Genomic DNA, 83,311 nt, shown 5'->3' on the forward strand with positions numbered 1-83,311 from the left:
AAACCCCAAGTACGCGGGCCCATCTTGTGGGACCCCACCCAAACCTGGCGCCCCGCCCACAGCCACCGCGCCAACACCCCCAGCCCCGAACCGTACTGGCGCAACTAAGCCCTGCCGCCCTGCTATCAGGGCGATCCGGTTCCGCTATCTGAAAATAGCGAAGCTTCTAGGCGACGAGATTTCGGCGCGATAGATTCCGCGTGCGCGCAACGGTCGACTGGCCAGCCCAGCCCAGCCCAGCCCAGCCCAGTCCAGCCCAGCCAAGCGCCCGCTGGAGCGCGGGGCTGGTGCTCGGCAGACAGAAGCCCGTGGGCGAAGACTCGTGGGGCTAGAGCCCGCGGGCGCGCAGCGCCTGCTGTACGAGAGGATCGGGCGACTGCGCCAACCAGGCGAGCAGGTCGGGGTAAGCACTCCGATTGCCCGCGAGTTGCGGCCAAACCTCCGGGTGGTTCTGCGCCAGGTCGTAAAATTCGGCGGCCGAGGTGTTCGGGTCATCGGCCGCCAGGCTGGCCGCGCTGGGTGCTGCGATGATTGCTGCAACAGGCACGGGGACAGTCGCCGGAGGAGCTGGCGGCGCCGTTCGGGGCGGTGGCGGCGAAACGGGAACGGCGACTGGCCTTTGGGGCGCGGTGGCTGGAACGATGGGCGCCGTGGCATCCGTTGGAGTGATCGGTGCGGCAACCGGTGCTGCGGCATAGCCGGTGTAGGCCGCCGGTGCCTGGGCCCGAACCGGGCCGTACTGCGTGAAGTAGCTGCGAACGGATGCCGGCATGGTCAGGGCGTAGAACACCAGCGCGGGCAGTCCGAAGGCCAGGGCGAGGCTCAGCATGGCCGCGGTACTCAGGATGACCAGGGAGAAGGAAGCGTATTCTGCGCCCTCGAACAGCCAGGAATAGAGCGTGCTCAGATTGCCGTCGGTGATGGTTTGCCCGCGCAGCACGACGAAAACGATGCCGAGCACGGTGATGAGGCCGGTGAGGCCGAGTACCAGCCACTGGCTGCCGGCCGGGTTTGACCGCAGGGTGGTGCGGGCGATAATGGCCACAACGATGATGATCGAGAGCACGATCGTGGCGCCGATGTTCAACCCGGTAGCACCGGTACTGGCACCGCTGCCGATGAGGTTCGCGATGACCAGCAGCACGCTCAGCCCGGCGGTGCCGATGATGAGCACGAACGTGAGCGAAGCGACGCCGAACCATTTCACAATCGGCTCAAGCGGAACCATCGCCAGGCGCAGCGCCGGCGCCGACGTCAGGCCGAACAGCCCGGCTAACAGAATGAGCGGGTAGCCGCCCCAGCTGAGCGATTCGACCCCGCCAAAGGACAGACCAAAATCGGTGAGCGCGTCGATCGTGATGACTCCGATTGCGATGCCGCCGAGCGTGCGCCCGACGGTGAGCCAGATCGCGTTGCCGCGGAGAATTCCGTAGATGGGCAGCAGCACGCCGGCCGCACCGGCGAGCAAGGCCACGACCGCGGAGAGCAGCACCATGGCGCCAACCTGAACGGGTGACCCTACGACTCCGAGAATGATCGCGCCCAGCACGGTCAGGGTCACGACCGCGCCATAGCCAATGACGATGCGGTGCCAGAGGCGGGCGACCGGGTGGTAACCGACGATTCCGACCAGCTCTGCGGAGCGCGGCTGGCTAGCGAGGAAGGCCCCGGCCAGTCCGAAAGCGGCCGCGTAGCCGAGCCCGGTCGTTTCATCCTTCGAGAAAGCGTCGACGAGCATGAATCCCAGAACGAGAAGCGCGTAGGGAACGTTGACCAGCAGTCGGATCAACCAGATCTGGGCCAGCCCGATGCCGGGACTGAAAACTCCGGCGCGCAGCAGGTAGGTGAGGCTGAGCGAGAACAGCGACAGCAGTGTGATCAGGATGACCTCGATTCGGCCGGTCGCTCCGATCGTTTCGCTCATTCCGAAGGCAGTGCTGAACATCCACGGTAGGGCCAGGGAGCTCAGGAGTAACAGCAGAGCTCCGCCGTCTCGCGCCCAGTCGGACGACGGGATACCGGCGAACGGATTCGGTCGGGCGGGCGCGTACTGTGCCGGCGCGACGGGTGCAGCGTACTGCGGGGCGCCATGCTGCGGTGCGACATATTGCGGGGCGACCGGCGGCGCGACATACTGCGGAGGCGCGGGCTGCGGCGTCGCTGGCGGCTGCTGGGGGGCGTTCGGGTCGAAGGTCATTTGAGTCCTCTGTGTTCGTTCTGGATTCTTGTCACTGTCTCGCGAGGTTGTCACTGGTAGAGCCGGTCGAGCTTGCCGTCCTGGCTGAGTCGTACCAGGTTCCCCACAGCGATGCCGGCCACGTCGGCCACGGTGCGCATGGGGCTGACGAACCATCCGCTCTTCTCTTCCACGGCGAGAACCTGCCAGCTGTCGGCACCGAGTTCCTTCATCCAGGAAGCATCGTCGAGGCATCCCTCGAACGACGAGTAACCGGAATCCGTAGCTACACAGACCCCGGAGAATTCGCTGCGGTACGGCCAGTTGTAGCCGTCGCCCTCGATCACGATGCTGTCGAGGTCGAGGTGAGCGGTGTCGCCGTTGACCTCTGGGGTCACCGAAAAGTCGGTGACCTGCAGGTTGTCGAAGTCACCGTCACCATCGGTGGGCATGAGCGCGTCACCGTACAGACTGAGAAAACGACGTTCCGACTCGGGCATCACGGCGGCGAGGTCGCCGTAGTCGCCGTTCTCGCCGAATGCGATCACGGCCTCGGCGAATCCTTCGGCAGCAGCGGCCGCGGTGTCGAACGTGGCCGCGTCGTCGGCGGCGACCAGGTTGCCTCGCGTGGAATCGTGCGAGCCACTCTGCAGAATGTTCTCACCGGTCGTGAGCAGCGGGCTGACATACCAGGAGCCACCCTCACGAACGGTGACGATGGTCGCATCGTGTCCGAGCGTGTCGGCGAGGTCGGCGGCGGTCTGTGTAAACGGCAGCATGTCGTTGAGCTCCGCAATCGACGACTCGCGCAGGTCGGCGATCATCGAGTCGGTGTTTCTGTCATCGGAGCCCCACGACTCCTGCTGGAGGCGCAGCTGCGGCCCCACGACCTCGAGGTAGGCGTCCGTGATCGTTTCGGCATCACCGTTCATGGTCAACTCACCCGCCGTGATGGTGACGACCGCGATACCGTCTTCAACGTCTTCTGCCTCGAGTTCAATCCCGGTCAGGGTGATATTCAAGCTGTCGACGACCGTATTGATGAGCTCCGGCATATCGACCGGGTCGCCGTTCTCGTCGTCCATGGCGATGGCGCCGAGCTCATCGATCGGAGCCTTGAACGATTCAACTTCAGCGGGAGACAACGAGCCGTACACGCTGATCAGGTCCCGATCAGCCGTGCCGGCGAGCAGTTTCTCGACCGCGGCCGTTGGAGAGGATGCCCCGCCCAGCTTCGAGAAGATGGCCCCGTAGGCCCACACACCGCCACCGCCGACGAGTAACACGATGACCCCGATTGATCCCCAGATCAACAGTTTCTTGGGCGGTCGCTTGGAGGACTGGTCTGGCCTGGCATACGGGTTTGCCAGAGCGGATGCCGCCGCGTCTGCTGCCTGCCTCGGGGTCGCGCCGGCAGCCTCGAACGGAGCAGCGACACAGGGGACCGCTGCGGTGGGTGTGACTTCGGCGGGCGCAGGCATCACGGGAGTGATAGTGCCGAGCTGAAGCATCCACTCAATCAGGGCCGGGTAGCACGACGGGTTCCCGGCGATGACCGGGTGCAACTCGTGGTGGGCGGCGGCAATTTCCGCGAGCCGGATTTGCGGGGTCGCCGGGTCGGCGGCTTCCCGGTGCAGGGGCAAGGTGGAATCTGTCACGAGAGTAAAGCTCCTAGCGTGTCGGTGCGTGCTTACGGGCACAGCATGGGGTGGCGATCAAACGAGGCGCGATCACCACGTGAAAATCGTGAAAACGGTGTAGGCAGCGGCTGCGAGCACGACCAGAACGGTGCTCGAGATGATCGCCATCAGCGTGAATCGGCGACGGCGACGTTTTATGACTTCGGCACGCTCGCGAATCTCGGCGGCCGCGTCAGCCAGACGGAGCCCGGCCAGGTCGGGCAGCACGTCGGGTCTTGGCACCGGGGCCTGCGGCGAAATAATCGTCGGAGTTGGCCGCGCCGCGTAGCGCACACTCGCACCGCTCTGCACCTGCGGCGGCTGGTATCGGCGTTGCAGGGAATCAACGACCGGAGTGTGCACGGGGGCGGTCGCCCGCCGCTGGCTCAACAGCGTGTCGGTGGCCGTGCTGCCCCTGGAGGACTGTACGGTAGCCTCGTCGGCCTGGTCGGCAGTCGCGTCATCCTCGTGCGGCGTGGTCGCAGAATCCCCGGCCTCGGTGGGAGGCTGCCGCACCACGCGGCGGGTGTGATCGTCATTCGCGCGCCGCACAATACGCGTATGTTCATCTGCAGTTCGCCCAACGATGACGGTGTCATCAATGTCCGGCCCAGCGACCCCTGTCGGTTCAGCGGGCCGCATTGCGAGCCACTCGTTGCACCGGTCGGGTGTCTTCGGTGCGGGTGTCGGACTGGTCGTCGCCGACCGGGACGCCGTGCCACGAGCTGACCCCGCCGGCGATGACATCGATCACGATCACGGAAACGTTATCGCGTCCGCCGTGTTCGAGGGCGCCGGCGAGCAGCGCATCCGCCGTCTGCTGGGTGCCACCGCCGAGGGTTAATCCGGCCTTGATAGCCTCGTCGGAAAGCTCGCCGCTGAGCCCGTCGGAACACACCAGCAGGCGTTCGCCGGTCACGACCGGGCGCAGCCAATAGTCGGCATTGCTGTTGTCGGCGCCCATCGCGCGAGTGATGACATTTTTTCGCGCGAAGGTGGCGACATCCGCTTTCAGAAGTGAACCCTCGTCGATGAGTTCCTGAGCCAGGGAATGGTCGACGGTGAGCTGCTGAAACTCGCCACCGTGCAGGCGGTAGACGCGCGAGTCGCCGACGTTCACGATGAGCCATTGCGGGAAATCTTCGTGGTCGATGAGCACCAGACCGGTGAGGGTGCTGCCCGCGCCGCGCCCGGTCGAATCCGACACGGCGCGAACTGCGGTGTGTGCGCGCAGAACCGCAGCCACTACGTCGTCGGCCGCAACATCGACGCGGCCGACGCAGGCCTGGAATTCGGCGATCACGGCCGAGCTGGCTCGCTGGCCGGCTTCGAGCCCGCCCATGCCGTCGGCGACGATGAACACTGGTTGGGACGCTAGCAGCGAGTCTTCATTGTCATGTCGTTTGCGGCCGACATCTGTGCGGGAGCCGCACTGCAGCGACACTCCGGCACTGCTCGCTCGAGGGTCAGGGAGGTACGCCATGGCTCAGGCCTCCAGGTAGATGCGCGCCGCGAGTTCCCCGAGAAGGAACCGATCGGTCAGGGGCGCACTCGCACCCGCATCGAGCTCATTTTCAAAGCCTCCGCCATCGATGAGCACGACACCGTTGGTCGAGTGCAAGTCGCTGATACCCCACGCTCCATCGACAAAATCCAGGCGGGCGTGGGTCTTCGACACCGTCTTGCCCGGGTCATGCAGTGGAACTAACTGTGCGTCTAAGTGTGCCCCGCCTCGCGCGGGGTTGCGGCCAAGCAGCACTACCGGTTTGGTGAGCGAGACTTTCAGCCCGTGTTCGGTTTCGAGCGTCCACGGCTTCATACGACGCACGACGATCATGGTCTCGTCGTCGTCCTCGGATTCGTCTTCAGCTACGTCACTAGCGTGTGCTGCGCACGCTGCGAAAGGTATGACCGCAGAAACCTGCGCGGCAACCTCGACCGGAAACACTGTGCGGATCGGTGCCGGGACCGGTGCCGTGCTTGCCTGAACGACCGGCGCCGGCGGAGCCCATGGATTCACCGGCGCGGCGACCGGTGCAGAGACGACCGAAAGCGCCGGCGGCGCGGGCGGCGCGGCGACGACCAAAGGCGCCGGCGCGGCGACCGGCGCAGAGACGACCGAAGGCGCGACCGGTGCGGCGACGACCGGCGGCGCAGGAAGAACGGCCGAGGCCGACAACACCGGCGAGGCAGGGGCTGGAGCTGGAGCTGGGGCCGGAGGCACGCTCACGTAGAACGGCGGCGGACCGCTGGGCAGGCCGTGCGGAACCGGAGGCGCGAGCGGGGCGGCCGCTGTGGTCGCCGGAAAGGCTGCTGGCGGGGCCGGGGGAAGTAGCGCAACGGCAAGCTGAGCGGGCACGTTTGGCGACGCGGGCGGTGCGGGCGGTGCGGGCGGTGCGGGCGGCATCGGTGTCAGCACGTGGTGGCCGGCCGATGCGGGAGCCGTCGGCGGTGCCGGCGGCATCGATAGCGACGTCACCGGGGCGAACGGAACGTACCCGGTCGCGGGGATCCCGGGCAGCCAGCCGGTGTCGACGGACTTCCCGAACCCGAGCACGCAGGCCCAGATGGGACTGCTGACCAGGTAGAGCAGGGTGAAGCCGCCGCCGCGGCCGAGACGCCGGTTGACGTTGTTGACCGCCAGCACGAGCACGACGAGGGCCACCACGTTCGCGACGGGGATAAAGAGGCCCACCACCCACAGGGCTGAATAGCGGCCGAGTTCATACAGGGTGATGCTGTTGACGATCGGCACCCAGCCCTTCCAGGCCTGTTCTCCGAGCTTCACAAAAACTTTACCGAGACCGATCGACGAGAAGACGTACACGCCGAGACTGACCAGCACAGCGACCGCGATTATCGTGATCATAGCTCCAGATGATTCATCCATTTATGCTTTGCGGCCGCTGACGGGCGGCCGCTCCCCCATTCTGCTGGTGTAGCGCCGGTTCGGGCGCACTGTGGTGACGTCGCGTCGAGATGCGCTGGGTCGAAAAGTGAAGAGTCGGCCGGCATCGGCTAGCCGAGAAAAGGAGCGCAGCGAGATGGCAGCGCGCAAGCGTTGGCGCCTCGTCCCGCTCGCGGCGATGCTCGCTCGTTCGGCCGTGACGAGTGCCCAGAAGGCGTCGCTATCGGCGGCTCGCGGCGATGCTTCGCCGAAAACGGCCCGGTCAGCCAGGGTCGCGAGCTGTGCTCCACCGACCGATCGGTAGTGCGCGGCGGTCTCGACCCGGGTCATGCTCCCCTGGTCGGCCAGGCCACGGTCGACGGCGGCGTCGATGTATTCGTCCCAGCCGCCGGCGAACCGCGCCGACACGTCGGTGGCCCGCGCCCGGTCACGGCGGCGTGTGAGTTTGGCACCGACAATGACCAGGAACGGCGTGCTGATCGCGAGCAATGTGGCCAGGCTGATGCCGCCAATCTTGAGGGCCGCGAACAGCCAAGCGAGGTCGGAGCCGGTGACCGGATCCTGTTCCTGCTGATCTTCGCCGCTGGTGGGGTTGGCCTCTGGCGCGCGCTGCTCGGTGGCTCCCTCGGCGATGACCTCGGTGTTGTGCTGCGGGTCGCGCCTCGTGTCGTCGATGGGTGAGAGCGGGTTCTGAAATTGCGGGGTCGCGTCAACAGTGACCCAGGTGCCATCGCCGCTGCCGACCTCCACCCAGGCCGCGAGGTTCTGCCCCGAACAGACGCCCGCGAGGCAATCGCCGGGTACGCCCGAATCAGCAGCCTCGGCCGCTCCGAGGGTGAATCCCAGCACCACCCGAGACTCGAATCCGAGATGACGGGCGAGCAGAGCGGCAGCCACGGCAAACTGTTCGTCATCACCGACTCCAGCCACGAGCTGGGAATTCTCGGTGGCGGTCGTGCTGTTCTGCTTTTCGAGCAGCGCAGTGAAGAGCGCGTCAATGCGGGCGACCGAATGCCCGGACAGGCTCGGCGAGAATTGGTAGTCGCCGAGGTCGGCGGTCCAGGAAGTCGCCGCAGGCACGGTCAGAGCGTGGCTGAGGTAGCCGCGCTCGCGCAGGCGGGTGACCAGCTCGGCCAAACCGGCGCCATCACGCGTGATTGCCTGGGCGTCGACCCAGTCGATCAGGCTCTGCGGAATCAGCGTGTCATCGATCGAGCTGCTGGCCGGGCCGGCGAGAGCGGCGAGGTTCGTCGCATCCGCTTGCCGCTCGAAGACGATCGTGTAGCGGTCACCGTTGGTCAGGGCTTTGAGTTGAATTCCGGATGCCGTATTTGCGTTGTAGAAGAATCCGTCGCTCAGGTCAGCAGCGCGATCACCGGCGAAGCGGATGCTCGACAGCGCGCCGGCCCCCGGCATCCAGACGCCGGAGTACCCGACAATGTCGAAGCGGGCCGTGTCGCTGTCGGCGCTTACGCCGCGCGCGTGCGGCACCCGAGCAAAGGCGGTGGTCTGGTCGCTCACGCCGCCGGCCGGGTTCACGACCCGAAAGACTTCACCGTCGTAATAGCTGAGCACGGCCAGGCGCACGCGAGAGGCGGTGCCGTCGTCGACCGCGGTGCCGGTTACCGTGAACAGCTCGGCGTCGTACTGCTCGGCGCTGAAAAAGCTGCGGTATCGGCTGAGCGGACTGACGTACTCGCGCAGTTCGACGGCCGGGTCGATACTGCTGCGCAGCACCTCACGGGTCGGCGTGGCCGCGACGGCCGAGAGTGCGCCGAGGGTGATGCCGATGGCGAGCACGAGTACCCCGAAGGCCAGAATGGCCCGACGGATGCGACCACCGAGAGCGCCAGGAGTGCGCCGTACCCCGGTCGTACGGGCAGCGAGGTCGAGCGCCGCGGTTCGGGACAGATGGGTGCGCCAGGCCAGAAAACCGAAGGCGAGCAGCAGAGCGGCCAGGCCGATCAGGCTTTCACGCGGAGCCGGCACGCTCACCCCGACCACGGTCAACGGAACGCTCACGGCGCTCGAGCCGAAGACCAGGCCGAACAGTTGCACGCCAAAGACCAGCGGCACGGCGAGGGCCACGAGCCGGCCGCCGCGCCAGGCCAGAGTAAGCGCGGCCGTGGTGCCGCCGAGAAACAGGAGAAAGGCCGGGGCGAGCAGTGATTGATACGAGCCGACCGGCAGTTGAATGGTGACGAGCTCTTTCCAGCTGAACACCGTGGCCGTCACCAGGTCGAGCAGCCCACCGAGCACGCCGTCAATACCGGTGAGGGCGGTCGGCACCGCGAGCGGGACTCCGAGCACGAGGTAGGCGCCCAGCACGGTGAGCAGCATGGTGAACCACGACCAGCCACGGCGCTCCCCGAGCCAGGCGAGGGCCACCCCGGTCAGAACCGCTCCGGCCGCCATGATCAGGTAGCTGGTGGCCTGGTAGATCGGCCAGGCCGCCCAGACGGCAACGAGCATCATGGCCACGATGAACAGGGCGTTGATCACGTGGACACGGTGTTGTACGGGCGTACTCATGCGGCTCTTCGGCTCAGCAGGGAACGAAAGTCGTCGAGCACGCCGATGGTCAGCACGCTCGTGCCGGCCAGGTCACGAAAACTCGGCTGTTCGTTGGGGTTGCACAGCACAGCGACGACCTGCACGTTGCCGGCGAATTTGAGGGTGAGGGCTTGCAATCGCCGCGCGGTCATGGCGGAACCGCAGACCACGAACGCGATGGAAATATCGGGCACCACCTGCGCGGCGAGCACGCAGACGTCTTCGACGTGCATCGCGTGTGGACTGGTTTCGATCGCGGTGAGGTCATCGAGCAGGGTACGCGTCGACACGACACTCAGGCTGCGCACAGAACGGATGCTGCTGCGCACGATATCGGGGATCTCCTCGCTCGCCACGACGGCCAGGTCCCGTCCATCACGAATCGCACGTACGCCGAGCGAGCCAGCCGCACTGACGGCCATCTCGAACTCATCCTCGGAGGCGTATTCGGCGGCGTTGAGGCTCAGCACGATGGCCAGGCGTGAGCGTCGGCTCTCTTCGAACTGTCGAACCATGAGTTTGCCGGTCTTCGCGGTGGACTTCCAGTGGATGTGCCGCTGCCCGTCACCAGGCGCATACTCGCGAATGGCGTGAAAAGAGATGTCGGAGTCGACGATATCGCTCGTGGGGTTGCCCTCGAGGTCGCGCACGAAACCGGCGCTCGTACTCGGAATCGACACGGTCACCGGGTGCACGAACAATCGGTCGACGTCGGCCCAGGGCCGTGAGCGGCCGAGCACACCGAGTGGGTCACTGCGCACGGTCGTGACCGGGCCCACGTCGATGACCCCGCGGCGGTAGGCCGGCACGCGAACATACTCTTCGTGAACCTGGCCGGCGCGCAGCAGCGGCACATAGACATCCGCCAGCCCCTTGCCGATGGGAACGTCGACGCGCCCCGGCAGCTCGAGCCGTTTGGAGACGTTGGTAACGGTGAGGGTGCCGATTACCTCGGAACCGGCCACGACCCGATCGACCGGCAGGACGAAATCCACGCTATAGGCGCGGCCGCCGGCCAGAAAGGGCAGCGAGATGAGAATGAGGGCCACCGCCACACAGCCCGTGACGATCAGCTCGGTCCAGCCGAAGACCAGGCCGAGCGGCAACAGTACGATGGCGGTGGCGACCACCACCCAGCCGGCCGGTGTAACCGTTTCACCGACCCATTCGACGGATGCCTTCACACCGTTTCGCACCGTTCGCGACACGCGCATCCAGAGCACGACAGCGTCCACGAGGGTCAACGTCGTCGACGTGTTCGTGCGCGTGGTGCTATACCGGGTATGCGTGGCATACCTGCTCTGGGTGGAAGTGCGCGTCAGCGTCGATGTACGTGCGCGACGCGATTCGGTGTGAAAGCTCACGCCAGGTCGCTCCGACTGGGCGGAACGACGTCGAGCAGAATCTGGCCGATGACGGCGCTCGCGGTGACGCCATCGAACTCGGCCTCGGGGTCGAGCACGCAGCGGTGCGCCAACACCTGATCGGCGAGGGCCTTGACGTCGTCGGGGGTGACGAAGGTGCGCCCGTGGGCGACCGCCCAGGTTTTGGCGGCCTTGGTGAGGGCGCGGGCGCCGCGCACACTGACGCCCATGCGCACCTGGCGGGCGTCGCGCGTGGCCTCGACCAGGCGGCCGATGTAGTCATAGACGAGCGGATTCACGAACACTGAGCGCGCAATGTCGCTCATGCTCACGAGCGCCTGCGGGGTGATGACGGGGGCGAGTTCGTGGCGCACGTCAGCGGTGCCCTCGAGAATGCGAATGGTCGAGGCCAGGTCGGGATAGCCGAGCGAGGCCTTCATCATGAACCGGTCGAGCTGGGCTTCTGGCAGCCGGTAGGTACCGGCCTGCTCGATCGGGTTCTGGGTGGCGATGACGAGGAACGGCACCCCGGTGGAGCGGGTGACGCCGTCGATGGTGACGTTGCCCTCTTCCATCGCTTCGAGCAGCGCCGACTGCGTCTTCGGGCTGGCCCGGTTGATCTCGTCGGCGAGTACGACGTTGGCGAAGATGGGTCCGCTGTGAAACTCGAACTCGCCGGTCTTCTGGTCGTAGACGGTGATTCCGGTCACGTCTCCGGGCAACAGGTCGGGGGTGAACTGAATACGGGTCGAGACACCCTGCACGGTCTGCGACATGGCGCGGGCGAGCGAGGTTTTGCCGGTGCCCGGGTAGTCCTCGAGCAGCAGGTGGCCCTCGCTGACCATAGCGGTGAAGGCGAGTTCGATCACGTGGCGCTTGCCGAGCACGACCTGCTCCACGTTGTCGACCATCATCGTGAAGGTCGCGGTGAACCAGTCTGCCTGTTCCGGGGTGATTGTCATGTGTGTAGCTCTTTCAGTGGGGCGAGATTTAGGTGGTGGGCGCGTTCGCTGCGACACAGTTCATGGGACCGGCCAAGGTGCCGGAGACGGAAGGGAGGTCTTTGGTTCCCGGAGCTGTCCAGGTGATCGTCCACATAATCTGTTGGGTCTGCTGTGCGTTGGCGGGTACGTTCTCGTCGCCATTCACCCAGACACGTGTGTTGTTCTCGCCCGGCACGTCGTACTGTGCTGCGTCAACAGCGCCCTTGGCAAGGCCGCTGTCGGTCGCCGTGACAGCGACGGCGATCGTGCTGCTGACAACGCAACCCTGCGTGGTGAGAGTGGTGACCCCGTACGTGACTTGCCAGGCTTTACCGGTATCGGCTGCTGTCACCGTCGACCAGTCGCTACAGTGAGCGGTATCGTCCTCGATGCAGTACCGCACGGTGATACCGGGATCAGCGCCGAACACGGTCGAGCCGGTGGTCTCGTCGTAGTTGGCCCAGTCGACCACGAAGTCAGCGGGAACGGTGGCCGACGATGTGGGCGTCGTGATCAGGTATTGACCAGTGCTCTGGCCGCTGGCCGGCGTCGCCATACCGTAGGTGTACGAGCCGTCGCCCGGAGCGGAGGGCTGGACCCAGGTCGTGATGGGGCCGACGCTGTCAGCTGCCTCCCCATATCCATTGGAATAGCAGACCGTCACGTAGTAGTTGGTGTGCTTGGTTAGGCCACCGATCGTGGAATCCTTCGAAGTGCGGTTTCCCGCCGAGGTAAATCCCGCCGGAGTGAGCGTGCAGACGGCACCTGGTGCGGTCGATGCCACAAAGAGAATATGTTCGGCCTCAGCGCTGAAGTTCTTGTTTGGCGAGGTGCCCGACACCGTGATCGAGGTGTTCGCGGAGTCCAAGGTGCCCGCAGCGACCGAGGGAGATCCGGCCACGGTCACCGGCTGGTTGAACGACAGGTCGGTGGGTCCGCTGCCGGCCGGCTGGTCGTACTTACTCAACGGTGTGACGGTGATCGTCTGCTCGCCGACGGGCAGCACGCGACTGAATTCCGTCGTTCCTACACCGGGAGTTGCAACGGCTTCTTCCGTGCCGTTGACGCTGTACCGGTTGGTTGATGGGTCGTCGTTTCTGATCTTCACGGTAACAACGCCCTGCGCCGTCGTCGTCCCTTCGTCGAAGACCGGCTCGGCCGTGAGTTCGCCCATGCCCGGGGTGTCATACGACCAGGCCGTGACGCTGACGGCGCTGCGGGATTCACCGACCGAGTTGACGGCTTTAGCCTCGTAGAGCGCCTTCTCACCGTTTTTGGCGGTTCGAATCACCCCGCAGTCACCCGACGTGTCACAGCGGGCCACCGAGGCACCGTTGCGGTAGAGAGTGAATCCTTCCAGGGCTGGGTAGGCTGCATTGGCACCGCCCGGGCTAACTGAGAGTGTGATGGCCTGGTCGTCGTAGGCGATCTGGGCCACCGCGTTCGGCGCCTTCGGGTAGCCCCGCAGGTCAACCGTGACCACCCCGTTGCGGCTTCCGGCGCTGAGCTTGCCCTGGGCGTCGCGCACCACAAAGCTCGCCTCGCAGACCCCGCCGGCGGTGTCACCAGACCAGGTGGCCCGCACGTTTCGCAAATTCTCGACCGCGAACGACACTCCCACGCAGGTACTCGGGGCGGTGACGGAGACCAGTTCAAGTGGGGTGCCACGGTAGAGGTTGACCTCGCCAGCGGTGCCGACGACCGCAATCGAGCAGCTCGATCCCGACGATTGGGTGCAGGTCGTCGCCACGGTGCCGCCCTTGGGCAGTTCGCTCGGCGCCGGGCCCACCTTGAGTACGAGTGCCGCCGCAATCGCCTCGCGGTGACTCGACAGGCTCACCGTGACCGCTGCCTCGCGGCCGGCCACGGCGTTGTCAGCGACACCGATCGTGAGAATGGAGCCGTCCTGCGTCACGGTGAACTGGTCAGACGAGTAGTCGATCGCAAAGGTCAGTGCTGGCACGTCGCCCTTGCCCTGCCACTCGACCATGTGGCTGAGGTCGTAACGAATAGCTTCCGAGCCGGGGCTTGCAGTGAGCGCCGCCGGCCGCAGTTCCGGCTGAGGATCGAGCGGCTGGACCACGATCGGCACAACCAGCTGCGTGTAGTCCTCCTGCCCGTCGATACGGGCAGGCACCGTGCAGGAGTCGGTCCACGGTGCATCGGAACCAGCCGTGTAGGTGACGGTCGTGCCGGAGTCGAACGTACACGTCGCGTTGCCCCGCTCCCCCGACGAACGGATGCCGGTGCGTTGCAGTTCCAGCGTGGAATCAGCGGGAATCGATACGAGGCTCGTCAGATCAAAGCTGACGGCAGCGTCTTCCCGCACGTTTTGGTCGACGTTTCCTTTTTTGAGCGCGATGATGATCGCATCCTTCGCCGGAATGCGGAGGAACCCATAGGTGGTCACTACGACACCCTGAAAATTCGGTCCGGTCACGGCGAACGGTGCAAGCAGTCCCTCGTCGGGAACGTCGCCGCTGATCTTCCAGCCGGACACGTCGAGGCCCGGGTGGTCACCCCACAGGGTCAGGGTGAGGTCAGAAACATCTCCAGAGTTCCAGGACACCTTGTCGGTGACCACGTCGATGCCCTTCGGGAACCCGTCTCGTTCGTCAAGGGTCAGGGTCGTATCGATCACGACCGGATAGTCGGGCACCGAGGTGCGCACAACCTTGACCACGATGAGGCCCTGGCCGACATCATCGTTGGCGTTGGTCACCGAGTAGACGAAGGTGAGCAGGCCAGGCTCGTCGCCGGCCGTGAACACCACTCGCTCATCGGTGACGGAGTCGATGCGCTGCGCCAGGGCGTCATACTCATCGGTGCTGACCGCCGCGTCGGGGGTGACGGCACTCAGGGTCAGTCTGCCGCCGCCGGGTTCGATGTCGTTGGCGGCAGGAAAAACGACGACCTGGTTGCCCGGCCCTGCCTGCACCTCGACGTAGTCGCTGAAGGTGATCGGGCTCGGGTTGGAACGCTGGTCGAGCACGCCGATGCGCACGAGAGCGACGCCGGCGGACCCGGCGGTGTCGCGCACGCGATACTGAAATTCGATGGCGCCGTGATAGTCGAGCGGGCTGGAGAAGACGATGGCATCCCCGGTGGCATTGAGCGAGGCCGTGCCGCGCGCCGGCTGGGTCAGCACTCGATCGAGCACGACGGTATCGCCGTCGGGATCGGTGCCGAAGCTGTTGAAAGGAATCTCAATCGTCTCGCCCGACAGCACCCGACCGTAGAGGGTGTGCGGCTGCGGAGCCGTGTTCTCTCCGTTGGCGAGCACCTCCACCGAGACTACGGCCGAGTCGACGAGTTCGGGAGCGCCAGCGGTGTAGACGCTATAGGCGAGCTCGTAGCTGCCCGGTTCGTCGGGGGCGAGGTAGCGCAGTTCGGCGCCAGCTGCGAAGGCGAGGCCCTGGTCGCTGCGGTTTTGCACGGACTCGGCGTTGAGCATCACGATGTTGCCGTCGGGTGCCACATCGTTGTTGAGCACCGGAATGTCGATCTGGGCACCGACCCGCACTGAGACGCTGTCGTTTCTGGCGATCGGAGCCTGCGGAACGGATGCCTCGAGCAGGTAGACGGTGGCCTCGCCGCGCACGGTATAGAGCGGATTTTTGGTGCCGTCCGACACTGTGTAGCGCACGGTGCCGAGCTTGCCCGGCCGTTCGTCGGCAGTGGAGCCGCGCACCCGCAAAATGTTCTGCCCGACGACGTCGATGCTGAGCGAGGCACCGAGTGCGGTCTCGGGAATGGCTTCGCCGAGCAACAGCACGCGTCCGGCCGGGTTGGAGACGGCGGTGAAGACGTCGACGCTGGTGTCGGCCTTGGGCCGCACGAAAACCGTCACCGGTGACGTGGTGAGGGCCTGAGCATCCGCTGACACCACCGAAATGCGCACGAGCGATACGACCTCGGCTATGTCGTCGGCGATCGTGAGGCTCACCGTGTAGTTGCCGATCGCGGTCGCAACGAAGTCGATGGCGGTGCCGTTCGCGGTAATGCTCACGGTCGACCCCTCGGCGCTCGACGGGGTCGTCGCCGACGTGATGCGGTACAGGCCGGCGGCTCCCGAGATGTGCTCGGCCGGGTTCACCGTCAGTCGCTCGTTCACCGACGCGAGCAGCGCGAAGGGTTCGACCGTGAGCCGCGGCGTCGGTGTGACCACGATGGTGAGTACCTTCTCGGTCGAAGCGCCGTGAATGTCGGAGACGCGCACCAGAATCGTGGCCGACTGCGCGGACTGTTCGGCCGCATTCGGGTGCTTGTAGACGAGCACGCCGGCCGGCGTCACACTGACCGAGCCGATGTCTGCGGTGTTGACAGCGGATGCGACGAAAATGGGATCACCGTCGGGATCGACCCAGCCGGGCAGCACCGGCACGGTCACTGTTCCGCCCGGTTGCACCTCCGGGCTCGGCCAGTCCTGCAGGCAACCGTCGGTACCGCACCAGACCGGCGCCGTGTTCACGTCGTCGCCGTGCACGGTGAGCGTGACCGTGGTCGACGGCGAATCGAGGCCACCGGTACGGGAGCCGTCGGTGATGGCGTAGTTGAAAGTTGCCGAGCCGCTGGCGCCGGGGGCTACCTGCACGGCGAGTGCCTGGTTCTGATCCGTGACGGTGACGGTGCCGAAATCGGGATCGAGGCCGGTGACCGAGGCCGGCACGACGCTGAGCACGTCGTCGTTGGCGTCGTGGTCGTTGAGCAACGCCGGCAGCGAAACGAGCTGGTCGACGCGCACGCCGAAAGAATCCGGCACGGCCACGGGGGCCTTCGGTTCGACGACTTCGGAGGCTTCTTCCACGTTGTCCTGGCGCTGGGGCTCTTCCGCGGCGGCCAGGGTCCAGTCCTGGGAACTCGCGACCAATGCGCCGTCAGGAACGGTCCACACCCATCCGCTCTGCGTGTCGTTGAGAATCAGGAGTGACTCGTTGGTGCGAAACGCGGGCGCGGCGTCGCCGTTCGGAGTGACCGCGCCGTAGCTGAGAACGGATTCGCCGCCGTTCTCGCTAAACAGGGTGCCGCCAGCGCCGGAAGCGGGCAGCCAGGCGGCGTAGCGCTCTCCTTTAAAATGGGTCGGCGCGGCGGGAGCCCCGAGTACCGCCTCGGAATTGCCGACCAGTTCGGTACGGGCACCGTCGGTCAGAGCAAAGGCGACCAGGCCGGTCTGGTCGGCGATAAGCACGTCATCGGCGGCGGCGCTCGGGCGTTGCAGCACGGCCAGTTCGCTCAGGTCAGTCGCGACCGGTGCGTTCTGGCCGGCCAGCCATAGTTCGTCACCGGCCACGCTGAGCAACGCCCAGCTATCACCGACGACGCTCAGCTGACTTCCGGGTTCGGCCGGACCGTCGGTGACAGCGTCCTCGCCGAGAATTTTGTCGTGGACGATGGAATAGCGCAGCATACTTTCTGCCTCGCTGGAGTAGCTGTAGAGCACCCCGTCAGGCGTGATCGCGATGGCGTCGGATCGGTAGGCGCGTGGCGCCTCGCCCGCGGTGACCTCGTCGTCGGCGTAGGGGTTCACTGCGCGGGGCTCTTCCCCAGCGCCGACTGCCCCAGCCAAGACCGCTCCCGCGGTCGTGAGGTAGCCGACCCAGGAACTCGACGACGCGATGGTGCGGGTTCCGTCCGGCGTGTTGTCGTAATCGCCCGCGTCGTCGCCCAGGTTGATCGGTGCCGCGAGGCTCACGTCGACCACTTTTTCGTTGTTCTGGGCGAAGAGCAGCACGGTGGAATCGGTTTGCACCAGTTCGCTGGGTGCTGGCACGGTTTTCACGGTGTCCAGTTCGCCCAGGTCGGTGTTGACGCGGGCATACCGGTTGCCGTCGCCGCTCTGCAATGCCCAGATCGAACTCGCGTTCACCGGCGTCTGCTTCACATCGAAACCATCAGCGACGATCGCCACCGTGGCCAGCAACGCGCCGATCGCGGCGACCGCGGCAATGCGAATCACACCCAGGCGAGCCTTCGAGAGCCCGGGCCGGCGACGACGGGCCCGTTTGCCGGCCATCAGAACACCCCGCCCATCAGATCACACCGGCGATCACGAGGGCACCGATGGTGCCGCCGATGCCGGCGACGACAGCGCCAGTCAGGAGCAGACTTAGCGTGAGCGGCGTAAATCGCGTGCGCCCGGTGTCGTGATCGCCGAGCAGGGTACCCTCGCGGGTATGGGACGCCGGAAGGCGCGTGCTGCGCCGGGGGCCGGGGCGCAGGGTGGGAATAATGACATCGGAGATGACAGCGCCGCGCGATTCGTGGTTGTCAAAGTCCACCGGTGCACCAGCGGATGCCCAGGCTTCATCGGCTACCTCCAGCGCGGTGAGGGGCAGTCCGAGGTCCCGCTCCACGCGTTGCAGGTCGTAGGCACATTCGAGCATGCTCGCCTGGCGCGCTGCGGGGTCGCGACTCATCATGCGGGCGAGGGCGCTCTCGAGGGAGGCGGGAACATCCGCTCGCCCGATGCTGGTGTATTTCGCTCGGCTAATGCGCTGTTTCAGTTGCGCGCGCGACCCGTTGGAGCCCGCGGGCAGTTCGAACGGCGCCCTGTCGGCCAGCAGCGAGTAGAAGGTGGCGCCGAATGACCAGACCTCGGTTGCTACCGTGCCGCTGGTGCGTTCGTCGACGACCTCCGGTGCGCTCCAGGGCAGCGACATAGCGAACAGCTCGTCGCGAGCGCCGCCGGCCAGGGAGGCGGCGATGCCGAAGTCACCGAGCACCGGGCCGCCGAATGTGGTCATGAGAATGTTGGACGGCTTGATGTCGCGGTGCAGCACCTTGGAACGATGCGCCGTCTCGAGGGCGCAGGCGATGCGCACGGCAACGCTCAGCACGGTCGCTACCGGCAGCGCTTCCGCGCGTTCTCGCGACGAATAGGAGCCGGGGCAGAATTCCATGACCAGGTACGGGCGGCCATCGGCAGAGATGCTGGCGTTGTACACGGTGAGAATAGACGGATGCGAGCTGAGCCGCGCCATGACGTCCGCTTCGGCGTTGAACGAGCGCAGCACGTCGTCGTCGACGATGTCCTGCAGTAGCACTTTGACCGCAACGGAACGGCGGGGCATGTTCTGTTCGAAGAGAAAAACGTCGGCAAATCCACCGGTGCCGAGGGGGCGCACGTAGGTGTAGCCCGACAGAACAGGCGGAGCAGAAGGAAGCCGCCTACCCATCGCTCCCCCGACCTGCATTGTTCCCCCGACCTGCATTGTTCCTGTGGTGCGTCTCTGTGTGGGCTCGCAAAGACGCAGCTGGTCTCAGGTTCAATCTTAACGACGGCACTCGACCCTGTCTCCCACTCGGGAAAATGGTACACCCCCCACAATGGGGGTATCGAGCTCTGGTCGTGTCCGCTTGCCTGGGGGAAATGCATGCATCGGCTGACGCCATCGTCAGCACCTTCTCCTGATTGCTGGCACGAGAATCACCTGCAGGCCGACCCGCGCATGTGGGCGTACGTTCCAGCCGACTATCCGACCGACGAATACGAAACCGTTCGTCCGGCCAGCACGCACGCACCTCATTCAGCACAGACCTCAGCTGGCGTCGAGCAGCACATAGACAATCCCGGCGATCTGGCCCGTTACCCGGTCGGGAACGTCGGCACTGGGCGTACCCGAGCTGAACGAGGTCACCGTCATCAGACGCTGCCCGTTCTGCAGACCTTCAAGAAAGTCCAGAACGGCGTCGAAACTTCCAGTGACCGAGATCGTGACCGGCACGGCGATAAAATTCTCCGCGGTCACCAGCGGACTCGGCGCCGCTGAACCAGCACCGTCAGTGTCGGTGTCGGGCGCCGTCGCGTCGGGCACGGTCGCGTCGGGCACGGTCGCGTCGGGCTCGGTCGTGTCGGGCTCGGTCGCGTCGGGCGCCGTCGCGTCGGGCGCGGGCACGACCGGCACATACGGCATCGCGTCGGCCGACGTGAACTCAGTCACAGTGACCGACGTGCGACCGGCAATGGCATCGAGCTGGCCGATAAAAGCGGGCAGCGCCGCACCCTCCGGGATCGCCGCCCGCAATACCGCAAGTTCGTCCTGCACCGTTTCGAGGCCGTCGAATTCACGCTGCAGGGCCGCGAGCTGCAGCTCGTAGGCCTCGTTCTGGGCGAGGGCTGCGGTTCGCGTCGCGCGGGCCACGCCCACCTCCTCCAGCTTGGGCGAGATCCCCAGGGTGAACCCGGCCATTACGACGATCGCGATGACGAGCATCGCCCCCACCAGCCACCACTTCGTCGTCGTCACTGGGTTACCTCGGCTTCTGCGAATCGGTTGGAGAACGCCTCGGCGTTGACGTGCAGCGTGAGACTCACCTCGTACGCACCGGAGTCGAGCATCGCGACCCGGGTCGGTGCGCTGTCGGCGTACCCGGGCAGGGTCGCCATCGCGTCGAGCCAATCGGGAACACTCGGCAGGGTCGGGCTGGTCAGGGTGAGGGTGATGGTCGCCACGCGACTCGGCTGCAAGGGCGCAGTCGCCTGCACGTACGGCACCCACGGCGAACCCGCGTCCAGAACCACGGCGCCGATCACGACGTCGCCGGGCAGTCGAGCGCGAATCTGCTGCAGATAATCGGTCCAGTCGATATCAACGGATGTCGCCAGCCGGCGGGCCGCGACGGTCGCGTCGACCTCCTCCTGCGCCCGGCGCACCTCGATGTATTCGCCCTGCGCCGCCAGGAGTTCGGTCGTGCGCGCCTGCACGACGGCGAGGCTGGCCTGGCTGCGCTCGGCCTCCCAGGTGGCGGCCGCGATGCCGACGCCCGTGACGAGCACGACCGCGACGACCGCGACGGCGAGGCCACGCTGCAGCCGGCGCCCTTTGTGTTCCGCCGTAATTTCGGGCGGCAGCAGGTCGACCCGGGGGTCACCGCCGATAACCGGGTCGTGAACTGTCTTCGGCGCACTCATGGTGTGCGTCCCAGAGCGAGGCCGAGGGCGACGAGATAGTCGCCGCCCGAATTCATTAGCCGCTCGGCGTCGACTCCCCGACCAACGGCGAGGCCACCGGTTGGGTTGGGCGGTGCGACCGGCAGTCGGGTGAGTTCGGCAAGTTGCGCGGCGAACCCGCCCAGCCGCGCTCCACCCCCAGTGAGAACGATACGGGTCACGGGCAGGTCGCTCCGAGTGTGGATGAAGTAGTTCACGGTGTTACGCAGGCTGGCGAGCAGTTCGCTCACGCCCTCGTGAATGACTACCGCGGCGGTCGCCGCGCTCTCGGCCGGCCCAGCGGCATCCGCTGAGCTGCCAGGGAGCAGCCCACCTGAGCCGATGCTGGAGGCGCGTTTAAGGGCCTCGGCTTGATCGACGGGCAGGTCGAGCCGCGCGCTGAGTGCCTGGGTGAGGTCGTCACCGCCGGCCGGAATGAGCCGCACGAATTGGGGTACTCCGCCCGCGGTGATCACGATGCTCGTTGTCCCGGCTCCGACGTCGATCTGCGCAACCACATCGTCGGTAGGGCGGCCACGACGAATGGCACGGCTGAGGGCGAACGGAATCAAATCGACCGCGACCGGGTTGAGCCCGGCCAACTGCACCGCCCGAACGTTTCGCAAAACCACTTCCTTGACCGCGGCGATCAGCAGTCCGTTGAGTTGCGGCCCCGATTGCCCATCGCCGGGAACGGCCTTGATCGGGTAGAAGTCAAGCAGGGCCTCAGACACCGGAACGGAAAGCAGATCCTGCACCTGGAACGGTAACGACTCACGGATACTCCGAATCGACTGCGCCGGAACGGTCAGGTCTCGAGCAACCACCCGATGGTTCCCCATGCCGATGACGACATTCTTGCTGGTGAATTTGCCGCCCGCCCACAACCGTTTCAGCTGCGAGGCGACCGTGTTGGGTTCGAGTACCTCGCCGCGTCCCACGGCGCCGTCGGGCAACGCCTCCTCATGGAATCGCACAATGGTCGGCTGCTCCCGGTCAGCATCGGCCAGTTCGATCGCCCGCAGCGAAGCCCGGCCAATGTCGATGCCAACAACGTGGCGCGTCACGGTGTGCTATCCATCACTCAGGTCCCTCATTGACGTCATGTTTCCGAGCCGGGAAACAGCGCCAGCCGAACCGTTTCCGGTCACCGTGCCCGTGTCGAGGTCGATTCCTGGCAGACCGAGCGGCGCAGATTCGAACCGGGTGTTGTTTTTGAAGTCGTTGGCCCCGTTCGCGTAGAGCTGGCCGCGCCACTCGAAACTATTCATGGCGTTGAACCGGCAGGGTGTGTAGGTCATGGCGTCGAGTGTGGGCGCTACCGTGAAGCTGTTCTTCATCAAAAAGTCGCCTTGCGACGCGCCACAGGTGGGCAGGTGGTCGGCCACCCGGTCGGGCGTGATGAACCATACTTTGTGTCGAGATGTCGACGAGGACTGAAAATGCACGTTGTTGACGAAGGTGAATCTGTTGGCAAAAATCACGACATCGGAGCTGAGCTTTACCGTACCGACGGCGGTGACACCAGAAGAGCACGCAGCCAGGGCGTTGATGATGACGGGTTTACCACCGTTCGCGGCCGCAGAGAGGGTCTGCGCGTCAATGGTGCACCCAGCCCCGATTGACGCGACCTTATACGGCACTCCACTTGCGTCGATCCAGTCGCTCGGTGTGTAGTTCAGATCGACCCAGGGCGGCACCGTGGGAATCGGTGTTCCGACGGTATAGCGCGTGTAGACGCCGCCGATCCTGCTGGCCTGTTGGGCCGCCGTCAGGTTCACGCTCGCCGCGGTGAGGTTGCCCGTTACGGCACCGAGCGTCGCGGCACCGGTGGCCCACGCGTTACCCTCTATGGAGCATCCGCCGATATTGAGGCTGCCGGCCGAAACGACTACATCACCCTCGATCACCGTGTTATTGGAGCACGATACGTTTCCGTTCTTTACCTGGATGGCCGCCCGGCCCGACTCGGCCACGAGCAGGTCCGCATTGTTCATGAACACGACACCGCCATAGAGGTACATGGCCGCACCACTCGGCTGCACGCCCGGGGGGACGGCTGACTCGTACTCGAAGATCGCCTCGACTCGAGTCTTATCCGACGCCGACGCGGTCAACGAGCTTCCAGTTGACTCAACCCGCAAGCGCACAGCCGCGACGCCGGCGGCCGGGCAGCCCGCCACCCATACGTTGTCGGTCGAGCTCAGGGAATATGCCATCTCGGCTGTGAATTGCGGTGAGGATCGCGAGTAGCTGGCCCGGCAGATGCCCTGGGTCAGACTGAGCCGGGCGGCGCTGACTCCGCTTTCGGCGGCCGCCACCGATTGCACCGAGGCGCGGGTGCTTTCCGTGAAATCAAGCGCGTTTAGGGTGGCCGCGGTCAGAGTGAGGGTGATCACAATCATCACGCCCATGACACCGATCACCGCCATGAGTGCGCTGCCGTCCTCAGCGCTTGCACCGTCGCGCTTCACAAGCATGGTTCACCAATCGTTGCGAGTGTGCGCGGCGTTACCGTCGTGTTGACGTCCACGGGTTTTTGCGCGCCGGCATCGAGGGTGAGGGCTACGGTGATGCGGTCGTTTACCCCGCCGAAGACCGCCGCACCGGTCGTGCTGACGCCGTCGCCCAGCTTGATCCAGCTACCCAGGTCACCAGAGACGGGTGCGGTGATGAGACTCGCCGGTGAAGTGCGCTTCGTGTACAGCGAGCCGCCGTTAACCGGAGCGTAGAACCAGGCCTGGCACGACCAGACCACCGAGGTGGCGCTGCCTGCGGTTCGCGCCACGAGAAACTGGGTGTCGTCGATGCTCTGCAGTGAGACCTGCGAAGCGTTTCTCACCCCTGATTGCACGGACCGACTGATCAGCTGCCCGAGGTTGGTCGCCTCGGTCGTGCTGCGCACGTCCCGCTCTGTTCCCACCGAGCTGATCAGCATGCCGCCGATGATCGTGAGCACCAGCACGGCAAAACTCACATAGACAAGAAGTTCGATCAAGGTGTATCCCGAATCCAGAGGGCGCGAGGCTGACGTCGCTTGGCAAGTCATGGCGCATCCAACAGAATGAGTGTTTCCGCGGCGGCCAGCTCGTCCTTCGACCCGACGCCCGATGCCCACACCCTCATCTGCACGACGCGCAGGTACGGCTCGGCGCAGACGTCGGTAGACGGCAGGTTGAGCCTCAAGTGCGGTTGCAGCAAACCACGTTTCGTTTCCACCGCTGCCGGAACACTCGCGGTGACGGCCTTGACCGCCGAGCAACTCGACCCGGCAGCTCCAACCCGCTCCAGTTGCTGGGCAACGACCTGAGTCGCCGCGGCGATGGTCACGTTCGTATCGGAGACGCGCACACTCTGCACGAGAATCGGCAGAAAGGCAACGGCTAAGAGCCCGATGAGGAACATGGCCACGACGATTTCGACCACTCCGAATCCGCTTTCGTTGCACGAATTCGAGCGACGCGGCGAATCGGGCATGCTCGCCCCTTTCGGCGGATCGTAGCGTTGCACTGAGAATGGATGGATTCGGCGGGTTCACGAGACGAATGCGGGTGGGGAGCCACTTCTGGCACCCCACCCGGCACCGACTACGGGGTCGCGACGCCTGAGACGCAGGTCCCTTGCAGGGCAGCACCGTTGTCATCGATCGCGAAGATACGGGCAGAGCCATCGAACTGGCCCGAGATGCAGAACGCTGTCGCTGAGCCGGTCAGCAAGACGGTGACCTCATCACTCGGGGTGTACGCGCTCGCAGCAGCGAGACTTGTGGGGAAACCCTTTGTGACGATCTCGGCGACTACGGCGGTCTTCGCCTGGGTGATCTGGGCTTTGACGGCGCTGTCTTTGGCGCCCTCCTGCTGGTTGAGAAAGATCGGAATCGCCACAGCGGCAAGCACGCCGATAATGAGCACGACCACGAGCAGCTCGATCAGGGTGAAGCCCTGTTGCCGTTCTCGAATCGCCGTGCGGGTGCGGGAGAGTGCGTGCAGGGTGCGGTGGATCAGGGGTCGGATCATGAGCGTGGTTTCCTTATGCTGTGGAACTGCTGCGGGCTGGGAAAAGTGGGAATATGGGAAATGTGACATTCTCACTTGTTCTGATCTTACGGTTTTCTACCCTTAATTGGGGGGTATTGCGAAAACTTATTCCAGCAATCTCAGACCGGCTATTTCACGTATTCAAAGATGCTGAACATGGGCAGATAGAGGGCGACGATCATGCCGCCGATCACCACTCCGATGAACGCGATCATCAGCGGCTCGATGAGTGCCGTGAGTTGTTCCGTGGTGGCCTGCACCTCCTGGTCGTAGAAGTCAGCAACCTTGGCGAGCATCTGCTCGAGGGCACCGGCGTCTTCGCCGACGGCGATCATCTGCACGACCATGGGGGGGAAGATCGGCGCCTGCGCCAGCGGCCCGGCGATCGACCCGCCTTGGCGCACCGACTCGGCCACCTTGCGTAGCGCGGATTCAATCACCCAGTTTCCGCTCGTCTCGCCGACAATGGCCAGCGACTGCAAGATGGGCACGCCGGCGGCGATCATGGTCGAGAAGTTTCGGCTGAACCGCGCAATGGCGAGCTTCATGAGCAAGGGCCCGAACACCGGCAATTTGAGCTTGAACGGGTCGACCCGGCGACGAACCGCTTCGGTGTTCTTGTTAGTGCGCCACCAGAACGCAAAGGCGGTGCCGAGCACAAGCAGTAGCGGCCCGAGCCAGACCATCATTTTCGACAGCACGACCAGAAACTGGGTCGGCAGTGGCAACTCCCCGCCGAGGCCAGCGAACATCTTCTCGAACACCGGCACGATGAAGATCAGCATGCCGATTACGGCGAGCACGGCCATGATGAGCACTACGACCGGATAGGCGAGCGCTGACTTGATCGTGTCGCGCAATTTCACCTCCGACTCGAAGTCGGCGGCCACCGAGGTGAGTGAGCTTTCAAGAAAACCGCCGGTCTCCCCGGCCCGCACGAGGTTGATCATGATCGGGGGGAACACGGCGGCGTGTTTCATCATCGCCTCGGAGAGCGAGGACCCAGTCTCCACCTCGGTGCGAATGGTCGCCAGAATGCGGGCGAGTTGGGGGTTCTCGGTCTGCTCCGACAGGATGTTCAGGGTACGCAGCAGGGACAGCCCGGCACTCGTCATGGTCGCCATCTGTCGGCTCATGACGGCGAGGTCCTTCAGTCCGATGCCCTTGCTGAAACCGGGTATGCGCACTTCTCGTTTCAGCCCGGTACCCACGTTGACCTCGGCCACCGAGATCGGCGCAAGCCCCATGGCGCGCAGGCGCTGCATTGCGGCGTTCTCGGAGACGGCATCCAAACGACCGGTGACGATCTTGCCGACCGCGGTGCGGCCCTTGTACGCGAAAACAGCACCGGCGGTCATCGCTGTTCCCGGTTGGAGTAGGAGTCGCCGAAGTCGATGCCGTCAAACGCCGACGGCCCGGCGGCGAGGTCACTGCTGTCCGATTTTCGAATCAGTTGGGCGAGGCTTTCCTGATCCTGCGCCTTGTCTTCAGCGGCCTTGCGGGTGATCGACCCGGCGTTGACGAGTTCGGCGAGGTGCTGGTCCATAGTGTGCATGCCCAGGGCTCGTCCGGCCTGCATGGCGGAGGCGATCTGGTAGGTCTTGCCTTCGCGAATGAGGTTGGCCACGGCTGGCGTGACGATAAGAATTTCGGTGGCGACGACCCGGCCGCCGCCGACTTTCTTCACCAATGCCTGGCAAACGACACCCTGCAGGGTCGCGGCGAGCTGGGCCCGCACCTGCCCCTGCTGGTACGGCGGAAACACGTCGATGACTCGGTCGATGGTCTGAGCGGCGTCTTGGGTGTGCAGGGTCGCGAATACGAGGTGGCCGGTCTCGGCCGCGGTCAGGGCTACCGAGACCGTCTCGAGGTCGCGCAATTCTCCGATGAGAATCACATCGGGGTCCTGCCGCAGCACGTGTTTGAGAGCGGATGCGAAACTGTGGGTGTCGTGGCCGACCTCACGCTGGTTGATCAGGGATTTCTGATGCTGGTGCAGAAACTCGATCGGGTCTTCCACCGTGACGATATGGTCGGCCCGGGTGCGGTTGACCAGGTCGATGAGCGCGGCCAGGGTCGTCGACTTACCTGATCCGGTGGGGCCGGTCACGAGCACCAGGCCTCGGGGCAGCTGGGCGAACTGGGCCACCGCATCGGGCACACCGAGCTCGCCGAGCTGTTTGATCTCCCCGGGAATCAGGCGAAAAGCACCACCGACGCTTCCACGCTGCTGAAAGTAATTCACCCGGAACCGGGCTCCCGAAGTCGTGTAGGCAAAGTCGAGCTCGAGTTCCTCTTCGAACTGGCGCCGCTGCTCGCGGGTCAGCAGGCTGAACAATGCCGTGGCGACCTTGTCACGCTTCCACACCGCGGCCCCGGCAATCGGCCGCAGCCCGCCGTCGAGGCGGATGCACGGCGGCGCCCCCACCGTCACGTGCAGGTCGGAGGCGCTCTGAACGACAACCTCGCGCAGCGCAGCCACCAGCGCGGGGTCCGGCCCGACGTCAAGATCCGGGTCGTCGAGCGGCCAGCTTTCCGCAGCGACGCCCGGCGGCGTGACCGGAATCTCGTAAATTTCCTGACTCATCGTGACTGTCCTTTCGACCTAAGCGACCACGCGCAGAATTTCGTCCACCGAGGTGAACCCGAGCCCGACCTTGGCCCAGCCATCGTCCCGGAGACTGACCATTCCCTGCTCCTGGGCGGTGTGCGCGATCTCCGCGCTTGACGCACGCGCCACGCACAGCCGTTCGATATCCTCGGTCACTGTCATCACCTCGTGCACGGCAAGCCGCCCACGGTAGCCGGTATTGGAGCAGCTGGCGCATCCGTTCGCTTGGTAGATGACGGGCAGTGCCAGGTCAGGCTCGAGCGGAAATCGCAGGTGCGCGAGCTGCTCTCGGCTCCGAAGGTCAGGCATTTTGCAGCGTTCGCACAGGCGGCGGGCCAGGCGTTGGGCGACGACGCAGTCGAGTGCGCTGCCCACGAGAAAGGGCTCGATGCCCATTTCGGTGAGGCGCGTGATCGCGCTCGGTGCATTATTGGTGTGCAGGGTGGAGAGCACGAGGTGCCCGGTGAGCGCTGCCTCGATAGCGATCTGGGCGGTCTCGTGGTCGCGAATCTCGCCGAGCAGAACGACATCGGGATCGCACCGCAGAATGCTGCGCAGGGCACTCGCAAAGGTCAGTCCCGCCTTTGGATTCACCTGCACCTGGTTGATACCGACCATGCGATACTCCACCGGATCTTCGACGGTGATCACATTGATCTCCGGGCGAGCCACCGAATACAGGGTCGTGTACAGGGTCGTCGACTTGCCCGACCCGGTAGGCCCGGTCACCAGGATCATTCCGTACGGCTTCGAGTAGGCCGTTTTGAAGGCGTCATAGTTGTGGTCGAGCAGGGACAGATCGCGCAGGTCCATGCTCGTGGTCGAGTTGTCTAGGATACGCATGACGACCTTTTCACCCCAGACCGTTGGCAGGGTGGCCACGCGCAGGTCGATCTTGCGGCCACCGTGGCTGACCGACATACGGCCGTCCTGCGGTTTGCGGCGCTCGGCGATGTCGATGTCGGCCATGATTTTCAAGCGGCTGATGACACCGTTTTGAATACTCTTCGGTGCGCTCGGCATCTCGTGTAGAACACCGTCGATGCGGTATCGCACTCGCAGGCTGACCTCACCCGGTTCGATGTGTATATCGCTGGCCTTGTCCTGAATGGCCTGGCTCACCAGCAAATTGACGAAGCGCACAATGGGTGCGGCATCGTCGCTCGCCTCATCGGACGCCTCAGGCGCCGACATATTCGAATCGTTCTCTTCCTCGAGCGCCGTGGTGAGGTTGCTGAGTTCGTCATCGGCGCGATGGAAGCGCGCGATCGCAGCGAGCAGGTCGCTGCGTTCGGCCACCACCGGGGACACTCGCAGTCGAGAGGCTTCACCGACATCGTCGAGCGCGAACACATTGCCGGGGTCGACCATAGCGAGCACGAGCCGCCCGCCTTCAATTCCGATTGGCAGCACTTCGTGTCGTCGACAGAGCAGCGCCGACACGAGGGCGAGGGCACTCGCCTCGACCGCATACTCGAGCAGTTCGACGAAGGGCAGGTTGGCCTGGGCTGCCCGCGCCTTCGCGAACTGCAGCTCGGTGATCACTCCACTGTCGACAAGCCCCCGAACGGCGCCCTCGTCGGCAGGATCTCCCGCTAGCAGGGTGTCGAGAGCTTCGATCGGAAGCAGACCGTGCAGAATAAGAATCTCGGTCAGGGTTGCCACGCGGTTCTCCCCCGAACTGGTCACAGATACTCTACTTCTCGAGTATACGTCCCCCCACGCCCTCTCGCCGACCGTCCCCTGTGCGGACGGGGCCCGGGCCCCGTCCGCGGGCCCAGTCTATAAACTGGGCCCGCGTTCACAAGGTGGGCCCGGCGACGGACGGCAGCGCGCGACACCGCCCCACGTCATCCGCTCGCCGGTCCGTCGAAGGTCTACTTAAACGACGAATGGCCCCTGCCGAAGCAGGGGCCATCCGTTTAGAGCTGCCGGGTACTAGTTATACGTTCCCGGAGTCAGGTCGTCCGACGAGAAACTGTCGAAATCGACGAAGCTCAGGTCACCCTCGGCGAACGTGGCATCTTCGGTGAAGATGCGGTTCGGGTAACGCTCAGCCTTGGCTTCTTCCGTCGCCTCGACGCTAACGTCGCGGTAGCGGGGAAGACCGGTGCCGGCCGGGATCAACTTACCGATGATCACGTTCTCCTTGAGGCCCATCAGCGGGTCGCTCTTGCCTTCCATGGCCGCCTGGGTCAGAACCCGGGTGGTCTCCTGGAAGGAAGCGGCCGACAGCCAGGACTCGGTCGCGAGGGAAGCCTTGGTGATACCCATGACCTCCTGGCGAGCGGATGCCGTCTTCTTGCCCTCGGTGAGCGCGGTGCGGTTGAGGTCGTTGTACTTCAACCGATCAACGAGCTCGCCCGGGAGCAGTCCGGTGTCACCGTGTTCGACGACGGTCACCTTACGAAGCATCTGACGAACGATGACCTCGATGTGCTTGTCGTGAATCGGTACACCCTGCGAACGGTAGACCTCCTGCACACCGGAGACGAGGTGCTTCTGCACCGCGCGAACACCCTTGACGCGAAGAACTTCCTTCGGGTCGACGGCGCCGATGATGATCTGCTGTCCGAGATCGACGTGCTGACCATCCTCAACGAGAAGGGTTGAACGCTTCAGCACCGGGTAGGCGATTGCTTCGTCGCCGTTGTCGGGGGTCAGGATGACCTTACGACCCTTGTCCGAGTCCTCGATCGTGATGCGTCCGGCGGAGTCGACGATGGGTGACGCACCCTTGGGGGTGCGCGCCTCGAACAGCTCCTGAACACGCGGCAGACCCTGGGTGATGTCGTCAGCGGATGCCGACCCACCCGTGTGGAAGGTACGCATGGTCAGCTGGGTGCCGGGCTCACCGATGGACTGTGCGGCGATGATACCGACGGCCTCACCGATGTCGACGAGCTGGCCCGTTGCGAGCGACCGGCCATAGCAGACCGCACACACACCGACAGCCGACTCACAGGTGAGTACCGAGCGCACCTTGATGGTTTCGACACCACCGGCGATGAGCTTGGCGATGAGCACGTCTCCGACATCGTCTCCGGCGTCGGCGATGACCTCACCAGCAGCGTTGACCGCGGCTGCGGCCAGGCTGCGAGCGTAGACCGCGTTCTCGACGTTGAAGTCGACCAGCAGTCCGCCGTCTTCGTCACGCAGGAGCGCACCGGTCGTGGCATCGGTTCCGGCGATGGGCAGTTCGAGACCCTTCGTCGTTCCGCAGTCGTCTTCGCGGATGATGACATCCTGCGAGACGTCCACCAGACGACGGGTGAGGTAACCCGAGTCAGCGGTACGCAGAGCCGTGTCAGCCAGTCCCTTACGAGCACCGTGAGTAGCAATGAAGTACTCGGCGACGGACAGGCCTTCGCGGTAGCTCGAGATGATCGGGCGAGGGATGATCTCACCCTTCGGGTTGTTCACGAGGCCTCGCATGCCGGCGATGTTGCGCACCTGCAGCCAGTTACCACGAGCACCAGAGGTGACCATGCGGTTGATGGTGTTGTCGGCCGGGAAGTTCGCCTGCATGGCTGCGGCGACGTCTTCCGTGGCACGGGTCCAGATCTGGATGAGCTCCTGGCGACGCTCGAGGTCGGTCGTGAGACCCTTCTCGAACTGTGCCTGAACCTTGGCGGCCTGCTTCTCATAGCCGGCAACGATCTGCGGCTTGTTCGGCGGGGTGAGGATGTCGCTCAGCGCAACGGTCACACCGGAACGGGTTGCCCAGTAGAAACCGGCATCCTTGATCCGGTCGAGGGTTGCAGCAACCTCCACCTTGACGTACCGCTCCGCGAGGTCGTTGACAATGGTCGACATGGTGACCTTGTTGGCAACGTCTTCGAAGTACGGGTAGTCGGCCGGGAGCGCCTCGTTGAAGATGGCGCGGCCGAGGCTCGTGGTGACCAGAACGGTTCCGACAGCCTGACCGTTGACCAGTTCGACACCGTCGGGCTGCGTGCCCTCGGTGAAGTACTTGTCGGTCAAGCGGATGCGCACCTTGGCATTCAGGTCGAGCGACTTCTGGTCGAACGCGAGAATGGCCTCGGACACGCTGGAGAAAGCACGGCCTTCTCCGACCACACCTTCCTTCATCGTGGTGAGGTGGTGCAGACCGATGATCATGTCCTGGGTGGGCAAGGTGACCGGGCGGCCGTCAGACGGCTTGAGGATGTTGTTCGAGGCGAGCATCAGGATGCGTGCCTCGGCCTGGGCCTCAACGGAAAGCGGAAGGTGGACAGCCATCTGGTCACCGTCGAAGTCGGCGTTGAACGCCGCGCAGACGAGCGGGTGCAGCTGGATTGCCTTACCTTCAACGAGCTGAGGCTCGAAGGCCTGGATGCCCAGGCGGTGCAGGGTGGGTGCACGGTTGAGCATGACGGGGCGCTCGCGGATGATCTCCTCGAGCACGTCCCAGACCTGCGGGCGTGAGCGTTCGACCATGCGCTTGGCGGCCTTGATGTTCTGAGCGTGGCTCAAATCGATCAGGCGCTTGATCACGAACGGCTTGAACAGCTCGAGTGCCATCTGCTTGGGCAGACCACACTGGTGCAGCTTGAGCTGCGGGCCGACCACGATGACCGAACGGCCCGAGTAGTCCACGCGCTTGCCGAGCAGGTTCTGACGGAACCGACCCTGCTTTCCCTTGAGCATGTCGCTCAGGGACTTCAGGGCACGGTTACCGGTACCGGTAACGGGGCGACCACGACGACCGTTGTCGAACAGTGCGTCGACGGCCTCCTGCAGCATGCGCTTTTCGTTGTTCACGATGATCTCGGGAGCACCGAGGTCGAGCAGACGACGCAGGCGGTTGTTGCGGTTGATCACACGACGGTAGAGGTCGTTCAGGTCGCTCGTGGCGAAACGTCCACCGTCGAGCTGAACCATCGGGCGCAGTTCCGGCGGGAGCACGGGAACGACGTCGAGCACCATTCCGGCCGGCGAGTTGCCGGTCATGATGAACGCGTTCACCACGCGCAGGCGCTTGATGGCGCGGATCTTCTTCTGACCCTTGCCCTCGGCGATCTGCAGGTGCAGGTTTTCGCTCTCGGTGACCAGGTCGAAGGCCTCGAGGCGCTTCTTGATGGCTTCGGCACCCATGAAGGCCTCGAAGTACATACCGAAACGGTCCTGGAGCTCGTGGAAAACGGAATCTTCCGGCTTCAGGTCGCCGACCTTGAGGGTGCGGAAGTCTTCCCACACGCGCTCGAGGTGCGCGATCTGCTCGTCCAGGGACTTACGAACCTGGCCCATTTCCTTTTCGGCGGCGTCTTTCGTGCGCTTCTTCTGGTCGCTCTTGGCGCCTTCGGCCTCCAGTGCTGCGAGGTCGGTTTCGAGGCGCTGCAGGCGATCGGCGATGCGCGAGTCGCGGCTGGACTCGATGGTCTTGAGTTCGAGACGCAACTCGTTCTCGAGGCCGGGCATGTCCTGGTGGCGACCGTCTTCGTCAACCGTGATGACCATGTATGCGGCGAAGTAGATGACCTTTTCGAGGTCCTTCGGAGCCATGTCCAGCAGGTAGCCGAGACGCGAGGGCACACCCTTGAAGTACCAGATGTGCGTGACCGGGGCAGCGAGTTCGATGTGGCCCATGCGCTCACGGCGCACCGACGACTTCGTGACCTCTACACCGCAACGCTCGCAGACGATTCCTTTGAAGCGAACACGCTTGTACTTGCCGCACGAGCATTCCCAGTCCCGCGAGGGGCCGAAGATCTGCTCGCCGAACAGGCCGTCTTTTTCCGGCTTGAGCGTGCGGTAGTTGATGGTTTCGGGCTTCTTGACCTCACCGTGCGACCAACGACGGATGTCGTCAGCGGTAGCCAGGCCAATACGAAGCTCGTCAAATGTTGTTACGTCGAGCAATTTCTCTCCTTGGAAAGTTTTCGAAGTTTCTTCGGGCCAGGCTTAGATGTCGTCGATGGACGACGACTCAAACCGGGTGGAAATATTGATGCCGAGCTCTTCCGCAGCCCGGAACACCTCGTCATCCGTGTCGCGCAGGCTGACTGCGGTGCCATCGGCCGAGAGCACCTCGACGTTCAAGCACAGCGACTGCATTTCCTTGATCAGAACCTTGAAGCTCTCGGGAATGCCGGGTTCCTGGATGTTCTCACCCTTGACGATGGCTTCGTACACCTTGACGCGGCCGAGGATATCGTCAGACTTGATGGTCAGGAGTTCCTGCAGGGCATAAGCAGCTCCGTATGCTTCGAGCGCCCACACCTCCATCTCACCGAAACGCTGTCCACCGAACTGCGCCTTACCACCCAGCGGCTGCTGCGTGATCATGGAGTACGGGCCGGTCGAACGAGCGTGGATCTTGTCGTCGACGAGGTGGTGGAGCTTCAGGATGTACATGTATCCAACGGACACCGGCATCGGGAACGGCTCGCCGGAGCGGCCGTCGAAGAGCTGGGTCTTTCCGGTGGAACCGATGAGGCGTTCGCCGTCGCGGGTCAGGGTCGTGGAGTCCAGGAGACCCTCGATCTCGATCTCGAGCGCGCCGTCGAATACCGGGGTGGCGACCTTCGTGCCGGGGGCGGCACTGAAAGCGTGCTCCGGAAGACGAGCAGCCCATTTCGGCTTACCCTCGACGTTCCAGCCCTGCTTCGCAATCCAGCCGAGGTGCGTTTCGAGCACCTGGCCGAAGTTCATGCGACCGGGGATACCGAGCGGGTTGAGGATGATGTCGACCGGGGTTCCGTCGGCGAGGAACGGCATGTCCTCGATCGGCAGAATGCGGGAGATGACACCCTTGTTGCCGTGACGGCCGGCGAGCTTGTCACCCTCGGTGATCTTGCGCTTCTGGGCGATGAACACGACCACGCGCTGGTTGACGCCCGAGCCGAGCTCGTCGTCGCCGTCCTGCGAGTCGAACACCTTGACACCGATGATGGTGCCGCGCTCACCGTGGGGAACCTTCAAGCTCGTGTCGCGAACTTCGCGGCTCTTCTCGTTGAAGATGGCGCGCAGCAGGCGCTCCTCCGCGGAAAGCTCGGTCTCGCCCTTCGGCGTGACCTTGCCCACGAGGATGTCGCCGGGGCGAACCTCGGCTCCGATCCGGATGATGCCACGCTCGTCGAGGTCGGCGAGGAAGTCCGGGGACACGTTGGGAAGGTCGCGAGTGATCTCTTCCTTGCCCAGCTTGGTGTCGCGGGCATCCACTTCGTACTCTTCGATGTGAATCGAGGAGAGGGTGTCGTCCTTGACCAAGTTCTGGCTCAGGATGATCGCGTCCTCGAAGTTGTAGCCTTCCCACGGCATGAATGCCACGAGCAGGTTCTTTCCGAGGGCGAGCTCGCCCTGGTCGGTGGCGGGTCCGTCGGCGATAACCTCGCCGGCTTCGATGCGCTCACCGGCGTTGACGATCACGCGGTGGTTGAAGCTCGTGCCCTGGTTGGAGCGCGAGAACTTGCGCAGGTAGTAGTCCTGCGTGCCGCCCTCATCGAGCTGGATGGTGACGACGTCAGCCGACACCTCGGAGACCACACCGGGCTTCGACGCGGTGAGCACGTCACCGGCGTCGATGGCCGTGTAGACCTCCATGCCGGTTCCGACGAGTGGGCTGTCGGACAGCAGCAGCGGCACCGCCTGACGCTGCATGTTGGCACCCATGAGTGCGCGGTTTGCATCGTCGTGCTCGAGGAACGGGATGAGGCTGGTCGCGACCGACACCATCTGACGCGGCGAGACATCCATGTAGCCGATGTCTTCAGCGGGAACGAGGTCGACCTCGCCACCCTTCTTACGAGCGAGCACGCGGGCCTCGGCAAAGTGCGAGTCCTTGGTGAGCGGCGCGTTGGCCTGGGCGACGATGAAGTCGTCCTCTTCGCTCGCGGTGAGGTAATCGATCGTCTCGGTGACCTTGTTGTTGAGTACACGACGGTACGGCGTCTCGATGAAACCGAACGCATTGATCTGCGCGAACGAGGCGAGCGAACCGATCAGGCCGATGTTCGGGCCTTCCGGGGTCTCAATGGGGCACATGCGGCCGTAGTGCGAGGGGTGAACGTCTCGCACCTCGACGCCGGCGCGGTCGCGGGACAGACCACCCGGGCCCAGCGCGCTGAGGCGACGCTTGTGCGTCAATCCGGCGAGCGGGTTGTTCTGGTCCATGAACTGCGAGAGCTGGGACGTACCGAAGAACTCCTTGATCGCAGCCACGACGGGGCGCACGTTGATCAGGGTCTGCGGGGTGATCGCTTCGATATCCTGCGTGGTCATGCGCTCACGAACGACGCGTTCCATGCGGGACAGGCCGGTACGCACCTGGTTCTGGATGAGCTCGCCAACAGCACGGATACGACGGTTACCGAAGTGGTCGATGTCGTCGATGTCGATGTTGATTTCGGTCATCTTGCCGTCGCGCAGGCCCGGAAGGGTGGTCTGGTTGTCGTGCAGGGCGACCAGGTACTTGATGGTGGCCAGGATGTCCGCCAGCGTCAGTACGGAGTCACTCAGCGGCGCTTCGAGGCCGAGCTTGCGGTTGATCTTGTAACGACCAACCTTGGCCAGGTCGTAGCGCTTGGAGTTGAAGAAGAAGTTGTCGAGGAGCGCACGCGCAGCCTCGGCGGCAACCTGCTCGCCGGGACGGAGCTTGCGGTAGATGTCCTTGAGGGCTTCTTCCTTGGTGAGGATGTTGTCCTTCTCGAGGGTGAGCTCGATGGACGCGTAACCCTTGAACTCCTCGAGGATCTCCTCGCTGGTGAGACCGAGGGCCTTCAGGAACACGGTGACGGACTGCTTGCGCTTGCGGTCGATGCGCACACCGACCTGGTCGCGCTTGTCGATCTCGAATTCGAGCCAGGCACCACGGCTCGGAATGACACGGGCGGAGTAGATGTCCTTGTCAGACGTCTTCTCCTGCTCGCGGTTGAAATACACGCCCGGGGAGCGCACCAGCTGCGACACGACGACACGCTCGGTGCCGTTGATCACGAAGGTGCCCTTGGGGGTCATCAACGGGAAGTCACCCATGAACACGGTCTGGGTTTTGATCTCACCGGTGAGGTGGTTCATGAACTCAGCGTTCACGTAGAGGGGTGCGGAGTAGGTCTTACCCTTTTCCTTGCACTCATCAATGGTGTACTTCTCCGGCTCGAGCTCCGGGTTGGTGAAGGACAGCTGCATCGTTTCGCCGAGGTCTTCGATGGGAGAGATCTCCTCGAAGATCTCATCGAGCCCGGTGCGATTCGGCAGGTCCTGGCGGCCGGCTTTCTGGGCCTCGGCGATGCGAGCCTTCCAGATGTCGTTGCCGACAAGCCAGTCGAAGCTCTCGGTCTGCAAAGCGAGCAGATCCGGAACGTTCAAGTGGTCGCTGATCTTTGCGAACGACAGGCGCTCAGCTGAGCGGCCGTTCTTGGGTGAGTTGGTGGTTGCGTTGCGCGCAGCAGCCAAGGAAATAACCTCCGTGGACCCCGTCAGGTCTAGTTATTGTTATTGGTGATGACTCCGCAGACCCTAGGAAAGAATCTCGTAGGAAATGTGCCTCAAGGTGGCTTGAACACGCAAAGCCGACCGCAATATGAAGGCAAGGTTTTTCTGGGAGCGTAAGGAGTAAGCATATGCCCCAATTAGCGGCATGTCCACCCGAATCTTGCATATGTGTAAATTCTCAGGTATAACCCGCCGCTCTACCCACCGCGGAAGCGCACGAACTGCCCGCTTGGCCGCCGCAAAACGGCACGTCTTATGCTCCCGGGACGGATGGTGCGCGCAGATCGCGAGCAGCCAGGGCGCAGACTGGAACCATGAGTACTGGGCGCAAGGGTGAGGCATCCGACGAGCATCCGGCTGTCGTCTTGAAGTTGAGCGGGCACACGGCGGTGATCGAACCGGACCGGTTCACTCCCGGCAGCTTTCAGCTCGTGGTCGACGGCACGCCGCAGTCGCACGTGAACATCGACCACCCCGATGAGCTGTTCTTCGAGTACATCCAGCGCATCGGGCACGTCATCGACCTGCTCGGGGAACCTCACGAGCCAATCACCGCCGTGCACCTCGGAGCGGGCGCGCTGACCCTGCCGCGCTATGTGGAGGCGACCCGGCCGGGCTCCCGCCAGCAGGTCGTCGAGATCGAGAGCGACCTGATCGACCTCGTGCGGGAGGTTTTGCCGTGGGACAAGCGCGCCCAGCTGCGCGTGCGCCACGGCGATGCCCGCGAGGTGCTCGGCAAGCTGCCGGCCGGACTCCAGGGAGCCGTCGACCTTGTCGTGGTGGATATCTTCTCGGGCGCGCGCACCCCGAAACACGTCACGAGCCGCGAATTCTTCGCTCTCGCCGCTCCGCTGTTGTCGCCGCGCGGCGTGCTCGCCGTCAACGTAGCGGATGGCCCCGGCCTCGCGTTCGCTCGTGGCCAGGCCGCAACCCTCTCGGCGGTGTTTCCGCACGTGATCGGATTCGCCGAGACGCAGGTGCTCAAGGGCCGCCGCTTCGGCAACATCGTATTCATCGCCGCGCACACCCCGATCGACCTCAACTGGATTCCCCGGCTGCTTGCGAACGGACCGCACCCGGCCAAGGTGATCGAGGGCACCGAGCTGAAGCAGTTCATGGCCGGGTCGCTCGTGGCGACCGACGAGACGTCGACGCAGTCGCCGTTGCCGGGCCGCACGGTGTTTCAGATTGGGCACTGACCTGCGACCGGATTCACATTGGCGGCGGTATTCTGGGGGCACCCGTTTATCCCGCGCGGCCCCGGCCGCCCTCGTCATTACAGGAACACACCCTGAGTTTCATCATCGGTTACGACCCCATCACTCTGCGCGAAAAAGTTGACCTGCTGGCCGCCGGCGAGCGGCTCGTCGAGCTCGGCAACCTGCGGAGCCTGGCCGCGCTCAACGAGAAGGTCGCCCTGCTGCGTCTGGTCGGTCGGCTCGACGAAGCCTGGGAAATTGCGAACGAGGCGCTGCGCCAGTCCCGCTTCACCGGCAACCGGGAGCAGGCGGTGGCCAGTCGCATCCGTCGTGCCCAGGTTTTGCAGTTTCAGGGCAAGCTCGACGAGGCCGCGAGCGAACTGACCCACTGCATCCTCGACTCTGAGGTGCACGAGTGGACCCGGCTGGCCGCCTACGCCCGGCAGCACCGCGGCAAGGTGTACTTCGACCAGGGCAACCTCGACGGCGCGCTTGCGGACTTCACCGCGGCCGTTTTTCTGCGCGAGAAAGACGGCGCAGACGCCGACGAACTCGACAGTTCACTGCTCGCCGTTGCAGTAGTGGAGTCGCACATCGCGGCCCGCGGGTCCAATTCCCTTCCCGCATAACTCCTGCAATTCGATGCCTGCAACTCAACCACCCGCACAATCTTGCGGCACCCGGGGAGCGGCGCCGCAAATTGCAGGAGTTACGGTGCGTCGTGGCGGGGTACTGGCCGTCGGGCGCGTTCTACGACATGCTGTGTTCACCACGAAGGCGAGGTGAACGGTGACTTTTCATACGTTTCAGCGAGCGGCTGCCACAGTGTCGGCCGCCCTGCTGGTTCTGGCACTGGCCGCGTGCAGCGCGGAGGCGCCGCGCGCCACACCGAGAACGTCGACACCAGCCCCCTCCGCGCCCGGCGCGACCGGGACCGCGGACCTGACGCCGGTGCATCCGGTCGCAGAACCGGTCGTGATCGCCTCGGGGCTTCAGGCTCCGTGGTCGATTCTGCGACTGCCCGGCGGCGCCACCCTCATCAGCGAACGCGACACGACCCGGGTGCGCGAGTTACTTCCCGGTGGCAGCCTGCGCGTAGCTGGCACGATCGAAGCCGCACAGCCCAATGGTGAGGGCGGGCTGCTCGGCCTGGCATTTCTGGCCGACGAAGCGGCTCCCGGCGGTGCCGGCTGGGTCTACGCCTATTTTTCGACCGCAACCGACAACCGCATCGAGCGGATGCCGCTGGCCGGCTCGCCGGGCAGCCACACCCTCGGGGCGCCCACCCTCGTGCTCGATTCGATCCCGCGGGCCGGAAATCACAATGGTGGTCGGATCGCGTTCGGGCCGGACGGCCTGCTCTACGCGACCGCCGGAGACGCCGGAGACCCGGCCAACGCCCAGGACCTGGGTTCGCTCGGCGGTAAGATTCTGCGCCTGACACCGACCGGCGGCGTACCGGAGGACAACCCCTTCAGCACCGTGGTGTACTCGTTCGGGCACCGGAATCCGCAGGGGCTCGCCTGGGACTCACGCGGGCAGCTCTGGGCGAGCGAGTTTGGCCAGAACACCTGGGACGAGCTCAACCGCATCGTTCCCGGCGGCAACTTCGGCTGGCCGCTGGTCGAAGGCCAAGCCGGTGACGAGGCCTATATTGATCCTCAACAGCAGTGGTCGACCGACCAGGCCAGCCCGAGCGGTATCACCATCGTGAACGACACCATCTTCATGGCGAGCCTGCGCGGTCAACGACTTTGGAGCATCCCCATCACCGGCCCGTCCTCCACAACCGAACCCACCGAGTGGTTTGTGCAGGACTATGGCCGGTTGCGCGACGTGGTGTCGGGCCCTGCTGGCACACTGTGGTTTGTGAGTAATAACACGGATGGCCGCGGCTCCCCGGCGGCCGGCGACGACCGGCTCTTTCAGGTAGTGGTCGGTCCCTGATGATCCACACGACACATCTCGCCCAAACGCCCTCTTGCGGCGCGAGAACGCAGGCGCCCTGATGGCCGATCTCACGCAGGTGCGCCGGTGGGCCGACGCGCTCATCGCGGCGCACCTCGACCCCGGTTGGACCTTCGGCTTCGACAATGCCAAGAAGCGGGCAGGCCTATGCAATTTCAGTTCGAAGCACATCACTGTCTCGCGTTACCTCGCCTCCCGGTATGCCGACGACGACGTGCACCAGATCCTGTTGCACGAGGTCGCGCATGCCCTGGCCGGGCCGCGCGCCGGGCACGGACCCCGCTGGAAGAAAATGGCACTCGACCTCGGCTACGACGGCAAGCGCACCCACGACGGCGAGATCGCCAATGAGCTCGCCCCGTGGGTGGGCACCTGCCCGGCCGGCCACACGCACTTTCGGTATCGGCAGCCCACCCGGCCCCTCGCTTGTGGCCTGTGCGCGCGCCGTTTCGACCAGGCCCACGCCATCAGCTGGCTGCGGCGCGAAATCACACCGGCCATCCGGCGTCGGGCTGCGGCCTCCGCCGGGCCAGGGCTGCCGCCGCCGCGCTGACCGACGTTCGTGCTGACCGACGTTCGTGCTAACCGACGTTCGCGCTGACCCACGTTCGCGCTGACCCACGTTCGGCGACCGCGGGTCAGTGCACGTCGTAGCGGGCCAGGGCGTCGGCGTCCGTTGCGTGCGTCATCGCTCGACGCGCGGTATCGAGCGCCGTCACCGGGTCGCTCTCGGCCACGGCGAGCGCGAGCTGCCGCTCGGCTTCGGCGAGGCGGGTGCGCCCGGCGGCTTGCACTCGACCCCGATTGGCAGCCACGAAATCTCGGGTGAGCGTGATCTGGCTGCGCACCGTGAGCAGCGCGCCGGCCAGGGCCGTTCGGGCGTTGTCGAGGCGCAGCTGGCGGTTGCGCGCCTCCGAGCGGATGCTGTCCAGCCCGTTCATCGCCGTCTCAAGGGTCAAGAGATCTGCGGCGGGGTCGCTTAGCCGAACGGGCTCGCGGAGCGATGCCTGGACCGCTGCGGCGTCGGTGATGACGTGATTGAGTGACGCGCTCGTGTCGGATTCCTCGTGATTGTCGCGCAGTGCGCGGGCTTCGGCGAGTTCCAAGCTGGCAGCATCCAGTGCCTGTTGCAGGTTGACGAAGCCGCGATGAAGCTGGTCTTCGCCGGTTTCGATCGCATCGAGCAGTTGTGTTGCCTGAAATAGGGCGTGCTCAGCAGCCTGCAATTGCTCCCCCACCGGTTCAGACGACGCTGCTTCGAGGCGGGTAACCGCGGCATCGGCACTCGCCCGCGCCCCGTCGAGAGCGGTACCGGCCCGACCGACGTTGCCGCTGATCGGTGCGAGCGCCGCCGCGGAATAGCTCAAGCCCAGTCGGGCCAGGGTGTTCGCGCCGCCGGCAACCCGATCGGACATTCGGTCGAGGCGTCGGCGCAGTTCATCCATCTGCTGCGGGGCATTACGTTCAACGCCGCGTTTGGCGGTGAAATTGCGGGCCTGGTTACTCAGTCGGGCGGTCGCCTCATCGGCGAATTGTACAATCTGCTGGTTCCAGCGGGTGCGTTCTAGAGCGGTATCCGGCACAGCGTCGTCGAGCTTCTGCTGCAGCGCGAAGGCGTCGCTGAGCTGGCGCTTGGACGTCGTGAGCGCCGCCGCAAACTCCTGCGTCGCGGATTCACCGAACTGGGCGATGGCGAAACTGAGTTCGTCACTGGCGTCCTGCACAAGGTCGTCGGCGCGGACCAGGCTGCTCGAAGCGCTGCGCTCCAGCTCGGTGGCGGCCGCGTTCACCTGCCCGAGCCGGGTTCGCGTGCGCCGGCGCGAGGCTGCCACCAGCGCCCAGACCCCGGCTACCACGAGGCCGACAACGATGACCGAGGGTACCCACCAGAGATCGCCATTCATGCGCTTGAGTCTAATAAAAAAATACTGACCAAACGCCCTACCGGTCGTCGGCAGAGGGCCGCCGCATCTGCTGCCGGATCATCTCGAAGTCGTGCCGCGAGATTTCAAGCACGCCGCGCCGCAGTTGGAACCCCCAGTTGGGATTGCCCTGGGTCAGTTGCAGCACCGACAGCAGCGGGCGGATGCTCGCGGGCCAGGCATCCAGGTCGTAGTCGGCCCGGCGTCGCCAGGGTCGCCACGAGTTACCCGGGTCGCCCACCTGATAGGCGTGGGCATCCGCTATGCGGCCGATCGCGGTGAACTCCCTGAGCGGGTCGCCCTCGATCGCGGTCTTCGGCGAGTAGTAGACGATGCCATCGGCTTCCCCCATTTGCTTGAGGAGGTCTCCGGCACCGCGGTTGGCGCGGGCGATGCCCAAATCGACCCCGCGCAGCACGTGCTCGCGGTGTACAACGCCGAGCCAGAACCGAATTGCCACCTGTCATTTGTACTGCATTTAGTTGTGCCGCACGCCACGCTCAGACCAAACTGGGGCAATGCGCGTACTGCTCAAAGAGATCCTCGACTGCCCACCGGATGCCGCCTGGCACGCCATCCACAGCCCGGCCGTCTTCCGTGAGGTGAGTAGCCCGTTCATGGCGGTGGAGTCGCTCGAAGCCGACGGTTTTCCCACCCGCTGGGAGCCGGGCGAACACCCCGCCGAATTCTCCATGCTCGGTCTGGTGCCGATGGGCACCCAGGTCATTCGGCTGGCCAATTCGACGCACCGTGCCGATGGGGTGCGAATTCTGCGCGATACCGGTCGTGGTGTGTCGGGCGCACTGAGTGCGGTCACGCTCTGGGACCACCGCATGGCGATCGCCCCTGACCCGGCCGGCACCGGCAAAACGCTGTACCGCGACCAGCTCATTTTTCGCGGACGCCCGGCGACGATCGCGCTCTGGCCGACCTTCTGGGCGTTCTGGCAGTGGCGGATGCTGCGCCTGAAGCATCTCGCGCCCAACTGGCAGTACGACATCGGCATCGACGACCCGGACTTCGTGCCTTCGGCGCAACGGGTGACCCCAACTGAGGATGCCGAGAACGCTGAGAACACCGAGAACACCGAGAACACCGAGAACGCCGAGAAGGCTGAGAACACCGAGTCGTAGCAGATCGCTTCGTGTGAATCATGCCCTCGGCGGTAGCGTAGCCACTATGAGCTCTTCCCTCGCCGCCCTACAGATCGCCGACTGGCGTCGCCTTGTGACCGGACTGTACGCGGGGGTGCGTCAGCTGAGCGCGACCAGCCCGGCGAGCGGGCACGAACTGTGGCGTTCCGGGCGAGACGAACTGTTCGCCGGGCATCCGTCGTCACCGTTGCTGCGCGACGCCCGCGCGGCATTCACCGGACTGCCGATTGCCGCCTATGACCCCGACTGGCGCTTCGAGGTAGAGGTACACCGGGCCGAACAGCCGCATCGCATGAACGTGGAAACGGGAACTGACGGCACGGTGCCATTCGATCTGGTCGGCACCGTCCGACTGCCCTACCTCGGTTCGCTCGACGTGTGGCGACTGGCGAGTTACGGCGGCGGCTTGTTCCTGCCGCTCAAAGACGCCCTCGCTGGCAAAAGCGACGGGACCTATGGCGGTGGACGCTACCTTCTCGACACCATCAAGGGCGCCGACCTCGGTCCGGGCACGGGCGACGACAGCCTCATCCTCGACTTCAACTTCGCCTATAACCCTTCCTGCGCGTACGACCCGATGTGGGCCTGCCCACTGCCGCAGGGCGGCAACATTATCGACGTCGAGGTGCCGGTCGGCGAGCTCTACCACGGCGACCATTTCTAGGGCTCTGCCGCGGATTTGACAGCATCCGCTAGAGTAGGAGTACTTGCGAGTGCGTAGTTGCGCTTGCTGCGTCGTAGAACGCCCTCTTCTCTATCCGGCGGCCCACCAGGGCTGACCTGATTTTTCGAATGAAACATTCTTACGGCGAACGGATGTGCCCCTCGGCACCTTCGCCATGTGAATCCTCCTGGTTTGCTTATCGCTGCGCGGTAAAGCGAACGGGCGAGGAGACTGATGCCCTGAAAGGCACCATTTTGTCTACAACCTTCGGCACGCTCGGCGTGCCTGCTCCCCTGGTCAAGGTTCTCTCTTCCCAGGGAATCGACACCGCCTTCCCGATTCAGGTCGATACTCTTCCTGACACCTTGAACGGCCGCGACGTGCTCGGCCGGGGCAAGACCGGCTCGGGCAAGACCCTGGCCTTCTCCATTCCGATGGTCTCGCGCCTCGGCGGCAACCTCGCCGGCGGCAAGCGTCGCCCCGGCCGCCCGCTCGGCCTGATCCTCGCGCCGACCCGCGAGCTCGCCACTCAGATCACCAACGCGATCACCCCCCTTGCTGAGGCCTACGGCCTCAACACCACCACCATCTTCGGTGGCGTCTCGCAGGGCCGTCAGGTCGCCGCTCTCAAGGCCGGCGTCGATATCGTCGTAGCCTGCCCCGGCCGGCTCGAAGATCTCATGAAGCAGGGCTTCGTCAACCTCGACACCATCGAGATCACCGTGCTCGACGAGGCCGACCACATGGCCGACCTCGGCTTTCTGCCCGTCGTCACCCGCATTCTCGACAAGACGCCCGGTACCGGCCAGCGCATGCTGTTCTCCGCCACCCTCGACAACGGCGTAGACAAGATCGTCAAGCGTTTTCTGCACGACCCGGTGATGCACTCGGTCGACGAGGCCAACAGCTTCGTCTCGGCCATGACCCACCACGTGTTCGAGGTGTCCGGCGTCGACGCCAAGAAAGACCTCGTGCAGAAGCTGGCGAGCGGCTCGGGCCGTCGTATCCTTTTCATGCGCACCAAGCACCAGGCCAAGAAGCTCGCCAAGAGCCTCACCGACGCCGGCATCCCCTCCGTCGACCTGCACGGAAACCTCTCGCAGGTGGCCCGTGACCGCAACCTCGCCGCGTTCAGCGCCGGCACCGTCAAGGTTCTCGTCGCAACGGATGTCGCCGCTCGCGGCGTGCACGTCGACGACATCGAACTCGTGATCCACGTTGACCCGCCGGCCGAGCACAAGGCCTACCTGCACCGTTCGGGCCGTACCGCCCGCGCCGGTCACGCCGGTGACGTCGTTACCGTGGTGCTGCCCGAGCAGAAGCGCGACACCGACGCCCTGCTGCGCAAGGCCGCCATAAAGGTGACCCCGCAGCGCGTGGACTCCTCCTCTCCCGCCGTTGACGCCCTCGTCGGCGACGTCGCCGCCTACGTCAAGCCGCTTCCCCGTGTCGAGGCACCGCAGCAGCAGCGCCAGTCGCAGGGTGGGCGCTCGCAGGGCGGCCGCTCGCAAGGCGGCCGTGCCCAGGGCGAGCGCAGTGCTCGCCCCAGCCGTGACGGTGATTCCAGCCGTGGCGGCCGCGATGCCGGTGCCAGCCGCTCCGGGGCAAATCGCGACGGTGCCCGCACCGAGCGCACCGAGCGCACCGACGGCGGCCGTGGCCGTGGCGGCGACACGGCCTCGGCCGGCGGCGCTCGTCGCGAGCGATCCGGCCGTCCGGCTGGCGCGGCCAGCGCACCTCGTTCCGGTTCGGCCGCTGGTCGTTCCGGCGGAGCGCGCGTCGGCAGCCTCCAAGTCGGTGGGCTCGTTCGCGGACCGGGCTCGGGTGGGGCCGGTCGTTCGGCTCCGCGTCGCTCGCAGGGCTAGTCTTCACGGGCTCATCCCGCAGCATCCGCTTGAAACAACAGTGAAAACGGGTCGGTCTCATTTAGAGATCGGCCCGTTTGCGGTATCCGAGCGTCACGACACACTCCCAAACACGGTTAGTGTCGAAGCATGAACACCACAGTTGTCGTTCGACCCGTCAGTGAAACAGATGCCGAAAGCCTGGGCCGCGTTCACGCCGCCTGCTGGCATGAAACCTACGATCACCTGCTCAGCCAGGCCGCCCTGTCGCAGCTGCGGCCACAGCGTCTGGCCGCCCTCTGGGGCCGCTTCACGGCCCAGGGTGCGCAGTACCGCCAGCATGTCGTGCTCGTCGATGGCGAGATTGTGGGCTTCGCCGGCAGCGGGCCGACGCGCGACGGTGACCATCCCACCCCGAACGAGTTGTTCTTCATGTACCTGCTCGAGGCCAATCACGGTTTAGGCGTTGGCCAGCAGCTCTTCGATTCCGTCGTCGACCCGGGTCCGTCGTCGTTGTGGGTAGCCGCAGACAACCCCCGGGCCCACGCTTTCTACGCCCGAAATGGCTACCTCGCGGACGGTCTCGAGCGCAACGAAGAGGTGCTCGGCGAGAGACTGCACGAGGTGCGCCTGGTTCGATAGGGGCCCGCTCACCCGTGCGAACTTCGTTCGCCAGCGCTCGATCACGGCCCAAAAACCACTGATGTGATTGGGGGGCATATTCAAAGGAATAGGGTGAGCGGATGACTAATTCCGCGGCCCCCAGGGCGATCCCCGTCATCCTCGACGTTGACACCGGGGTCGACGACGCCCTGGCCATTCTGTTCGCGCTCGCTCACCCGGGCATCAACGTGCTCGGCATTAGTTGCGTGGCCGGCAATGCCTCGCTCGAGCGCGTGGTCGAGAACACCCTGCGTATTCTCGATGTCGCGGATGCCCCGTATATTCCTGTCGCTGCCGGCGCCCGGCGTCCTCTGCTCGAGCCAGCCCGATCAGCCGCGCACGTGCACGGCGAAGGCGGCCTCGGCACCCTGCAGCTTCCGCCGACCGACCGACGCGCAGAGCCGATCAGTTCGGTCGAGCTCATGCGCAAGCTGATTGTGGCCAGCCCGCACCCGGTCACCCTGGTTGGACTGGCCCCGCAAACCAACCTGGCGCTGTTGCTGCGCCAATACCCCGATGTGGTCAGCAAGATCGAGCGCATCGTCTTCATGGGCGGATCTACCACGGTCGGCAACGCCACCGCCGTCGCTGAATTCAACGTCTGGCATGACCCGGAAGCCGCGGCCATCGTGCTTGATTCCGGCGTGCCCACCTTTATGTACGGACTCGACGTGTTCAACCAGGTTGCGATTCCGGAGCACGTCACCACTGCACTCATGCACAGCGACTCCGACCTCGCCCACGTTGTCGGTCAGCTCCTCGGCAACCGGATCGCGCTCGGTTCGGGCCGCAACGCCGACTATTCCGGCCTGATCGGCGATGCCGGCGCCCTCTGCGCCCTGGTCGACCCGGGCGCGTTGGAGACGGCGATGCTGCCCTTACGGGTGCAGCTGTCCGGTTACGGTCGCGGCCAGACGATCGTCGACAAGCGTTCGCATCCGGGCGAGGACATCGTGCACGGCCTGGTCGGCGAGTGGGAAGCCGCTGAAGTTGCCCTCGACGTCGACGTCGACCGCTACGTCCATCTGTTCCTCGACACGCTCGGCCTCGGTTCGGCGCTGGCGCTGTCCAGGTAGCAGCCGGGCCGTGACACGCTGAGCGCGTCAGTACAGCTGGCCGACCGAGGCGAGGGCTGCGCGCAGCAGGGTGCCGCGGCCGCCCTCCATCTCGGCTGATACGCCCGGGGATGCGGCCTCGGCCGGCGTCATCCAGGTGATCTCGAGCGCGTCCTGCCGGGGGTCGCAGGTACCGCTGACGGGAACGACATAGGCCAGCGAGACGGCGTGCTGGCGGTCATCCGTGTAGGCGGTGATGCCGGGCATGGGAAAGTATTCGGCGACGGTGAACGGCACGGGGCTGGTCGGCAGCTGCGGAAAAGCCATCGGACCGAGGTCTTTTTCGAGGTGACGAAACAGTGCGTCCCTGAGAGTTTCGCCGTACAGCACGCGGCCGGAGACCAGGGTCCGGGTCATTTCGCCGGTCGGTCGGGCGCGCAACAGCACGCCCACTTCCACAACCTGGCCGAGGCCATCCACCCGAACGGGCACGGCCTCGATGTAGAGAATCGGCAGCCGCCGGCGAATCTCGGCGAGCTCGACGTCTTTCAGCCAGCCCGGATTCGTGTTCGGGGCTCCCGCGGGGGGCTTTGGCGTCCAGTCCGGGTCTGGGTCAGGGGTTCGCACGCTCATAGTGCCATTCTGTCTTACGTGGCCACCGCGCGCGCGCGCGCACGGCGCTGCTCGGTGCGAGAAGCGCGCCAAGCAATGGAAGTATGGGGTGCGCGGCGCCCCCGCGTCGCGCGTACCGGGGAGGACCCCATGACCACCAGCACCCCCATCGAAACTGCTGCCGTACTCTGGTCGACGAACGACGCCGACCAGGCCGATCGACCGCTGCTGATCATCATGCACGGCTATGGTTCGAACGAGGGCGATCTGTTCTCGCTCGCTCCACATTTGCCGCTCGACCCGGTGATCGCGGCGCTGCGCGCGCCCCTGCCGGTCGGGGCGGGATGGGCGTGGTTTCCCATCACTGACCCGGGCAATCCCGACACCGCGACGGTGGACGCGGCCGTCGCCGCGGTGCTCGACTGGCTCGATGCCCTGCCGCAGCAGCATCCGTCTGTCGGCCTGCTCGGATTCTCGCAGGGCGGCGCCATGGCGCTCGAGCTGCTGCGCGCCTCGCCCAATCGGTTCAGCTTCGCGGTGAATCTCTCCGGGTTCGTCGCGACCGCCTCAAAACCCGGTGACACCGTACTGGCGGATCAGCCGGTTCCGGTGTTCTGGGGGCGCGGAACCGCCGACGGTGTCATTCCGGCCAGCGCGGTAGAGCGCACCCAGGCCTGGTTGCCCGGGCACAGCACGCTCACCGAGCGCATCTATGACGGACTTCCCCACTCGATCTCTCAGGCTGAACTCGACGACGTCGTCAACTTTCTGCGCGCCCAGTACGGTCAAAGTACGACTGAACCGATGGCCTAGGAGCGCTCAGGACAGGGCTCGGGTCAGCGCGATCGGACTACGGGGCAAAATTGCTAGCGGTCGCGCTTGGCCTGCTCCTGGGCGGCCTGGCGCTCGACATGCGCCTTCTTGGCCGCGCGCTGGGCGTCGCGGTCTTTCACTGCGATCTGGTCGGCGCGCACGCCGGCCTGGGTAGAACGTTCCAGCACGAGCCAGGCCGGCGGCTGCTGGAGCAGGGCGGCGATCTCAGCAGTGCTCAGCGGGTCGGTGATCTCGCTGCGGGCCAGCCCGGAGATGGAAACGCCAAGCTTGGCGGCGACAACCTGGCGCGGGTGTGGACCGTTGGCGCGCAACTCGACCAACCACTCGGGCGGGTTCACCATGAGCTCGGCCAACTCGGTGCGGCTGACGAATTCGGTCTGGAACCCAGCCGGTGCCGCGTCGAGCAGAATCCCGAGTTTCTGGGCCGCCGTGGCGGGCTTCATGGTCTGGGGCTTCTTTTCGGAACTCATTGCTCAAGCGTATAGCCTGAGAGGGCGCTCGTTTGGGCAAATCGCACGCTGCTGGTAAATGCGCGGCCGCAAGTTTTGAGAAAGGATGCCGGTGATCTTTTCCATCGCCTTCGTCGCCGGTGTCACCCCCACCAAATGGACCCGCATCTGGGGCGACCGCCGCCCCGACGTGCCACTCACAGTGTTTCGCACCGAGGCCGCTGAGCAGGTTTCAGTGCTGCACGACGGTCGGGCCGAAGTCAGCCTCGTGCGACTCCCGATCGATGACACCAATCTGAGCGTCATCAACCTGTACAACGAGATTCCCGTCGTGGTCGCGTCGAAGGATCACGTCATCGAGCAGGCCGAGACCGTACTGCTGGCCGATCTGGCCGACGAACACCTGCTGCAGAACCCCGATGACGTGCCCGAGTGGCGCGACATTGCCGCGGAGGTGCGCGACGGCAGCCGTCGACTCCTGCCGTTGATGCGCGACCTCGACGAGACCATGGAGCAGGTCGCTGCCGGCGTCGGCATCATCATCGTGCCGCACTCGATCGCCCGGCTGTACGGCCGCAAAGACGTCATCTCCCGCCCGGTCACCGACGTGGCCGACACCCAGATCGCTCTCGCCTGGATCACCCGGGAGACCACCGACGACATCGAAGAGTTCATCGGCATCGTGCGCGGGCGCTCCAAGGCGAGTTCACGAACGGATGCCGGTCCGCCCACTGCCGCCGATGCCGCCGCGACCGCAGATGGGGAGCAGCCCGAAGTTTCAAGCGATGGCCGCCCGCAAAAGCCACCGCGCAAACCGAAGAAGACCGATAAAGCCAAGGCCGCAGCGAAGGCCATTCGGGTTGCCGCCGCAAAAGCGAAACCTGCTGTGCGCAAGAGAACCGAGAGCGCCCCCGGCCGCACCCGGCCGACCAAGAACCCCAACAAGGGCAAAGGCCGCGGGCACTAAGAAACTACGCGTTCTGGAGCACCGACAAAATATTGCCGGCGGGGTCAGTGAACCAGGCGATATCCGGGCCCGCTCCGGTGCCGGCCGCGATGCCTTTGTCATTCTGCTCGAAACCGTCGTAGCGCAAAAACTCCACACCGCGCTCGGTGAGTTCGTCGACGGTCGCATTGAGGTTGACGACCGCGAAATTGAGAATCGTATACGTGGCCGGCACGAAATCCGGCTTCGGGTAGACGATGACCGGTGCGCCGCCGGGAAGGGCGATGTTCAGCATCCCCATCTCCTCGACCGTGACCTCAAGGCCGAGGGTTTCGGCGTAGAAGGTGCGCGCAGCATCGAGGTCGGTAACCGCGAATCCGCTGAAGCCGGCAACGATTCCGACGTTGTGCTCGGTCTGGGACATGAGTGACTCCTTCAGTCGGAACATCAATCGATCAGCGGGAGCTGATCGAGGCGAACTTGCGAATACACAGCGGCACGAATACCAGCAACATCACGGTGATGCCGATGAGTACGGTCAGGACAGGGTTTTGCATGGTCCAGATATCAGGCACCGGCGCGGTGCCCAGGTTGCCGAACAACTGCCGCACGGCCTGCACGAGCGACGACACCGGGTTCCACTCGGCAAAAACACGCAGCGGCGTCGGCAGGGTCTCGCTCGGCACGAACGCGTTCGACACGAAGGTCAGCGGAAAGAGGATGAGGAACGACGCATTGTTGATGACCTCCGGGCTTTTCACGCTCATACCGAGCAGCGCCATCACCCAGCTGAAGGCGTAACCGAACAGCAACAACAAGCCGACTCCCGCCAGGAATTCAGGCGCCGAGGTGTTGACCCGCCAACCAACCGCGAGGCCGGTCGCCATCATGATGATCATAGAGATGGTGTTCAGCGCGAGGTCGCCATTCGTTCGACCGATGAGCACAGCGGATGCGTTCATCGGCAAGCTCCGAAAGCGGTCGATGATTCCTTCCTTGAGATCGAGTGCCATGGCCGCGCCGGAGAACGTCGCCCCGAACACGACTGTCTGCGCGAAAATGCCCGCCATGAGAAACTGCGTGTAGTCGCTGCCCTGGACCGCGATCGCTCCGCCGTACACCTGGCTGAACAACAGCACGAACATGATCGGCTGGATCACCGCGAAGACGAGCATGTCGGGCGAACGCTTGATCTTGATGAGGTTGCGCTTAGTCACCGTCCAGCCGTCGGAGTACCAGAGAGAAAGCGGATTCCAAGCGGGCAGCGGGGGCAGTGTGCCCACTCGAGATTCATTTCGCTCGCGGGCCGGATCGTTTTCGGCGGGCTCAGACCGTAACGGCTCGGGTGTGACGGGCTCAGGTCTGACGGGCTCGAGCGTGACGGGCTCGAGCGTGACGGGGTCGGGTGTGACGGGGTCGGGTGTGACGGGCTCAGGCCTCACGGCGGAGTGTCGGGGGCTCATGTCACCTTCTCCAAATCGGTGGCGTCGGCATCCGCCGCGCGTTTCTGCACGCGCTTGGCCTGCGCTCGCTTCGACAGCTTGGGGCCGCCGGCATCCGTGTCGTTGTCGGTAACGGTGAGGTCGGCTTTGTGCCCGGTCAGCTTGAGGAATACGTCATCGAGGGTGGGGCGGCGCATGCCGGCATCGTGCAGGTTGACCTGCGCCGCACGGAGGTCGGAGAGCATGTTCTGCAGCGCAGTCGGGCCGTCTGTGACGGCAACCTCGACTCCGCGGCCGTCGGTCGACACCGAGGGCTCGCCCGAGCCGTGGCGGGCCAGGATCTCGCAGGCAGCCCCGACGTCGGTGGCATCGACCAGGGCCACCACCACGCGGTGCCCGCCGATCTGGGCCTTGAGCTGATCTGAGGTGCCCTCGGCAATGACTCGGCCGTCGTCGATCACGACGATGTCATCGGCGAGCTGGTCGGCTTCTTCGAGGTATTGCGTCGTCAGTAGCACGGTCGTGCCGTCGGCGACGAGACGCTTGATGACATCCCACAGGGCGATGCGGCTGCGCGGGTCGAGTCCGGTCGTCGGCTCGTCGAGAAAGAGTATCTTGGGATTGATGACCAAGGCGCCGGCGAGGTCGATGCGCCGCCGCATACCGCCGGAGAACCCCTTGACGGGCCGGTTGCCAGCGGTGGTCAGCTCGAACAGGTCGATGAGTTCCTGAGCCCGTTTGCGGGCGGCCGTGCCACCGAGGTGGTAAAGGCGGCCGACCATCTCCAGGTTTTCGAATCCGGTCAGGTTCTCGTCGACCGCTGCGTACTGGCCGGAAACCCCGATGATGCGTCGCACCGATTTCGGGTGGCGGATGATGTCGATTCCATCGATGACGGCCGTGCCGGTATCCGGTTTGATCAGGGTCGTGAGCATCTTCACGACGGTTGTCTTTCCGGCGCCGTTCGGGCCGAGCAGGGCTTTGACCGTGCCACGGGGAACCTGCAGGTCGAGCCCGGCGAGCGCGTGCACCGGCCCGCTCTTGGACTGGTAGGTCTTGGTCAGGCCTTGGGCCTCAATAATCACGAAATCGGTTCCTTGCCTGGAGATCGAGAAATTGCGCAGATGTCGAGTCGTCTTACCCTGCGATGTTAACCGGGCCGGATTCCTTTGACAACCGATGTCTCGCACGAGGGCCGGCGCTACCCCGCCAACGTCAGCCCGGGGTGACCCAATTGGCGCTCCCTGTGAGAATCTCAGAAACATGGTCTATTTCTGGCCGCAACCACGGAGGACGCTATGCACTGCCAATGAATCGGCTCGAGAAGCTGAACACCTGTCACTATTTGGTCAGGGAAACACCCCATGGAGAGGTATTCATGTCCACGACCACCACGCAATCAACTGAGAAACACGTGCAGTCCACCGCGCTGCACCGGGAGAACACGGGCGAGCGCATGATCCACCAGGGCCTGGTTGTGCGCCGCGTCACTGTCGGACTTTCGCTCGCCGTCGTGGGGGCGATCCACATTCTTGATCTGCCCGGTAAATTCGACGAAACTCCGTATCTGGCGGTCGCCTATATCGGGATCATCCTCGTCGCGGCCGTCCTCGTCGAGCGGGTACTGGTTGTCGGGTCGAGAATGGATTTTCTCGCCGCCGCCACGCTGTCAGCGGCCGTCATCATCGGCTTCATCGTCAATCGCACCGTTGGTATGCCGATGGCCATGGGTGACATCGGAAACTGGCTGGAACCGCTCGGTCTGCTCTCACTCGCCGTCGAGGCCTTCGTCATCTGGCAAGCGCTCGTCGCCGTCGCATTGCACCGCACGCGGCGCTAGTTCTACGACTGAGAACGACCGTCGATTGGCCTCAACTCTCACTCAAGCAGAGTCGCTCCTACAGCCGGGCGAGGCGCTCGATGTCTTCGAGGAACTCGGCTGCGACTTCGTCGGACACGGTTCGGCGGGTTTCGGAGATTGCGACCTCATAATCTTCGGTGCTGGGGCCGTTGATAGCGGGCCCAGCACCGGTTTTATAGAGAGCTTTCTCCAGCGCGTGCTGGGAGGCCCGGTGGGCGGCGTATTCGACGTCGGCCGGGGAGAACCCGTCGCTCTGCTCGACCAGAATCGCGAGATCGACCTCTCCCGATACGGCCTCGGGAATGTAACGTTCCCAGATAGCTTGGCGGGCGGCGACATCCGGCAGCCCGATCGGCACAACGTAGTCGAAGCGTCCGTGGCGCAGGAAGGCGGAGTCGAGCGCGCGAATGAAGTTCGTCGCACAGACCAGCAGGCGACCGGGTTGTTCGCGAAAAGCCGGGATGATCTTGAGCAGTTCGTTGGTCACACCCTGCATAGCCGAGGGCGGTTCGCCGGAACGCTGGGCGGCGATCTCCTCGACCTCGTCAATGAACACGACCGCATGTTCGAGCTCGGCGATTTTCAAAAAGGTTTCCCGCAGCGCGCCGGCGAGGCCCTGCGGGTCGGTGGCGAGGCGGGAAGGGAAGACCTCGACGAACGACCACTCCAGGCGGGAGGCGATCGCCTTGGCGAAGGTGGTCTTGCCGGTCCCCGGAGGGCCGAACAGTACGACGGCTTTGGGCGGCGATACACCGTACTGCTCAGCGAGTTCGGGTTTGGCCAAGGGCATGACCAAACGGCGCTCGAGCAATTCCTTCTCACGCTCCATACCGCCGACCTTCTGCCACAGGTCGCGCGGCAGTACGCGTCCGCCCAGCTCACCGAGCAGTTTGAGCTCCTCCCGCTGCACGGGAATGTGCCGCTCGAAGTAGCGCAGGTTCTTCTTTACCTCGAACCCGCGATTGAGAAAGGGATCGACGTTCGTCTCTGATTCGGGCATGAGCGCTGACAGTTTGGTCATGCCGTGCGGGGCCATGCGGCTCTCGAGGGCAGCGAGCATGGCCGTGCCGATCCCCTGGCTCTGCCAGCTTTCGGCGGTTGCCAAAAAGACGATCCAGCCCTGCGCGTGAGCGGCGCGGCCGACGGCTGCGCCGACGACCTCCTCGCCGTGCACCGCAACGACGGCGTGATCTTTCTGGCAGGAGGCGAGCACCTCGGAGAGGCCGTAGACCGGCTCTGTGTCTGAGGCCTTGATCTCTTCCCACAGACGCAAAATGCCGTCCAGATCGTCGGAGTGAAAGTCGCGCAGTCGCCAGCCAGTCATCGTGATCCTCGCATCATTGGGTGTGCAGCCAATCTATTACATGCAATCAGGCGTGAAATGCGGCGACGAGAATGCGAGGCAGTTTGCGCGCGGAGGGATGGGCGGCGAACTCGGTCAGCAGACGGGCGGTGCGCGCGCCGCTTCTCGCCGACACGAACCACGGCGGTTTGGGTAGCAGCGCCCACTCGGCGTGGGCGACCGAGCGCGGAAACGGGCGGAACGGACCGCGCACCACGGTGCGCTCCACCTCATCGAGAAGGAGCGCGTTGTGGACAACTCCGATGCCGCTCTGGACGTTATCGAGGGTGTGTCCCGGGAATGCGCCCCACGGTGCCGCCGCCGAGAGAAAGCCGACGCCGGTCCAGGCGTTGATCGCGATGGTTCCGTACTGCAGGCGCGTAACGGCCTGTTCAAACACCGGGCCAAGCCGCCGAATGGTACTCGGCAACCCGATAATATTCACACCGAGAGTGCCGAGAAAATCACGATTAACGGTCCGAACGGCGGCGTCAAGATAGGCCTGGTCATCCCCCGGCAATTCGACGACGCCGAGCACGGGTGCAAAGTATTCCGTTGTCAGCATATTTTCTGTGGAAGGGGATGCTGTGGAAGGGGATGCTGCGGAAGGGGATGCTGCGGAAGGGGATGCTGCGGAATTCGCCACGGCGACGAGCAGGCGACCGCCGGGAATCGGCTGCGCGGCCGGGTAGGCAGCGCGGGCCGCTCGCATCCGCTCGTCGCTGCCGGGGTACCAGGCCGGTCGTGTCGGCGCGGCAGCGAGGGCAGCGGCGAGCGCGGCGAGAAATGCGTGCTTCTGCGGCCAGGCGGCGCTCAGCACGAGCACCTGCCCGGCGATGCAGTTGTAGCCGCCGTTATGCAGCCGCATGGTGGCCACGTGTTCGGCCTGGTAGCTCAGGTCCTTGGGGCTCCATCGGCCGGGCAGCACGATGATCGGGGATACTCCGCCGAGTTCGCTGCTGATCGGTTTACCGAGGCGGGGAGTCTTGCACCCACCGAACACGATCGCGTCGTGGGTGGCCGCGCTGCCGGTGATGTGCACGTGGCTGATGCCCACGTGGTGGGCTAGGTAGTCGCCCACGTCGGCGCCGCCGGTGACGATGCGCAGCAGGCCCTGCGCGATGAGCGGGGCGAGAGCCGCCCGATAGATCGGCAGTAGTCCGTCGAAAGTGGGGTTGAGCTTGAGTATTGAGACCCGATTGTGCGCCACGAGCTCGTACAGCACATCGAGCGGGGCGATCGAGCTGATGTTGCCGGCACCGAGCACGAGGCCGACCCCGCCGGTCGCTGTCGGACTGAGCTGGCCCAAGCCGGCCGATACACGCGCCCGCCGCGCGGTGACGCCCGGTCGCAGCCAGGCCCGGGCGCGAAATCCGTGGAGCAGTAGCCCATCCCACACATTATGGGGCAATACGGAAACCGTGACGCGACCGCCGGGCGCGCGCCCCAATCTCTGGCCGGCGAGCGGGCTGCGCCCGGAAGCGAGCCCCCGCAGGGTGCGGCCGAGCGCATTCACCGAGGTGAGCACCCCATAGGGTCCGGTCAGCCATTCTTCGCCGATCAGCGGAGACGAGGGGTCTAGACCTTTGGCACGAGCCGCAGCAGCCACCCAGCGCTCGGCTTCATCAGAAACGGATGTTGCGGTGCGCGCCAGTAAATCGCCGCGCGCCGCGAGCGGGGTCACCCCCCACCGCACGCTTCCTGCAGCCAGCTCGGCGATCGCGAGGTCGAGCTGTGACGTGTTTTCGTCAGCGCGGTCTGCCTTTGTGGACATTGATCTCCCGTGATTGGCGCCAGGCTAGACCTGGGAAAATAACTGGTGCCTGTTCGGACGTCTGCGCCCGGCAGCCGCCCGTAGCGGCTGGCTAGGGCAGGGCTACCGGACAGTGGAGCTGGGTACGTTCGCCACTGCGGTCGATGTCGTGCTGGTCCATTGGCTGGGCGCAGACCGGACAGACACGCACGGGCGCAGGCTGTGCGCGGAGCAGATCGGACCCGCTCAAACCAACCGGCGGCGGTCCGAGAATGGGAAACAGTCGACCGTTCAGCCAAGCAGTGAAGCCGCCGGGTCCCTTGCCGAGCGAAAAGGGTATCTTGCCGTGTATCATGACTGTTAGTGTACTAACTAAAGGCATAAAGAACAACGGGTCGGAACGGGACACCCATGACATCGTCAACGCTTGACAACCCCCTCGCCCTCGACAACCAGGTCTGCTTCGCCCTGGCCATAGCCTCACGCAACGTCATAGCCCTGTATCGGCCCATTCTGGAGCCACTCGGGCTTACTCATCCGCAGTATCTGGTCATGCTCGCCCTGTGGGACGAGAGCCCGCGCACGCTCAAGGGTCTCGGCCAGACCCTCCGCCTCGAGCCGGCGACTCTCTCCCCCTTGCTCAAGCGGCTCGAAGCCACCGGCTACGTGCGGCGGCAGCGCCGGGAGGCCGACGAACGAACGCTCGATATCACGCTGACCGACCGCGGACAGAACCTGCGGGCGGTGGCTGAAACCATCCCGCCGCGGGTCGTCGAAGCGCTCAACCTGCCGATGGACGACCTGCTTCGCCTGCGCGACGCACTGCACCGGGTTATCGTCGCGACGTCTTGACCCGCCGGCGCCGACTGGAAAAATACCGCTTTAAGACCGGCTCAGGCGATCGCGTCGGATACGGTCAACAGGGCGGCGTGGAAGGCAGAAGCAACGTGCGCGTTGGTGATGCGGCCGTTGTGCACGTTGAGCCCCTGAGCGAGAGCGGAATCTTCGGCGATGGCCTGCTTCCACCCCTTCTGAGCCAGCGCGACGACGTAGGGCAGGGTGGCGTTGGTCAGTGCGCGCGTCGACGTTGCCGGCACCGCCCCGGGCATGTTGGCGACACAGTAATAGACGCTGTCATGCACTAAGAACGTGGGATTGTCGTGCGTGGTAGCGTGCGATCCCTCGAAGCATCCGCCTTGGTCGATCGCGATGTCCACGAGCACGGAGCCGGGCTTCATCGAAGCAACCATGGCGTCGGTGACGAGTTTGGGAGCCTGCGCACCCGGAATGAGTACGGAGCCGATAACAAGGTCAGCCTCCCGCACCTGCTCGGCAATCTCGTATTGGGTCGACGCGCGCGTCTGGATCTCGCCGTTGAAACGGGCCTCGAGTTGGCGCAGGCGAGCCAGCGACAGATCGATGATGGTCACGTCGGCGCCCATGCCAAGCGCGTTAGCCGCGGCGTGCTCGCCGGCCACGCCGCCGCCGATCACGACGACCTTGGCCTTGGGGGTTCCGGGAACACCGCCGAGCAGAATTCCGCTACCGCCGTTGGCACTCATCAGGTGGTAGGCACCGACCTGCACCGAGAGGCGGCCAGCGACCTCGCTCATCGGCGAGAGCAGCGGCAGGCTGCGGTCGGCAAGTTGCACGGTCTCATAGGCAATCGCGGTCGTGCCAGACTTGATCAGAGCCTCAGTGCATTCAGCGGATGCCGCGAGGTGCAGATAGGTGAACAGCACCTGCCCCGGGCGCATCAATGGGTATTCGCTGGCAATGGGCTCCTTGACCTTCAGGAGCAGGTCGGCCCCGGCCCAGACTTCGGCGGCGGCGTCAGCGATGAACGCCCCGGCAAGCCGAAAAGCATCGTCGGTGATGCTGGAGCCCAGCCCGGCACCCTTCTCGATGACGACCTCGTGGCCGCGCCGAGTGAGTTCGTGAACACCGGCCGGAGTGATCGCCACGCGGTTCTCATTATTCTTGATCTCGGTGGGAATGCCGACCAACATGTCTGCTCCGTTTCGGGTTGCCAGCGCCGAACGTATCGGCTGTGATAGGGGTAAGACTGCTATTGATTCGTTTCGACTAGGTAAAATCCGTAGAATCTGCCAGACTTCAAGAATATTCCACTAAATATGCGGTTGTCAGGAGATGCGAGATGACGGAAACGAAGAGGATTCGGGTGGTCGAAACCCTCGACGAGATCGATCGCATCCTGGTCGCGGCGCTGCAGGCGGACTCCCGCACGACCAACAGCCGTCTGGCCAGCGCGGCTGGTATCGCCGAATCCACGTGCGTCTCCCGGGTGCGCTCGCTGGTCAGCCGCGGAATCATCACGCGCTTCACGGCCATGGTCGACCCGAAAGCGATCGGACTCGGCCTGCAGGCGCTGATCAGCGTGAGCATTCGCGCAGGCGCCCGCACGCACATCCCGGCCTTTCGCGATTCGATCCGGGTGATGCCGCGCGTCGTGCAGCTATATTTTCTCGGCGGGTCCGAGGACTTCATCATTCACCTGTCGGCCCGGGACACCGACGATGTGCGCGATTTCGTGCTGGACAACCTTTCAGCCAATCCCGCGGTCGCGTCAACCCGTACGAGCATGGTGTTCGAGCATTTCTACAACGGCGTCGCCCCCGAATAGCACGCCCCTAAACTATCCACGACATGAACCTCGCCGACACGATTCTGCCCGCCATGTTCGGTTTTGGTACCGGACTCGCGCTCATCATCGCGATCGGCGCCCAGAACGCGTTTATCCTGCGGCTCGGTATTGCGGGGCGGAACCGCACCGTGCTCGTTGCGGTGCTGATCTGTTCGGTCTCCGACGCCGTGCTCATTCTGGCCGGCATCGTGGGAATCGGCGCTCTTATTCGAGCCGCCCCGGTCGTTCTGGTCATCGTGCAGGTGCTCGGCGCCGGCTTTCTGCTCACCTACGGTGCGTTCGCCGCAGTGCGCGCCTTCCGCCCCGGCGTGCTCGTAGCGGCCACGACTACAACGGTGCGCACCCAGGCCGCCGTCGCGACGACCATCGCGCTCACCTGGCTCAACCCGCACGTCTATCTCGACACCCTGATTTTTCTCGGATCGGTGGCGAACCAGCAGGGGACGAACGAGCGCTGGTGGTGGGGCGCGGGGGCAATCACGGCGAGCTTCGTCTGGTTCTTCGCGCTCGGTTTCGGTGCACGGATGCTGCGGCCCCTATTCGCAAAGCGCAGCTCCTGGCGAGTGCTCGACGCCTTCATCGCCGTTGTCATGATCGCCCTCGGCGTGAAAATGGCGGTCGGCGTCTAGCGGTGCTACTCGCGCCAGTACCCAGCTTTGCCAAGCAGCAGCGCCGCGGCGAGCGAGTACTCGTCGTCACTCACGTGCACGACCAGCACGACTATCCGTGGTCAGCTAGACGTTCAGCCACACACTGGCCACGATCACGACGATCTGCACGACCGGCAGGTTACCGCCCTCGAGGTGCGCGGCGATCGCGTCGTGCACCCGACCGCTCACGTCACTCGAGGACTCCGCCGCACCGATGCCGATCCTGGCCGTGACCCGAACGCCGTCAGCTCGCTGTTCGATGTGCACGAGCGGCGCTGCGGGCGCTCGATGGGCCACCGCATCGAGGGTGGCGCTGAGTGCGGTGGCCATCATCGACCCGGCCGGATACAGCGCGGCGACACCGGACACCCGGCGCACCAATACGTCAAGCTGGTCGAAAGAAGAAACGTCCGTGGTCATCATCTTTCCTGTTCGTGAGCGGATGCATCGGGCAGCGAATGCAGGTCACTCACAGTGATATCGATGGCCGCCACGACCAGTTCCGTATATTTACTCAAAGTGGCATACATCGCGTCTCGCAGCTGATCGGCTAGCCGCGGTATATTCTCACCGGGGAATACAGTCACATCGACCCGGATGGAGATCGGCGCGCCGGGCACGCTGACGTCGCCGACCAGCACACACCGGCCGACGAACACGTTCTGCATGCGATCGCCGGTTTCCCGCAGCATGCCACGCACGGCGCCCTCCGTCACGACGAGGCGCGCGATCGGCGACGGGTGGGTCAGCGGAATCTCCCGGCCGGCATGGGCCTCCAACGTAATGTTGTTGAGAATGGGCGACACCCAGCTGTCGTCGCGCCGGGATTCACGTTCAAGGTCCCGCTCCAGCAATGACCGCTGCGCCCGACGCAGTCGTTCGAGACCGCGCAGGGCGATTTCACAGTCGGGCGAATCGTCGATGCCCGGGTCGGCGGGCATCCGTTCGCGATCAAGGTAGTCGCTGAGTTGCTCGATGGTATGACCGTTCAGGCCAGCCTGTTCCCGGTCGGTGCTGTCGAGGTCGAATGCGAAAAAACGTCGGTTCGCCGGTGTCCGTTCGGTCATCGCCAGTCCTCCATCTGTCGAAGTAAGGTCTTGCGAGCGCGGGCCAGCAGTCCACGTACGGTGGAGAGCGAAAGGTTCAGCTCGGCGGCAATGTCACCGTAGCTGTACTCGGCGAGTTCGCGCAGGGTCCAGCAGCGCCGTTGATCAACGGGAAGAGCCGCGAGTACCCGCGCGAGCGCTTCGGTCTCGGACTCCACCTCTGCGAGGACGTGCGGGGCACGACACTCGGGCGCCGAGGCATCCGTGTCATCGATATTGACGTGCAGGCGTCGAGCGCGGAGCCGATCGATACTCTTACGGCCAACGATGCGCATCAGCCAACTCTTGACAGCGCTGCCATCTTCGAGAGTGCCGAGTTGCTGCCAGGCCGTGATGAATGATTCCTGCACCACGTCGTCGGTTTCGTCATTTGAGCCGAGAACCCGGGTCGCGTAAACCCGCATAAGTGGGCCGTACCGGCGAACGAGAACCTCGAAGGCACGCAGGTCGCCATCGGCAGCGCGATCGGCGAGCATTTGGTCGGCGGCCGCATCGAGCGGCGACGCAACTTGCTCACGCACTTTGCCGGACACATCCCCTCCTTGGGCAAACAGTTCCAGAATATTTCTCATCTTCGCGTGACGAATATGCCACACGTTTCGTCTTACTGGTAACAATCCGTTCTGGCTAGACCAGACGGCCCTATACGAAGGAGCTTTTTCCATGGACCTCATCGACAGCAACGGCCCCGTATCGTCGAGCAAGTCCCCGCGCAGTCGCGTCCCGATCAGCCCACCGCCGGCTGGTGAGTCGGCCACTGGAACCGGCAAGACCGTCATCAACGACGGCGTCGTGGCCAAGGTGGCCGGCATCGCCGCCCGCGAAGTCTCCGGTGTATACGCCCTCGGCGGCGGCGCCGCCCGTGCCCTCGGCGCCATTCGTGAGGCAATGAACAGTACCGACGTGAGCCAGGGCATCTCGGTCGAGGTGGGAGAAACGCAGGTGGCCGTAGACGTGACAATCGTCGCCGAGTACCCGGTACAGCTACAGCAGGTGGCCGACGATATCCGCTCGAGCGTTATTCGCGCCATTGAAGACCTCGTCGGCCTCGAAGTCACCGAGGTCAACGTGACGATCATCGATATTCACTTGCCCAGCGACGAGGCCGATGCCGATGCTGGGCCGAGTAAAGCCGCACTGCGGTGACTGGCGCAACCCGAGCTGGAATGCTGGTCGGTGCGATTCTCGCCCTGACCTGGGTGATTCTGGGTTTCTGGGCGTTTCTGTTCGTTGCCCTGTCCATGCTGGTCGGCGCCTTGGTCGGCCGCGTGGTTGACGGCCGCCTCGACCTCGGTTCACTGATCGGAGTGTTTCAGGGAAAGCGGTCATCATCGTGAGCGTGGCGACCGATACCGCAAATGAGTGGTTCCTCGGCGGAGCGGTACGCGACGCACCAGACGACGGCACTCCGCCCACGACCGTGACGCCTCCCCCGCCCCGCGGCCGCACCCGCATCGTGCCCCGGGCGCTGCGCCAAGTCGTCTCGATGGTCACTGCGGAATCGCTCGGCGTTCCCTCCGGTCAAGTCCGCGTGGAACTCGGCGATGACCACGGCCGGCTCGCGCTCACGATCAGCACCACCATCCGCGTCGTTGCCCTCTCCCGCATCACCCGCGACCCCGACGTCATCGCGCGCACTGGCGGCACGATTCTGGCCCGGTCGGCCCAATCGCAAGACGAAATTCTTCGACGCGTCGGAGAACTCACCGGCACCGATGTCGGCCGTGTCACCGTGCGGCTGACCGGCATTGACGTGCAACAGGAACGCCGGGTGCAATGAACTCGGCACCGGCCGATCGGTCTTCAGAGCCGATGACACCAATTTACGGGCGCATCAGCCGGCGTGAACTGCATTCACCTCGGTCAGCGGCGGCTATCACCGTGGCCGTTGTCGCAATTCTGCTCTGCGCTTGGCTCGGCACCGAAATTGTGCTGCTCATGATCGACCAACCGGCCCTGCTCGCGACCCCGACCGAACTGGCAACCGGCGTCGCATCCGTTTCGACTGTGCCGGCTTCACTACTCACCACTAGCGCGCTCGTCTGCGCCCTTATCGCCATCGTCCTGTTGGTCGTCGCGGTCACGCCCGGCCGAAGGGCGCGGCATCTGATCGATTCGGAGCGAACGGTGACCGTCGTCGATGACGAGGTAATCGCATCCGCTTTGGCCGGGCGTGCCGCTCGCGTGGGCGGCATCAACCCCGACAGCACCCGGGTCAGTATTTCTCGTCGCCTCGCCACGGTGCACCTCGTGCCGACATCGGGGCAACCGGTGCAGCTTGACTCGGTGCAGCAGGCCGTAAGCGACCAGCTCGATGGCCTGCGCCTACGGCCGACACTGCAGACCCGGGTCGTCGTGGCCGTTGGCGGAAAGGTCGGAACGTGAACAACACCAACCGCGCGCTCAACCGCAGCGTTATCCTGGTGACCGGGCTGGCGCTACTGGCCGTGGCCACTCTGCTCGGCCTGCTCGCAACGCAAGCCACACTGCGGGGTGCGTGGGCCTCGGTTACTGACCGGGTTGGCGGCACGGTCGCCGACTGGCTCCAATCTACGCCGCTCGGCAACACGCGAAATAGCTGGATCTGGATCATAGTCCTCACCCTGTTACTGGGCGTCGTTGGCCTATTGCTCAGATTCATCCTGCGGCAGGGCCGCGGCCATTCCGGCCACCTCATCAATGAACAGACCTCGGACTGGGGCACCACACAGGTTGATTCGACGGTTGCCGAGCAAGCGCTGCAACACGCGCTCGGCGAGCACCCGGAATTCTTGTCGACCCGCGTCTCGACCTATCGGGTGTCCCGCGACGCCGTACTCAAGGTCTCGGTGACCTGTCGACGAGGTACCTCCCCGGCCGATGTTGTGCGCGTCGTCGAACAGGCCCTGCTTGCCCTCGATGAACTCCTCGGCCTGCGCATCCCCGCCCTGTTGCAGATCAGCGGAGGCTTCCGGGTGCGTACCGGTCACACCACGCGCGTTCCCTAAATCTTCCAGGACACCTCTCACCGAGATCCCCCCTACTCACGTTCAGCGCTTCCGCGCCGAACACTCCCCCAGAAACACCTCACGAAAGAGAGAACACCATGAGTGCAGCCGACAAGATCAAAAACGCCGCGCAGGACCTCAAGGGCAAGGCCACTGAGGCCGTGGGCAAGGCCACCAACGACGACTCCAAGGTCGCCGAAGGACGCGCCGACCAGACCGCGGCGAGCGCCAAGAAGGTCGGTGAAGACATCAAGGACGTCTTCAAAAAATAGTTCGAGATCTGCTGAAACCAAGCACGCGCCATACCCTGAGATTTAGTCAGAACTCAGTAGATTTTTCTGTCCGGGGTCGCGATTGTTCGACCGACCGCGACCCCGGCTTCACTCGAACCGAGCAGGAGACTTTCATGGCAGACACCGGCCGAAGCCAAAAACTCACCGGCGCTCCTGCCCCCGATGACGACCGCAAGCCGGATACGCCGGCCAAGGTCACGAAGTCCTCCTGGAAATACGTCTTCAAACGCACGCTCAGCGAATTCAGCACCGACCAGTGCACCGACATTGCGGCGTCGCTCACCTACTACGCCGTGCTGTCGCTGTTTCCCATGCTCATCGCCCTGGTTTCGCTGCTCGGCGTGTTCGGGCAGGGGCGGCAGTCCGCCGACACCCTGCTGTCGATTCTCGCCTCGGTCGCCCCCCGCGACGCCCTCGACGTCATTTCGGGGCCGATCGAACAGTTCAGCACCGCACCATCCGCCGGGTTTGCACTGGTGGCGGGCATCGCGGTCGCGCTCTGGTCGGCATCCGGTTATGTCGGAGCCTTCAGCCGCGCCATGAACCGCATCTACGCGATCGATGAGGGCCGGTCATTTCTCACGCTCAAGCCCACGCAGTTGCTCGTCACCGTCATCAGCATCGCCCTGCTGCTCGTCGCCGTGTTGATTGTGGCCATTTCCGGTCCCATCACGGATGCCGTCGGCGCAGCACTCGGCCTCGGCCAGACCGTGCAGCTGGTCTGGTCCATTGCCAAGTGGCCGGTGCTTGCGGCGACCGTCGTGTTGCTGATCGCGGTGCTGTACTACTTCACCCCGAACGTGCGCCAGCCGAAGTTTCGCTGGCTGAGCCTTGGAGCATTGGTCGCCCTCGTTGCGATCGTCGTCGCGTCTCTGGGATTCGGATTCTACGTTGCGACGTTCTCGAACTACGCCAAGACCTACGGTTCACTCGCTGGAATCATCATCTTTCTGCTCTGGCTGTGGCTGACCAACCTCGCCTTGTTATTTGGTGCGGAGTTCGACGCCGAACTCGAGCGTGGCCGCCAGCTGCAGGCGGGCATCACCGCCGAGCAGAACATTCAGCTGCCCCCACGCGGCACCAGGAAGAGCCAGAAAGCCGCCCTCAAGGAGATGCAGACCGTCGCTGACGGCCGTCGCATCCGCAAAGCCAACGCCGGCCCGCGTCCGTGACGGGTTCCGGGACGCCCGGCCCCCCTTCGCGTCGTTGCGTCTGTTCCAGGCCCGGGCCCGGAACGCTGTCTCCCGACCACACACGAACACCCTCGCTCGCAAGGCGAACGAGGGTGTTCGGTCAATCCGACTAAACGGTTATTTCAACCGGCTCATCACTGACGACGTAGTTCTGAATTTCGATGAGCAACAGGTCGCCGGCTTCCTGGTCGGTCAGGCCCTGGGCCAGAGCGAGTTCGGAGACGAGAATCTGACGAGCCTTTTCGAGCATCCGCTTTTCGCCAGCAGAGACGCCCTTGTCCTGGTCGCGACGCCACAGGTCGCGCACGACCTCGCTGACCCGGTAAACACTGCCGCTGGCCATTTTCTCCTGGTTGGCCTTATAACGGCGTGACCAGTTGCCCGGCTCCTCGGTGAAGGCGTTCTGCAGAATTTCGTACACAGCGCTGACACCCGCGGCGTCGATGACGTCGCGCACGCCGACGAGCTCGACGTTGTCGACCGGAAGCTGAATGGTCAGCGCGCTCGTGTGCACGTTGAGGGTCATGAACTGCTTCTCGACGCCCTTGATGTTGCGGGTCGCGAGGGCCGTGATGGTGACCGCTCCGTGGTGCGGATAGACCAGGGTTTCGCCGATTTCGATCTTCATAGAATGTGCCTTCAGTTTTGTGTGGGTGATGCAACGCGAACAGGCGTTGCGCATAAGGTTTCGGGTTCGAGCAGCCATCCCGGCAGCAGGGCAACAAGCTGGTCGACGAGTTCGTCGTCGGAGACGTCGAGGTGACCGCGCATCCACGCACCAATCAGGGTGAGCGCGCCGCCGGCGACGTAAGTGGTGACCAACTTGGCGTTCACAGCGTCGTCAAAGACGAGCACCGACTGCAGCATGCGGGTGGCGTAAGCCTCGATGATCTGGTCGTGCGCGCTGCGGGTGAGTGGCAACTCCAGCACGCTTGCGTACAGGGGAAAGTTTTCAACCATGTGCGCGACGAGGCGGGCATAGCCGAGGCGTGAGGCATTTTCACCGGTCCTCGGCCGCGGCAAATCCAGCCCCGCCGAGCCGATGTCGGCGAACTGTGCCTGCAGCAGCTCGGCGGCGAGCACGTCGAGGCTCGCAAAGTGCGCATAGAACGAGCTACGACTGATACCGGCCAGACGCACGATCTCGGCGACCGAGACGGATGCCCCCGGCTGGGCGTTCAGCGCACGAATCGCCGTGAGGATGAGCTGCCTGGTGCGCTCCGCCCGAGGATCGTGGGTGAGCTTCGACTCAAGCTGAACATCTGACTGCACCTGAACCGCCTGCAGGCGCGGGTCAGTCAAAGAAGTCATTACACAATACTAACACTTTTCGGACACGTGTCCGAGATAACGGACCGTTTCACGGCTGACTCGCGAAAAAGGACGCCCCTTCGCGAGTCAGCCGCACACTCTTACCGCCTGCGGTACTCGTCAAGCAGCTGCGCGCAGCGGATGAAACCGAGGTGCGAGTAGGCCTGCGGGTGGTTGCCGAGGTGGGTTTCGGTGGCCGGGTCGAATTCCTCGGACAGCAATCCGGTCGGACCGACCAGGGAGATGAGCTGATTGAACAGTGCCTCAGCCTCGTCGATACGCCCGGTGAGCACATAGGCCTCGATCAGCCAGGTCGTGCAAATGTGAAAGCCACCCTCGAGGCCGGGCAGACCATCGTCGTAGCGGTAGCGGAACACCGTCGGGCCCACGCGCAGTTCGCGCTCCACCGCACTCACGGTCAGCTGGAAGCGCTCGTCGGTCACGTCGAGCAGGCCAGACAGTCCGATGTGCAGCACGGCAGCATCGAGATCGGGGCTGTCGTACGCCACGGTGTACGACTGGGCTTCCTCACTCCAGCCTTCGCGCAATACCTCCTCGCGAATGGTGGCGGCAAGTTCGATCCAGCCCGTCCCCCCGTCGCGTCCGTGCCGCACCGCGGTCCGGATGGCCCGGTCCACGGTCACCCAGCACATCGTCTTCGTGTAGGTGTGGTGTCGCGGCGAGCGCCGGGCCTCCCAGATGCCGTGGTCGGGTTCGTGCCAGCGGCTCGTGACGGCGTCGACCATCTCGGTGAGCAGGTGCCACTGAAAGTCCGAGAGGGTTCCCTGCCGGGCACTCAAGCTGTCGATGAGTTCGGCGACCGGCCCGAACACGTCGATCTGCACCTGATTGTCGGCGGCGTTCCCGATGCGTACCGGGCGGGATCCGGCATAGCCGGGCAGCGACTCGAGGCTTGCTTCGGTGGACAGCGACGATCCGGTGACCGAATAAAGCGGATGCAGCCACTGCGCGCCGGGACTGTCGTCCACGACCCCGGCCAGCCAGCGCAGAAATCCATCAGCCTCGGCCGTCGAACCGAGGTCGACGAGCGCCTTGACCGTCATCGAGCCGTCGCGCAGCCAGCAGTAGCGGTAGTCCCAGTTGCGCGTTCCGCCGATTCCCTCGGGCAACGATGTCGTGGAAGCGGCGAGTACCGCTCCGGTCGGTTCGTAGCAGAGAGCGCGCAGTACGAGGGCTGAGCGGCCGACGAGCGAGGGCTTCACGCTCGGCAGCGACAACGAATTGACCCAGGCACGCGAGTCGTTCATAACCGCGCCGCGCCGCGCCGCTTCGCCGGAGGCATCCGCTGTGTACGGCTCGGTGTCGCCGCAGCGCAGGTTGAGCATGATCGCGCCCTGCGAGAGGTCGACGACGGCGGTGGCCGTTTCGTTGCGGCCGTCAGTCGTGACCGTGAACTCGACGCCGGCCGCCGAGAGCACGATCGGGTCGGCGGTGCCGGTGATGGTCACCAGACCGTCGGTCGCGTGCATGTTGAAGAATGCGACGGCGTAATCGGGCCGCGGCGCGAACACTATGCGGGCAAGCCCCGTGCCGGTGAGCTTGCGTACGAGGTTGGTGATGCCGAGTGGGGACGGCTCGATGTAATCGGTGACGGTGACGTCGGCCCAGCGGGTTTCAACGATCATGGTGTTGTCGATGTAGCGCTGGCCCAGCACGCGGCTCTTCTTGACCGGTTCGATCGAGAAGTGCCCGGCTTCTTCGCTGCCGAGGATACTCGCGAACAACGAGCCAGAATCGGGCAGCGGATGCGTCATCCAACAGATGCGCGCCTCCGGCGTCACGAGGGCGGTCGAGGTGCCGTCGCCGATCATGGAGTGGCGTTCAATGGCGACGACGTGCTGACCGAACAGCCAGTCCTTGCGCAGCTCGAACAGCAGGGCCAGAATCTGGGCGAGCTTTTCGGGTCCGCTGATGCGGTGAGCGGCGACGGATTCGTCGTCGCCGATGCGAATACCGAGGTCGGGGCCGTGCAAGGTGTTCATGGCCATTTCGTCGCTTGCGGCATCGCCGGCGAAGAACGCGGCGCTGACGCCGAGACGGGTGCGCAGCCGGTCGAGCGCGATGCCGGAATCCTGGGACTCATCGGAGGGCTCGGGGGCGTCAAAAAATTCCGAGTCGAATTCGGCTCCGTTCGACCCGACCAGGTGTACCTCCCGCGGCAGCCGGGAATCCGCGGCCAGGTCGCGCAGCGGGCGCCCCGACATGACGGCCGTATGGGTATTGGGCAGGGCGGCGAGGGCGCGTAGGGCGGTCGCAGACTCGGCCAACAGCACAGACGGCACGTTCGAGGCAACGTGATGGGACAGTGTGCCTCCGTAGTTGCAGGCCACGAGCAGAGACGGGGTGCGGGCGAGTTGTTGCAGATCCTGCAGTATTTCGCTTGACAGCCCCGTTAATGTGCGTGGGAGGTTCTTGGAAAGATTCATGCGATGGGGCATATGGAGGTTCCTTGCAGAAGGGCGTCGACCGTCAAACCAGTTGCTAGACCTAGGCGACGTTACCATTTGCCGCAGGCCGGTCTGCGGGCGACCCGCCTTCTGACTGGGTGTTGTCACAATCAGGCGGCCCCGCACCCACTCGCCGTCTACCCCCTCCCGGTATCGGCTCGCGGCACGCGTTAGCGCTAGCGGCACGCGTTAGCGCTAGCGGCACTCCTACCAAGGGACGCCGCGAACCGGAAAGCGTGCCGCGACGACCCGCGGCCTCGGCCAACCCCAGCGCGAACCTGCCCGGATGAACCCGTAGCCTGTTTTCATGCACAACAGGGCCGACGCGAGCGAACGGGTCGTCGCCATCGACATCGCCAGGGGCCTGGCGATCATCGGCATGTTCGTGGCGCATGCCATCCCGCGCCTGAGTGACGCCGAGCTGCTCGCCGACGGGCGATCCTCCATTTTGTTCGCGACCCTGGCCGGGGTATCGCTCGGTATCATGACCGGGTCACAGCATCCGCTCGCGCGCGGCCAGCGTTCCAAGCGTGTGACCGGCATCGTGGTGCGCGCGCTCTTCCTGTTTCTGCTCGGCATCGTGTTGGCTAGCTTGCAGAGCGGCGTTGCCGTCATCCTGCACTTCTACGCCCTCATGTTTCTGCTGCTGATTCCGATGCTTTTTCTCCAGCGGTGGCTGATAGCCCTGATCGGCGTCGTCTTTCTCTTCGGCGCACCGTTGCTGGGCGCCGCCCAGGGCGAAGTGGATGCCGCCCGGCCGCCGCTCGCCTACCTGGTCGACTACTTCTTTCTCAATGGCACCTACCCGGTGCTCATCTGGATGCCCTTTCTGCTGGCCGGGCTCATGATCGCGCGCTCCGATCTGGGCAGTGCGAAAACCCAGGTAGCCCTCGTCGGTGCCGGAACAGCAGCGGTGGTCGCCGGCTACGGCGCGGCCATCGTGCTCCCCGGGGTCAACGCCGCGGCCCATTCCGGATCGATCGCCGAGGTGATCGGCTCCGGCGGGGTCGCGGTCGCACTCCTTGGAGCGTTGCTCTGGCTCACTGCTGTTCGGCGACGGTCTGTAGGGCGTGCGCTGCGCGTGATCCTCTGGCCGGTCGGGGCGACCGGCCAGATGGCACTGACTGTCTACACCCTGCAGATTCTCGCCCTGGCCGTTATCGCCGGCAGCGCCGAAATCGACTATCCCGGCTGGCCGCTGCTGATCGGGATGCTGCTAATCACCTTCATCGGTGCCAGCCTGTGGCGTTATTTTCTCGGCAAGGGCCCCCTGGAACGCTTGCTCGCCGCGCTGGCCCGGGCGCCACGCTTTCGCTAGCGACGCGCGGCTGCGTGTGACACGGATGCCCGCCATCAACCCGACCGTCAGTGAGCCGGGCCGAAAATGACCAACCACACAATATCAACGTCGGATCAGCGGATGCCGCCAATGCGCTCCAGCGCCGCCCGCATGATCTGCGCCTCGGGTGTCGGGGCCACATGGTGGTTGGTGTAGATGCCGACGAGCCACTCCAGAACCTCGTCTTCGCTCATGGCTACGGCGTTCCAGTCCACTCCCGGCTCGGCGGCCGTTCGCGGCTCGCCGGTCTCCAGATCGAGCCAGGCGCGGGCGATCGGCGTGTCGGGGTCGTCGTTGTTCATGTTCCAGAGCAGGGCGATCGGGTGGTTATCCCCCTCGACATGCTCGTGGTCGACGCGCCCGGAGCCGAGCCACGGCAGCGTCAGCAGCTCGCCGATGATTCCGACTTCAATCAGTTCGAGCTGGGTCGGTTCAGTCTCGGGAACGTAGAGTGTGAACCCCTGCTCGAACCACTCGGCGGCCTCAAAGATCGAGTCGAGCAGTTCATCGAGGGCGTCGATCTCCTGCACCAGGATGAGCGCCCACTCGAGCAATTTTTCGGTCTGATCGGCCGGCCACGGGCTCTCGAACGGGTCGCTCGTGCCGTGGTAGTGAAAGCTGGGGCCGGCCTCGTCGAGCAGCACGTGCAGCTGGCCACTGTCGAAGTCGATCGACAGGTTGAGCGCCCCGCCCTCGTCGTCGCGGTCGGCGAACAGATCGGGGTGCGCCAGCTCCGCCGGTAGGGTGACGGCCGCGGCGAGCCGGGGGCCCAGATCGAGAACGACGCGAAACTGGATGGTCGGCAGGCGCAGGGTTTCATCCTGCTCGAAGTGCTGGTCTGACATACCCAAAGTTTATCGACCACGGGGTGGTCTCCCAGCAGCATGCGGTCTGGCCGCACTTTTGTCGACATGGCACACGCGTCAACCAGTCCGGCAGATGACGGGCGGCCGACGACTGGATTTCAGCCGATAGTGCGGTCAACTGAATCGTTGATCGAGGTGAACTTCAGCTTCATCGCCGATCACTTTGCCGATTGTTTTGCGCAGGGCTGCCTTGAGCGGAACCATGTGCGTTCCATCACCCATCGGGAGCAGCGTCGCGGTAAAAGGATGCCCGTCGATCGTGCCGGCAACTTTCACAGGCTTTCTGGTTCCGAAAAAAACTCCCGACTCAGGCATGACAACGCAGGTCCAGCCGCTGTTGCGCTCGGTGGTGACTGTTGCCGTGAAGGTGGTGTCGATATTTTGAGGGTAGTCCTCCTGGGCAGGCATGATTCCCTTTCTTATCTCTCTAATGCTTCTGAAACGCACGCCGGGAAATGTGGCGAGACGTTCGGCATTACGCAGCAGTTGGTCCTCTTCAAGCCAAGCCTCGTGTGAGAAATAGCGCGCCACGATGCGTGCGAACCACAACCGGAAATAGCGGGCCGGTAAATCGAGGACTCTGTCATGGTGACGAAGACCGGGACCAGGGTACGCATGTGCTGAGGGTAGCGCTCGGCGTAAGTGAGGGCCAGTGTGCAGCCCCGGGATCCGTCCCGGAGTGCCGAACTGGTGATTCTCACCAGGGTGCGCAAGTGCTCGATGTCCACGCAACAGCTCACCACCGTCCTGATCCAGCGCAAGCACTGATCGAGGGAGGGAACGCCCGTCGGGCCCACCTCGACAGGTCGATCTCGGTCGTGTGTGCGGCACTGTCCTGTGCGGCACTGTCCTAGGGTGGACGCATGGACGCCGACATCAACTTCTACTTCGACCCGGTTTGCCCGTTTGCCTGGATGACCAGCAAGTGGGTGCGACAGGTGCAAAAGCAGCGCGACTACACCGTGGACTGGCGGTTCATCTCCCTGCGCCTGATTAATGCCCGGGTCGACTACGACGCGCACTTTCCTCCCGAGTACGAGGCTGGTCACACCGCCGGGCTCCGGCTCCTGCGGGTTGCCGCTCGGACGCGAGCGGAGCACGGACGCGAGGCGGTGGCTCCGCTATACGCCGCATTCGGGACCCACATCTTCGACACTGCCCCCGGCCCGGACGACCATCGGACCGAGGGCGAGGTGCGTGAGCTCCGCGGGACGCGGGAGTTCCTGGAGCCGATCCTCGCCGAGGCGGGCCTGCCGCTCGAGCTGGCGGAAGCTCTCGATGACGAATCATGGGACCGGGAGATCCAGCAGGAGACAGACGAGGCGCTCTCGCTGACGGGAAAAGACGTGGGCACGCCCATCATCCACTTCGAGCCGCCCACCGGTGTTGCCTTCTTCGGGCCGGTAATCAGCCGGCTGCCCCACGAGGACGTCGCGGTCGAGTTATGGGACCACGTGGTCGCTCTGGCACGCTTCCCGGGTTTTGCCGAGCTCAAACGCAGCCTGCGCGAGCAGCCCCAGCTGGCCGCGTTCGGAGTCGACACGGACACGGCCGGAAAGCAGGAGGACTGGCACGGCGGCAGTCGGCGGCAGAAGAAGTGACCCCGTTCGTTAGGGTAAACGCATGAGTGAGACACGCATCCTCAGCCACCAGGAGTCGGTCATCGTCGAGGCATCAGCTACGTCTCTCTACGACCTGCTCTCCGACATCACCCGCACCGGCGAGTGGAGCCCGGTCTGTACATCGTGCTGGTGGGACGACGAGGCCGAGGCCGGTCGGGTCGGTGCCTGGTTCACCGGGCGCAACGAGCTCCCGCACCGGACCTGGCAGACCCGGTCTGAGGTGGTGGCGGCAGAGCGCGGGCACGAGTTCGCCTGGGTGGTGGGCGGCAGCTTCGCCCGCTGGGGCTTCAGCTTCACCGCCACAGAGAACGGGACCGGGACCATGCTCACGGAGTCGTGGGAGTTTTTGCCGGACGGGATCGCGATGTTCGAGGAGAAGTTCGGCGAAGACGCCCATGCGCAGATCACCGACCGCACCCAGCAAGCCCTCGACGGCATCCCCAAAACCCTCGCCGCGATCAAGCGGATCGCCGAGGTTTCCAGGGGCTCAGGGGAGCAGGCGCTGGCATGATCGGGCTCGTCCTTGGTCATGCCACTCGCACAGGTCTTGAAGATGACGGCAGAGGTCAGCACGGCGACACCGGGTAGTCTCCCTGTCTAGGGTGGATATATGAGCCAGTCCACAGTGCCGAGCACCACGTATCTGCAGAAGCTTCAGGCCGAAACCGCCCGCAGGATCCAGACCTATGAGTCGGTACCGTCGCCTTTCTCCGGGGCCCCGGACGAACTCGTAAGCGCGGTCGAAAGCCAGGTAGAGGCGCTCGCCCCAGACCTGAACGACGTCGTTCACACCCTGCACGCCGACCCGGAGATCGCCTTCACCGAGCATCGAAGCGCCGCCTATCTGGTGGAGCTGCTCGGTCGCTATGGGATAGACGCGCAGCTCGGCGTGCACGGACTCGACACGGCGATCCGCGCCGAGATCGGCTCAGGCGACGGCCCGGCCATCGCGATTCTCAGCGAGTATGACGCCTTGCCCGACGTCGGGCACGGCTGCGGGCACAACGTGATCGCCGCTACCGGAGTCGGCGCTTTCCTCGCACTGGCCAACACTCTCAAGGAGAATCCCAACGCATTCAGAGGCCGGGTGGTCTTCCTCGGCACTCCCGCCGAGGAAGGCTTTTCCGGCAAAGAAGTAATGGCCAGGCATGGCGCCTTCGATGGCATCGACGCCGCAATCATGGTGCACCCGTACGGCTACGACCTCGCCGACCAGGTGTGGCTCGGTCGGCGCGTGCTCACCGTGACGTTCACGGGCGTCGCGGCGCACGCATCCGCTCAACCTTTTATGGGTCGCAACGCGCTCGACGCCGCAACCCTGGCGTACCAGGCCGTTGGCCTGCTGCGCCAACAGCTGCCGCCGGTGGATCGCGTGCACGCTGTAATCAGTGAAGGGGGAACACGGCCGAGCATCATTCCCGAGCGCGCAGTACTCAAGCTCTACGCCCGTTCCAAGTTCGCGGACACGCTCAAAGACCTCAGCGTGCGACTGGATGACATCGCGCGCGGCGCGGCAGTGATGACGGGAACGAGTGTTGAGATCGACTGGGACGAGCACGCCCCCTCACTCCCCGTGCGCACGAACAGCGCACTCACCGGTCGTTGGGTCGCCGCCCAGCAGCGCCGCGGGCGCCAACCGCTCCCCCTTGGCGTGGTGTCGGAAACCATCGCAGCGTCCACCGACTTCGGCAACGTGAGCCATCGCATCCCCGGTATCCACCCACTGATCAAGATTGCGGCATCCGACGTTGCCCTGCACACCCGCGAATTCGCGGCGGCCGCCGCAACGGATGCCGCAGAGTCGGGCGCCATCGACGGCGCCTGCGGCCTCGCCCTCACCGCCCTGGATTTTCTCTGCGACGCCGAATTGCGCCGCAGCGTGGCCACCGAGTTCGCGGAGCAGGGCGGCGCCATCGATGTGCCGCACTTCTTCGACTGACGCCTCACCGGCCACTGTCTAACTCCTTTACACCGATCGTTTTGTTCCATCCGACGCAAGGTAGTCCCCATGTCTTCAGCACAGACCCTCACTCGGCGTACCGTTCTGATCGACCGTGTCCTCGGTGGAATCGAACGCGTCGGCAACAAGCTGCCCGACCCGTTCATGCTCTTCCTCTTGCTGTTCGCAATCACTGCGGTGGCGTCGACTGCCATGGCCTGGGCCAACGTCACGGTGCAGCTGCCCGGGACCGACGAGATCACAGTGATCAAAGGCTTCTTCACCGCCGAGGGGCTCACGTGGTTCACCCAGAACATTGGGGTCAACTACGTGGGCTTCCCGCCGCTGGCGACGGTGCTGCCCATCCTGCTCGCGGTCGGTGTTGCCGAGAAGTCCGGCCTGCTCGCCGCGCTGATCCGTAAGGCTTTCGGTTCGGCGCCGCGCTGGTCGCTGCCCTACGCCGTGGCGTTCGTGGGGGTCGTGGGGTCGATCATGTCGGATGCGGCATTCGTGGTGATCCCCCCGCTCGCAGCCCTGGTGTTCAAGGCCGCCGGCCGGCATCCCGTCGCCGGGCTGCTCGGCGGGTTTGCCGCCGTGGGTGCCGGCTACTCGACCTCACTGTTCGTGACAAGCCTCGACGCCCTATTCGCCGGAATCACCACGTCGGTCACCCAGAACCTACCCAATGCCGGTTCCGTTGTGACCCCGGTTTCGAACTACTTCTTCAATGTGGTCTCCGCGCTCGTACTCATCGCCCTGGCCGGCTTCATGATCGACAAAATCCTCGAACCGCGTCTAGGCCGCCAAGGGATCGCGCGCGAGGAGATCATCGACAACGACGACGTGTCGGGTCCCGCCGCGATGAACACACGGCTCACGGACACCGAGAATCGTGGCCTGTTCTGGGCATTCGTGGCGGGCGTCGTCGTCGCCGGAGTGATCCTCGTCGGCGTGCTCCTTCCGGAATCCCCGTGGCGAAACGAAGACGGCGGGTTCCTGCCTCGCTCGCCCCTGTTGAGTTCGATCGTGTTCATCGTTTTCGCCACGTTCGTCATTCCGGGGCTGGTGTACGGCAAGATCACCGGAACCATCGCGACGGGCAGTGACGTACCCCGCGTGATGGGGCACGCCATCAAGGACATGAGCGGATTCCTCGTGCTCGCGTTCATCCTCGGCCAGTTCGTCGCCCTGTTCAATTTCTCCGGAATCGGAAGCTGGCTGGCCGTTGCCGGAGCCGGGGGCCTTGAGTCCATCGGCCTCACCGGATTTTCGGCCGTCGTTGCCTTCGTGCTCCTCGCCTCACTGCTGAACCTTTTCATCATTTCCGGTTCGGCCATGTGGACGCTGATGGCCGCCGTGTTCGTACCGCTGTTCGTATTACTTGGCTATGAACCCGCGTTCATCCAGGGTGCTTTCCGGGTCGGAGATTCGGCCACCCAGGTACTCACCCCCCTCAATCCGTACATGATCGTGCTCCTCACGATGCTGCGCAAATACGAGCCACAGGCGGGGCTCGGCACCATAATCGCCCGCATGCTGCCCTTCGCAGTCACGTTCTGGCTCGCGTGGGTAGCCGTGCTGAGTGTCTTCTTCTTTTTCGACCTGCCGATGGGCCCGGGCAACGGCATCATGATCCCGCAGTAGTGACGACGTCAGGCCCAAGGAATACCCCGCGCCGGGGCCTCCTTAAGTTCAGTGCAACCCGAAAGGATTTTCATGACTGTTAGCCAGCCAACGATCTATGCCCTGCACGAGAACCCCGAATGGTTTCCACCGTTCGCCCGGGCCTTTGAAGCAGAGGGCATGGAGGTGAAGGAATGGCTGCTCACCGACGGCGTTCTCGACCTGGATTCGGTGCCACCGGAGGGAATCTTCTGGTCGCGCATCAGCGCATCCGCTCACACGCGTGACCATGGAAAGTCGAAGGATTACGCCCGCGCCGTATTGGCTTGGCTCGAGGCCCACGGCCGCCGCACGGTGAACGGCCGACGTGTGCTTGAGCTTGAGATGAGTAAGGTCGAGCAGCTGGTCGCGCTCAAAGCCGCTGGCATCGACACCCCGCGCACCGTGGCGGCGGTGGGCCGCGAGCAAATTCTCGCCGCCGCACGCAACTTTCCCACCCCGTTCATGACTAAGCATAATCAGGGCGGCAAGGGTCTGGGCGTGCGCAAGTTCACGAGCCACGAAGAGCTCGCCGAGTACGTTGCTTCCGACGAGTTCGAGGAGCCGCAAGATGGCATCACACTGATTCAGGAATACATCCAGGCTGCGGAACCGTTCATCACCCGGGCCGAGATCGTCGGCGGCGAGTTCATCTACGCCGTCAAAGCCGACACCGCGCGCGGCGGCTTCCAGCTGTGCCCAGCGGATGCCTGCGCCATCGACCCGATCACGCGCGAACTGATCATGCCTCCCGGCGCCACCATCGCGCCCGTAGCCGGTCAGCAGCTGTTCAGCCTGCGCGAAGACTTCGACCACTCGATTATCGAGAAATATCTCGAGTTCGCGCGCCGGAACGGGTTGGAAGTGTGCGGTATCGAGTTCATCGAAGCCGAAGACGGCCGTGTGCTCACCTACGATGTGAACACCAATACGAACTACAACGCGGTCGTTGAGGCCGAGGCGCTTCGTTCGGCTCCACAAGCCCTGGCGCGGTACCTCAAAAAGCTCGCAGCCTGAGTACTGGGCGGCCGGTCCCGGGACGGCTCACCAAACGAGTGACGTCGCACATTAGTCTGCGCTCCCACGGACCTCTCGAACGGTGGGCCTCGTCAAATGTGGATCTGCTGGGAACAGAGATCAGCATCACCGCAGCACGAGGGTTTTGCGTGCCTGGAAATGATGGCGGCGGAGATTGAGCTGAGCACGATGACGATGACGATGACGATGACGATCCCGGCTATCTGCATTGGGGTGAGGTTTTCGCCGGCGATTACCCAGCCGAGGAGGATGGCCACGACGGGGCTGAGTAAGCCAAGGAAAGCCGTGGTGCTTGCCGCAAGCTGTGGCGTCATGCCGGACCACGTTGACCGAATCATGGAACAGTGACCCAGCGACTAAACAAGCTGGAGAATCGCGGGCTTGTCACGCGCCAGGCAAACCCCGGCGACGGTCGCGGTAAGCTCGTCGCACTCACCGATGCGGGCAGAGATCTCATCGAGACGGCATTGCCCAATCACCTCAAAACCGAGCTTGCCATCACCGCCGCGCTCAGCGATGAGGAGCAGACCGTGCTCGCGGATCTCCTTCAACGAATCAGTACCGCCGCCAGTATTTGCATAAAGTGAACGCCTGGCCGATGATGCGGGCTACGTCGGTGAACGCTCCGGGGTGTGCGCCGGGGGCCTTCCGCCTACTCGGTATTCCGGGCGATACGCACGCAACAGTATCCGTCTTTCGGTGCAAATTGCACCTTGCGGGCGCGCTCACCCGCACCTTCCGCGACCCCTTCCAGTAGGGCCAGGTTGGCCGCGCAGATGGTCTCGGTGTGACTCTGCGCCAGCTGGTGGAATGGGCAGTTGTGAAGAAGCAGTCCGCCATCGCCATCATCCAAAGGCTCATATCCGGTTGACTGCAGCACCGCGTCCAATGAGCCGGCACTCGTGCCCAATGCACGACCGTGTTCTTCGGACACGCGAGCGAGCGACTCCCGGGCGGGCTCCCCTGTGCGATCAGATTGCTCGATGGCAGAAATCAACAGCTCGCCGGCCAGAGCGTAGTGTCGGCCCGGAACGGACACGATGATCTCGTTGGCCGCACGACGGTAGAGCTTGGCAGGCCGTCCAGCGCCAGGACCAGTTCGGCCGGTGCGGCGCTGGAATCCAGTGTCCAACAGCCCGCATCGAGCAAGTCTCTCCAAGTGAAACGCCACCGTCCCGCGCGGAACGCCCAGCGCCTCGGCCGCCTCATCACGGCCCATCGGCGTGGCGCTTTTAGAGACAAGATCGAACAAAGCGCGACGTAGTGGATCGCTGAGCGACGCTATAGCGGAGATGTCGTCCGACCGTGACTGTTCGTTCATAGTGATGATCGTAACTCTAAAACAAAGTATCTTGACAAAATAAACGGAAGGCTCCTAAAGTTGGGCTACGAAGCTCGCCAGCAGACCAGTAAAGAGGAAACATGCCGGATTCTCAGAGTTATGTCATCGTCGGAGCAGGGCTCGCTGGTGCGTCCGCTGCCAGGACGCTGCGCGAAGAGGGCTTCACCGGGCCGATCCAACTGATCGGCGCCGAAGCGCACCGGCCCTATATCCGCCCCCCGCTCTCGAAGGACTACCTCAGCGGATCCAGTGACCGCGACTCTGTCTACGTTGATCCAAAGGACTGGTACGCGGAACATGACGTGGACTTACTCCTCGGCACTTCTGTTGCCCGCATCGATGCCCCCCGCCAGCTCATTCATACCGCCGCCGGTGAGGCCATCGCGTACAACAAGCTGTTACTAGCCACTGGCTCGTCATCTCGCCGCCTGTCGATTCCCGGGGCAGACCTCGACGGGGTGCGCTACCTGCGTACCCTCGATGACTCCGACACGCTGCGCCCTTTGCTTGCGGGCGGAAGCCTGCGCCTCATCTTGATCGGCTCGGGCTGGATCGGCATGGAGGTAGCCGCGACGGCACGCACCCTAGGAAACGACGTGACAATTCTTGAACGCGACCCGATCCCTTTGGCGAACGCGCTCGGCGACGAGCTCGGCCAAATGTTCGCCGATCTCCACGAACAAAATGGCGTCATTCTGCGACGTTCGGTGTCCGTTGACAGTGTTCTCGGACAGGACGGCCGAGCTACCGCTGTGAAACTCACCAGCGGAGAGGTCATTCCCGCGGACCTCATCTTGGTCGGCATTGGTGCCACGCCCAACATTGAGCTGGCCGACTCGGCGGGGCTGACGATCGATAACGGTGTCTCCGTCGATGCGTCCCTTCGCACGAGCGACCCGGCAATCTACGCAGCGGGTGACGTTGCCAATGCCTACCATCCCGTGGCGAAGTTGCGACTGCGCAGCGAACACTGGGCCAATGCCTTGAATGGTGGAAAGGCGGCGGCCCGGTCGATGCTCGGCCAGAAGGTGTCCTTCGACGACATCCCCTACTTCTACACCGACCAGTTCGACGTCGGAATGGAATACTCCGGGTTCGGGCCCCTGACGCGGGGAGCTGACGTGGTGTACCGAGGCGACCGGGCCGGCCGCGAATTCATTGCCTTCTGGGTCGCGGGTGAAAAAGTTGTGGCGGGAATGAACGTGAATGTCTGGGATGTCAACGAAGCCGTGCAAGGCATCATCCGGCGCGGCAACCAGGTCGATCGCGCCAGGCTCACGGATGCCGATGTGCCACTGGAATCGCTGTGATCATGGCTGAAACATGTTTCAGTATCACCCCTTCGGGGGCACCCACCGCGGCACTCTCGGCGGAGGGAGTCGGTGTCGGCACCATTCGTGCCATCGAGATGTCTGGTGTCACGTTTGAAGTCGAAACGACCGTCCCGACCAAGCACGGCACTTTCCAGTTCCGCGCCTACCGCGACCTCATCACCGGCAGTGAACATCTCGCCGTCGTGTCCGGCACGCCAACCGATGGCTGCCTCATTCGTGTGCACTCCGAATGTCTGACAGGTGAGGTCTTCGAATCTCAGAAATGTGAATGCGGCCCCCAACTTGACTCCGCCCTCAACACAATCAATCAGTACGGCGGTGTCGTGATCTACATGCGTGGCCACGAGGGCCGCGGCATCGGACTCGTCAACAAACTCAAGGCCTACCGGCTGCAAGAAGCCGGCTTAGACACGCTCGATGCGAACCTCGCGCTCGGCCTCCCCGCGGATGGCCGTGATTATTCTGCCGCGGCTGCGATCCTCCACAACCTCCGGCTTCAGGCGGTGCGCCTCCTCACCAACAACCCGGACAAGGTCGACCAGCTCACCGCGCACGGGATCACCGTCCTCGAGCGCGTATCACTTACAGCAGGTGTCCATCCGGCCAACTCCGAATATCTACGCACCAAACGTGATCGCATGGGACATCTCCTTCAACACGCCCTCTGATCCTGATACGCAAAACCCCGCCGGTGACGGTTTTCCTGAGTGACGACGATCATGTGCGGCACGGTTAGTCCCGCCAAACCGATGAACACGACCTGCAGAATCTGCTCGCTCAGGGCGCCGTCGGGGCCGAGCCAGACCAGCACTGCGCTCACTACAATGATGGGCACCACGGTGTAAACCATCACCATCAGGGCCGACGACCGTCCACCACCACGTTCGGCGCGGAACCCCGCCTTCAGGTGCCGAAAGCTGTGCAGCGCGCAGAAATACAGCAGAAAGAAGACGAGCGGATCTGTTGCGAGCGCGAGCATGGTCGCGAGCAGAATTTCAATGCTTTCGTGCGCCCGACTTCGCAGGGCAACCAGGGCTGCGATCAGCAAGCTGGCCAGGGCGAGCGGCCCAAGCCACTCTTGCACGTTGGCCACTATCGCGCCTCCGTCTCCGGCCAGCACCACGTAAGCGGCACTCACCTGCGCGGGATGTGACAGCGCCGGGACAGTGAGCAGTCCGAAGCCGGCGAGAAACCGCAGCCAAACCGCCCGGTCGGCATTCCAATCGGACCCAAAGTGCACAGCAGACACGAGCAGGAACGTGACCAGGCTCGCCACCGGAGCGATCAGCCAAAGCAACACAACGCCGATCACAACGAGAATGTACGCCAGGTTGAATCCGGCGAAACCCAGTGGGGTGCGCCACAGTCCGACACGGCGTGCGATCAGCGGATCGAGGGCGCCGTGGGGCAGGCCCAGGATCCCGACCAGCACCCCGAGGAGCACGACCTGAATCGTGGGCGAGGGCAGTGGCAGGCCCAACCCGAGCACGACCAAGGTGACCAAGGCGAGGCTGGCGAACACCACCGTCTCGACGGGCACCCGGCGCCACAGCGGCCTGACGCGGGCGGACCCCGTTTGAGACGGAGCTGTTTGGCCGGTCATCCCTGCTCGCTCGTGCTCGTGCTTGGCGTTGCGGTGACGTCCGCGGCGACCGGCACGGCCGGTGCAGGGCTGAACACGGTGGGCGCGGCCAGCTGGGCGATGAAGGGGCTCCACGGCAGGCTGGAGATGATGCGCGCGTAGTCTGCGGCCCGCGCACCATCACTGAGGAAACGCACCAGTGCGGCCGGGGGAACACCGCGGGCGAGGGCGAGAAAATACTCTGCGGTGCGTTCCGGGTGCGCCCGAACAGCCTGCAGAAAAATGCGATCGAAGGTGCGTCGCAGTCGCGGTTCTTCCGGATGTCCCACGGCTTCCCGCCCCGCGAGAAGCCGTTCCGTGCACAGCTGGGCCCAACGTGCAATGCGTAAGAACCCGTAGCCCGAAGCAGCTCGCAGCGCACCGCCGGCGTTGCCAGCATGCACCACGCCGGTGATTGGCGGCGCGGCCTGGCGGCCCAGTCCCATGGCCAGCACGCCGCCCTCGCTTCGTACCCGGTGGGCGTCAGCCAAGCCGAGCCCGTTTAGCACCCGATCCAGCTCTAGGACCAAGCGGTCCCGGTCGATCGGCGCCGTGCCGAACCGCGTCCATTCCACGATCGCGCGGTTCGGTCCCAGCGGCAAGGCATACACAAAACCCAAGCCCTCGGCGTCGGACGCGAGGGACCCCATCAGCGTCACCTCGCCAGGGTCGAACGGCAGCGGACAGTCACGTTCCAGTTCGAGTCCCACGAAGCTCTGGTACAGCATCGTTGCCGCAGCGCGGGGCCGGGTATCAATCACCTGACGCGCCAACAGCGTGCCCGCGCTGGACTCCACCCGAACACCGCCCGAAACCGCCGTAACCGTGCCGGCACGCACCCCGAGGCAAAGCTCGACGCGCGGCGACTCGGCAATGTCGGCCTGCGCGCTTACGTAGAAATCGCTGCCCCGAACGTACTGGTACGCCAGCCCGGGCACCTGGTGCCGAACGGTCAAGCCCGCCGCATCGGAAAAAGTCCATGTTTTCCAACGTCGCGAGACCAAATGTGACAGATCATGCTGTTCCGGTCGCCAAAAACACCAGCTGCGATCGTCTCGATAGGCCGTGCGAGGTTCCAGCAGCACGACGCGCGGGCCGGAACGCTTCCGAGCTAACCGGGCCGCCAAAGAGAGCCCGGCCAAACCCGCGCCCAGTATCACGAGGTCAGCGTCCACTTCATGAATCATCCGACTCCTTTGCACTCGATCTCGTGCAATGGTGCGGATCGGGTGATTTACAAAAGTAGCCTAGCGAAAAAGCCGAAACTGATCAGGCTTTCCCGGAATCGGTCTCGAATTTACTGGCAAAATCTTGTCGGCCGGAGTATGTTTTGGTACATAACTCGGTTAGCTATATTTCGACTCAATCGCCGTCATTTCGGCAAATGCTCGTGGACAGTAGAGGACATCTTGATACCTGACTCCCTAACCCAGACCCAGTACGACACCATCTACAACGTGTTCTCCCTCGTGATCGCCTCGCAGCTGTTCAC

76 protein-coding genes and 1 pseudogene are annotated in these 83,311 nt (G+C 64.5%); 31 read left to right on the forward strand and 46 right to left on the reverse strand.

All coding sequences use genetic code 11. The features are described from left to right. Nucleotides 1-328 precede the first annotated feature (328 nt). The 22 genes from E3T27_RS15945 to rpoB all read right to left on the reverse strand — a co-directional run bounded on the left by E3T27_RS15945 (nucleotide 329) and on the right by rpoB (nucleotide 36,636). On the reverse strand, nucleotides 329-2,197 hold the full coding sequence (locus E3T27_RS15945; protein WP_134573973.1) for a DUF7937 domain-containing protein: 1,869 nt from the start codon (nucleotides 2,195-2,197) through the stop codon (nucleotides 329-331). A 50-nt stretch (nucleotides 2,198-2,247) separates the two neighbouring features. Then, nucleotides 2,248-3,834, reverse strand: coding sequence for a variant leucine-rich repeat-containing protein (locus E3T27_RS15950; protein ID WP_134573975.1), 1,587 nt, complete (start codon nucleotides 3,832-3,834; stop codon nucleotides 2,248-2,250). 72 nt (nucleotides 3,835-3,906) lie between these two features. Next, on the reverse strand, nucleotides 3,907-4,407 hold the full coding sequence (locus tag E3T27_RS15955) for a hypothetical protein (RefSeq protein WP_166786250.1): 501 nt from the start codon (nucleotides 4,405-4,407) through the stop codon (nucleotides 3,907-3,909). Between the two features lie 76 nt (nucleotides 4,408-4,483). Continuing rightward, on the reverse strand, nucleotides 4,484-5,338 hold the full coding sequence (locus E3T27_RS15960; RefSeq protein WP_134573979.1) for a PP2C family protein-serine/threonine phosphatase: 855 nt from the start codon (nucleotides 5,336-5,338) through the stop codon (nucleotides 4,484-4,486). 3 nt (nucleotides 5,339-5,341) lie between these two features. Then, nucleotides 5,342-6,724 carry a DUF5684 domain-containing protein gene (locus E3T27_RS15965; RefSeq protein WP_134573980.1) on the reverse strand — a complete coding sequence of 461 codons (1,383 nt, stop codon included), beginning with the start codon at nucleotides 6,722-6,724 and terminating at the stop codon, nucleotides 5,342-5,344. Between the two features lie 21 nt (nucleotides 6,725-6,745). Beyond that, nucleotides 6,746-9,295 carry a transglutaminase domain-containing protein gene (locus tag E3T27_RS15970; RefSeq protein ID WP_134573982.1) on the reverse strand — a complete coding sequence of 850 codons (2,550 nt, stop codon included), beginning with the start codon at nucleotides 9,293-9,295 and terminating at the stop codon, nucleotides 6,746-6,748. After that, nucleotides 9,292-10,680: a DUF58 domain-containing protein gene (locus tag E3T27_RS15975; RefSeq protein WP_233200533.1), complete on the reverse strand. Its 1,389-nt coding sequence runs from the start codon at nucleotides 10,678-10,680 to the stop codon at nucleotides 9,292-9,294. Before E3T27_RS15975 ends, E3T27_RS15970 begins: the two co-directional genes overlap by 4 nt. After that, entirely contained in the window at nucleotides 10,677-11,642 is a 966-nt protein-coding gene (locus E3T27_RS15980; RefSeq protein ID WP_104126809.1) for an AAA family ATPase, read from the reverse strand. Before E3T27_RS15980 ends, E3T27_RS15975 begins: the two co-directional genes overlap by 4 nt. A gap of 28 nt (nucleotides 11,643-11,670) precedes the next feature. Beyond that, entirely contained in the window at nucleotides 11,671-17,676 is a 6,006-nt protein-coding gene (locus tag E3T27_RS15985; protein ID WP_134573984.1) for an Ig-like domain-containing protein, read from the reverse strand. 16 nt (nucleotides 17,677-17,692) lie between these two features. After that, on the reverse strand, nucleotides 17,693-18,874 hold the full coding sequence (locus tag E3T27_RS15990) for a serine/threonine-protein kinase (RefSeq protein ID WP_338144907.1): 1,182 nt from the start codon (nucleotides 18,872-18,874) through the stop codon (nucleotides 17,693-17,695). A 327-nt stretch (nucleotides 18,875-19,201) separates the two neighbouring features. Then, the gene (locus E3T27_RS16735) at nucleotides 19,202-19,909 is read right to left on the reverse strand and encodes a hypothetical protein (protein ID WP_174722242.1); all 708 of its coding nucleotides are present in this window, start codon (nucleotides 19,907-19,909) and stop codon (nucleotides 19,202-19,204) included. Continuing rightward, nucleotides 19,906-20,574, reverse strand: a complete 669-nt coding sequence (locus E3T27_RS16000) for a hypothetical protein (RefSeq protein ID WP_134573986.1) — start codon at nucleotides 20,572-20,574, stop codon at nucleotides 19,906-19,908. Before E3T27_RS16000 ends, E3T27_RS16735 begins: the two co-directional genes overlap by 4 nt. Further along, nucleotides 20,571-21,659, reverse strand: a complete 1,089-nt coding sequence (gene pilM, locus E3T27_RS16005; protein WP_134573988.1) for a type IV pilus assembly protein PilM — start codon at nucleotides 21,657-21,659, stop codon at nucleotides 20,571-20,573. The genes E3T27_RS16000 and pilM overlap by 4 nt, the downstream gene beginning before the upstream one ends. Before the next feature lie 6 nt (nucleotides 21,660-21,665). After that, the gene (locus tag E3T27_RS16010) at nucleotides 21,666-23,072 is read right to left on the reverse strand and encodes a polymer-forming cytoskeletal protein (RefSeq protein ID WP_134573990.1); all 1,407 of its coding nucleotides are present in this window, start codon (nucleotides 23,070-23,072) and stop codon (nucleotides 21,666-21,668) included. Next, nucleotides 23,063-23,590 carry a hypothetical protein gene (locus E3T27_RS16015; RefSeq protein WP_134573991.1) on the reverse strand — a complete coding sequence of 176 codons (528 nt, stop codon included), beginning with the start codon at nucleotides 23,588-23,590 and terminating at the stop codon, nucleotides 23,063-23,065. The genes E3T27_RS16010 and E3T27_RS16015 overlap by 10 nt, the downstream gene beginning before the upstream one ends. Nucleotides 23,591-23,637: 47 nt before the next feature. Continuing rightward, nucleotides 23,638-24,069 (reverse strand): type IV pilus modification PilV family protein, encoded by a 432-nt coding sequence (locus E3T27_RS16020; protein WP_134573993.1) that lies wholly within the window; start codon nucleotides 24,067-24,069, stop codon nucleotides 23,638-23,640. A gap of 110 nt (nucleotides 24,070-24,179) precedes the next feature. After that, nucleotides 24,180-24,608 carry a type IV pilin protein gene (locus E3T27_RS17210; RefSeq protein ID WP_134573995.1) on the reverse strand — a complete coding sequence of 143 codons (429 nt, stop codon included), beginning with the start codon at nucleotides 24,606-24,608 and terminating at the stop codon, nucleotides 24,180-24,182. Nucleotides 24,609-24,757: 149 nt separating this feature from the next. Next, complete coding sequence (locus tag E3T27_RS16030) at nucleotides 24,758-25,987, reverse strand: type II secretion system F family protein (RefSeq protein ID WP_166786251.1); 1,230 nt, start codon at nucleotides 25,985-25,987, stop codon at nucleotides 24,758-24,760. After that, on the reverse strand, nucleotides 25,984-27,216 hold the full coding sequence (locus E3T27_RS16035) for a type IV pilus twitching motility protein PilT (protein WP_134573997.1): 1,233 nt from the start codon (nucleotides 27,214-27,216) through the stop codon (nucleotides 25,984-25,986). The genes E3T27_RS16030 and E3T27_RS16035 overlap by 4 nt, the downstream gene beginning before the upstream one ends. Before the next feature lie 18 nt (nucleotides 27,217-27,234). Next, entirely contained in the window at nucleotides 27,235-28,905 is a 1,671-nt protein-coding gene (locus tag E3T27_RS16040) for a GspE/PulE family protein (RefSeq protein WP_134573999.1), read from the reverse strand. Nucleotides 28,906-29,178: 273 nt separating this feature from the next. Further along, nucleotides 29,179-33,102: a DNA-directed RNA polymerase subunit beta' gene (locus tag E3T27_RS16045; RefSeq protein ID WP_104195853.1), complete on the reverse strand. Its 3,924-nt coding sequence runs from the start codon at nucleotides 33,100-33,102 to the stop codon at nucleotides 29,179-29,181. Between the two features lie 42 nt (nucleotides 33,103-33,144). Continuing rightward, entirely contained in the window at nucleotides 33,145-36,636 is a 3,492-nt protein-coding gene (gene rpoB, locus E3T27_RS16050; RefSeq protein WP_134574001.1) for a DNA-directed RNA polymerase subunit beta, read from the reverse strand. 353 nt (nucleotides 36,637-36,989) lie between these two features. On the opposite strand from rpoB, the gene E3T27_RS16055 reads away from it, so the two are divergent. Continuing rightward, nucleotides 36,990-37,874, forward strand: coding sequence for a spermidine synthase (locus tag E3T27_RS16055; protein ID WP_104195854.1), 885 nt, complete (start codon nucleotides 36,990-36,992; stop codon nucleotides 37,872-37,874). Nucleotides 37,875-37,951: 77 nt separating this feature from the next. Here the strand turns inward: E3T27_RS16055 and E3T27_RS17105 are convergent, their stop codons facing one another. Beyond that, nucleotides 37,952-38,263, reverse strand: coding sequence for a hypothetical protein (locus E3T27_RS17105; RefSeq protein ID WP_241992295.1), 312 nt, complete (start codon nucleotides 38,261-38,263; stop codon nucleotides 37,952-37,954). Nucleotides 38,264-38,281: 18 nt separating this feature from the next. On the opposite strand from E3T27_RS17105, the gene E3T27_RS17110 reads away from it, so the two are divergent. From E3T27_RS17110 to E3T27_RS16070, 3 genes are all read left to right on the forward strand, one after another. Then, entirely contained in the window at nucleotides 38,282-38,503 is a 222-nt protein-coding gene (locus E3T27_RS17110; protein WP_233193346.1) for a hypothetical protein, read from the forward strand. 160 nt (nucleotides 38,504-38,663) lie between these two features. Then, nucleotides 38,664-39,821, forward strand: coding sequence for a PQQ-dependent sugar dehydrogenase (locus E3T27_RS16065; RefSeq protein ID WP_174722243.1), 1,158 nt, complete (start codon nucleotides 38,664-38,666; stop codon nucleotides 39,819-39,821). A 61-nt stretch (nucleotides 39,822-39,882) separates the two neighbouring features. Next, on the forward strand, nucleotides 39,883-40,395 hold the full coding sequence (locus tag E3T27_RS16070; RefSeq protein WP_104195855.1) for a SprT-like domain-containing protein: 513 nt from the start codon (nucleotides 39,883-39,885) through the stop codon (nucleotides 40,393-40,395). Nucleotides 40,396-40,480: 85 nt separating this feature from the next. On the opposite strand, the gene E3T27_RS16075 is transcribed toward E3T27_RS16070, so the two are convergent. After that, nucleotides 40,481-41,746, reverse strand: a complete 1,266-nt coding sequence (locus E3T27_RS16075) for a hypothetical protein (RefSeq protein ID WP_134574002.1) — start codon at nucleotides 41,744-41,746, stop codon at nucleotides 40,481-40,483. A 37-nt stretch (nucleotides 41,747-41,783) separates the two neighbouring features. After that, a complete protein-coding gene (locus E3T27_RS16080; RefSeq protein ID WP_233193347.1) occupies nucleotides 41,784-42,224 on the reverse strand; it encodes an EVE domain-containing protein in 441 nt (146 codons plus the stop codon). Nucleotides 42,225-42,282: 58 nt separating this feature from the next. Between E3T27_RS16080 and E3T27_RS16085 the strand changes: the two genes are divergently transcribed. The 5 genes from E3T27_RS16085 to E3T27_RS16105 all read left to right on the forward strand — a co-directional run bounded on the left by E3T27_RS16085 (nucleotide 42,283) and on the right by E3T27_RS16105 (nucleotide 47,165). After that, nucleotides 42,283-42,897 carry a hypothetical protein gene (locus E3T27_RS16085; protein ID WP_174722244.1) on the forward strand — a complete coding sequence of 205 codons (615 nt, stop codon included), beginning with the start codon at nucleotides 42,283-42,285 and terminating at the stop codon, nucleotides 42,895-42,897. Nucleotides 42,898-42,943: 46 nt separating this feature from the next. Beyond that, on the forward strand, nucleotides 42,944-43,582 hold the full coding sequence (locus E3T27_RS16090) for a DUF1684 domain-containing protein (RefSeq protein WP_104195858.1): 639 nt from the start codon (nucleotides 42,944-42,946) through the stop codon (nucleotides 43,580-43,582). 251 nt (nucleotides 43,583-43,833) lie between these two features. Then, entirely contained in the window at nucleotides 43,834-45,447 is a 1,614-nt protein-coding gene (locus E3T27_RS16095) for a DEAD/DEAH box helicase (RefSeq protein ID WP_134574054.1), read from the forward strand. A gap of 129 nt (nucleotides 45,448-45,576) precedes the next feature. Next, nucleotides 45,577-46,068, forward strand: a complete 492-nt coding sequence (locus E3T27_RS16100; protein WP_104195859.1) for a GNAT family N-acetyltransferase — start codon at nucleotides 45,577-45,579, stop codon at nucleotides 46,066-46,068. Nucleotides 46,069-46,169: 101 nt separating this feature from the next. Beyond that, nucleotides 46,170-47,165 carry a nucleoside hydrolase gene (locus E3T27_RS16105; protein ID WP_134574004.1) on the forward strand — a complete coding sequence of 332 codons (996 nt, stop codon included), beginning with the start codon at nucleotides 46,170-46,172 and terminating at the stop codon, nucleotides 47,163-47,165. A gap of 27 nt (nucleotides 47,166-47,192) precedes the next feature. On the opposite strand, the gene E3T27_RS16110 is transcribed toward E3T27_RS16105, so the two are convergent. Next, on the reverse strand, nucleotides 47,193-47,777 hold the full coding sequence (locus E3T27_RS16110) for an NUDIX hydrolase family protein (protein WP_104193455.1): 585 nt from the start codon (nucleotides 47,775-47,777) through the stop codon (nucleotides 47,193-47,195). A 129-nt stretch (nucleotides 47,778-47,906) separates the two neighbouring features. Between E3T27_RS16110 and E3T27_RS16115 the strand changes: the two genes are divergently transcribed. After that, nucleotides 47,907-48,569 (forward strand): alpha/beta hydrolase, encoded by a 663-nt coding sequence (locus E3T27_RS16115; RefSeq protein ID WP_134574006.1) that lies wholly within the window; start codon nucleotides 47,907-47,909, stop codon nucleotides 48,567-48,569. Nucleotides 48,570-48,622: 53 nt separating this feature from the next. On the opposite strand, the gene E3T27_RS16120 is transcribed toward E3T27_RS16115, so the two are convergent. Beyond that, nucleotides 48,623-49,060 (reverse strand): DUF5997 family protein, encoded by a 438-nt coding sequence (locus tag E3T27_RS16120; protein WP_104195862.1) that lies wholly within the window; start codon nucleotides 49,058-49,060, stop codon nucleotides 48,623-48,625. A gap of 91 nt (nucleotides 49,061-49,151) precedes the next feature. Between E3T27_RS16120 and E3T27_RS16125 the strand changes: the two genes are divergently transcribed. After that, nucleotides 49,152-50,006 carry a LysR substrate-binding domain-containing protein gene (locus E3T27_RS16125; RefSeq protein ID WP_166786252.1) on the forward strand — a complete coding sequence of 285 codons (855 nt, stop codon included), beginning with the start codon at nucleotides 49,152-49,154 and terminating at the stop codon, nucleotides 50,004-50,006. Nucleotides 50,007-50,010: 4 nt separating this feature from the next. On the opposite strand, the gene E3T27_RS16130 is transcribed toward E3T27_RS16125, so the two are convergent. From E3T27_RS16130 to E3T27_RS16140, 3 genes are all read right to left on the reverse strand, one after another. Beyond that, the gene (locus E3T27_RS16130) at nucleotides 50,011-50,409 is read right to left on the reverse strand and encodes a VOC family protein (RefSeq protein WP_104195864.1); all 399 of its coding nucleotides are present in this window, start codon (nucleotides 50,407-50,409) and stop codon (nucleotides 50,011-50,013) included. A gap of 31 nt (nucleotides 50,410-50,440) precedes the next feature. After that, nucleotides 50,441-51,268, reverse strand: a complete 828-nt coding sequence (locus E3T27_RS16135; RefSeq protein ID WP_134574010.1) for an ABC transporter permease — start codon at nucleotides 51,266-51,268, stop codon at nucleotides 50,441-50,443. A gap of 176 nt (nucleotides 51,269-51,444) precedes the next feature. Beyond that, nucleotides 51,445-52,512: an ATP-binding cassette domain-containing protein gene (locus E3T27_RS16140; RefSeq protein WP_198416552.1), complete on the reverse strand. Its 1,068-nt coding sequence runs from the start codon at nucleotides 52,510-52,512 to the stop codon at nucleotides 51,445-51,447. A gap of 293 nt (nucleotides 52,513-52,805) precedes the next feature. On the opposite strand from E3T27_RS16140, the gene E3T27_RS16145 reads away from it, so the two are divergent. Beyond that, on the forward strand, nucleotides 52,806-53,267 hold the full coding sequence (locus E3T27_RS16145) for a hypothetical protein (protein ID WP_134574012.1): 462 nt from the start codon (nucleotides 52,806-52,808) through the stop codon (nucleotides 53,265-53,267). A gap of 58 nt (nucleotides 53,268-53,325) precedes the next feature. Here E3T27_RS16145 and E3T27_RS16150 read toward each other — a convergent pair whose 3' ends face one another. From E3T27_RS16150 to E3T27_RS16840, 3 genes are all read right to left on the reverse strand, one after another. Next, nucleotides 53,326-54,612, reverse strand: coding sequence for an ATP-binding protein (locus tag E3T27_RS16150; protein ID WP_104195867.1), 1,287 nt, complete (start codon nucleotides 54,610-54,612; stop codon nucleotides 53,326-53,328). A gap of 46 nt (nucleotides 54,613-54,658) precedes the next feature. Continuing rightward, nucleotides 54,659-56,404, reverse strand: a complete 1,746-nt coding sequence (locus E3T27_RS16155; RefSeq protein ID WP_134574014.1) for an aldehyde dehydrogenase family protein — start codon at nucleotides 56,402-56,404, stop codon at nucleotides 54,659-54,661. 91 nt (nucleotides 56,405-56,495) lie between these two features. Then, a complete protein-coding gene (locus tag E3T27_RS16840; RefSeq protein WP_134574016.1) occupies nucleotides 56,496-56,738 on the reverse strand; it encodes a hypothetical protein in 243 nt (80 codons plus the stop codon). Nucleotides 56,739-56,794: 56 nt separating this feature from the next. Here E3T27_RS16840 and E3T27_RS16165 point away from each other — a divergent pair, with 56 nt between their 5' ends. Beyond that, complete coding sequence (locus E3T27_RS16165; protein ID WP_104195869.1) at nucleotides 56,795-57,235, forward strand: MarR family winged helix-turn-helix transcriptional regulator; 441 nt, start codon at nucleotides 56,795-56,797, stop codon at nucleotides 57,233-57,235. 41 nt (nucleotides 57,236-57,276) lie between these two features. On the opposite strand, the gene ald is transcribed toward E3T27_RS16165, so the two are convergent. After that, nucleotides 57,277-58,392, reverse strand: a complete 1,116-nt coding sequence (gene ald, locus E3T27_RS16170) for an alanine dehydrogenase (protein WP_134574018.1) — start codon at nucleotides 58,390-58,392, stop codon at nucleotides 57,277-57,279. A 149-nt stretch (nucleotides 58,393-58,541) separates the two neighbouring features. Between ald and E3T27_RS16175 the strand changes: the two genes are divergently transcribed. Together E3T27_RS16175 and E3T27_RS16180 are read left to right on the forward strand one after the other, a co-directional pair. Further along, a complete protein-coding gene (locus E3T27_RS16175; protein ID WP_104195870.1) occupies nucleotides 58,542-59,027 on the forward strand; it encodes an Lrp/AsnC family transcriptional regulator in 486 nt (161 codons plus the stop codon). 23 nt (nucleotides 59,028-59,050) lie between these two features. Further along, nucleotides 59,051-59,677: a LysE/ArgO family amino acid transporter gene (locus E3T27_RS16180; protein WP_198416553.1), complete on the forward strand. Its 627-nt coding sequence runs from the start codon at nucleotides 59,051-59,053 to the stop codon at nucleotides 59,675-59,677. Nucleotides 59,678-59,782: 105 nt separating this feature from the next. On the opposite strand, the gene E3T27_RS16185 is transcribed toward E3T27_RS16180, so the two are convergent. From E3T27_RS16185 to E3T27_RS16195, 3 genes are read right to left on the reverse strand one after another with little or no spacing between them, the layout of a single operon-like run. Further along, the gene (locus tag E3T27_RS16185; protein WP_104195871.1) at nucleotides 59,783-60,118 is read right to left on the reverse strand and encodes a hypothetical protein; all 336 of its coding nucleotides are present in this window, start codon (nucleotides 60,116-60,118) and stop codon (nucleotides 59,783-59,785) included. Then, complete coding sequence (locus tag E3T27_RS16190; RefSeq protein ID WP_134574020.1) at nucleotides 60,118-60,765, reverse strand: Asp23/Gls24 family envelope stress response protein; 648 nt, start codon at nucleotides 60,763-60,765, stop codon at nucleotides 60,118-60,120. The genes E3T27_RS16185 and E3T27_RS16190 overlap by 1 nt, the downstream gene beginning before the upstream one ends. After that, nucleotides 60,762-61,280, reverse strand: coding sequence for an RNA polymerase sigma factor (locus E3T27_RS16195; protein WP_233200539.1), 519 nt, complete (start codon nucleotides 61,278-61,280; stop codon nucleotides 60,762-60,764). Before E3T27_RS16195 ends, E3T27_RS16190 begins: the two co-directional genes overlap by 4 nt. 187 nt (nucleotides 61,281-61,467) lie before the next feature. Here E3T27_RS16195 and E3T27_RS16200 point away from each other — a divergent pair, with 187 nt between their 5' ends. From E3T27_RS16200 to E3T27_RS16230, 7 genes are all read left to right on the forward strand, one after another. Continuing rightward, entirely contained in the window at nucleotides 61,468-61,950 is a 483-nt protein-coding gene (locus tag E3T27_RS16200; protein WP_134574022.1) for an Asp23/Gls24 family envelope stress response protein, read from the forward strand. Further along, nucleotides 61,947-62,141: a DUF2273 domain-containing protein gene (locus E3T27_RS16205; protein WP_338144908.1), complete on the forward strand. Its 195-nt coding sequence runs from the start codon at nucleotides 61,947-61,949 to the stop codon at nucleotides 62,139-62,141. Before E3T27_RS16200 ends, E3T27_RS16205 begins: the two co-directional genes overlap by 4 nt. Then, nucleotides 62,138-62,584 (forward strand): hypothetical protein, encoded by a 447-nt coding sequence (locus tag E3T27_RS16210; RefSeq protein ID WP_241992296.1) that lies wholly within the window; start codon nucleotides 62,138-62,140, stop codon nucleotides 62,582-62,584. The genes E3T27_RS16205 and E3T27_RS16210 overlap by 4 nt, the downstream gene beginning before the upstream one ends. Nucleotides 62,585-62,685: 101 nt before the next feature. After that, nucleotides 62,686-63,189 carry a DUF6286 domain-containing protein gene (locus E3T27_RS16215; protein ID WP_134574024.1) on the forward strand — a complete coding sequence of 168 codons (504 nt, stop codon included), beginning with the start codon at nucleotides 62,686-62,688 and terminating at the stop codon, nucleotides 63,187-63,189. After that, entirely contained in the window at nucleotides 63,186-63,791 is a 606-nt protein-coding gene (locus tag E3T27_RS16220; RefSeq protein WP_134574026.1) for a hypothetical protein, read from the forward strand. Before E3T27_RS16215 ends, E3T27_RS16220 begins: the two co-directional genes overlap by 4 nt. A gap of 98 nt (nucleotides 63,792-63,889) precedes the next feature. After that, nucleotides 63,890-64,063, forward strand: coding sequence for a CsbD family protein (locus E3T27_RS16225; protein ID WP_134546356.1), 174 nt, complete (start codon nucleotides 63,890-63,892; stop codon nucleotides 64,061-64,063). Between the two features lie 134 nt (nucleotides 64,064-64,197). Next, nucleotides 64,198-65,256 (forward strand): YihY/virulence factor BrkB family protein, encoded by a 1,059-nt coding sequence (locus E3T27_RS16230; RefSeq protein WP_104195879.1) that lies wholly within the window; start codon nucleotides 64,198-64,200, stop codon nucleotides 65,254-65,256. Between the two features lie 130 nt (nucleotides 65,257-65,386). On the opposite strand, the gene E3T27_RS16235 is transcribed toward E3T27_RS16230, so the two are convergent. From E3T27_RS16235 to E3T27_RS16245, 3 genes are all read right to left on the reverse strand, one after another. Next, nucleotides 65,387-65,905, reverse strand: a complete 519-nt coding sequence (locus tag E3T27_RS16235) for a CarD family transcriptional regulator (protein ID WP_104126853.1) — start codon at nucleotides 65,903-65,905, stop codon at nucleotides 65,387-65,389. Between the two features lie 11 nt (nucleotides 65,906-65,916). Continuing rightward, nucleotides 65,917-66,588 carry a TetR/AcrR family transcriptional regulator gene (locus E3T27_RS16240; RefSeq protein WP_104195880.1) on the reverse strand — a complete coding sequence of 224 codons (672 nt, stop codon included), beginning with the start codon at nucleotides 66,586-66,588 and terminating at the stop codon, nucleotides 65,917-65,919. A 101-nt stretch (nucleotides 66,589-66,689) separates the two neighbouring features. Next, complete coding sequence (locus tag E3T27_RS16245) at nucleotides 66,690-69,047, reverse strand: trehalase-like domain-containing protein (RefSeq protein ID WP_134574028.1); 2,358 nt, start codon at nucleotides 69,045-69,047, stop codon at nucleotides 66,690-66,692. Nucleotides 69,048-69,363: 316 nt separating this feature from the next. Between E3T27_RS16245 and E3T27_RS16250 the strand changes: the two genes are divergently transcribed. After that, a complete protein-coding gene (locus E3T27_RS16250; RefSeq protein WP_134574030.1) occupies nucleotides 69,364-70,374 on the forward strand; it encodes a heparan-alpha-glucosaminide N-acetyltransferase domain-containing protein in 1,011 nt (336 codons plus the stop codon). 95 nt (nucleotides 70,375-70,469) lie between these two features. On the opposite strand, the gene E3T27_RS16255 is transcribed toward E3T27_RS16250, so the two are convergent. Further along, nucleotides 70,470-71,240, reverse strand: a complete 771-nt coding sequence (locus E3T27_RS16255; protein ID WP_134546366.1) for a hypothetical protein — start codon at nucleotides 71,238-71,240, stop codon at nucleotides 70,470-70,472. Between the two features lie 135 nt (nucleotides 71,241-71,375). Continuing rightward, a complete protein-coding gene (locus E3T27_RS16260) occupies nucleotides 71,376-71,792 on the reverse strand; it encodes a DUF1905 domain-containing protein (protein WP_241992298.1) in 417 nt (138 codons plus the stop codon). Nucleotides 71,793-72,124: 332 nt separating this feature from the next. Here E3T27_RS16260 and E3T27_RS16265 point away from each other — a divergent pair, with 332 nt between their 5' ends. The 5 genes from E3T27_RS16265 to E3T27_RS16285 all read left to right on the forward strand — a co-directional run bounded on the left by E3T27_RS16265 (nucleotide 72,125) and on the right by E3T27_RS16285 (nucleotide 77,501). Continuing rightward, nucleotides 72,125-72,862: a mycothiol-dependent nitroreductase Rv2466c family protein gene (locus E3T27_RS16265; RefSeq protein ID WP_104195885.1), complete on the forward strand. Its 738-nt coding sequence runs from the start codon at nucleotides 72,125-72,127 to the stop codon at nucleotides 72,860-72,862. Between the two features lie 22 nt (nucleotides 72,863-72,884). After that, a complete protein-coding gene (locus tag E3T27_RS16270) occupies nucleotides 72,885-73,394 on the forward strand; it encodes an SRPBCC family protein (RefSeq protein ID WP_134574032.1) in 510 nt (169 codons plus the stop codon). A 99-nt stretch (nucleotides 73,395-73,493) separates the two neighbouring features. Then, the gene (locus tag E3T27_RS16275) at nucleotides 73,494-74,822 is read left to right on the forward strand and encodes a M20 family metallopeptidase (protein WP_104195887.1); all 1,329 of its coding nucleotides are present in this window, start codon (nucleotides 73,494-73,496) and stop codon (nucleotides 74,820-74,822) included. Between the two features lie 69 nt (nucleotides 74,823-74,891). Beyond that, a complete protein-coding gene (locus E3T27_RS16280; protein WP_134574034.1) occupies nucleotides 74,892-76,466 on the forward strand; it encodes an AbgT family transporter in 1,575 nt (524 codons plus the stop codon). 72 nt (nucleotides 76,467-76,538) lie between these two features. Next, entirely contained in the window at nucleotides 76,539-77,501 is a 963-nt protein-coding gene (locus tag E3T27_RS16285; RefSeq protein ID WP_104195889.1) for an ATP-grasp domain-containing protein, read from the forward strand. A 92-nt stretch (nucleotides 77,502-77,593) separates the two neighbouring features. Here the strand turns inward: E3T27_RS16285 and E3T27_RS16290 are convergent, their stop codons facing one another. Beyond that, nucleotides 77,594-77,836, reverse strand: a complete 243-nt coding sequence (locus E3T27_RS16290; protein WP_198416554.1) for an EamA family transporter — start codon at nucleotides 77,834-77,836, stop codon at nucleotides 77,594-77,596. A 30-nt stretch (nucleotides 77,837-77,866) separates the two neighbouring features. On the opposite strand from E3T27_RS16290, the gene E3T27_RS16295 reads away from it, so the two are divergent. Beyond that, the gene (locus tag E3T27_RS16295; protein WP_134574038.1) at nucleotides 77,867-78,109 is read left to right on the forward strand and encodes a MarR family winged helix-turn-helix transcriptional regulator; all 243 of its coding nucleotides are present in this window, start codon (nucleotides 77,867-77,869) and stop codon (nucleotides 78,107-78,109) included. A gap of 65 nt (nucleotides 78,110-78,174) precedes the next feature. Here E3T27_RS16295 and E3T27_RS16300 read toward each other — a convergent pair whose 3' ends face one another. Then, nucleotides 78,175-78,843, reverse strand: a complete 669-nt coding sequence (locus tag E3T27_RS16300) for a helix-turn-helix transcriptional regulator (protein WP_134574040.1) — start codon at nucleotides 78,841-78,843, stop codon at nucleotides 78,175-78,177. A gap of 101 nt (nucleotides 78,844-78,944) precedes the next feature. Here E3T27_RS16300 and E3T27_RS16305 point away from each other — a divergent pair, with 101 nt between their 5' ends. Further along, a complete protein-coding gene (locus E3T27_RS16305; RefSeq protein ID WP_134574042.1) occupies nucleotides 78,945-80,174 on the forward strand; it encodes an NAD(P)/FAD-dependent oxidoreductase in 1,230 nt (409 codons plus the stop codon). A 95-nt stretch (nucleotides 80,175-80,269) separates the two neighbouring features. Beyond that, a pseudogene (gene ribA / locus E3T27_RS16310) lies at nucleotides 80,270-80,866 on the forward strand (GTP cyclohydrolase II); the annotation flags it as partial. Here the strand turns inward: ribA and E3T27_RS16315 are convergent. Both E3T27_RS16315 and E3T27_RS16320 read right to left on the reverse strand, forming a co-directional pair. After that, entirely contained in the window at nucleotides 80,851-81,801 is a 951-nt protein-coding gene (locus E3T27_RS16315; protein ID WP_134574046.1) for a Brp/Blh family beta-carotene 15,15'-dioxygenase, read from the reverse strand. The pseudogene ribA and the gene E3T27_RS16315 overlap by 16 nt on opposite strands. Beyond that, a complete protein-coding gene (locus tag E3T27_RS16320) occupies nucleotides 81,798-83,006 on the reverse strand; it encodes a lycopene cyclase family protein (protein ID WP_134574048.1) in 1,209 nt (402 codons plus the stop codon). Before E3T27_RS16320 ends, E3T27_RS16315 begins: the two co-directional genes overlap by 4 nt. Nucleotides 83,007-83,311: the final 305 nt, after the last annotated feature.

Origin of the sequence: Cryobacterium lyxosi (genome assembly GCF_004403345.1) — a bacterium.
Classification (GTDB): Bacteria; Actinomycetota; Actinomycetes; order Actinomycetales; family Microbacteriaceae; genus Cryobacterium; species Cryobacterium lyxosi.

Coding starts and splice junctions, on each gene's coding strand:
- E3T27_RS15945 (WP_134573973.1), bottom strand. CDS start 2,197: ATGACCTTCGACCCGAACGCCCCCCAGCAGCCGCCAGCGACGCCGCAG.
- E3T27_RS15960 (WP_134573979.1), bottom strand. CDS start 5,338: ATGGCGTACCTCCCTGACCCTCGAGCGAGCAGTGCCGGAGTGTCGCTG.
- E3T27_RS15965 (WP_134573980.1), bottom strand. CDS start 6,724: ATGATCACGATAATCGCGGTCGCTGTGCTGGTCAGTCTCGGCGTGTAC.
- E3T27_RS15970 (WP_134573982.1), bottom strand. CDS start 9,295: ATGAGTACGCCCGTACAACACCGTGTCCACGTGATCAACGCCCTGTTC.
- E3T27_RS15980 (WP_104126809.1), bottom strand. CDS start 11,642: ATGACAATCACCCCGGAACAGGCAGACTGGTTCACCGCGACCTTCACG.
- E3T27_RS15985 (WP_134573984.1), bottom strand. CDS start 17,676: ATGGCCGGCAAACGGGCCCGTCGTCGCCGGCCCGGGCTCTCGAAGGCT.
- E3T27_RS15990 (WP_338144907.1), bottom strand. CDS start 18,874: ATGCAGGTCGGGGGAACAATGCAGGTCGGGGGAGCGATGGGTAGGCGG.
- E3T27_RS16000 (WP_134573986.1), bottom strand. CDS start 20,574: ATGAGTGCGCCGAAGACAGTTCACGACCCGGTTATCGGCGGTGACCCC.
- E3T27_RS16010 (WP_134573990.1), bottom strand. CDS start 23,072: ATGCTTGTGAAGCGCGACGGTGCAAGCGCTGAGGACGGCAGCGCACTC.
- E3T27_RS16020 (WP_134573993.1), bottom strand. CDS start 24,069: ATGCCCGATTCGCCGCGTCGCTCGAATTCGTGCAACGAAAGCGGATTC.
- E3T27_RS17210 (WP_134573995.1), bottom strand. CDS start 24,608: ATGATCCGACCCCTGATCCACCGCACCCTGCACGCACTCTCCCGCACC.
- E3T27_RS16030 (WP_166786251.1), bottom strand. CDS start 25,987: ATGACCGCCGGTGCTGTTTTCGCGTACAAGGGCCGCACCGCGGTCGGC.
- E3T27_RS16035 (WP_134573997.1), bottom strand. CDS start 27,216: ATGAGTCAGGAAATTTACGAGATTCCGGTCACGCCGCCGGGCGTCGCT.
- E3T27_RS16055 (WP_104195854.1), top strand. CDS start 36,990: ATGAGTACTGGGCGCAAGGGTGAGGCATCCGACGAGCATCCGGCTGTC.
- E3T27_RS16070 (WP_104195855.1), top strand. CDS start 39,883: ATGGCCGATCTCACGCAGGTGCGCCGGTGGGCCGACGCGCTCATCGCG.
- E3T27_RS16075 (WP_134574002.1), bottom strand. CDS start 41,746: ATGAATGGCGATCTCTGGTGGGTACCCTCGGTCATCGTTGTCGGCCTC.
- E3T27_RS16085 (WP_174722244.1), top strand. CDS start 42,283: ATGCGCGTACTGCTCAAAGAGATCCTCGACTGCCCACCGGATGCCGCC.
- E3T27_RS16090 (WP_104195858.1), top strand. CDS start 42,944: ATGAGCTCTTCCCTCGCCGCCCTACAGATCGCCGACTGGCGTCGCCTT.
- E3T27_RS16100 (WP_104195859.1), top strand. CDS start 45,577: ATGAACACCACAGTTGTCGTTCGACCCGTCAGTGAAACAGATGCCGAA.
- E3T27_RS16105 (WP_134574004.1), top strand. CDS start 46,170: ATGACTAATTCCGCGGCCCCCAGGGCGATCCCCGTCATCCTCGACGTT.
- E3T27_RS16110 (WP_104193455.1), bottom strand. CDS start 47,777: ATGAGCGTGCGAACCCCTGACCCAGACCCGGACTGGACGCCAAAGCCC.
- E3T27_RS16115 (WP_134574006.1), top strand. CDS start 47,907: ATGACCACCAGCACCCCCATCGAAACTGCTGCCGTACTCTGGTCGACG.
- E3T27_RS16120 (WP_104195862.1), bottom strand. CDS start 49,060: ATGAGTTCCGAAAAGAAGCCCCAGACCATGAAGCCCGCCACGGCGGCC.
- E3T27_RS16130 (WP_104195864.1), bottom strand. CDS start 50,409: ATGTCCCAGACCGAGCACAACGTCGGAATCGTTGCCGGCTTCAGCGGA.
- E3T27_RS16145 (WP_134574012.1), top strand. CDS start 52,806: ATGTCCACGACCACCACGCAATCAACTGAGAAACACGTGCAGTCCACC.
- E3T27_RS16150 (WP_104195867.1), bottom strand. CDS start 54,612: ATGACTGGCTGGCGACTGCGCGACTTTCACTCCGACGATCTGGACGGC.
- E3T27_RS16155 (WP_134574014.1), bottom strand. CDS start 56,404: ATGTCCACAAAGGCAGACCGCGCTGACGAAAACACGTCACAGCTCGAC.
- E3T27_RS16840 (WP_134574016.1), bottom strand. CDS start 56,738: ATGATACACGGCAAGATACCCTTTTCGCTCGGCAAGGGACCCGGCGGC.
- E3T27_RS16165 (WP_104195869.1), top strand. CDS start 56,795: ATGACATCGTCAACGCTTGACAACCCCCTCGCCCTCGACAACCAGGTC.
- ald (WP_134574018.1), bottom strand. CDS start 58,392: ATGTTGGTCGGCATTCCCACCGAGATCAAGAATAATGAGAACCGCGTG.
- E3T27_RS16175 (WP_104195870.1), top strand. CDS start 58,542: ATGACGGAAACGAAGAGGATTCGGGTGGTCGAAACCCTCGACGAGATC.
- E3T27_RS16180 (WP_198416553.1), top strand. CDS start 59,051: ATGAACCTCGCCGACACGATTCTGCCCGCCATGTTCGGTTTTGGTACC.
- E3T27_RS16185 (WP_104195871.1), bottom strand. CDS start 60,118: ATGACCACGGACGTTTCTTCTTTCGACCAGCTTGACGTATTGGTGCGC.
- E3T27_RS16190 (WP_134574020.1), bottom strand. CDS start 60,765: ATGACCGAACGGACACCGGCGAACCGACGTTTTTTCGCATTCGACCTC.
- E3T27_RS16195 (WP_233200539.1), bottom strand. CDS start 61,280: ATGCTCGCCGATCGCGCTGCCGATGGCGACCTGCGTGCCTTCGAGGTT.
- E3T27_RS16200 (WP_134574022.1), top strand. CDS start 61,468: ATGGACCTCATCGACAGCAACGGCCCCGTATCGTCGAGCAAGTCCCCG.
- E3T27_RS16225 (WP_134546356.1), top strand. CDS start 63,890: ATGAGTGCAGCCGACAAGATCAAAAACGCCGCGCAGGACCTCAAGGGC.
- E3T27_RS16230 (WP_104195879.1), top strand. CDS start 64,198: ATGGCAGACACCGGCCGAAGCCAAAAACTCACCGGCGCTCCTGCCCCC.
- E3T27_RS16235 (WP_104126853.1), bottom strand. CDS start 65,905: ATGAAGATCGAAATCGGCGAAACCCTGGTCTATCCGCACCACGGAGCG.
- E3T27_RS16240 (WP_104195880.1), bottom strand. CDS start 66,588: ATGACTTCTTTGACTGACCCGCGCCTGCAGGCGGTTCAGGTGCAGTCA.
- E3T27_RS16245 (WP_134574028.1), bottom strand. CDS start 69,047: ATGCCCCATCGCATGAATCTTTCCAAGAACCTCCCACGCACATTAACG.
- E3T27_RS16250 (WP_134574030.1), top strand. CDS start 69,364: ATGCACAACAGGGCCGACGCGAGCGAACGGGTCGTCGCCATCGACATC.
- E3T27_RS16255 (WP_134546366.1), bottom strand. CDS start 71,240: ATGTCAGACCAGCACTTCGAGCAGGATGAAACCCTGCGCCTGCCGACC.
- E3T27_RS16265 (WP_104195885.1), top strand. CDS start 72,125: ATGGACGCCGACATCAACTTCTACTTCGACCCGGTTTGCCCGTTTGCC.
- E3T27_RS16270 (WP_134574032.1), top strand. CDS start 72,885: ATGAGTGAGACACGCATCCTCAGCCACCAGGAGTCGGTCATCGTCGAG.
- E3T27_RS16275 (WP_104195887.1), top strand. CDS start 73,494: ATGAGCCAGTCCACAGTGCCGAGCACCACGTATCTGCAGAAGCTTCAG.
- E3T27_RS16280 (WP_134574034.1), top strand. CDS start 74,892: ATGTCTTCAGCACAGACCCTCACTCGGCGTACCGTTCTGATCGACCGT.
- E3T27_RS16285 (WP_104195889.1), top strand. CDS start 76,539: ATGACTGTTAGCCAGCCAACGATCTATGCCCTGCACGAGAACCCCGAA.
- E3T27_RS16290 (WP_198416554.1), bottom strand. CDS start 77,836: ATGACGCCACAGCTTGCGGCAAGCACCACGGCTTTCCTTGGCTTACTC.
- E3T27_RS16300 (WP_134574040.1), bottom strand. CDS start 78,843: ATGAACGAACAGTCACGGTCGGACGACATCTCCGCTATAGCGTCGCTC.
- E3T27_RS16305 (WP_134574042.1), top strand. CDS start 78,945: ATGCCGGATTCTCAGAGTTATGTCATCGTCGGAGCAGGGCTCGCTGGT.
- E3T27_RS16315 (WP_134574046.1), bottom strand. CDS start 81,801: ATGACCGGCCAAACAGCTCCGTCTCAAACGGGGTCCGCCCGCGTCAGG.
- E3T27_RS16320 (WP_134574048.1), bottom strand. CDS start 83,006: ATGATTCATGAAGTGGACGCTGACCTCGTGATACTGGGCGCGGGTTTG.